The sequence below is a fragment of the Amycolatopsis eburnea genome (assembly GCF_003937945.1).
Lineage (GTDB): Bacteria > Actinomycetota > Actinomycetes > Mycobacteriales > Pseudonocardiaceae > Amycolatopsis > Amycolatopsis eburnea.
In genome coordinates, this window is the sequence record NZ_RSEC01000035.1 from 1 (window position 1) to 114,573 (window position 114,573).

Genomic DNA, 114,573 nt, shown 5'->3' on the forward strand with positions numbered 1-114,573 from the left:
GAGTTCCTGCACCACTACAACCATCACCGAGCCCACACCGCACTCGGCGGCCGCCCACCCATCACCCGAGTCAACAACCTCACAGGGCACAACAGCTAGTCCGAGGGGCCGCGCAGGGTCAGCACCACCCGCAGCACGTACTCCACCGCCGTCGGGAAGGCCGCGCCGCGCAGTTCGCCGCGGTCGGCCAGGTTGCGGGAGGCGAACTCCAGCTCGCGCTCCGGCCCGCCCCGGCGGACGACCAGCGCCGCGATCTCCTCGAGGTCGAGGTCCGGGTGGTCCAGCCGGGTCAGGGCGAACTCGATCATCAGCTCTTCGGCCGTCATCCCCGCTCCTCCCGACTCCTCCAGCGTAGCCACAACCGCCGGGGCGCGACCGGCATTCCGTGGCCGAGCTCACCAGCGCTACTGTACCGTCCAGACGGTATAGTAAAAGGCATGACCACGACCCGGGCACCGATCCAGCCGTCCCTCAGCCCCCGCCGCCGGTGGGCCGCGCTGGGCGTGCTCGTCGGCGCGGTGCTCCTGCTCGCGATCGACGGCACCGTGCTCTACCTCGCCGTGCCGTCGCTGACCCGCGAGCTCGCGCCGAGCGCCACCGAGATCCTTTGGATCGGCGACATCTACTCGCTGGCGCTGGCCGGCCTGCTCGTCACGGCGGGGAACCTCGCCGACCGCTTCGGCCGCAAGAAGGTGCTGCTCCTCGGCACGGCCGCGTTCGGCGCCGCCTCGGTCCTGGCCGCCTTCTCCCCCACCGCCGGCGTGCTCGTCGTCGCCCGGCTGCTGCTCGGCGTCGCGGGCGCGACGATCATGCCCTCGACGCTCTCCCTCATCCGCACCCTGTTCGCCGACCCGCGCGAGCGCACCCGCGCCATCGCGATCTGGTCGGCCGGGTCCGGCGGCGGCATCGCGCTCGGCCCGCTCGTCGGCGGCACCCTGCTGGAGCACTACTGGTGGGGCTCGGTGTTCCTGATCAACGTGCCGGTCGTCGTCGGCTTCCTGATCGCCGGCGCGGTCCTGCTCCCCGAGTCGCGCGACCCGGACCCGGGCCGGTTCGACCTGCTCTCGGCGGCGCTGTCGATGGTGGCGATCGTCCCGCTCGTCTACGCGGTCAAGCACGCCGTCAGCGAAGGCATCGACGCGCAGGTGGCGGTGGCCGCCGCGCTCGGCGTCGTCGCCGGGACGCTGTTCGTCCGCCGTCAGCGGCGGGCGGCCGATCCGCTGATCGACGTCGGCCTGTTCCGCAACGGCGCGTTCAGCGGCGCGGTGCTCGCGAACTTCGTCGCCGTCTTCGCGCTGATGGGACTGCTGTTCTTCTTTTCCCAGTACCTGCAGCTGGTCCGGGGCTTCTCGCCGCTGCGCGCCGGGCTCGCGGAGATGCCGGCGACGCTGGCCTCGATCGCCGTCGTGGCCGCGGTCGGCGTGGTCGTCGGACGGCTCGGGCAGGGCCGCGCCGTCGCCGCGGGCCTGGCCGTCGCCGCGCTCGGGCTCGCGCTGGTCGCGGTCGTCGAAGAGTCGCCGCGGTACTGGTGGCTGGGCCTGACGCTGGTGCCGGTCGGCCTCGGCGTCGGCCTGGCGTTGACGCTCACCGTCGACTCGGTGCTGTCCGCCGTCCCGAAGGACAAGGCGGGCTCGGCGTCGGCGATCTCCGAGACCGCCTACGAACTCGGTGCGGCGCTGGGCATCGCGCTCCTCGGCTCGCTGGTCACCGTGGTGTACCGCGCTTTCCTGCCCGCCGGCGCGCCCGGCGAGGTCCGCGAGTCCCTCGCTTCGGCCGCGGCGACGCTCGACCCGGCGTCGGGGCTCGCGCAGGCGGCGCGGGACGCCTTCACCGGCGCCATGCAGGTCACGTCGCTGGCGGCGGCCGCCGTCACCGCCGTCGCCGCGCTGATCGCCTGGCGTACCATTCCGTCCGGAAAGGACTGACGATGCCCCGGAAAGCCGGACGCGGCCCCGGAGAAACCCGCCGGGCACTGCTCGACGCGGCCGCGACCGCCCTCCGCACGCGCGGGATCTCGGCCTCGCTCGACGACATCGCGCGGGAAGCGGGCGTGTCGAAAGGCGGGCTGCTGTACCACTTCCCGGCCAAGGACGCGCTGGTGCGCACGCTCGCCCAGGACATCCTCGACACCTTCCGCGCCGAGGTCCACGCGGCGCTCGACCCGGCAGACACCGCGCCGGGCCGGCTCACCCGCGCCTACGTCCGCGCGTCGCTGGACACCTCCCAGGACGAGGTCGCCGTCCGGGAGAACATCGCGCTGATCGCCCAGCTGATCTCGATCCCGGAGATCGGCGCGATGGCGCGCGCGGACGCCGAACGCTGGGACCGCGAGCTCCACGACGACGGGCTGCCCGAGGACGTCGTCACCCTCGTGGTCGCCGCGGCCGACGGGGCGAGCACCGCGCCGCTGTGGGGCGTCGGCATCGACGTCGCGGCGGCGCGGAAGCTGGAGCGGCAGCTCCTGGAGCTGACCCGGGTGAGCTGACCGCGGCCCGTGTCAACCCGACGAAGGTGGTGGTAAATCACCACTTGCCGACCCCTACGTTAGTCGGCTCCGGCGAACGTGTCTTCCCGGTAAATTCTCGACAGCGCGCGCAAATCCGGCAAATCCCCGTCCCCACGAGGAGTTCTCCGATGTCGAGGAAGTTCGCCCTGGCCGGCGCAGCCGCGCTCGCCCTGACCATGACCCCGCTCGCCGCGGGGACCGCGTCGGCCGCCACCGAGCAGGAAGCCGCGGTCACGACGGTGTACTACAGCACCGCCAGCGCACCGACGTTCCGCTCGGTGATCAACGCCGGTGCCGCCAACTGGAACCGCAGCGTGACCAACGTCAGACTGGTCGAGCGCAACTCCGGCGCGAGCCTGCGCTACACCGAGGGCAACGACCCCCGCGGTTCGTACGCCTCGACCAACGGCCACGGCAGCGGCACCATCTTCATCGACTACACCCAGGCCCGCCAGTACAACCCGACCCGCATCGCGGCGCACGAGACCGGCCACGCCCTCGGGCTGCCGGACCACTACTCGGGCCCGTGCTCGGAGCTGATGTCGGGTGGTGGCCCCGGCCCGTCCTGCACCAACGCGGTGCCGAACGCCACCGAGCGCAGCCGCGTGAACCAGCTGTGGGCCAACGGCCTGGTCGCGACGAACGCGTCCGAGCGGGTCTACGAAACCGTTTACGGCTACTGATCCCCCTCGGCGTGGCCCGGGCTCACGAGCCCGGGCCACGCTCGTGCGCGGCGCCGAGGCCGACGGCGAACCCGGCCGGCGCCACCACGTCCTCCCGGGTGAGTTCGTGGACGCTCTTCTTGCCCAGCGCCAGCAGCGTCGAGTCGATCCCGTTGCGCAGCACGTCGAGGACGTTCTCCACGCCCGCCTGCCCGCCGGCGGCCAGGCCCCACAGGTACGCGCGGCCGATCAGGACCGCCTTCGCGCCCAGTGCCAGCGCCTTCACCACGTCGCTGCCGCGGCGGATGCCGCCGTCCAGCAGGACTTCCACCTGGTCGCCGACGGCGTCCGCGATCGACGGCAGCGCGCGGATCGTCGCCGGCGTGCCGTCGAGGTTGTTGCCGCCGTGGTTGGACACCGAGAGCGCGCTGACGCCGGCGTCGACCGCGCGGCGCGCCTCGTCGACCCGGATCACGCCCTTGAGCAGGAACGGCCCGTCCCACTGCGAGCGCAGCCAGGCCACGTCTTCCCACGACGGCGGCGGCGTCTGCATCCACTGGCCGTACGCGCCGAAGAACGTCGGCGCTTCTTCGCCCGGTGAAGCCATGTTCGGCACGCCCAGGTCGGGCAGCCGCCGCGTCTTGACGTAGTCCAGGAGCCAGCGCGGGCGGGTGATGCCCTCGGGGGCGAAGCGCAGCAGTTCGCGCGAGGTCAGCCGCTCGGGGATGTGCGGGCTGCCCCAGTCGCGGCTGTGCGAGAACGACCAGTCGAGGGTGAGGATGATGCCGACGGCCCCGGCGGCGCGGGCGCGGTCGAGGCGGCGGCGGATGTCGTCGCGCGTGCCGGTCCAGTAGACCTGGAAGTACGTGTTCGGGTTCGCCGCGACCACCTCCTCGATCGGCTTGCTGCCGAAGGAGGACAGCCCGATCGAAGTCCCGCGCGCGGCCGCCGCCCTGGCCACCGCGACCTCGCCGTCGGGGTGCACGGCCTGCACGCCGGTCGGGGAGATCAGCACGGGGAGGGCGACGTCGCGGCCGAGCACGTGCGTGCCCAGGTCGCGCTGCGCGTGGTGGCCCGCCGTGCGCGGCGCGAACCGCAGCTCGTCGAACGCGCCGAGGTTGTCGGCGAGGGTGAGGCCCTTCTCCGAACCGGCGATCAGGGCGGAGTAGACCGACGCGGGCAGCCGTTTCTTCGCGCGGCGCTGGGCCTCGGCGACGGATTCGAACCAGGTGCTCATCGGGTTCCCTTCGTGGTGAAGCGCAGGGGGCGGCGGACGAAGGCCGGGCGGACCGGCTCGAGGGTGCGGTGGGCCAGGCAGCCGGCCCAGACGCCGGCGCCGTACGCGACGTCGTCGGCGATCGCGGCCGCGGTGTAGCGGACGGGATCGAGTGCGGGTTTGTTCTTGGCCCACGCGGTCAGCGGCGGGCCGAGCAGCAGGGACGCGACGGCGGCACGGCGCTTCCACCCCCGCGGCACGAGCAGGGCGGCGAGCAGCGGCGCCGCGAACTGCGTGCCGTAGCGGCCGCAGCCGAGCCACGTCTGGTGCACGGCGGTGGCCATCGCCCGCACGACGCCGTCGGCCGGGACGTCGTGGGCGCGCACGGTGCGGACCATGCTGCCCACCGCGCCGGCGAACCCGCCCGCGGCGAGCAGCGGACGGCCGGCCAGCAGCGCGCCGACGGTGAGGGTGGGCCACGGGTGCAGCGCCAGCGGCGCGAGCGCACCCGGGTGCCGTTTCGCCAGCGGCGCGGCGGAGGTGCCGTAGCGGGCACGCCTGCCGAGCAGGGCGCGCCAGGTTTCCGGTTCGTGGTGGGCGACGGTGACGTCCGGGGCGTACCGGATCCGGTGCCCGGCCGCGTGCAGCCGCCAGACCAGGTCGACGTCCTCGCCGACGCGCAGCGCGGGATCGAAGGCACCGACGTCGCTGATCGCGCTCCGCCGGACGACGAGCGCGGCGGTCGGCACGTACGACGTCCGGCTGCCGGGCGCGACCCGTGCGGGCCGCTCCCCGAGATCGAGGCTGGAGGCGGCCCGGGTGTACCGGCCGGCGGCGGTGTCCGGAGCGAGCGCGCGGATCCGCGGCGCGACCGCGGCGACGAGCGGGTCGGCGAAGTGGGCGGCCAAGGGGTCCACCCAGCCTGGCGCGGGCACGCAGTCACTGTCCACAAAGGCCATCAGCTCGGTGGAAACGTGCGCCAGCGCTGTGTTTCGGGCCACGCCGGGGCCGCCGTTGACGTCCCGGCGCACGAGCTTCGCCCCGTGCGCGGCGGCCACCGCGGCGATGGCGGCGGGGTCCTCGGAGCCGTCGTCGACGACGAGGACGGGGTAGCGCTCACCGAGCCCGGCGAGGCAGCGGGCCAGCGGCGCCGGGCGGCCGAGCACCGGGACGACCACGGTGAGGTCGGCGGGGTGGTCGGGCTCGGGCGGGAGCGGGTGGGCGAGCCCGGCGTCGGTGAGGTGCCGGGCGAGGGTACCGGTGGCGGCGTCGGTGACCGGGCCGTCGGCGAGCTTCCGCAGCGCGGTCTGCCCGGCGGCGGACAGCCGGAGGACGCGGGCCGGGGAGCCGCCGAAGAGGAGGTCGGCGGTGAGTTGCCTGGTGTCGCGGTCGAGTTCGACGCGGAACCCGGGCGGTAGGGGGATCACAGGGCCAGCCCTCCGTCCACGGGCACGACAGCGCCAGTCATCGCCCCGCTCTCCGGCCCCGCCAGGAACGCCAGCACGGCAGCGACCTCGTCGGGGTCGAGCAACCGGTGGACCGGCTGCTGCGCGGCGAAGGCGGCCGCGTCGGGCAGTGCGTAGAGCCGGGCGCTTTCGGCGAGGATGGGGGTGTCGGTCGAGCCCGGGCTGACGGCGTTGGCGGTCACCCCGGTCTCCCCCAGCTCGGCCCCGAGCGCCCGGACGAGCCCCGTGACCCCGGCTTTCGCGGCGCAGTAGGCGGCGAGCATGGGCAACCCCCGCGTGGCGGCGGCCGAAGCGACGGCGAGGAACCGGCCCGACCGGGGCCGGGGCCGCCGCAGCAGCGCGGGCACGGCGGCGCGGGCGAGGTGGACGACGCCGTGGAGGTCGACCTCCAGCACCGCTCGCTCCTGCTCCTCCGGCACCTCCCACAGCGGCACTCCCCCGGCGACCACCCCGGCCGCGGCGACGGCGACGTCGAGGCCACCCCAGCGCCGTTCGGCTTCCGCGACGGCGGCTTCCATGGCCCTCGGATCCCGGACGTCGGCGACGAAGGCGGCGGTGGTCCCACCGGCCTTCTCGACGACGGCGGCGAGTTCGGCTTCGGTACCCATGGGGTAGGGCAGGGCGGGATCGTCGGCCGCCAAGTCGACGGCGAGGACGGCGTAACCCCGCTGCGCCAGGCGAAGGACGGTGGCGGCCCCGATCCCCCGCGCGGCGCCGGTGACGAGCGCTGTCCGTGTCATCCCCGCCCCCATCCGTCCACATGCGACACCAGCGCCGCCGTCAGCTCGCTCAGCAACTCCGTCCCCTCCACCGCGGTCGCCGGCCTCGGGTCGCCGAGGACCCCGGTCGCCGTCACCGCCCGCACCCCGCCCTCCCGCAACAGCGGCAGCAGCTCCCGGATCGGCCGCCGGTCCCCCGCCACCGCCCGGTCCATCCGGACACCGCCCGGCCGCAGCGCCAGCTGCAGCGCCGTCTCCGCCCGGCCCGCGTGCGGCTCCCCCGCCCAGTTCGGCGAGAACACCGAAACGTCCCGCGACTCCGCCCGCAGCCGGGCCGCCGCGCGGGTCACCGGGCCGGCGTTGCCGCCGTGGGCGGACACGAACAGCAGCCGCCCGAACGTCTCCGCCGCCGAGCGGCCCAGTTCCAGCAGCAGGAACTCGGTCGCCTCCTGGCCGATCGAGAGCGTCCCCGCGAAGCCCGCGTGCTCGCCGCTCGAGCCGTACGGGACCGCGGGAGCCACCACGACGTCCGGACGCGCCTCCGCCAGCCGATCGCACAGGGCGAGGGCGATGTCGGTGTCGGTCGTCAGCGGCAGGTGCGGGCCGTGCTGCTCGGTCGCGCCGACCGGGACCGCCAGGATCGCGCCGGACGCCGCGCGGGCGGCGACGTCCGGCGAGGTCAGGTCGGCGAGGCGGACCATCAGGCCAGCGGGTTCTCGTCGCAGGGCCGCCGCATCCCGATGGTCACCGGGACCGGGCGGCGCCGGTGGGAGTGGTCCAGCGACGGCTTCGGGACGCTCGTGACGCCCGCCAGCGCGAGTTCGCCGTGGCCGCGCACGCATTCCGGGTCCGGCCCGTCCAGCGGCAGCCCCGTGAAGAACTTGGCGGCCATGCAGCCGCCCCGGCAGGCGTCGAACGCCGAGCACGACGTGCACGCGCCGGCGCTCTGCGGGCTGCGCAACGAAGTGAACAGCTCGGATTCACGCCAGACCCGTGCGAAGCCGCCCTCGGACCGGGTGTTTCCGGCCAGGAAGGTGTCGTGGATGGCGAACGGGCACGCGTAGACGTCGCCGACCGGGTCGACCAGGCACACCACCCGCCCGGCGCCGCACAGGTTCAGGCCCGGCAGCCCGCCGCCGCCGTACCCGGCCAGGTGGAAGAACGAGTCGCCGGTGAGGACGTTCTCGCCCTTCGCGACCAGCCAGTCGTAGAGTTCCCGCTGCTGGGCGGCGGTCGGGTGCAGCTCGTCCCAGGTGTCGGCGCCGCGGCCGGACGGGCGCAGCCGCGTGATCCGCAGCTGGGCGCCGTAGCGGTCGGCGATCGCCTTGAACGCGTCGAGCTGGCTCACGTTGTGGCGCGTCATCACCACGGAGATCTTGAAGTTCTCGAAACCGGCGTCGGCCAGGTGCCGCATGGCGCGGATCGCCGTCGCGTACGAGCCGGGGCCGCGGACGTGGTCGTTGACCTCGGCGGTGGCGCCGTCCAGGGAGATCTGGACGTCGACGTAGTCGCTCGCGGCCAGCCGGCGCGCCACCTCCGGGGTGATCTTGACGCCGTTGGTGGAGAACTTGACGCCGACGTGGTGCTCGGTGGCGTAGTCGACGAGCTCCCAGAAGTCCGGGCGCACGGTCGGCTCGCCGCCGCCGATGTTGACGTAGAAGACCTGCATGCGCTCGAACTCGTCGATCAGCGCCTTGCACTCCGCTGTGGACAGTTCGCGCGGGTCCCGCCGTCCGGAGGAGGAAAGGCAGTGCACGCAGGACAAGTTGCAGGCGTAGGTCAGTTCCCAGGTGAGGCAGATGGGCGCGTCGAGCCCGTACTGGAATTCGTCCACAAGGGACATCAGAGACTCCTCGGCTGGATCATCCGCGACTCGGCCAGTGCGGCCAGCGCGGCGCGGTAGCGCGGCAGCTCGGGCGGGCCCACCCCGGCGCCGGCGCAGGCGGCGCGGGCGCTCGGCTGCGCGTCCAGTGACCGGACGACGGCCAGCAGGGCCGGGCTCTTCAGGAAGGACAGGCGACGCGTGCCGAAGTGGTACAGCAGCGCCCCGAACCGTTCCGGCCGGATCGCGACCCGGCTGTCGAGCCGCCAGGCCGCGTCCAGGTCGAACGGTTCAGTAGACACCGCACATCCCGTCGATCGAGACCTCCTCGACCAGCAGGTCTTCGGCGACCGGGGTCTCCTCGACGGGCTCTTCGGCGATCTTCTCGGTCATCGTGACTCCTTCGGCACGGGGACTTCTTTTCGGCACACAGTGACGAATATCGAGCAGAGTAATGTCACGCGGTGTCGGAAACAACCCCCGGAAAGGGAACGGCACCCGGATGACCCAACGCACCCCCGCGGCCCGCCGCGGCAGGCCACCCGGCACGAGCGCCCGCGAACTGGAGGTCATCGCGCTGCGGCTGTTCACCGAGCGCGGCTTCCACGAGACGACGGTCGACGAGATCGCCGCGGCCGCGGGCGTCAGCCGCCGCACGTTCTTCCGCTACTACGACGCCAAGTCCGACGTCCTCTGGAACGAGTTCGACGCGGAGGTCGGCACGATCACCGAGCACCTCGCCGCGGCCGACGCCGACCTGCCGATCCTGGACGCGGTCCGCGAGGCGGTCATCGCGGCCAACCACTACCGCGCCGAGGACGTCCCGGAGCTCCGGATGCGGATGCACCTGCTCAGCTCGGTCCCGGAACTGGCGGCCAGCGCGACCCGCCACTACGACGCGTGGGAGCGAGCGGTCAGCGCGTACGTCGGCGCCCGAACCGGCCAGCCCGCGGACGCGCTGTACCCGCTGGCGGTCGGCCGCGCGGTGCTGGCCACGTGCCGCGCGGCGTACGAGCGCTGGTCGGCGCGGGCGGACGCGGACCTCACGGTGTACCTGGACGCGGCACTGCGGGCGCTGGCGAGCGGGTTCGCCGACCCGGCGGTCAGCGAACCCGGGGACTGACGTCAGCCGCGGCAGCCGCGTCTTGAACGCCGGACGTCAGGTTCCCGGCAAAGTCGCGCCGGGTGGGCCTGCGGCGTCTTGAATGACTCATTCAGGACCTCCGAAGACCTGAATGAGTCATTCAGGACGCCGGAAATGCTGCCGCCGAGCAAGCCGCCGCACCCTCTGCCCTGGGTCCCGCTGTCAGAGGCCCGGCAAAGTCGCCCCGACGAGCGGGTGACCGGCGGCTGGTGTTGCGAGCCCGGCCGCACCGTTGCCGTGGGAGTCAGTCGCGGGCGAGCTGCTCCTCCTCCACCGGCGCGGCCAGTTCCCACCCACCGCGCCGCCGGAGTACCAGGGCGTAGTACCCCATCGCCAGTACCACGATCCCCGCCGTCACCAGCAGGCTCGGGCGGCCCACCGCCGGGTCCAGGACGTTCTGGTACACCACGAACACCAGCACCGCCAGGGCCAGCACCGGGGCCACCGGGAACCACGGCATGCGGTACCGCGCGTGGGCCGTCGAACCCGTGCGGCGGCCGATGATCGCGCCCAGGCAGAGGGCCGCGTAGACGGCCACGATCGACGTGCTCGTCACCACCAGCAGCAGCTGCGGGTCCACGAAACACAGTGCCGCCGCCACGATCCCGGTGCCAACGGTCGCCACCCACGGAGTGCCGAAGCGGGGGTGGACCGCCGACAGCGCGCGGTTGACCGTGCCCGGCCAGGCGCGGTCGCGGCCGCTGCTGAAGACCAGGCGGGAGCTGATCAGGACGATCGCGAGCACCGCGTTCACGATCGCCAGCGCGACCGCCAGGCTGAGCACCGTATCCAGCGTGCCGCCGCCGCGGGCGGTGATGAACGCCGACAGCATGTTCTCCGCGCCGAACAGCGCGGGCAGGTCCGGTGCGCCCAGCAGGACCGCCGTCACCGGGACCAGCTCGGCGACCACCGTGATCGCCAGCGCCAGGAGGATCGCGCGGGCGATGCCGCGGGGTGCGTCCTGGGTCTCCTCGCCGAAGTACACCGCCGAGCCGTAGCCGTTGTAGGCGAACATCGCCACCGACGTCGCGATCGCGATGGCGCCGATGGTCGCCGGGCCGCCGCCGGGCGCCACCGGGTGGGCGAGCAGGTCGGTGAACGGGCGGGCCGGGTGCAGCAGCCCGAGCGCGCCGACCACCACCAGCGCCAGGATCTCGATGGCCAGGAAGACGCCGGTCACCCACGCGTTCAGCTTGATGTCGAAGACCCCGACGACGGCCGCCAGCAGGCACGTCACCGCCGCGACCGCCGGCCCGGGCAGGCCCGGGAACAGCACGCCGAGGTAGGTCCCGACGCCGAGCGCGATCACCGCGACGATCAGCACCTGCGTGACGATCATCAGCCCCAGCACGGCGAACCCGGGCAGGCGGCCCAGCGTGCGGGCCACGATCGCGTACTCGCCGCCGGCCACCGGGAACGCCGACGCGAGTTCGGCGTAGACGAACGCCATGAACACGCCGACCACCGCCGCGGCCGCGAAGCTGAAGAACGCGCCGCTCCCGGCGCCGGCGAGCACGCCCGGCGCGATGATGAACACCGAGGACGCGGGGCTGATCGCCGAGAGCGTGATGAGCAGGGTGCCGAGGGTGCGCAGGCCGCGGCGCAGGGCGGGGGTGGTCACGAGCGGGCCTCCAGTTCTCTGAAGCTCCTTCGAAAAACCGGGTGAGCACGCATCAAAGGCGCTTGAAGCCAGCTAGTCAAGTACTTGCTTTTTTCGAAGATCATTCGAACAATGACCGCATGGCACGACCGAGCAGGGCCCCCGAGCGGCGGGCCGAGCTGATCGCGGTGGCGCGCCGCGCCGTCGTCGAGCGCGGGGTCCTCAACCTGCGGCTGCGGGACATCGCCGACGGCGCCGGCCTGTCCTCGGGCTCGGTGCTCTACTACTTCCCCACCCTGACCGACCTCCTGCGGGAGGTGCAGCAGGAAGCCGTCGAGCGGTTCTGCACCCAGCGGGAAGAGGCCGCCCGCGGCGGGACACCGCGGGAGCGGCTGCTCGCCACGATCCGCAGCGGCCTGCCCACCGGGCCGTCCGACGAACTGTGCGTGCTGCTCTACGAACTCGGCACGATCGCCCGCCGCGACCCCGCGTACGCCGCCCGGCACGTCGCGCTGTTCGAGCGGCAGGTGCGGATCTACGCCGGCATCCTCGAAGCCGGCGCGGCGACCGGCGACTTCACCCTGACCGCCGAGCCGGTCGCGATCGCGCGGAACCTCGTCGCGCTCGAGGACGGCTACGGCCTGCACCTCACCCAGGCCGTGCCCACTGTGGACCGGGACACCGCCGAAGCCATGCTGCTTTCCTTCGCCCGCACCGCCTGCAGCCTGGAGGACCTGTCATGACCCGTGCCCGCGACCTGGGCATCACGCTGCCCGGCCGGCCCGGCACGCACAACGCGCTCACCGACGTCCCCGGCGTCGAAGTCGGCTACACGACGCTCGTCGAGGGCGACTCGGTGCGCACCGGCGTCACCGCGATCCTTCCCCGCGGCCGCGCGGACTTCGCCGTGCCGTGCGCGGCCGGGACGTTTTCCTTGAACGGAAACGGGGAAATGACCGGCACGGCCTGGCTCGCCGAGACCGGCTCGCTGGCCCTGCCGGTGCTGATCACCAACACCCACGCCGTCGGGCCGTGCCACCGCGGCGTGATCGACTGGGTGGTGCGCGAGCGGCCCGACGTCGCGGCGGAGTGGCTGCTGCCGGTCGTCGCCGAGACCTGGGATGGCTACCTCAACGACATCAACGCCGCGACGATCCACAGTGGACACGCTGTTGCAGCACTCGACTCGGCGTGCGGCGGCGCCCTCGAGGAGGGCTCAGTCGGCGGCGGCACGGGAATGACGTGCTACGGCTTCAAAGGCGGCACCGGCACGGCGTCCCGGCTGGTGGCCTACGGCCCCGACGAGTACACCGTCGGCGTGCTGGTGCAGGCCAACTTCGGCAGCCGCCGCGAACTCACGGTCGCCGGGGAACCGGTGGGAACGCTGCTGGCGGCCGACGACCCGATGGCGGACTGGGCCCCGGCGCCACCCGGCGCGGGTTCGGTGATCGTCGTGATCGGCACCGACGCACCGCTGCTGCCCGGGCAGTGCACGGCGCTCGCCCGGCGCGTCCCGCTCGGCCTCGCCCGCACCGGCACGACCGGCTCGCACTTCTCGGGCGACCTGTTCCTCGCCTTCAGCACCGCGAACCCCGGCGCGCTGACGAGCGCTTTCCCGCGCACCACCGAAGCCGAGTACGAAAGCCTCCGGTTCGTGCCGTGGGGCCGGATCGACCCGTTCTTCGAAGCGGTCGTGCAGGCCGTCGAGGAAGCCGTGCTCAACGCGCTCGTCGCCGGCCGGGAGATGACCGGCCACCGCGGGCACCGCGCGCCCGCGCTGCCGATCGCGCACTGGACGGGTCCCTGACGGGGTCGTTCTCGGTGATCATCCCGATGTCCGGCGCCGAACCCGGCAATACGGTCGAAGGATGCGAAAAGCGCTAGCCGCCGGGCTCACCGGCTGCCCGCGCCCACCGGCCCGTACGCCGTCGGCAGCACCGAGCTGCACCTCGTCGACCACGCCCGGCCGGACCCGTGGGTCGCGGGCACGACCCGGGAGCTGATGATCACCGTGCGGTACCTGGCGCACCCGGGTGGCCCCAAGACGCCTTATCTGACCCCCGGTGCCGCCGGGCCGGTGGCCGAAGAAGACTCGCGCCAGCTGGGCATCCCGGCCGACCGGCTGGACTACACCTTCCCCACGCACGCCCGCACCGGCGCTCCCGCGACCGGCGGACCGCGGCCGGTCCTGCTCTATTCGCCCAGCGCGAAGTACCCGCGTTCGGTCGGGACGGCGCTGCTCGAACAGCTCACGAGCGAGGGCTACGTGACGGTGGCGATCGACCACACGCACGAGCCCGCGGCGGTGGAGTTCCCCGGCGGCCGCGTCGAACGGCGGGTGCTGCCGTCCGGCCCGGACGCGGGCAAGCAGCTCATCGCCACCCGGGTGGCCGACACCCGGTTCGTCCTCGACGCGCTGGAAACCCTGGCCCGGGGCGGGAATCCCGACGCCGAGCGGCGGGAACTGCCGCGGCTTTCCCTGGACCTTTCGCGGATCGGCATGTTCGGCCACTCCGGCGGCGGCTTCACCACCGGCGAGACCATGGTTTCCGACCGGCGCGTCGACGCGGGCGCCGACCTCGACGGCAGCATGGCGTACTCCCAGTCGAACCGCGACTACGGCCGGATCGCCACCGAAGGCCTCGACCGGCCGTTCCTCCTGCTGAGCGCGGGCGACCACAGCGCCGCGTCCGACGGTTCCTGGCAGGAGTTCCTGCGCCACCAGCGCGGGCCGGTCCGCGAGCACCACCTGCCCGACGGCGAGCACTTCAGCTACACCGACTACCAGGTTCTCCTCCCCCGGCTCGGGCTCGGCCCGGGGTCGATCGCGCCGTACGTCGGCACGATCGACCCCGGCCGCAGCCTGGCCACCCAGCGCGCGGTGCTGAGCGCCTTCTTCGCGCGCTACCCCCGCTGAGTCACCTTCGGGTCCACTGCTGGTTGGCCCCGCCGCCGCACGCCCAGAGGATGATCTTCGTGCCGTTCGCGGTGGCGGCGCCGCTCGCGTCCAGGCACAGCCCGGACAGCGCGTTGGTGACGGTCCCGTTCGCGTTCAGCGTCCATTGCTGGTTGCGCTGGCCGTTGCAGTCCCAAATGACGACGGCCGTCCCGTTGGCCGTGCCGTTGTTGTACGCGTCCAAGCACTTCGTGCCGTTCACGACGAGCTGGCCGCGCACCGGCGCCCACGTCTGGTTCGGCCCGGCGGCGCAGTCCCACAGCTGCGCCTGGACGCCGTTGGCGATGCTGTTGTCGTTCACGTCGAGGCAGCGGCCCGACTGCGTGCCGACGACCTGGACCCCGGCGGTCCCGGGCAGCGGCAGCACCGCGACGTCGGTGACCGGCGGTGGCGCCCCCGTGAGCTTCAGGGTGTTCGTGCCCTTGCCCAGGGAGACCACCGCCGAGACGCTCTTGGCCGCTCCCCCGGTCGCCGGGAAGGCGAGGGCGGTCGGCTGCTGGCCGTTGACCGCGAGGGTCGCGGCCTGCGCGGTGGTCGCGCTGTAGGTGAAGGTCGCGACGGCCAGCCCGGTCGCGGCCGCGGTGACCGTAGTGCCGTGCGCGGCCGCGGCGTCGGTGCCTTCGACGGTCAGCAGCACCGAGTCACCGGCCGGCACGCTGACGCGGTAACCGGTGCTGTAGCTGCCTTTGTCGGCGGCGGCCCACAGGTTCCGGACCCGCGCCGCGGCCGGCGTCAGGCCGAGATCGGCCCAGCGCGCGGTCATCGTCGCCGCCGACGATGTCCGGTTGAGCAGCAGCACCGCGCGTTTTCCGGTACCGCTCAGGACTTTCCCGTAGACCTGGAGCCCGGCGGCGTCCTCGGCGACCTTGACCCCTTGCAGGCCACGGGAATCCTGGTCGACGGCGATGACTTCCCGGTTCTTCAGGATGTTCGCCGTCTCCGCACTCATTGTCGCGAGGTTGTTGCCCGCCAGCAGCGGTGCCCCGGAGACCGCCCACATCCCGAACTCGGTCCGGCCCTGCGCGGCGGAGAGGCCGGGCATCCCGACGGTCAGCATGTCGGGGTCGTTGACGTACCCGGTGTGCTGCGAGACGGGGTGCTGCGCCTGGTCGAAGCTGGTGAGCGCCTGTGGCAGGGTCGCGGACTGGCCGTAGTAGATGATGTCCGTGCCGGTGCGCCACATCGGGGCCGTGCCGGGCCCCCAGTTCCACGGGTTCTTCTTGCCCCAGTCGCAGATCGACAGCGCGAGCGCCCGCCCGGTCTGCGCGGTCGCGGCCCGGTTGGCGTCGCTGATCGCCCGGTACGTGCTCGCCGGGTCGAGCCCTTCGGCGTCGCCGCCGCACCAGTCGACCTTGACGAAGTCGAAGCCCCAGCGCTGGAACTGCAGCATGTCCTGCAGGTAGTGGCCCTCGCTGCCGGACCCGGGCGCCGCCGGGCGGCCGGTCGGGTAGTAGTACCCGCACCCGTCGCGCCCGGCGTCGGTGTAGATCCCGGCTTTCAACCCCAGCTCGTGCAGGTAATCCGCGATCGCCGACATCCCGCCGGGCCACTCGGCGGGGTCGACGGTGATGTTGCCGGCGCTGTCGCGGGTGCCCTGCCACCAGCCTTCGTCGATGTTGACGTAGCTGTAGCCGGCGTCCTTGAGGCCCGCGGACACCAGCGCGTCGGCCTGCGCCTTGATGACGGAGTAGTCGATCTTCGCGGCGAAGGTGTTCCACGACGCCCAGCCCATGACGGGCGGCGGCACGGCCACCTCCGCCGCGACGGCGACCCCGGCCCCCGGCACGACTCCGGCGAACGCGAGGACCACGGACAGCAACCAGCGCAGCTTCACGGCATCGCTCCGACCTCGTCGTCAGAATGTTAACGCTAACAAGCGTTGTCCGGCTTGCATTCTGAACGGCGCGGCGATCAGCCGTCAAGCGGCGAACGGCGGAACTACCGCCGGACGGCACCCGCCTCCCCGTCGGCGATGACGAAGCTCGCCCGGGTGCTCACCGGCGCCCCCGGCCGCGAAACGTAGTCGACCACGCGGTAATCCGCCGTCCACTCCGTCCGCGTGACGACGTTGCGGACGTACCCCCGCTTCCGGTTGACGAACTTGAGATGCGGGTTTTCGCTCAGCTGCACCGCATCGCCGGCGTTCTGCTCGACACCGTCGCCACCCGAGGTGATCGACGTGCCCACCAGCTCGGTGCCCACCGTCGCCGACGCCGGGTTCGCGAAGTCGGCCTTGATGTCGGCGACGTAGCTCGCGTGGACGTCGCCGGTGATCACCACCGGGTTGCTCGCCTTCGCCAGGTGGTCGCGGACGAAGTCGCGCTCGACCGGGTAGCTGTCCCAGGCGTCGTCGCTGAAGCTCTGCTCCGGGCCCGCGGTGAAGTCGCGGGCGGAGAAGAACACCTGCTGCGCCAGGATGTTCCACCGCGCGGTCGGGCCGGCCAGGTTGCCCAGCAGCCACGCCTTCTGCGCGGCGCCGAGGATCGTGCGGTCCGGGTCGAGGCGCTGCTGCGGCGACACCTCCTGGTCGTCGCGGAACTGCCGGGTGTCGAGCAGGTGGACGTCGGCGAGGTCACCGAAGGTCAGCCTGCGGTGGATCCGGATGTCCGGGCCGGCCGGGCGCTGGGCCCGCCGCAGCGGCATGTGCTCGTAGTAGGCCTGGAACGCGGCCGCGCGGCGCTGCCGGAACACCGCCGGGTCCTGGTCGGGCTCGGTGTCGGGCTGGGAGATGTCGCCCGCCCAGTTGTTCTCCACCTCGTGGTCGTCGAACACGACCGCCCACGGGAACGCGGCGTGCGCGGCCTGCAGGTCGGGGTCGGTCTTGTACTGCGCGAGCCGGATGCGGTAGTCGGCCGGCGTCCAGATCTCGGCGGCGGGCGCGTGGCCCCGGCCGATCGTGCCCTGGGCGCCGCCTTCGTAGATGTAGTCGCCGAGGAACGCGACCAGGTCCAGGTCTTCCTCCGCCATATGCCGGTAGGCGGTGTAGAAGCCCTCCGGGTAGTTCTGGCAGCTGGCGAAGGCGAACGCGAACCGGTCGGTCCGCGCGCCCGGCCGCGGCGCGGTCTTCGTGCGGCCCACCGGGCTCAGCTCGCTGCCGGCGCGGAAGCGGTAGAAGTACTCCCTGCCCGGCCGCAGCCCGCCGACCTCGACGTGCACCGCGTGGGCCGCCTCGGGCCGGGCGAGTCCGGCGCCCGCCGCGACGACGCGGTGGAACCGCTCGTCCTCGGCGACCTGCCAGCTCACCGGCACCGGCCGCGCGGGCATGCCGCCGTCGGGCGCCAGGGGCTCGGGTGCGAGCCGCGTCCACAGCACCACGCCGCCGGGCAGCGGGTCGCCCGAGGCGACGCCCAGCGTGAACGGGGACCGGACCGGCGCGGACCCGGCGCCTTCCGCGGCCGCGGCGGGAACCCCGGACAGCGCGGCGGCGCCGAGCGCGGCCGTACCCGCGAGGAGGACCCGTCGTCGCGACGGTGTGCCTGCCATGTGTCACCTCTTCCGAAAAGACCGAATGCGGCCCTCAAGCTAAATTCGCCGAATGACCACGGTGCGACATCGTGGTGACCCGGTGGTGTACACCCGGATTGGTGATGGCGATCCCGCCAGATTCGGAGCGTGACGGCTAGCTTGCTAGCATGCTAGGGTCGGGTCCGTGGGCGATGAAGACGTCAAGCAGTTCAACGTGTACCTGCCGGTCGGCTTGATCCGGCAGGTCAAGCACCGAGCCGTCGAAACGGAGCAGTCGCTGTCGGCACTGGTCGCCGAAGCGCTGCGCGCCTACCTCCGGACCGAAGAGGAGCACTGACATGACGACCGAGGGCATCGACGCCGTGTACCTGGAGACGCACAACTGGGGCAAGGCGGCCAAGTTCTTCCAGGCACTGGGCTACGAAATCGACTTCGCGACCGACCACAACTCGGGGCTGCTCCGCAACGGCGACGGCCCGTACCTGTTCATCGCCGAGGTGCCCGAAAGCCGGGAACCGCGGCAGCAGGTCGTCTTCAAGGTGCCCGACGCGGACGCGTTCCGGGCCGACGACATCGTCGAGGTCGTTACCCCGTTCGAGGTCACCCACTACGGGACCCGCGAGATGACCGTCCGCGACCCCGACGGGCGGACGTGGACGCTGTCCGCGCCGGCGGCGGGCTGACGTGACCGCGCCGGACAGCACCGCGGTGCGGACCGCGTTGTGGCGGGCCCTGCACGTCGTGGCCGACCCGCCGCCGCACGTGTTCGCCGACGAACTCGGCCTGCGCCTGGCCGATCCGGGCGCGGGCTGGCGCGACCGCGACGACATGGACCCGGCCGGCGCCGGCCGCTACCGGGCCGGCATGGTCGCGCGGGCCCGGTTCGTCGAGGACCTGGTCGTCGAGCAGGCGGCCCGCGGTGTCGGGCAGTACGTCATCCTCGGCGCGGGCCTCGACACCTTTGCCTTGCGCCGCAAGGAAGTCGCGTCGCGCCTGCGTGTCTTCGAAGTCGACCAGCCCGGCCCACAGGCGTGGAAACGCTTGCGGCTGAACGAACTCGGCCTCGGCGTACCCGAGTGGCTGCGGCTGGTGCCGGTCGACTTCGAGGCGGCGTCGTGGTGGGACCGGCTGGCGGAGGCGGGCTTCGCGGCCGAGGAACCGGCGGTCGTCGCGTCCACCGGCGTCAGCATGTACCTGTCGAAGGCGGCGAACGCGGCCACGCTGCGCCGGATCGCCGGGTTCGCCCCGGGCTCCACGCTGGCGATGACGTTCATGCTGCCACCCGAACTCCTCGCCGACGACGAGCGCGCCCGGCACCGCGCCACGGCGAGCAAGGCGAAGGCCGCCGGCACCCCGTTCGTCAGCTCCTTCTCCCCCGAGGAAATGCTGGCGCTCGCCCGGGAAGCCGGGTTCGCTGAGGCAGTGCACGTTTCGGGTGCCGAGCTGGACGAGCGCTACTTCGCGGGCCGGTCGGACGGACTGCGGATCGCGCGCGGCGAGGAGTTCCTCGTCGCTACGGCCGGGGCAGCTGCCCGAGGTACGCCCGCAGCATCGTCTTGACCGGATCCAGAAGCTCAGGCGCGCCGTCACCGCGGAAGGCCTCCTGGAGCACGGCGTCCGCGGCGAGGAACGCCGTTCGGCAGGCGACCGCGGCCGCGTAGTCGTCGTGCAGGAGGTGCTGCGCGACCAGGATGCGGTGCACGCCGGTGGCCATCACGCGCTTGTGCGCGCGGTCGGCTTCCCGGGCGCCGTCGGTGAGGCCGCGTCCCAGCCACAGGGCGCGGAAGCCGGGTTCGGCGCGGTAGAGCCCGGCGAACGCGTCGACGAGCAGGCCGACCGGGTCGTCCCACGCCTCCTGCTCCGCCCGCTCGGCGAAGGAACGCATGAGGTCTTCGAGCCGGGCGAGGTATCGCACGGCCAGCGCCTCGGTGATCGCTTCGCGGTCGGGAAGGTACTGGTAGAGCGTCCCGACCGGGACCCCCGCCTCGGCGGCGACGCGGGTCGTCGTCAGCGCTTCGACGCCTTCGTCTGCGAGCAGGCGGTCGGCGGCCGCGAGCACCCTGGCCAGCTTCTCCCGCGAGCGCGCCTGGCGCGGCACCCGGCGCAGCCGGCCCTCGGTCATCCGCTCCCCAAACCTGAACGTGACTTTGTTTCGGATTTATCCTAGCCTCGGCGCATGGCAGTGGCGAGTTCGACGCTCGGCGAAGCGCGGCGGTCGGTGGCGAGGGCCTGTCACGGGCTCGCGGGCGAAGGCCTGCTCATCGGCAGCGCGGGCAACGTGAGCGTGCGGGTGGGCGAGCACGTGGCGGTGACCGCGACCGGCGTCGTGCTGGGCCGGGCCACGGCGGACGACGTCACCGTCGTCGACCTGGACGGCGCGGTGGTCGCCGGCGAGCGCGCCCCGACCTCGGAACTGGAGCTGCACCTGGGGATCTACCGGCGCTACGGCGCGGGCGCGGTGGTGCACACCCACTCCCCGCAGGCCACGGCGGTGTCGCTGGTGCTCGACGAACTGCCCTGCGTCCACTACCAGCAGCTGGCCCTCGGCGGCGCGATCCGGGTCGCGCCGTTCGCCGTCTTCGGGTCGGCGGAGCTGGCCGCGGAAACCCTCACCGCGCTCGAGGGCAAGTCCGCGGCGCTGCTGGCCAACCACGGCGCGGTCGCCCACGGCCCGACGCTGGAAGCCGCGGTCGACAACGCGCTGCTGCTCGAATGGGCGTGCGGGCTGTACGTGCGGGCCGCGACGCTCGGCGCACCCCGGGTCCTGGACTCCGCTCAGCAGGAAGCCGTCGTCGCCGCGGCCGTGCGCCGGGGGTACGGGCGGTGACGCAGACGGTCGTGACGCTCGGGGCGCACGTGTTCGACGTGCAGGTCCGCCCGGTCGAAGCCATCCCGGACGGCCAGGGCGCGACCCTGGTCGAGCAGATCCGGTTCGGCCCGGCCGGCACCGCCGCGGGCACGGCGGTCACGCTGGCGAAGCTGGGCGCGACGGTCCGCACGGCGGGCGCGATCGGCACCGACCCGGTCGGCGACCTGCTGCTGGCGATGCTCGCCCGCCACGGCGTCGACACGTCCCTGGTCGTGCGCCGCGACAGCGTGCAGACGTCGGCGTCGGTGCTGCCCATCCGCGCCGACGGCAGCCGGCCCGCGTTCCACGTCCCCGGCGCGAACCTGACCTACGAGCCGTCCGACGCCCCGGCGCCGGAGATCGCCCGCGCGACCCACCTGCACCTGGGCGGGCCGGAGCTGATGGGCGGCGAGAAGGCGGCGAAGATCCTCGCCCCGGCACGCGCGGCGGGCGTCGTGACGTCGGCGGACCTGCTCGCCCCCGGCGACCCCGGCGTCCTGGCCTGGCTCGCGCCCGCACTGTCCGCTTTGGACTACCTGCTGCCGAACGAGGAACAGCTGCTGGGCCTGACGAAGGCGGCCACCTCCGAAGCCGGCGCCCACGCGCTGCTCGATGCGGGAGTCGGCTGCGTAGCGGTCACACGCGGCGCGCGCGGAGCGGTGGTCGTGACGGCGGAGGAGACCATCGCGGTACCCGCGTTCGACGTACCGGTGGTGGACACGACCGGCTGCGGCGACGCCTTCTCGGCAGGGTTCCTGCGCGGCCTCGGCCTCGGCCGCTCGGTGCGCGACGCGGCGGTGCTCGGCAGCGCGGCGGCCGCACTGGTGGCACAGGGCCTCGGCAGCGACCACGGCGACTTCGACCTCGCGGCGGCGGACACGTTCGCCGAGGTCACCCCGACCCTCGCCTGACCCGCTCACCCCGAACACCCCAATGTGGCGTTGGGTGCGTCCAGCGCACCCAATGTGGCGTTCGGTGCGTCAGACGCAACCAACGCCACATTGGGGCGCTTTGGACCGACCGGCGCGCGTGCTGACGCATTCTTGCATTGGCAACCCTTGACTTGACGTTTTCCTGCATTCAGGATGCCTCCTGTGCAGATCGAAGGCAAGGCACCCGAACTGGACCGGCGCATCGTCGCCGCCCTGCAGCTCAACGGGCGGGCGTCGTGGGGCGCCATCGCGCGGCACGTCGGGGCGAGCGAGTCCACCGTCCTGCGACGCGCCGCGCAGCTCACCGACAGCGGGCGGCTCCGGGTGATCGGGGTCGTGGACGTGCTGCGGTGCGGGCTCGGCGTGCCGGTGCTCGCGCGGCTGCGGTGCCGGCCCGGGACGGCCGCCGGCGTGGCCGAAGCGCTCGCCGCGCGGCCCGAGGTGCGGTACGCGACCGTGCTCGCCGGCAGCGCCGACTGCTCCGCCGAGTTCGTCCTCCCCTCCTACCGCGACATCGCGCGGCTGCAGGAAAACGGCTTCCCCGGCGACGGCGACGTCCGCGGCGCCGAGACCTTCGCCGTGATGCGGACCTTCACCTCCAACCACGACTGGGACTCCGGCGAGCTGAGCCGCGAGGCCGTCGCCGAGCTGCGGGGCGGGGACGTGCGGCCGTTCGAGGAGCAGCACTGGGAGCGCCCGCCGGAGCAGCTCGACGAACTGGACCTCGCGATCTGCGCCGCGCTGGGCGAAGACGGCCGGATGGCCTTCAAGGAAGTGTCCAAACTGGTCGGCAGCAGCGAGTCCACTGTGGCCAGACGGGTCGATTCGCTGGTGCGGCGCGGGTGCCTGCGGTTCCGGACGCTCGCCGAGCCGTCGATGTTCGGCTACGCCCTCGAATTCATGCTCTGGCTCTCGGTGGTCCCCGGCGAGCTCGACCGCGCCGGGCAGCAGCTCGCCGCCCACCCCGGCACGAAGTACCTGAGCGCCACCACCGGCCGGTTCAACCTCGTCGGCCAGATCGTGCTGCGGCACTACGGCGAGCTGTACCGGCACACCACCGACGTCGTCGGCGCACTGCCCGGGCTCCGGGAGGCCGACGTGACCCTGCAGGTTTCGACGCTCAAGCGCGCGTGGGCCCCGACGCCCGCCGCCAAGCTGGAGGACGCATGACCGGACAACCGTGGCAGTGGGACGAAGCGACCTGGCGCGGGCACGTCGAACACGTCCGCGCCGGGCGCCCGCTGCGCCCGGCGGCGTGGCCCGGCGGCGCGAAGGTGGCCGTGGCGCTGTCCTTCGACTCCGACCACGAGACGCCCGCGCTGCGCGACGGCGAAGTGCTGCCCGGCAAGCTGGCGCAGGGCGAGTACGGCGCCCGCGTCGGCGTCCCGCGCATCCTGAAACTCCTGCAGCGGCACAACGCACCCGCGTCGTTCTTCGTACCCGCCGTGTCGGCGCTGCTGCACGACGGCGAAGTCAAGTCCTATGTGGACGCCGGGCACGAAGTGGCGCTGCACGGCTGGATCCACGAACGCAACACCGCGCTCACCGGGACCGAGGAGCGCGACCTCGCCTTCCGCGCCGCCGACGTGCTCGAACGCCTCGCGGGCACCCGCCCGGTGGGGATCCGGACGCCGTCGTGGGACTTCTCCGCGCACACCCTCGCCATCACCCGCGAGCTGGGCCTGACCTACGACTCGTCGCTGATGGCCGACGACGACTGCTACGAACTGCTCGAACACGGCGAGCCGACCGGGATCGTCGAGCTGCCGGTCGAGTGGATCCGCGACGACGCGCCGTACTTCATGATGGACCGGTTCGCGTCGCTGCGGCCCTACACCCCGCCGCGCGGCGTGCTCTCGATCTGGCGCGACGAATTCGACGCCGCGTACGCCGAGGGCGGGATCTTCCAGCTCACCCTGCACCCGCACATCATCGGGCACCGGTCCCGGCTCGCGATCCTGGCCGAGCTGCTCGGCCACATCGACGGCCACGACGGCGTCTGGTACGCCACGCACGCCCAGATCGCCGACCACGTCCGGCAGGAGCAGTCATGACCACTGTGGACACCGTCGTCAGCCACCGCCTGACCGCGCAGCAGCGCAAGGCGATCGTCGCCGGCGCCGTCGGCAACACCGTCGAATGGGTCGACTGGGCCGTCTACGCGACCTTCGCCCCCGTCTTCGCCGGCCAGTTCTTCGCCGGTGGCAACGAAACCACCGCCCTGCTGTCCACTTTGGCCGTGTTCGCCGTCGGATTCGTCATGCGCCCGATCGGCGGCGCGGTGCTCGGCGCGTACGCCGACCGGAAGGGCCGCAAGAAGGGCCTGACGCTCACCATCTCGCTGATGGCGGGGGCGTCGATCGTCATCGCGCTGTGCCCGACGTACGCGCAGATCGGCGTGCTGGCCCCGATCGTGCTGCTGCTCGCCCGGCTCGTGCAAGGTTTCTCGGCGGGTGGCGAGTTCGGTTCCTCGTCGGCGTTCCTCATCGAATCCGCCGCGCCGGGGCGCCGGGCGTTCGCCGGCTCGTGGCAGCAGGTCTCGGTCGGCCTCGGCTCGCTGATCGCCGCGCTGATGGGCACGATCCTCAACTCGACGCTGTCCGAAGGCGACCTGCACAGCTGGGGCTGGCGGCTCGCGTTCGGCATCGCCGGGCTGCTCGGCCTGGTCGGCCTGTGGCTGCGCGTGTCGGTGCACGAAACCGAGGCGTTCACGAAGATCTCCGCCAAGCCGCGCCGCAACCCGCTCGTCGCGATGCTGCGCGACCACCCGGGCGCGGCGCTGCGCGTGGCCGGGGTGACCATCGCCGGCACGCTGATCTACTACGTGTGGGTGTCCTACATGCCGGCCTACGCCCACCTGAGCACCGGCATCCCGCTCAAGACGGCGCTGCTGGCCAACACCCTGGCCATGGTCGTGTTCATCGCGCTGCTGCCGTTCGGCGGCCTGCTGTCCGACCGGCTCGGGCGCAAGGCGACGATGACCGCGTTCGCCGCCGGGTTCGTGGTGTTCGCCTGGCCCGCGTTCCACTTCCTGGGCAACAGCTTCTGGAGCGTCTTCGTCGTCGAGCTGATCGGGCTGGTGCTGATCGTCGGCTACTCGGCGAACTGCGCGGTGATCATGGCCGAGCAGTTCCCGGCCGAGGTCCGCACGACCGGCATCGGCCTGCCGTACGCGCTCGCCGTGGCGCTCTTCGGCGGCACCGCGCCGTACGTGACGACCTGGCTGAACGCCCACCACCTCGGTCACCTGGTGTGGGTCTACGTGGCGGCGGCCGCGCTCATCGGCGTCGCCGTCTACCTGACGATGCCCGAGACCAAGGGGAAGGAGCTGTAGTGCGGACCGTCCTCGTCACCGGCGCCGGCGGCGGGATCGGCGCGGCGATCGCCGCCCGGTTCGCCGCCGCGGGCGACCGCCTCGTCCTGGCCGACCTGCGCGCGGCGGAACTGTCCACAGTGGCCGGTAAGCTGGCCACCGACGTCGTCGAGCTGCCCGGCGACCTCGCGGACGCGGAATTCGCCGAGGCACTCGTCGAGCGGACCGGCCCCGTCGACGTCCTCGTCAACGCCGCCGGGATCTACCCCGCCACTCCCCTGCTCGAAATGACCGCGGCGGCGTGGGACCGCGTGCAGGACGTCAACGTCCGCGCCGCGCTGCTCACGACCGTCGCGTTCGGACGGTCGCACGTGGCCGCCGGGACCACCGGCGCGGTCGTCAACATCTCCTCCGGCGCGGCGACCCGGGCGCGTCCCGGCGCCGCGCACTACGCGACGTCGAAGGCCGCGCTGGAGATGGTCACCAAGGCGTGCGCGGTCGAGCTCGGGCCGCACGGCATCCGCGTCAACGCCGTCAGCCCCGGCTTCGTCACCGTGGACAGCGAAGCGAACCCGGTCACCGAAGCCTACGCGGCCGCGGTGTCGGTGAACCCGCTCGGCCGCCGCGGCGAACCGCGGGAGGTCGCCGACGCCGTCTTCTGGCTCGCCGGGCCGGAGGCGGCCTGGATCACCGGCGCGGTCCTGCGCGTGGACGGCGGGTCCACGGCGGGCGCAGCCGGCCTGCCGCTGCACTGGACCGGCGAAACCGCCGTGCAGCGAGGAAAGGAGGCGCATGTCTGACCGGCGCTCGTACACGGTGGTCGGCGGCGGCGCGATCGGCGGCACGCTCGCGTTCCACCTCGCGCGCGCGGGCCACCCGGTGTCCATCGTGGACGCCGACCCGGCGCACGTGGCCGCGATCGCCGCGCACGGCCTCACCCTGCGGCGCCCGGACGGCGACGCGACCGTCGAGCTGCCCGCGGTCACCCCGGAAGCCGCCCCGCCGGTGCTGGGCCGGGTCCTGCTCGCCGTCAAGGCCCAGGCCACCGGCACCGTCTTGGACTGGCTCGCGCCGCGCCTGGCGGACGACGGCTTCGTCGTGTCCCTGCAGAACGGGCTCAACGAGCGGCTGATCGCCTCGCGCGTCGGTCCGGATCGGACGGTCGGCGCGTTCGTGAACCTGTTCGCCGACGTGGTCGAACCCGGTGTCGTGCGGGACGGCGGCCTCGGCGCCCTGGTCGTCGGCGAGCCCGACGGCCGGATCACGCCGCGGGTCGAGGAGGTCGTCGCGGACCTGCAGGCGTGGGGTCCGGCGAAGGCGACCGCCAACGTCGAGGGCTACCTGTGGGCGAAGCTGGGGTTCGGCGCGATGCTCACCACGACCGCGCTCGCCGACGCGCCGATGGCCGACCTGATCGACCGGCACCGGCCGCTCATGCACGCACTGGTGGCGGAAGTGTTCGCCGCGGCGGGCGACCGCACGCTGGAGGCGTTCGACCAGTTCGACCCGGCGGCCTACCTGCCGGGCGCGGCGGGGCGCGAGGCGGCGACCGACCGGCTGGTCGCGTGGCTGCGGACCCAGCCGAAGGACCGCAGCGGCATCTGGCGCGACATCGCCGTGCGGCACCGGCCGGTCGAGGTCCACCACCACTACGCGCCGGTGCTCGCCGAAGCACCCGTGCCGTTGCTGCGCGCGGTGCTGGGCCGGCTGCGGGAAGTCGAGACCGGCGCCGTCGCGATGTCCGAAGACCACCTGACCGAACTGGAGCGAGCCCTGTGATCCGGGAACTGCACGAGTGGGTGCGCGCGCACCGCGACGACCTCCTCGCCGACCTCGCCGCCTACGTCGGCATCGAGACACCGAGCGACGACAAGTCCGCTTTGGACCGTGGACTGTCCTGGGTGGACGGCTGGCTGCGCGACCGGCTCGGCGCGCCCGAAAACGTCCAGGACGTCGACGGCGGGCCGTACGGCGACATCAAGGTCTACGACTTCGCCGGCATCGGCGAACCGGTGCTGCTGCTCTGCCACTACGACACGGTGTGGCCGCTGGGCACCCTGGCGGAGTGGCCGTTCACCGTGGACGGCGACCGCGCGACCGGGCCGGGGATCTTCGACATGAAGTCGGGCCTGGTGCACGCGGTGTGGGCGCTGCGCGCGCTCGACGCCGCCGGGCTGCCGCGCCCGGCCGTGCGGCTGGTCCTCAACGGCGACGAGGAGATCGGCAGCCCGGCGTCGCGGCCGGTGATCGAGGCGGCCGCCGCCGGCACCCGGGCCACGCTGGTGTTCGAGGCGAGCGCCGGCGGCGCGGTGAAGACCGCGCGCAAGGGCGTCGGCATCTTCCGGGTGCGCGCGACCGGCGTCGAAGCGCACGCGGGCCTGGACCCCGCGAAGGGCGCGAGCGCCATCGACGAGCTGGCGCGGGCGGTCCTGGCGCTGCACGGACTGTCCGATCCGGACGCCGGCACGACGGTCAACGTCGGCGTCATCGAAGGTGGCACGCGGTCGAACGTGATCGCGGGCGCGGCTTCGGGCGAAGTCGACGTCCGCGTCTCGACGGCAGCGGAGGCGGCCCGCGTCGACGCGGCCCTGGCGGCGCTCAAGGCCCACGACCCACGCGCCGCGCTCACCGTCGAAGGCGGCTGGAACCGGCCGGTGATGGAACGTTCGGCCGCCATCGCGAAGGTGTACGAGCTGGCCCGCGAGGAGGCGGCACAGCTGGGCGTGACGCTGCGGGAGTGCTCGGTGGGCGGCGCGAGCGACGGCAACTTCGTGGCCGCACTGGGCCACCCGGTCCTGGACGGCTTCGGCGCGGTCGGCGACGGCGCCCACGCGCGGCACGAGCACATCAGCGTCGAGGGAATGCTCGAACGCACGGCACTGGCCGCCGCCGTCCTGCACCGCCTGGCCGGGTAGCCGCGCGGGCCTGCGGTGTCTTGAATGAGTCATTCAGGACCGCCGACGACCTGAATGAGTCATTCAAGACGTCGGCGCGCGAGCGGGTCAGGCCCGGCCGAGCACCCTGGCCAGGCCGCGCCGGGGTGCGCGGGTCCGCAGGCGGCCGGCGACCGCGTCCTCCAGCAGGGCCCCGACCGTCTCGCGGGCGCACGCCTTGTTCGTCCCGATGCCGCCCGACGGCCCGCGCTTGATCCAGCCAGCCACGTACGTCCCGGGCGCGACCCGGCCCGATTCGTTCGGGACCGTCCCGGTTCCGGCGTCGAACGGCAGCCCGGGCACCGGCGCGCCGCGGAAGCCGGCGGCTCGCACCACCCGGCCCGCCGGGATCTCGACGCCGCCGGTCGTGAGCACGCTCCGGACCTCGGTGTCGCCGGTGAACTCGACCGGCGAGGAGTGGAACCGCAGCACCACCCGGCGGCCGTCCGGGGGCGGCGACGACCAGTCCACCGCCTCGCGCGGCACGTCCCGCAGCAGCGCCGCCTTGCCGGCGCCGCCGTCGATCGCCGCGGTGATCCGCGGGTCGTGGTCGTCCACGACCAGGTTGCCCCGCGCCGCCAGCGCCAGCAGTTCCGACCGCGTGTACGCGGCGTCCTCCGGCCCGCGCCGGGCCAGCACCACGACCTCGCGCACCTTGCTCGACCGCAGCCGGGCCAGCGCGGCGGGGGCGAGCGACGTGCCCGCCAGCGTCGCCGGGTCGGCGGTCAGGATCCGCGCGACGTCGAGGGCGACGTTGCCGGTGCCCACCACGACGACCCGCTCGGCCGAGAGGTCGACCGCGTCCGGCTCGAGGTCCGGGTGGCCGTTGTACCAGCCGACGACGGACGCCGCCGGGAGGCTGCCGGGCAGGTCCTCACCCGGGATCCCGAGGGGCCGAGCCTCCGTCGCGCCGACCGCCCAGATCACGGCGTCGTGCCGCGCGGCCAGCTCGGGGCCTGCCTCGACGCCGAGCCGCAGGCGCAGCCGCGGGTGGTCGTGGAAGCGCGCGAACGTCTCGCCGATCTTCTTCGTCGACGGGTGGTCGGGCGCGACGCCGTAGCGGACCAGGCCGCCCGGGTCCGCCAGCCGGTCGATGAGGGTGACCCGGGAATTGGTGTGCAGCAACAGGTCCTCGACCGCGTACATGCCGGCCGGCCCGGTGCCGACGACCGCGACGTCCAGCGGCGCGAAGTCGCTCGGGAGGATCCGGGCGAACGACGGCGGCGCCCAGCGGTGGAAGTTCGGGGCGACGGTGGCCTCGGTCAGGACGTCCCGCTCCGCGTAGTACTCCGCGTTGATCTCCGGGTAGACCGCGAGCGGCCCGGTGAGGGCCCCGGCCGGGAAGATCGCGTCGACCGGGCAGGCGTCGGCGCAGGCACCGCAGTCGATGCAGGTGTCCGGGTCGACGTAGAGCATGTCCGTCGTCCCGAAGTCCGGCTCGTCCGGCGTCGGGTGGATGCAGTTGACCGGGCAGACCGACACGCAGGACGCGTCGGCGCAGCAGGTCTGCGTGATCGCGAAGGCCATGTCAGATCAGGTTCGCGCGCTTGTAGAACCACAGCGACGGCTTGGTCAGCAGCCCGGCCGAGTGCAGGAACTCCATCAGCCCGGCGCAGCTCGAGCGCAGCATCGACTTGTGGTGCTCGTTCGCCTTCGCCTCGCGCCGCGCCCGCTTGCCGTCCAGGCCCGCGTTCTCGTACACCTTGGCGTTCACCATGCTCGTGACGATGAAGTACGACGCGACCGCGACGACGAAGCCGTTGATCTGGCGGCGCAGCCAGCCGGCGCCTGCCAGCCGTTCACGGGTCTCTTCGCGGGCGAACTTCATGTGCCGCGATTCCTCGACCACGTGGATGTTGTTGATGGTCCGCACGAACGGGACGACGCGCTCGTCGCGCATCCAGTCGCGCTGCATCACGTCGAGGACCTCTTCGGCGACGAGGATCGCCGCGTAGGCCGCTTCGCCGGTCGCGGTGGCCTTGAAGATCCGGCCCAGCTCGACGACGAACCGGCGCGGCCGGTACGCGGGCGCCCGCAGCTTCGCGGCGCCGCGGGCGAACATGATCGAGTGGCGGCACTCGTCGGCGATCTCGGTCAGCGCCCACTGGAACGCCGGGTCCGTCGGGTCCTTGGCGTAGAAGTCGCGCAGCACCATCTGCTGGAGGATCATCTCGAACCAGATCCCGGTGCTCGCCACCGACGCCGCCTCCTGGCGGGTCAGCTCGCGCTGCTGCCCGGGAGTCAGCTCGGCCCAGTAGGACGTCCCGTAGAGCGTGCTCCACTCCGGGCTGGCGCCGTGGTAGTCCGTGTCCAGCGGCGTCTCCCAGTCGACCTCCTTGACGGGGTCGTAGGAGAGCTGCTCGGACGAGTCGAGCAGGCGCCGCGCCACGGTCTCCCGGTCCGACACGCCCGCTTCGCCGATGCTCGTCATGGCCGACCTCCTCGTCAGGTGTTACCGAAGTTCACTGTTACCAACCGTAACACATACTTGCCCGCCCGCTAGCGGGCATCTGAGTGAACAGTTGTACACTCACCCGGTGAAACCGCTGCCGTACGGCTCGGGGCTGCTCGGCCCGCCGGACCAGAACCTCGTGGCGTTGCGACGGCGGGTCCAGCGCCTGCTCACCGCCGCCCTGATCGCCACCAACGTCATCGGCGCGCTGGTCGTGGTCGGGCTGGCCGCACTGCTCATGCCGGCGCCCGGGATGTCGGGCGACCTCGTGCGGGTGACGGCGATCGCGGTGCCCGTGTACGTCGTTTCGGCGGTCGTCGCCGGCACGCTGTGGGGCACCGGCGGCGCGCTGCGGACGCTGCGCTGGGCGGCCGAGGGCCGCCGGCCCACCGACGCCGAACGCACCGCGAGCCTGCGCGTCCCCTTGCGGCTGACGATGGTCCAGGCCGTGCTGTGGGGACTCGCGACCCTGGTCTTCGGGGGCCTCGCCGCGCTCGTGCAGCCGGCCGTCGTGCTGACCGAGCTGCTGGTCGTGGCGTTCGCTGCCGTCGTCGTCTGCGCGATCGCCTACCTGTTCGGCGAGTTCGCGCTGCGGCCGTACGCGGCGCTGGCGCTGGCGGGCACGACGCCGCCGCGCCCGGTCACCGGCGGCGTCAACCTGCGGATGCTGCTGTTCTGGTGCCTGGGCACCGGCGTGCCGGTGGCCGGGCTGGTGGTCACCGCGGTGCTGGCCTGGGTCCGCGGCGACGTCTCGACCACCAAGCTGGCGGTGTCGGTGATCGCCCTCGGCCTGGTCGTGCTGTGCTTCGGCCTGCTCGTCACGGTGTTCACCGCCCGCGCGGTGGTCAACCCGATCACGTCGGTCCAGAACGCGCTGGCCCGCGTCCGGGCGGGCGACTTCACCGTGGAGATCCCGGTCTACGACGGCACCGAGCTGGGCCTGCTGCAGGCGGGGTTCAACGGGATGGCGGCCGGGCTGGCCGAGCGCGAGCGGCTGCGCGACCTGTTCGGCAGGCACGTCGGGCACGAGGTGGCGGTCGAGGCCATGCGGACGGCCACCGAGCTGGGCGGCACGGTGCGGACGGTGTCGGTGCTGTTCGTCGACCTCGTCGGCTCGACGGCGCTGGCCGCGAGCCGCCCGCCGGAAGAGGTCGTCGACCTGCTCAACCGGTTCTTCACCGTGGTCGTCGACGAGGTCGGCCGGCACCACGGCCTGGTCAACAAGTTCGTCGGCGACGCCGCGCTGGCGGTCTTCGGGGCGCCGGCCCCGCTCGGCGACCACGCGACGTGCGCGCTGGCCGCCGGCCGCGCGATCGCCCGCCGCCTGGCCGCGGAGGTCTCGGACGGCCCGGCGGGCATCGGCGTGGCCACCGGCGACGCGGTCGCGGGCAATGTCGGCGACCCGCGCCGCTTCGAGTACACGGTGATCGGTGACCCGGTCAACGAAGCCGCGCGGCTGACGGAGCTGGCCAAGAACGCGCCCGCCCGCCTCCCGGCCTCCTGGACGGCGGTCGAGTCCGCGACCGAGACCGAGGCGGCGCAGTGGGTGGCGAACGACCAAGTCACGCTGCGCGGCCGCTCCCGGCCCACCACCCTCGCCTCACCGAAGTCCTAACGCCCCGGGTCGATGTGCACCTTCGGGCCCGCGCCCCCGATCCGCTCCCCCGCCAGCACCGCGCCCACCCCGTCGAGACCGACCGTCGCTCCCACCAGGGGCCGCGGGTCGACCGCTCCGCTCGCGTACGCCTCGATCGTCTCGGCCAGGCCCGGGGACGCCGACAGCACGCCGACCGCCGTGACGTCCTTGAAGACCAGCGCACGCGTGTCCACCCGGCTGGGGTCGCCCGACAGTCCTATGTAGACGATCCGGCCGGCGGGCTCCACGAGGTCCACGGCGAGCGCGGGCGCCCCGGCCGCGCCGGTGGCGTCGACGACCGCGTCGAAGGGCAGGTCCGGCAACGTCTCCCGGGTCCAGACGCCGTCGAAACCGAGGCTGCGCGGGAAGTCCAGGCCGGCCACGCCCATCAGGTGCACCTCGGCGCCGGCGGCCCGCAGGAACATCGCCGTCAGCAGCCCGATCGTCCCCGGCCCGAGCACGAGCGCCCGGTCCCCCGGTCCGGTCCCGGCCGCCCGCGCCGCGCGCAGGGCGTTGCCGCCCGGTTCGACCAGGGCGCCGAGGACGGCGTCGACCGCGTCCGGCAGCGCGTGCAGCGACCACGCCGGGACGGCGAGCTTCTCCGCCAGCGCCCCCGCCCGGCCCCCGCGGATACCGACCTCCTCGCGCTGCTCGCACGTGTGCTGGTGGCCCTTCCGGCAGCGGCGGCACGTCCGGTCGCCGAGCATCGTGTCGCCCATGACCCGGCGGCCGAGCCACGCGGGGTCGACGCCGTCGCCGACCGCCGAGACCGTGCCCGCCCATTCGTGCCCGAGCCGCATCGGGTAGGCGGCGTGGCCGTCGTGCAGGTACGGCATCTCGCCGGTGAAGAACTCGACGTCCGTGCCGCACACGCCGGCGCGTTCGACGTCCACGACGACCTCACCCGGCGCCGCCGCCGGTGCGGGCACCTCCCGCACGGCGAATTCCCGGGGCCCGGTCAGCACGAACGCCCGCATGATCGAAGACATGGGTGCATGCTCGCACGCTCGCCTCGCCGGCGGTTATTTTCCCCGATTCCCTTGTAACGGTCCCCGAAAGCATGCGACTAACGCGGTGATTTTCCGCTTCGTCCGGGGAGGCACCGTGGACGTCAAGACCGCACGACCGTCCGATCAGGAAGCGGCCGCCGCCGCGCGAGCGAACCGGCGCACCGTCGAACGCCGCGCCAAGATCGCGTTGCTGCACACGCCGGGCGGGATCGCCAAGGCCGACGACCCGCGCCGCGTGGCCACCCGGATCGACCGGCTCGCCCGCTACCACCCCGACGTCCGCCCGGTCAGGCCGGCGGCGATCGAAGCCGGGGACCCCGCGGCGATGGCGGCGGCGGGCGCGATCCTCGAACGGATCATCCTCACCGACGACCTGCTCGGCGTCGGCTACCTCGAAGGCGGCGTGCGGGCCGCGTCGGCCGTGGGCCGGGTGAACATCCGCGACGACCGCGGCCGGCTCACCGGCTACGGCACGGGTTCGCTGGTGTCGCCGGAACTGCTGCTCACCAACCACCACGTGCTCCCCGACGCGGCCACGGCCGGGTTCAGCGTGATCGAGTTCGACTACCAGGACGGCGTCGACGGCCTGCCCCGGCCGGTGCACGCGTTCCGGCTGGACCCGGACCGCTTCTTCGTCGCCGACGAGGACCTCGACTTCGCGCTGGTGGCCGTGCGAGCGGCGCCCGGCGAGCTGGACGCCTTCGGGTACAACCGGCTGATCGGCACCGAGGGCAAGGCGATCGTCGGCGACTTCGTCACCATCGTCCAGCACCCCAAGGGCGGCAAGAAGAAGGTCGCGCTGCGGGAAAACCGCGTCGTCGACGTGCTGGAGCAGTTCCTGCACTACGAAACCGACACCGAACCCGGGTCGTCGGGCTCGCCGGTGTTCAACGACCAGTGGGAGGTCGTGGCGCTGCACCACGCGAGCGTCCCCGCCGACGACCACGCCGAGCTCGGCCGCTTCATCAACGAAGGCATCCGGGTCAGCAAGCTGCTGGCCTTCCTGCGCGGCAAGCGGTTCACCGCCGCGGAGCAGGCCCTGGTCGACCGGCTGGCCACGCGCTCCGAACGCACGGCACCGGCACCGGCCGCGGGCGACGGCGAGCGGCCGGGGCTCACCGTGTCGATGCCGTTCGACATCCGGCTGCGCGCCGAACCGGCGCCGGCCGCCGCGCCGGAGACCGGCCGGATCGACCCGGACTACGCCAACCGCGAGGGCTACGACCCGGCCTTCCTCCCCGGGCACACCGTGCCGCTGCCGGTCCTGCCCGCCGCGCTCGTGCCGCTGGCCGCGCTCAACCGGCAGGCCACCGCCGAACCGCGGTACCTCCTGCCGTACCACCACTTCAGCGTCGTCATGCACAAGGAACGGCGGCTGGCGCTGTTCACCGCGGTCAACATCGACGGGCGCACCAGCCGGGCGCTGCACCGCGAGGCCGACCACTGGTCGCTGGACCCGCGGGTCGACGAGGCCGAGCAGGTCGGCGAGGAGATCTACCGCGCCAACCCGCTCGACCGCGGCCACCTGGTCCGCCGCCTCGACCCGGCGTGGGGCGCGACCGAGGCGATCGCCCAGCTCGGCAACGACGACACGTTCCACTTCACGAACTGTTCGCCGCAGCACAAGGACTTCAACCAGAACAAGACCACGTGGGCCGGGCTGGAGGACTACGTGCTGAACAACGCGGACAACCACGACCTCAAGGTCACCGTGCTGACCGGCCCGGTCCTCGCCGAGGACGACGACCGGTACCGCGGGGTGCAGCTGCCGCGCCAGTTCTGGAAAGTCGTCGCGATGGTGAAGACCGACGGCACCCTGTCGGCGACGGCGTACCTGCTGAGCCAGGAGGAACTGATCAAGGGACTGGAGGCGACGGGTGAGTTCAGCTACGGCGCCTACCGGACGTACCAGGTCCCGGTCCGCCGCATCGCCGACCTGACCGGGCTGTCGTTCGGCGAGCTGCCGGACGCGGACCCGTTGGAGCTGCTGGAATCCACCGGCGAGGTGCGGGAGATCGGCGGCCCGGGCGACCTAGTGCTCTGAGCCGCGCAGGATCTCGAACGCGTGGCGGCGATGCACGGCGAAGAGTTCGAGGGCCGCCTCCCGGTCGCCCGCCCGCAGCGCCTGCGCGAGTTCGCGGTGCTCGGCGGGGATGCCCGCGAGGTAACCCTCGGACTCGACGCCGATCCGCGTCAGCAGGAACAGGTGCACCTGCGAGCGGATCGCCTCCCACGCTTCGCGCAGGCGCCGGTGGCCGGCGGCGGCGTAGACCGCGTCGTGGAACGCCAGGTCGCAGCGGACCATCTCGTGCTCGTCGGCCGCTCGCTCCATCCGCGCCACGACGGCGTCGATCTCCGCCAGGTCAGGGCCTCGCTCGACGACCAGGGCGACGGCGAGCTGCTCGAGCGCCGCCCGCAGGCTGTCCAGCTCGGCGACGTCCTCGTCGGACAGCGCCGTGACCGTGGTGCCCCGGTGCCACTCGCCGCGGACGAGCCCTTCGCGCTCGAGCTTGAGCAGCGCCTCCCGCACCGGCCCGCGGCTCACGCCCAGCGCTTCGGCCAGCTCCACCTCGCGCAGCTGGCTGCCCGGCGCGTACCCGCCGTCGAAGATCGCGTCGCGGATGCGGTCGGCCACCTCGTCGGCCAGCCCGCGCCGGCGCGCGGGAGCCACTTGAGCACTCATGTCGTAATGTTAACATCAAGACATGACCCTTCCCCGCTTCCACCTCGCCATGCCCGTCGACGACCTCGCCGCCGCCCGCCGCTTCTACGGCGAAGTCCTCGGCCTCGAGCCGGGCCGCAGCGCCGAGACCTGGGTCGACTGGAACCTGCACGGCCACCAGTTCGTCACGCACCTGGCGCCGTCCCGGCCGGAGCGGGTGCACAACCCGGTCGACGGCCACGACGTGCCGGTGCCGCACTTCGGCCTGCTGCTGGCCGTCGAGGAGTTCCACGCCCTCGCCGAGCGGCTGCGCGCCGCCGGGACGGAGTTCGTGATCGAGCCCTACCTCCGGTTCGAAGGGCAGCCCGGCGAGCAGTGGACGATGTTCCTGCTCGACCCGGCCGGGAACGCCCTGGAGTTCAAGGCTTTCGCCGACGACTCACAGGTCTTCGCGGTCTGAGCCGGACCCGCGCAGCGAGCCCGGGTGCGCCTTCGCCCCGGGGTCGCGGCGGGTCTTGAGCAGGCTGGCGACGGTCACCACGGCGAGCACGCCGATGATCACCGCGAGGCTGACCGGCGTGGCGATCTCGGGCACGCGCGGGTCGACGTCGACGTGCGCCCAGTGCAGGATCAGCTTCACCCCGATGAACGCCAGGATCACCGCGAGCCCGGCCGAGAGGTAGACGAGCCGGTCGAGCAGCCCCTTCACGAGGAAGTACAGCGCGCGCAGGCCCAGCAGCGCGAAGGCGTTGGCGGCGAAGACGATGAAGGGCTCGTCGGTCACGCCGAACACCGCGGGGATCGAGTCCAGCGCGAACAGCAGGTCGACGCCGCCGATCGCGACCAGGACCACCACCAGCGGGGTGACGAGCCGCCGTCCCGCGACCTTGGTGGTCAGCCGGCCGCCATCGTAGGTCTCCGACACCGGCAGCACACGCCGCGCGGTGCGCACGACGACGTTGCCCTCGATGTCGGGGTCGGCGTCGCGGTGCCGGAACAGCTGGACGCCGGTGAAGATCAGCAGCAGGCCGAACAGCAGGAACATGAAGGAGAACAACGCGAGCAGGGCCGCGCCGAGCGCGATGAAGAGCCCGCGCATCACCAGCGCGAGCACGATCCCGAACGTGAGCACCTTGTGCTGGTGCTCCTCCAAGACAGCGAACGTCGTCATGATGATCACGAACACGAACAGGTTGTCGACCGACAGGCTCTTCTCGACGATGTAGCCGGCGAAGTACTCGGCGCCGGACTCACCGCCGTGGGCCAGCGCGAGCCAGACGCCGAACGCCACCGCGACCAGGATGTAGCCCACCGACCAGGCGACCGCCTCGCCGAACCCGACCCGGTGCGGCCGGACCGCGGCGAGCACGAGGTCGACGGCCAGCAAGGCCAGCACGACGCCGATGGTGACGAGCCACGTGCCGGCCCCGATGCCCATCCGCTCCCCCGCTCCCGCGTGCTTGCGGCGATCGTAAGGGCGGGCCCGCGTCCGCGCATCCGGACTCCACTGTGGACGGTCAGCGCGGCGCGAGGTCGGCCGCGGCGAGCGGCGCGTCCGGGTCGAGCGCGACGCCGCCGGCGCGCAGGGTGTCGTCGACGATGCCCCAGACCCAGCGCGCCAGCAGGGCGGTCAGCTCGGCGCGGCTGACCCCGCGGGGGTTCTCCAGCCAGCGCGAGGTGCTCGTTTCCACGAGGCCGACCAGTCCGAACGCGACGGCCTCGCAGACGCGGGTGTCCATGCCGAAGAGGCCGAGGTAGTGCTCGAAGACGACGGTGAGCTGGCGGGCGATGGCGGTCTTGCCGTCGGCGAAGACGTCGGGGGCGCCGTCCATGCCGTGCCTGGTGAGGTAGCGGTAGAGCGAGCCGTGCTCGGCCAGCCAGCGGGTGTGCGCGCCGATCGCCGTCCGGATGAGGTCCATCGGCGTGCCGCTGGGGGTCCACAGCGGCGCGAACTCGGCGGTGATCAGCTCCACCACCCGGCGCGCGATGGCGTGCTGCAGGTCGGCGGCGCCGTCGAAGTGCCGGTAGAGGCGCGTGCGGGCCACGCCGGCTTCGTCGGCGATCTGCTCGGTGGACACCTCGGGCCCGTACCGCGCGATGGCGCGCAGGCCCGCCTCGACGAACTCGCCGCGGCGGCGTTCCCGCTGCCCGGCCCACCGCGCGGCCCGGCCATCGGGCGGCCTCGGCCTGTCCGTCGATGTCATCGGCACGGAGTGTACCGGCGCGGCGCTATGGCGTACACTGCCGTACCTCTTACTTTGGGTGCAGTGCGGTCACGGAGAGTTCGGATGAGGACAGCAGACGAGGACCCGCCGGACGCGGAGCTGCTCGCCGCCCTCCGCGCCGGCGACCTCGCCGCGGGCGGCGCCCTGTTCCGCCGGCACGCGGGTCCGCTGCGCGGCATCGCGAGCGGCTGGGCCAACCAGCCCGCCGAGCGCGACGACCTGGTGGCCGAGGCGTTCACCCGCGTCCTGGCGGTGGTCCGCGCCGGCGGCGGCCCGGACGGCGACCTGCGGCCGTACCTCGTGGTGACCATGCGCAACCTGGTCTCCCGCTGGGGCAGGCAAGGCAGCCGCGTCGAACTGTGCGAGACGGTCCCCGAGTCGTGCGCCGCCGGCGGAGCCGACGAACTGGCGCTGCACCGGTCGAACGAAAAGCTGGTGTGGACGGCTTACTGCACGCTGCCGGGCCGGTGGCGGACAGTGCTCTGGCGGACCGAGGCGGAGGGTGACACCCCGACGGAGGTCGCACCCCTGCTCGGACTTTCACCCAATAGTGTGGCGGCGCTGGCGATGCGGGCGCGTGAAGGGTTGCGGCAGGCGTACCTGCAGGTCCAGGTACCGGACGCGGAGGAACCGATCTGCCGCGAGCCCCGCCGCCGGATGGGGGCGTGGGTCCGCGGCGGGCTGTCCCAGCGCCGGGCGTCGGCGATCGCGGAGCACATCGCGGGCTGCGGCTCGTGCCGCACGGTGGCGACGGGCCTGGACGAGGCGAACCGCGAACTCCCTTCCACCGCGGCCCGCCTCCCCGGCTGACCCGCCCGGCCCGGCCACAGGTCTTGAATGAGTCATTCAGGACCTGCGAAGACCTGAATGGGTCATTCAAGACCTTTGCAGGCCAGGGGCCCGGCAAAATCGCGCCGGCGGGCGGGTGACCGGCGGCAGGGGTCGCGTGGTCTGCCCGGCCTCGCGGGGATGTCATGAAAGGGTCGTTCATGTCGTCTGGCGAGATGAACGACCCTTTCATGACATCGCGGATCGCCGGATCTGCCGTGCTGCGCGACTTGCCGCGCCCATCACCCCGGGGTTGCGGGAAGGTTGCCTCGCCCCCCACCTGCGGGGTTACCGTGAAGGCCCGGCCCAGGAGGTGGCGGTGGACGAAGGCGTCTGCGCGGTCCGGCCCGGCACCGACGTGGCCGGGCACGCCCGGCTGCTCGCGGGCATCCACGACGCCGTCCTGGCCGGGAAGCCGCCCAAGACCGCGCCGCGGCTGCTCGTCGAACGCTCGTGGCGGCGGGTCGCCGCGCAAGGGGTGGATCCCGATCGGCCGCCCGCGCCCGATCCCGTCGGGATCGCCGAGGTCGAACGGCGGCGGAACGGCTGCCGGCTGAACGAAGTGCTGCCCGAGCTGCGGGGTGCGCTGACGTCGGTCGCCGAGGACGCGCGGCACCTCATGGTCGTCACCGACGCCGACGGGGTCGTCCTCTGGCGCGAAGGCTCGCGAGGGGTGCGCCACCGCGCCGACTCGCTCGGCTTCACCGAGGGGGCCACCTGGTCGGAGCCCGCCATCGGCAGCAACGCGATCGGGACCGCGCTGGCCGAGGCCGCGCCCGTGCAGATGTTCGCCGCCGAGCACTTCGTGCGGTCGCACCACACCTGGGCCTGCACCGCCTACCCCGTGCACGACCCGCGCAGCGGCGAGCTGCTCGGCATCGTCGACGTCAGCGGGCCCGCCGAGACCGTGCACCCGATGACCGTCGCGCTGGTCGGGACGTCCGTGCGGCTCGTCGAAGCCCTGCTGTGGCAGCGGCACGAGGCCCGGCTGCAAGGGCTCCGGCAGCTGTCCGGGCACGTGCTCCGCGGCGGGCCCGGGCTGGTCGTCGACGACCACGGCTGGGTCGCCGCGCAGAGCGGGGTCTCCGGGATCGACCGGGTCGCCGCGCCCAGTCCCGGCGTTCCGGTGGCCGTGCGCGGGATCGGCGCGTGCGAACCCGAGCCGGTGCCCGGCGGCTGGCTCCTGCGCCCGAGCCGGCGCGAACCGTTGCGGCTCACCCTCGAACTCGGGCCGCCGCGCGCGATCGTCGAAGGCTCGACGCGGTGGACGCACCCGCTCGGCCGCCGCCAGGCCGACCTGCTGCGGCTGATCGCGACCGCGGGGCCCGCCGGGGTGTCGGCCGCGCAGCTGTCGGAAACCGTCTACGGCGACCGCACGCACCTGGTGACCGTGCGCGCTGAGCTGTCCCGGCTGCGCAAGCTCGTCGGCGGCCTGCTGCTCGCCCGGCCGTACCGGATCGCGCCGGGCGTCGACGTGGTGTTGCAACCTTAGGGCAACCCTTACGCGGACCCGGGCCGCCGGGGTTGGCTGCCCTGAACGCGCCGCCGACGACGACGGTGCCCGAGACGGGGAGGTCCGCTCATGACCCAGACCCTCGAACCGGCCGCGGCCCTCGATGCCCGGCAGCGCGTCGACGGCTGGCTCGCCGACTTCGAGGCCGCGCTCGCGGCCCGGGACGCCGACCGCGCCGCCGCCCTCTTCGCCACGACGTCGTTCTGGCGCGACCTGGTCGCCTTCACCTGGAACCTGAAGACCGTCGAAAACCGCGACGGCGTCAAAGATCTCCTGCTCGCCACGATGGACAGCACCGACGCGAGCGGCTTCCACGCCACCGAGGAGCCGACCGAGACCGACGGCGTCGTCGAGGCGTGGATCGGCTTCGAAACCGCCGCCGGGCGCGGGCGCGGCCACTTGCGGCTCACCGACGAAGGCGCGTTCACGCTGCTCACCACGCTGCACGAGCTGAAGGGTCACGAGGAGCCGCTCGGCACCGCGCGGCCGAAGGGCGCCGAGCACGGCGTCAACCGCGAGCGCGTCACCTGGTCCGAAGCCCGGGAGGCCGAACGACAAGAGCTGGGCACCACGCGGCAGCCGTACGTCGTCGTCATCGGCGGCGGGCAGGGCGGGATCGCGCTGGGCGCGCGGCTGCGCCAGCTCGGCGTGCCGCACGTGGTCGTCGACCGGTACGCCCGGCCCGGCGACCAGTGGCGCGGCCGCTACAAGTCGCTCTGCCTGCACGACCCGGTCTGGTACGACCACCTGCCCTACCTCGACTTCCCGCGCAACTGGCCGGTCTTCGCGCCCAAGGACAAGATCGCCGACTGGCTCGAGATGTACACGAAGGTCATGGAGGTCAACTACTGGTCCTCGACGACCTGCAAGAGCGCCGCCTACGACGAAGAAGCCAAGGAGTGGACGGTCGTCCTCGACCGCGACGGCGAAGAAGTCGTCCTCAAGCCGAAGCAGCTCGTGCTCGCGACCGGCATGTCGGGCAAGCCGAACATCCCGGAGCTGCCCGGCCAGGACCGCTTCCGGGGCGAGCAGCACCACAGCTCGCAGCACCCCGGGCCGGACGCCTACCGCGGCAAGAAGGCCGTGATCATCGGGTCCAACAACTCGGCGTTCGACATCTGCGGCGCGCTGTGGGAAGCCGGCGCCGACGTCACCATGGTCCAGCGCAGCTCCACGCACATCGTGAAGTCGGACTCCCTGATGGACCTCGGGCTCGGCGACCTCTACTCCGAGCGCGCGCTGGCCGCCGGGATGACCACGCAGAAGGCGGACCTGACGTTCGCCTCGCTCCCCTACCGGATCATGCACACCTTCCAGCAGCCGGTGTACGCCGCGATCAAGGAACGCGACCAGGAGTTCTACGACCGCCTCGAAGCCGCGGGCTTCCGCCACGACTGGGGTGACGACGACTCCGGCCTGTTCATGAAGTACCTGCGCCGCGGCTCGGGCTACTACATCGACGTGGGCGCCGCCGACCTGGTGGCGAACGGCGACGTCAAGCTCGCGCACGGCCAGGTCACCGAGCTGACGGAGCACTCCGTGAAGCTCGACGACGGCACCGAGCTGGAGGCCGACCTCGTCGTCTACGCCACCGGGTACGGCTCGATGAACGGCTGGGCCGCGGACCTGATCAGCCAGGAGGTCGCGGACAAGGTCGGCAAGGTGTGGGGCCTGGGCTCGGACACCACGAAGGACCCGGGTCCGTGGGAGGGCGAGCAGCGGAACATGTGGAAGCCCACGCAGCAGGAGGGCCTGTGGTTCCACGGCGGGAACCTGCACCAGTCCCGCCACTACTCGCTGTACTTGGCCCTGCAGCTCAAGGCCCGCGCCGAAGGCCTGCCGACGCCGGTGTACGGGCTGCAGGAAGTGCACCACCTCGCCTAGGAACGGAGTGCGCGCGCGGGATCGCCGAACAGCAGGGCGGTCCCGTGCGCGCGCTTGAAGTACAGGTGGGCGTCGTGCTCCCAGGTGATCGCGATGCCGCCGTGCAGCTGGATCATCTCGGCGGCGGCATGCGAAAAGGCTTCGCTGCACACGAGTTTCGCGCCCGCGACCGCTTCCGCGTCACCGTCCACAATGGCCGCGTACAGCGCCGAGCGGGCCGCTTCGACGTGGACGTGGACGTCGGCCATCCGGTGCTTCAGCGCCTGGAACGACCCGATCGGCCGGCCGAACTGACGGCGTTGCTTCGTGTATTCCACCGTCAGTTCCAGCGCCCGGGCGGCCGCACCGACCTGTTCCGCGGCCACGCCGATCACCGCGGTGTCGAGCAGCCGCCGCAGCTGCCGCTCGAAGCCGCCGGTGTCGAGGCGCCGGGCGGGGGTCGCGGCGAAGTCGACGACGGCGAGCCGCCGGGTGGGGTCGAGGGTGGTGACGCGCTCGCGGTGGACGCCGTCGAGCGGCACTTCGAACAGCCCGGCGCCGTCCGCGGTGCGGGCCACCGCGAGGAGGACGTCCGCGAGTTCGCCGTCGAGGACGTAGTGGGCGCGGCCGTCGAGTCCGGCGTCCGACGCGGTGAGCGCGCACGCCCAATCTTCGCCGGCCCAGGCCAGCGCGGCGAGGGTGGTGCCCGCGGCGATGCCGGGCAGCAGCCGTTCGCAGGCTTCGTCGTTTTCGGCGCGGAGCAGGGCTTCGCCGCAGAGCAACGCCGAGCCCAGCAGCGGTGCGGGCGTCAGCGTCCGGCCGAGTTCCTGCAGGACCACGCACGTTTCGGCGAGTCCAGCGCCCGCGCCGCCGTAGTGCTCGGGGATCGCGAGGGCGGCGACGCCGATCTGCTCGCACAACGTCGACCACAGCTTGTCGTCGTACCCCAGCGGCGAGTCCATCGCGGCCCGCACCGCCTCGGGCCCCGAGCGCCGGGTCAACAGCGCCCGAACGGCGTCCCGCAGGGCGCGGGCCTCCTCGGTGTCCATCGGGTCGGTCATCGCAGCACCCGCGCGCGGTGGAACGACCCGGTCCCCCACGCCCCGGCCAGCGCGCGGACCTTCGTGATCCGCAGGCCGAGGTCGTGTTCGGCGGTGTAGCCGATGGCGCCGTGCACCTGGAGCGCGGTCCGGGCGGCGAGGGAGGCGGCGTCCCCGGCCATGACCTTGGCCGCGGAGACGTCCCGGGCGAACGTCTCCCCGGCGACGGCCGCGCCGTAGAGCAGCGGGCGGGCCAGTTCGAGCCGGGTGGCGACGTCGGCGAGCAGGTGCTTGATCGCCTGGTACTCGCCGATGGCCCGGCCGTACTGACGACGCTGCTGGGCGTACGCGACGGAGGTGTCGAGGAGCCATTGGCCGGCGCCGAGCAACTGGGCGGCCACGGCCAGGACGCCGAGGTCGGACAGGGGTGCCGCGGTCGCGCCGGGGACCCGGAACAGCCGCCGGACCGGGTCGATCGAGCGGACCGGTTCCGCCGCGGTCAGGTCGGCGCCGGTGAGGTCCAGGACCACGCCGGAGACGTCGGCGTCCAGCGCGAGGGGGACTTCCGGCGGGGCGACGACGGTGGCCAGGAGGTCGCCCTCGGCGAGCGCGGTGAGCTTCTCGCCGGTCAGCAAAGCCGGGGCGACCGCCGCCGACTCGACGAGCGGGCCCGGGACGGCGTGGTAGCCGAGCGCTTCGAAGGCGACGACCAGGTCGACCGGGCCGGCGCCGAGGCCGCCGTGCTCCTCGGGGACGAGCAGCGCGAAGACCCCGACGTCGGCGAGCGCACGCCAGAGTTTCAGGCCGCGGTCGGGCTCGCCCGCCGCCCAGGCCCGGGCGGCGGCCGCGGTGTCGGCGCCGCCGAGCAGGTCGTGCAGTGTCGTGGAGAACTGCTGTTGTTCCGGCGAGAGCAGGAATCTCATCGGCGGGCCTCCCTCGGGAGCTTCAGCAGCCGTTCGGCGATGGTGTTGCGCTGGATCTGGTCGGTGCCGCCGTAGATCGGCCCGGCGAGGGAGAACAGGTAGCCGTCCACCCAGTCCTGGTCCGTTTCCGCGGCCGGACCGAGCACGTCCAGGGCGGTCTCGTGCAGTTCGACGTCGAGGTGGGACCAGAAAAGCTTGTTCACGCTGGACTCCGGGCCCAGCTCGCCGCCTTCGGCCAGCCTGCTCACCGTCCCGAACGTGTAGAGCTGGTACGCCCGCGCGCCGATCCAGGCGTCGGCCACGCGGTCCTTTGTGGACTCACTGGCACCGTGGGACCGCCACAGTCCAACTAGGCGGTCGGCGGCGGAGAGGAACCGGCCCGGGCTCCGAAGCGACAGGCCGCGTTCGTTGTTGGCCGTTGTCATCGCGACCCGCCAGCCCTGCCCGACCTCCCCGATCACGTCGGCGTCGGGCACGAACACGTCGTCGAAGAAGATCTCCGCGAACCCCGGTTCCCCGTCCAGCTGCGGGATCGGCCGCACCGTCACGCCGTCGGCGCGCAGGTCGGCCATGAAGTACGTCAGGCCGTGGTGCCGCTGCGCTTCCGGGTCCGTGCGGAACAACCCGAACGCGCGGTCGGCGAACGACGCCCGCGAACTCCACGTCTTCTGCCCCGACAGCAACCACCCACCCTCGGTCCGCACCGCCGTGCTCCGCAACGCGGCGATGTCGCTGCCCGCCTCGGGTTCCGACCACGCCTGCGCCCACACTTCCTCACCGCGGGCCATCGGCGGCAGGATCCGGTCACGCTGCTCCTGGGTGCCGTGGGCGAACAACGTCGGGCCGAGCATGAAGATGCCGTTCTGGCTCACCCGCCCGGGCGCGCGGGCCGCGTAGTACTCCTCCTCGAACAGCAGCCACTGCAACATCGAGGCATCCCGGCCGTGGTACTCCGCCGGCCACGACACCACCGACCAGCGCGCCTCGGCGAGCCGCGCTTCCCATTCTCGGTGCGCCGCGAACCCTTCCGCGGTGTCCATCGAAGGCAGCGTGGGAACGTTCGCGGCGAGCCACTCGCGAGCCTCGTCGCGGAAGGCCGCCGACGCCTCGTCGATGTCGAGGTCCATCAGTCCCCCTTGTTCGCGTCGCGCATCGACCGCGCCGACTGACCGCCGAGGGAATCTTCCGACGTCTCCGCGTTGTGCGCGTGCGCGAAGTGGTGCAGCCCGAACACGGAGTCCATTCCGGACCGCAGGCCCATCAGGTCTTCGGCCTGGTTGACGGCCTTCTTCGCCAGCGCCAGCCCGAACGACGGCATCCCGGCGATCTTCTCCGCCAGTTCGACCGTCCGCTCCTCCAGCTCCGCCCGCGGCACGATCCGCGTGACCATGCCCCACTCCTTGGCCTGCTGGACAGTGAACCGCTCGCCGGTGAACAGCACCTCCTTCGCCGCGCGCGGACCCAGCACCCACGGATGCGCGAAGTACTCCACACCCGGAATCCCCATGCGCACCACGGGATCGGCGAAGAACGCGTCATCGGCGGCGACGATCAGGTCGCACACCCACGCCAGCATCAACCCACCCGCGATGCAGGCGCCCTGCACGCTCGCGATCATCGGCTTCGGGATTTCCCGCCAGCGGCGGCACATCCCGAGGTACACCTCGGACTCGCGGGCGAACCGCTGGTCGCCGCCCGCCTTGTCGGTGTGGTCCCACCACATAACCGCGCGCCGGTCGAACGACTGGTCCGCGTCCCGGCCCGGGCTGCCGATGTCGTGCCCGGCGGAGAAGTGCTTCCCCGCCCCCGCCAGCACGATCACCTTGACCTCGGGGTCGTTCACCGCGGCCGCGAAGGCGTCGTCCAGCGCGTAGGTCATCGCGGAGTTCTGGGCGTTGCGGTAGTCCGGCCGGTTCATCGTGACGACCGCGACCGGCCCGCGCCGCTCGGTGCGGACCACCGGTTCACTCATGCCTTCTCCTCGGTCAGCAGCCGCTTCAGCACCTTGCCGGAAGCGTTGCGGGGCAGTGCGTCCAGGAACTCGACGAACCGCGGGGTCTTGTAGTTGGCGAGCCGTTCGCGGCAGAACGCGACGACCGCCTCCTCGGTCAGCCCGGTGCCGACGACGAAGGCCTTGCCGACCTCGCCGAGCCGCTCGTCCGGGACGCCGACGACGGCGACGTCGCGGACGCCATCCAGTTCGGTGAGGGCGTGCTCGATCTCGGCCGGGTAGACGTTGAAGCCGCCGCAGATGTACATGTCCTTGAGCCGGCCGGTGATCGTCAGGTTGCCGTCCTCGTCCAGCTCGCCGACGTCGCCGGTGTGCAGCCAGCCCTGCTCGTCGATCGCTTTCGCCGTGGCGTCGGGGTCGTCGAGGTAGCCGAGCATCACGTTCGGCCCGCGGACCACGATCTCGCCCGGCGTGCCCCGGATCGCGACCTCGAACCCGGCGGTCGCGCGGCCGGAGGTCCGGGACACCAGCTCGGCGTCGTCGCCGGGGCGGCACATCGTCACCACGACGGCTTCGGTGAGGCCGTAGGCGGTGAGGACGATGTCGAACCCCAGCTCGGCCCGCATCCGCCGGACCAGCGACGCGGGGACCGTGGCCGCCCCGGTGACCGCGAGCCGCAGGGTCGGCAGGTCGCCGCGGCGTTCCTGCAGCAGGGACTGGAAGATCGTCGGCGCGCCCGGGAGCACGGAGATCCGTTCCCGCTCGATCAGCTCCAGGGCCGCGCGGACGTCGAACACGGCCTGCGGGACGAGCGTCGCGCCGGTCAGCAGGCCGACCAGGATCCCCGCTTTGTAGCCGAAGCTGTGGAAGAACGGGTTGATCACGAGGTACCGGTCGTCGGCGGTGACCCGGCCGCAGTCCGCCCACGCGGCCGCGACGCCGACCGCCTGGCGGTGGGCCGAGAGGACACCCTTCGAGCGGCCACTGGTACCCGAGGTGAAGAGGATGTCGCTGACGTCGTCGGGGCGCACGGCGTCGGCCCGCGCTTCGGCGTCGGCGAGCGGGACGCTTTCGGCGAGGCCCAGGAACTCGTCCCAGCCGAGCGTGCCTTCGACCGGCTGGTGCGGCCGCTCCAGGGGTACCCGGACGACGGTGCCGAGGCCGGGCAGCTCCGCACCGGTCGCGCGGATCGCGGCGTGGCGGTCGGTGCCGAGGAAGTCGGCGGCCACGACCAGCGCTTTCGCCCGGCCGCGGACCAGCAGGTCCACGGTCTCGGCGGCGGTGAACCGGGTGTTGACCGGGATCAGCGTCGCGCCCGCGTAGAGCGCGCCCAGTGCCGTCAGGACCCAGTGGTGGGTGTTGGGCAGGGTGATGGCGACGCGGTCGCCGGGCTCGACACCGCGGGCGAGGAAGGCCCTGGCGACCGTCTGAACACGTTCCAGAAGCTGGTCGTAGCCGAGCCGCAGCCCGCCGTCGACCAGTGCCTCCGCGGACCCGAACTTGGCGGCGGCGTCCCGGACGACGGCCGGGATCGTGGTTCTTCCCACCACACCCTCCTCTGGACCGGCAAACTAGAACGTGTTCTCATTACCCTAGGTGCCGGACCGGCCCGGCAGCAAGGAGGCGTGTGTGGAACCGACGGGATTCCGCCGTGAAGTCGCGAGCTGGCTGGCCGCCAACCTGACCGGCGAGTTCGCCCGGCTGCGCGGCCTGGGCGGCCCCGGACGCGAACACGAGGAGTTCGACCTGCGCCTGGCCTGGGAACGCCACCTCGCCGCCGCCGGCTGGACCGGACTCGGCTGGCCCACCGAACACGGCGGCCGCGGCCTCTCTCTCGACGACCAAGTCGCCTTCCACGAGGAATACGCCGCCTCCGGCGCACCCGCCCGCGTCAACCACATCGGCGAACAACTCCTCGGCCCCACCCTCATCGCCTTCGGCACCCCCGAACAGCAGGCCCGGTTCCTGCCGAAAATCCTCGCCGTCGACGAACTGTGGTGCCAGGGCTACTCCGAACCCGGCGCCGGCTCCGACCTCGCCGCCGTCTCCACCTCCGCCGTCCTGCGCGACGGCGAATGGATCATCAACGGCCAGAAGATCTGGACCTCACTGGCCCACGTGGCCGACTGGTGCTTCGTCCTCGCCCGCACCGAACCCGGCTCCCAGCGCCACCACGGCCTCTCCTACCTCCTGGTCCCGCTACGCCAGGACGGCGTCACCATCCGCCCCATCCAGCAGCTCACCGGCACCTCCGAATTCAACGAAGTCTTCTTCGACAACGCCCGCACCCCCGCCGGCCACGTCGTCGGCACACCCGGCGACGGCTGGAAAATCGCCATGGCCACCCTCGGCTTCGAACGCGGCGTCTCCACCCTCGCCCAGCAAATCGGCTTCCGCCGCGAACTCGACGACATCACCACCGAAGCCAAGCGGACCGGCACCTACGACGACCCCCTCCTGCGCGCCGACCTCACCCGCGCCCGCATCGGCCTGCGCGTCCTGCGCGCCCACGCCCTGCGCACCCTCGGCCGCCCCGCCGGACCCGAAGTCGCCGTCGGCAAACTCCTCTGGGCCCAATGGCACCGCGGCCTCGGCGAACTCGCCATGCGCGCCCGCGGCGCCCGCTCGCTCACCTCGTCCACCGGCGAACTCGACGACTGGCAGCGCCTCTACCTGTTCACCCGCGCCGACACCATCTACGGCGGCTCCGACGAAATCGAACGCAACATCATCGCCGAGCGCGTCCTCGGCCTGCCCCGGGAGGCCCGCCCGTGATCCCCCACTACCCACCCGGCCACAACCTCCTCACCGGCAAAGTCGTCGTCATCACCGCCGCCGCCGGCACCGGCATCGGCTCCGCCGTCGCGCGACGCTGCCTCGACGAAGGCGCGAACGTCGTCATCAGCGACTGGCACGAACGACGGCTCAAGGAAAAGGCCGCCGAGCTGGGCGAGGTGCACGCCATCCCCTGCGACGTCACGCAGGAAGACCAGGTCCAAGCCCTCATCGACGGCGCCGCCGCCCACTACGGGCGGGTCGACGTGATGATCAACAACGCCGGGCTCGGCGGTACCAAGTCCGTGCTGGACATGACCGACGACGAGTGGTCCCGCGTTCTCGACATCACCCTCACCGGCACTTTCCGGTGTACGCGCGCGGTGCTGAAGCAGTTCGTCACCCAAGGCGGAGGCGGCGCGATCGTCAACAACGCCTCGGTGATCGGCTGGCGCGCCCAAGCCGGCCAAGCCCACTACGCCGCCGCGAAAGCCGGAGTCATGGCCCTCACCCGCTGCTCCGCCCTCGACGCCGCCGAGCACGGCGTCCGGATCAACGCCGTCGCCCCCAGCCTCGCCATGCACCCGTTCCTCGCCAAGGTCACCAGCGACGAACTCCTCGAAGACCTCACCAAACGCGAAGCCTTCGGCCGCGCCGCCGAACCCTGGGAAGTCGCCAACGTCATGGTCTTCCTCGCCAGCGACTACGCGAGCTATATGACCGGCGAAGTCGTCTCCGTCAGCAGCCAGCACCCCTAGGAGCGCCCGTGTCCGAAGCCTTCCTCCTCGACGCCGTCCGCACCCCGGTCGGCCGCCGCGGCGGCGCCCTGTCCGGGTGGCACTCCGCCGACCTCGGCGCGCACGTCATCCAGGCGGTCGTCGCGCGGACGGGCGTCGACCCGGACCTCGTCGACGACGTCATCCTCGGCTGCACCGACACCCTCGGCCCGCAGTCGGGCAACATCGCGCGCACGGCGTGGCTGGCGGCCGGATTCGGCGACCACGTGCCCGGGGTGACCGTCGACCGGCAGTGCGGGTCGAGCCAGCAGGCCGTCCACTTCGCCGCGCAGGCCGTCATGTCGGGGACGCAGGACCTGGTGCTGGCCGGCGGGGTGCAGAACATGAGCCGCATTCCGATCAGCGCGGCGATGCTGGCCGGGCGCGAGTACGGCTTCGACGACCCGTTCTCGGGGTCGAAGGGCTGGCAGGAGCGCTACGGCAGCGTCGAGGTTTCGCAGTTCCGCAGCGCGGACATGATCGCTTCGCACTGGGATATCAGCCGGGAGGCCATGGAGGAGTACGCGCTGCGCAGCCACCAGCGGGCCCTGGCGGCGATCGACGCCGGGCGGTTCGACGCGGAAATCGCGCCCGTCGACGACTTCCGGCACGACGAGGGGCCGCGCCGGGACACGTCGCTGGAGCGGATGCGCGGCTTGAAGCCGCTGTCGCCGGAGTCCCGCCTGACGGCCGCGGTGGCCAGCCAGATCTCGGACGGCGCGAGCGCGGCCCTGCTGGCGTCCGGGGCGTTCGTCGAGGAGCACGGCCTGACGCCTCGAGCGCGCATCCACCACCTGTCGGTGCGCGCCGCTGACCCGGTGTGGATGCTGACCGGCCCGATCCCGGCCACCGCGCACGCACTGCGCCGGGCCGGCCTGGCGATCGGGGACATCGACCTGTTCGAGGTGAACGAGGCGTTCGCCAGCGTCGTCCTGGCGTGGCTGGACGAGACCGGCGCGGACCCCGACCGGGTCAACGTGAACGGGGGCGGCATCGCCCTCGGCCACCCGATCGGGGCCACCGGCACCAAGCTCCTGGCGACGCTCCTGCACGAACTGGAGCGCCGCGGCGGCCGCTACGGCCTGCAGACGATGTGCGAAGGCGGCGGCACCGCCAACGTCACCATCATCGAACGCCTGTCGTGAGTGTTTGGTCGGGTTAGAACCCGACCAAACACTCACGAGCACACGCCGATCAGCCCAGTTCGCGCAGCTTCGGCAGGACGTCTTCGGAGAACTGGCTCAGGAACCGCTCCTGGTCGTGGCCCGGGCCGTGCACGACCAGGTGGTTCAGGCCCGCGTCGACGTACGGCTTGACCAGCGCCACCGCCTCGTCCGGGTCGGACGCCACGATCCACCGCTTCGCGACCTGCTCGATCGGCAGCTCGTTGGCCAGCCGCTCCATCTCGTCGGCCGAGGAGATCGTGTGCTTCTGCTCCGCCGTCAGCGACAGCGGGGCCCAGAAGCGCGTGTTCTCCAGCGCCTTCTCCGGGTCGCGGTCGTAGGAGATCTTGACCTCGATCATCCGGTCGATGTCCTTGACCTCGCGCCCGGCCGCCGCCGCGCCCTCGGCCACCGCCGGCATCAGCTTCTCGGTGTAGAGGTCCATGCCCTTGCCCGAGGTGCAGATGAAGCCGTCACCCGCGCGGCCCGCGTACTTGGCCACCACCGGGCCGCCCGCGGCGATGTACACCGGCAGCGGCACCTCCGGGCGGTCGTAGATCCGCGCGTCGACCAGCTTGTAGTACTCGCCGTCGTGCGAGACGTTGTCCTCGGTCCACAGCCGCCGCATCAGCGTGATCGCCTCACGCAGCCGCGCGAACCGCTCCTTGAACTCCGGCCACTCCATCCCGGAGACGGCGATCTCGTTGAGCGCCTCACCGGTGCCGACGCCCAGGATCACCCGGCCCTCCGACAGCAGCGACATCGACGCGAACCCCTGCGCGATCACCGCCGGGTTGTACCGGAACGTCGGGGTCAGCACGCTCGTGCCGATCTGCACCCGGTTCGTCCGCTCCGCCACCGCCGGGATGAACGCCAGCGCCCACGGCGCGTGCCCGCCCTCGTGCCGCCACGGCAGGAAGTGGTCCGCGACCCAGACCGAGTCCAGGCCGACCTCCTCGGCGCGCACGGCGAACTCGACCAGGTCGCGCGCCCCGAACTGTTCCGGCGACGCCTTGTAACCGACCTTGAGCGCCACTGTCATCCTCCCGTTTCCGGGCCGAGGCGCCGCAGGATCTCACCCGCCTCGGCCACCGTGCCCTCGACGATCTCGCCCACCGTGGGCAGGTCGTGGATCATGCCCACCACCTGCCCCGACGCTAGCACCCCGGCGTCGGTCCGGCCCTCGACCAGCCCCGCACGCAGCAGCATGGGGGTGTTGGCCGCCATGACCAGCTGACTCCAGGTGAGATCGTTGCCGTGCTTCATCGCGAAGCCTTCTTTGACCATGGCAACCGGGGACAGTCCGGTGATATTCCGGAAGCGGAGCGCGTTCCGCGCGGCCTGCGCGAGCCCCTTCAGCCGGCCGGAGCGCTCGAGCCGGTCGACGAGGTCGGTGCGCAGCACCCGGTGCGGCAGGCCGTCGACGCGGCGCGTGACGACGGTCCCGGTGAGCCCCTGCGCCAGGTAGACGCGCTTGACCTCGTCGGGGACCGTGCTCTCCTTGCTGAGCAGGAACCGGGTGCCCATCGCGACGCCCGCGGCCCCGTACGCGAGCGCGGCGGCGAGCCCGCGGCCGTCGAAGAAGCCGCCGGCCGCGATCACCGGGATGTCGACGGTGTCGAGCACGGACGGCAGCAGCAGCGTGGTGGCGACCCCGCCGGTGTGCCCGCCGCCCTCGCCGCCCTGGACGATGACGGCGTCGGCGCCCCAGCCGGCGACCTTCTCGGCGTGCCGGGCGGCACCGACCGACGGCACCACGACGACGCCGTGGTCCCGCAGCTTCGCGATCATCTCCTTCCGCGGCGCCAGCGCGAACGACGCCACCTTCACGCCCTCGCGGATCAGCAGGTCCACCCGGTCACCCGCGTCGGCGGCGTCCGCCCGCAGGTTGACGCCGAACGGCTTCTCCGTGCGCTTCTTCACCTCGGCGATCGCGGCTTCGAGTTCGAGGTAGGTCATCGTGGCCGAGGCGAGGATGCCGAGCGCGCCCGCTTCGGCCGTCGCGGACACCAGCCGCGGCCCGGCGACCCACCCCATCCCGGTCTGCACGATCGGGTGCTCGACGCCCGCCAGCCGGGTCAGCGCGGTCTTCACGCCGGGACTTCCTTGTCGCGGAAGCTCTTCGGATCCAGCACCTCGCGGATCAGCCGCAGCTCGTCGGCCGTCGGCTCGCGACTGGTCCCGGCGTCGGCGAAGTCGATCTCGAACGTGGTCGCCGCCGCGACCTCCTCGCGGGTCACGCCGGGGTGCAGCGAAACGGCCCGCATCGAGTGGTCCGGCGTGGCGAAGTCGAACACGCCGAGGTTGGTGACCACACGGTGGACGTCGTGGTACTTCTCCGCCGACGGGCCCGCCTTGGCCGCGTTGTCGTAGCCGACCCCGGACACGACGTCCACGGTGTCGACGAAGACGCGGGCCGAGTGCTTCGGCACCCAGTAGCTGGTGCGGTGGTTGACCGTGTTGCCGGGCGCGCCCCGCACGCCGAGCAGCTGCTTCTTCGGGTGCGCGTGGTCACCGATGGCCGAGATGTTCTGGTTGCCGTAGCGGTCGATCTGGTTGGCGCCCATCACGACGTGCCGCCGCCCGTGCGGGACGATCGTGTCGAGCATCTTGCGGAACGGCTGCCAGCCTTCGACCTCGCCGTCCGGCGTGACCAGGTACGCCTCGCCGTCGGACATCAGCAAGTCCGGCTCGAACGTCAGCCGCGCGAGCTTGGCGCCCAGCTGCGGGATCAAGCCCATCGGGCTGGCGACGATCTCGCCGTCGCCGCGGAACAGCTCGGCCACCGCCACGACGGCGATCTCGGCCCGGGTCGCGTTCATGCCGCCTCCGCCTCGAACTTGTCCACTTCGGACAGATACGCGCGCTCGTCACCGGAGAGGAACCGGTCCACGAACCCGGGCCACGCGTCGAGGTCCTTGGCGCACGACGCGTAATGCCGCTGGAACCGTTCGTCCCGGCCGTAGTCCGGCACCGCCGTGGTGAAGTGCGCGCCGCGCGGCGCCTCGACGACGCCGTCCACGCTGCCGCGGTTGAGCAACAGCGACTGCACCGGCCCGCCCGCGATCAAGTCCGGTGTCTCGACGACTTTCTCGACCGACACGAAGCGTTTCGCCGCCGCGAGGCAGAACAGGTCGTCGAAGTACGGGTCCGGGCCGAGGTACTGGGCGTTGCCGCGAGCGTCGGCGCGATTCAGGTGCACCAGCGCGACGTCGAGGTGCTGCGCGGGGACGGCGACGAGCTCCTCGCCGTCGGCGTAGGGCGAGCGCACGGTCCGCAGGTCCGGGTTGGCGCGCATCACCTCCGAGCCGAGCCCGGCGCGCAGTGGGAGGAACGGAAGCCGTTGCGCGGCCGCGGAAAGCGCCGCGCCGAACATGCCTTCGTCGTATTCGGTGACGGTGATGGCGCCGGTTTCGCGGGCGCGGCCGAACCACGGGTCGAACGGGATCGAGTCGAGGGTGACGAATCCGAAGACCACGCGCTTGACCTTGCCCGCCGCGCACAGCAGGCCGACGTCGGGGCCGCCGTAGGAGACCACGGTCAGATCGCGGACCGGCGTGCGGAGGATCGCGCGGACCAGCGCCATCGGTTTGCGCCGGGAGCCCCAGCCGCCGATGCCGACCGTCATGCCGTCTTCCAGTTCCGCCGCGACCTCGTCGGCGGTCATGCGCTTATCGGCCATTCAAGAACTCCTCGCGGGCCTCGTCGGACGCGCCGAGCAGGTTCAGCTCGAAGGTGAACCCCTGCTCGAACCGGTAGCTGCGGTGCACCTGCTGGGTGTCGATCCCGTTCAGCGCCTCCTTGGCGGCCCGGATCACCCGCGGGTCCTTCTTCGCGATGTCCGCGGCGACGGCCATCGCCGCGTCGTCGAGCTGGGCGCGCGGGACGACCTGGTACACCGAACCGTGCGCGTGCAGCTCGGCCGCGGTGATCGTGCGGGCGGTGAAGTAGAGCGTGCGCATCAGGTGCTGCGGCACCAGCCGGGCCAGGTGCGTCGCCGCGCCGAGCGCGCCTCGCTCGACCTCCGGCACGCCGAAGGTCGCGTCGTCCGCCGCGACGATCACGTCCGCGTTGCCGACCAGCCCGATCCCGCCGCCGAGGCAGAAGCCGTGCACCGCCGCGACCACCGGCACCTCGCAGTCGTAGACGGCGCCGAAAGCGGCGTAGCAGCCCCGGTTCGCGCCGACCAGCGCGTCGTAACCCTCGCTGCGCTGGATCTCCTTGATGTCCACGCCCGCGTTGAAGCCCCGCCCTTCGGCGCGCAGCACCACGACGTGCACGTCCGGGTCCCGCCCGGCCCGCCTGATCGCGTCGGCGAGATCGAACCAGCCCTGCACCGGCAGCGCGTTGACCGGCGGGAAGTCGACGGTGACGACCTCGACGTGCCCGGCGCGTTTGGTGATGATGCCCATCAGCTCGCTCCGTAGACGGGTTCGGGCTCGGGCGCGCGCTCGAGCAGATCGGCGACCACCGGACCGAGTTCGGCCGGGTCCCAGCGAGCCTCCTTGTCCACCACCGGGCCGTGCCGCCAGCCCTGCGCGAGGGAAACCTTGCCGCCCTCGACCTCGAACATCCGGCCGGTGACGTGCGAGGATTCTTCGCTGCCCAGCCACACGACAAGAGGCGAGACGTTCTCCGGCGCCATCGCGTCGAAGCCGCTCTCGGGGCGGGCCATCGACGCGAACACCCCTTCGGTCATCTGCGTTCGGGCGGCGGGCGCGATCGCGTTCACCGTCACCCCGTACCGCGCCAGCTCGGCGGCCGCCACGACGGTCAGCCCGGCGATCCCCGCCTTCGCGGCCGAGTAGTTGCCCTGGCCGATGCTGCCCAGCAACCCGGCACCCGAACTGGTGTTGATCACCCGCGCTCGCGGCACCCGGCCGGCTTTGGCTTCGGCCCGCCAGTGCCCGGAGGCGTGCCGCAGCGGCGCGAAATGCCCCTTGAGGTGCACGCGGATCACCGCGTCCCACTCGTCTTCGCTCAGGTTGGCCAGCATCCGGTCCCGGACGAACCCCGCGTTGTTGACCAGCACGTCCAGCCGGCCGAAGTTCTCCAGCGCCGTACCGATCAGCTCGGCGGCCCCGGCCCAGTCGGCGACGTCGGAGGTGTTCACCACCGCCTTCCCGCCGAGCCCTTCGATCTCGGCGACGACCTCGGCGGCCGCGTCCCCGGCCACGTCGTTCACCACGACCAGCGCCCCCTCGGCGGCGAACGCGAGCGCGTGCGCGCGCCCGATCCCGCGTCCGGCCCCGGTCACCACGACCACCCGGTCCTGGCACAACCCGCTCACGAATCCTCCCGATGGTTGACGTCGGCCGCCGCCAAGAACGCCGGCACCTCTCCCCCGCCGTGCACCCGCAGGGTCGCGCCGGAGACGTAGGAAGCCAGCGGCGAAGCCAGGAACGCGGCACAGGCGCCGACCTCCTCGGGCTCGGCCAGCCGGCCCAGCGGCACGGTCTTCCCGACCGCCTCGACCGCGGCCTCGCTGCCGTAGTGCAGGTGCGACTGCTCGGTCCGCACCATCCCGACGTCGAGCGCGTTGACCCGCACCTTCGGCGCCCACTCGACAGCCAGGGACGCGGTCAGGTTGTCCAGCCCCGCCTTCGCCGCCCCGTACGCCGCTGTCCCCGGCGACGGCCGCGTCCCGCTCACGCTGGAGATCATCACGATCGCACCGCCGCCGTCCTGACGCTGCATCACGGCGTTCGCGTGCTGCGAGACCAGCAGCGGGGCCAGCAGGTTCAGCTGCACGACCTTCTCGTGCAGCCGCGGCGAGGCCTCCCCCGCCGGGACGTAAGGCGCCCCGCCGGCGTTGTTCACGACCACGTCCAGGCGCCCGTGCCGCCCCACGATCCCCTCGACGAGCGCGGCGACCTGCGTCTCGTCTCGGACGTCGCACTGGACGAACTCGGCGTCGGTGGGCGCTTCGCGGCGCGCGCAGGTGACCACGCGGGCGCCGTGGGCCAGGAACACGTTGCAGATGCCCCGGCCGACACCCCCGGACACCGCCGGTGACCAGCACCACGGAACCGGTCAGGCCCAGATCGGTCTTCACGCCACAAAACTAGAACACGTTCTCACTTTGGGCAAGGTGGCGGCCGGCACCGGCGTCGCGGCGGCCGCGCTCAAGCCTCGCGCGCGCGAAGCCCCGCCGCGCGCAGCGCCGCCTGCATCGCGAACCGCGCGTCCCCGTCCTCCAGCCGCTCCCCGAACGCCTGCTTCAGCTGCTTCACGCGGTACCGCACCGTCTGCGGGTGCACCGACAGCTCCACGGCGATCTTCTCCGAGTTGCCCCCGTGCACCAGCCACGACAGCAACGTCTCCCCCAGCCGCAGCCGCGTGCGGGCCGGGAACCGCGCCAGCGGGGCCAGCTCCCGGTTCGCCAGCTGGTCCGCCAACGGCGCGTCGGACAGCAGCCACAACGTCGTCAGGTGCTCCGCGCACCACGTCACCGGCACGTCCGGGAGCGCGCCGCCGGCCACCAGGCGCAGGGCGGTGCGGGCCCAGCGCAGGGAATCGGCCGCGCCCGCGAGGTCCGTCGGCGGGCCGACCGCCACGCGGGTGCCGAGGCGGGCCAGGGCGGCAGCGTCGACCGGGGCGGGCAGGAGCAGGTACGGCTGCGGTGGTTCGAGGTCGGTGAGCACGTCGGGACCCCAGGACGTGCTCACCGCCGTCTCCGCCGCGATCGCCGCCACCGAAGCGGGGACCGGCCAGCCGGCCGCGGCCGCGAGTTCGGCGAGGACCGGCTCCGGGAGAGCGCCCGGGCCGACGAGGAGCCGCAGCAGGCGGCGGCGCAGGCCCGCGCGCGTGCCCTCGATCTCCGCGCGCGCCTCGCGGTAACCCTGCGCCGACATCCGGGCCAGCTCGTCCGCGTAGCCGAACAACATCTCCGCCAGCCGCGCCATCGCCGTCGACGACAACCGGTGACGACGGCCGAGCCGCATGATCCAGCGCCAGCCGGCGCGGGTGCCGACGCGGTACGCCGCCTGGAGGTCGTCGAGCGTCCGGCCTTCACGCGCCTCGCCCGCGCCGAGGCGGTGGCAGGTGTCGTACAGCCGGTCGCGGGGCGCCTGCGGGTCTTCGACGAGGTCCACGAAGAGCGCGACCGCGCACTCGACGCCGTGCCGGGTGACGCGGCCGTAGGACCCGTCGCCCGGCCGGGCGTAGACCGGGACGACCCGCCACACCTCCTGGACGATCCAGTCCACCAGCGCGGGCAGCGCCGGGCGCATGAGCGCCGCGAGCTCGCTTCTCCCGAGCACTTCTCCGCCTTCGTCCCGCGGAGCCGGGACGCGCTGCCGAGCACTTTCGGGGGACACCAAGGTTCCTCCACCGGGGACGGGCGACGGAACGAGCTTTACCAGACGGTAAAGCAGCGGGACCGTACAGTACACCTCCATGAGCCGGCCGAGTTCCCCTGATCGATCCAGCACCCGCCGCAGCCCGGCCGCCCGGCCCACCGACGGCGAACTGCTCGACGCCGCCCGCGCCGTGTTCGCCGAACGCGGCTACGCCCAGGCCACCATGGGGCTGATCGCCGACCGCGCCGACTCCACCAAACCGACCCTCTACGCGCATTTCGGGGACAAAGCGGCCCTTTTCCGCGCCACCGTGACCCGCGAAGTCGCCGCGCTGCGGGAGTGGGTGCTCACCGCGTACGAAACCGCGAGCGCACGGCGGCTGGAAGACCGCGTGCGGATTTCGGTGATGGCGATGTTCAGCTACGCCGGCGCCCACCCGGACAGCTTCCGGCTGCTGTTCGACTCCGCCGTCGACGAGATGTCGAACGAGCGCCGCGCGCTGGCCGACACCGTCACCACGCACGTCCTCGCCCGGATCCACGAGACCCTGCTGGCCCACGGCCGGACGCCCGGCCCCGGCGCGGAACTGCTCGCCGCGATGATGGTCGGCCTCGTCGGCCGCGCCGCGATGCACGTCTCGCACTCCCCCGGCGTCGACCCGATCGCGGCGGGCGAACTGGCCACCGGGTTCGTCGTGGCCGCGCTGCGCGGCCTCGACCCGGCACTGCTCGACCACGTCGGCGACGCGCGCCCGTGCGCCACCTGAGCGTCCACAACGGACTGGTTGTCACCCGCGGAACAATTCCGGAATTCACCCTTGCCGCGGTCGGCGCGCACTGCGACGCTGCCGTTACCCGCAAGCGATGAACGCATTTCCGGCACATCCGGAAAGCGCTTGCCGATCCCGTTTCCGCGAAGAGGTGTTGATCCGTCATGAAAGCACGCCTGTTTTCCGCCGCCGCCGCGCTCGGCATCGCCGTCACCGGCCTCGGCGTCGCCGCCGCGCCCCAGGCCTCGGCCGCGCCGTGCACCGACATCGACGTCCCGGTCGCCCGCGGCACCGGCGAGCCCGGCACGCTGGGCTTCATCGTCGGCGACCCGGTCTACCAAGCCGTCCAGAACACGCTGCGGCCGCGCTCGCTCAGCGGCTACCGGGTCGACTACCCCGCCGACCTCGGCGAGCCCGCGTCGGTGCAGAAGGGCAACACGGACCTGGTCAACCACGTGAAAGCGCAGGCCGCGGCCTGCCCGCAGCAGCGGTTCGTGCTGGTCGGCTACTCCCAGGGCGCCAACGTCGTCGACAACTCGATCGGCATCAGCAGCGACGGGGCCGTCGTCGGCGGTCCGATCGTCGCGACCATCCCGGCCGACCTCGCGCCCCGGATCGCGGCGATCCTGCTGTTCGGCAACCCGATCCGCGCGCTCGGCCGCCAGGTCACGGGGACCTACCAGAGCCGCACCAAGGACTACTGCGCCGACGGCGACCCGATCTGCCAGGCGGGCGGCTTCAACTTCCTGGCCCACCTGAGCTACGGGAACAACGCCGCCGACGCAGCAGCCTTCGCCGCTACGAAGGTCTGACGCCTCAGCAGTTGGCGGGTGCCGGGGTTCCGGTGAAGCGGTTGACGATCCACTGGTGGGCGTCGGCGTTGCCGGCCAGGATCCCGGTGGCGTGGTCGGAAATGTAGGTCTTCCACTGCTCCCGGACCCCGGCCGCGCAGTACGTCCGGTGCAGCGTCTCCGCCTGCGGGGTGTTGACGATCTCGTCGGTGCTCGCGTGGTACTGGAACACCGGCACCCGCGGCGGGTTCGCGCCCAGCTTGTTCTGCGCCAGCCGGGCCTGCCACTGCGGGGTGTCCAACGGGTTCGACGTCGTGTAGTCACTGATCTTCTTGAACGAGTAGTTCAGCAGCAGTTCCGCGACGCACGCGTTCTTCTTGGCGTCGGCCAGCTGCTGACGGCCGGTGTCGTTGAGGAACGAATCCAGCTTCAGGTCCGGGTAGGCCGCGTCCAGCCCGACCGCGGCGAACGCGAGGAACCCGAACCCGATGTACCCGTCGAGCCCCTTGGCGACCTCGGTGAGGTCGGCCGGGATCCCGCCCGCGACGACGCCGACGAGGTTCAGCTCCGGCGCGTACGACGGCTGCTTCTCCCCCGCCCACATCGCTCCGCCGCCGCCCTGCGAGTAGCCCTGGAAGATCACCTTGGCGCCCTTGGCCAGCCGGGTGGACGGGAGGTTCTGCGCCGCCCGCACCGAATCGATCACCGCGGGCCCCATCGACTGCCCGGTGATGTACGTCGGCACGGTCGTCGGCGAATAGCCCTCGTAGTCGGTCACCGCGACCGCGTACCCGCTCGAGAGCGAGTCGTTGATGGCGGGCTGGTCGTACAGCGTGCCCCGCTCCATCGCCTTGGACGCCGTGCACTTGAACGCCGGTCCCTGCGTACCCACCGCGTAGCCGACGATCGGCGCGGTCGCCGGGTCCTTCCCCTTGGGCACCAGGATCGTCCCGGTCACCGCGTCCGGGCGGCCCTGGGCGTTGGTCGAGAGGTACATCACCTGCCAGGCGTCGGCGTTGGCCGCGTTGAGCAGCGGGACGGTCGGGCGCCAGCGGAGCACGTCCCCGGGTTTCCCGGCCGGCAGCGGGGACGGCGGGGTGTAGAACGAGTCGTCGAACGGCCCGGGCAGGATCGGCGCGGCGGCCGCGCCGGCGGGCGGGCTCGCGGCGACCACCCCCAGTGTCACCAGGCAGCAGCTCACCAGTGCCGACACCAGCTGTCGCACGTGGACGGACTTCACCACAACCTCCATCGGTCAGCGGACAAAATCAGGCGGGCAGGCCGAGCGCGCCGGCGAGGACCGGCCACGAGTTGTGCAGCGCCCGCTGCCAGTACGGCCAGCTGTGCGTGCCCGGTCCGTAGTAGTCGACGGTCGCGGGGATTCCCTTGGCCCGCAGCAGATCCGTGAAGCTCTGCGACGACAGCAGCGCCGACGGCTCCAGGACGTCGGACTGGCCGGGCGGGTCGAGCGGCCCGGTCTGGCCGTTGCCGCACGAGATGTAGAGCGCCGTGCCGCGCAGCTGGTCGACGTGGTCGTACGGGTTGGCGGCCGACCAGAGCGGCCGCATCCCGAAGGAGTCGCCCCACAGCTGCAGGTAGTTGTAGATGCCGGCGCGGGCGAGGATGCCGATGATCCAGACCGGGATGCCCGGGAAGAGCGTGTTGGGCACGCCGCTGTAGGACGCGGCCGCGCCGAACATCCCCGGGTGCTTGAACGCGTACGCGAGCGCGCCGTACCCGCCGATCGACAGCCCGGCGACCGCCCGCTGGGTGCCGCCGCGGTAGCCGCGTTCGACGATCTGGCGCACTTCGGCGGTGTGGAAGGTGTCCCAGTCGGGGGTGGCGCCCAGCCCGAAGTTCCACCACTTGGTGTACATCCCGGCCGGTCCGTCGGTCGGCATCACGACGAGGGCGTCCTTGTTCGCGGTGAACGCCTTGACGTCGGTGAACTGGTCCCACGACTTGTAGTCGACGGGTTCGCAGCAGCCGTGCAGCAGGAACAGCACCGGCCAGGTCCGGCTCGGCTGCGCGGCCCAGCCGGTCGGCACGATCAGCCGGACCATGCCGGTGGTGCCGAGCGCGGGCGAACTGACCTTCAGGTCGACGGTCCGGGCGTCCACCCAGGTTTCCGAGACGACCTTCGCGCCGTCGTCGGCCACGGCGGGGGCGGCCACGGCCGGGGTCACGCCGCCGGCGGCCACCAAGAGCACGGCGGACAACGCCAGCAAAGCCCATCGCTTCATCGCGACTCCTCGACTTCTCACAGGGGGATGTTGCCGTGCTTCTTCGCCGGCAGGGTCTGCCGTTTCGTCCGGAGGGTCCGCAGCGCCCGCGCCACGTGCAGGCGGGTCTGCGACGGGGTGACGACCTGGTCGACGTACCCGCGTTCGGCGGCCAGGTACGGGCCGCCGTGGCGTTCGCGGTACTCCTCGGTGAGCCGGCGGCGCGCGGCTTCCCGTTGCTGCGGTGGCAATGCCGCCAGCTCGCGGCGGTGCAGCACCTGCACCGCGCCTTCGGCGCCCATCACCGCGATTTCGGCGGTGGGCCAAGCGAGCACGGCATCGGCGCCGAGGTGCTTCGAGCCCATCACGGCGTACCCGCCGCCGTAAGCCTTGCGCACCACCACGGTCACCTTCGGCACCGTCGCCTCGGAGTAGGCGTAGATCAGCTTGGCGCCGCGGCGGATGATCCCGCCGCGTTCCTGGCCGGTGCCCGGCAGGTAGCCGGGGACGTCGGCGAGGGTGAGCAGCGGGATCCCGAAGGCGTCGCAGAAGCGCACGAACCGGGCGGCCTTTTCGGACGCGTCGATGTCGAGCACGCCGGCCTGGTGGCGCGGCTGGTTGGCGACGATGCCGACCGACCGGCCCTGGACCCGGCCGAACGCGCAGATCATGTTGGGCGCGAAGGCACTGTGCACCTCGGTGTACTCGCCGTCGTCGACCAGCGCGGCGATCAGCTCGGCCATGTCGTAGGTCCGGTGCGGCGAGTCGGGCACCAGCCGGTCGAGCGCGAGGTCGGCGGGGGTGACGACCGGGCTCGTGTCGTCGGCGTACTCCGGGGCGAGGTCGAGGTTGTTCGACGGCAGGTAGGCGAGCAGGGTCTGCACCCACTCGACGGCGTCCTCTTCGGACACCGCCCGGTGGTGGGCATTACCGGCCACTTCGGACTGGACGGCCGCGCCGCCCAGCTCCTGCGCGGTCACCCGCTCGCCGGTGACCGCGTGCACGACGTCCGGGCCGGTGACGAACATGTGCGAAGTCCCGTCGACCATCACGGTGAAGTCGGTGATCGCGGGCGCGTAGACGGCACCGCCCGCGCACGGGCCCATGATCATCGAAATCTGCGGGATGACGCCGGACGCGTGGGCGTTGCGGCGGCCGAGTTCGGCGTAATACGCCAGTGAGACAACGCCTTCCTGGATCCGGGCACCGCCGGAGTCGTTGATCCCGACGACCGGGCAGCCGAGTGACATCGCGAGGTCCATCACCTTGAGGACCTTCTCGCCCGAGACTTCGCCCATGCTGCCGCCGAAGACGCTGAAGTCCTGGGAGAACACGCAGATCTGCCGCCCGTCGACGGTGCCGTGCCCGGTCACCACGCCGTCGCCCCACGGCCGGTTCGCGTCCATCCCGAACTCGGCGCACCGGTGCCGCGCGAGCTGGTCGAGCTCCACAAAGGACCCGGGGTCCAGCAGCAGCTCGATCCGTTCCCGCGCGGTCAGCTTGCCCTTGGCGTGCTGCCGGTCCACGGCCCGCTTCTCGGCGATCCGCACGGCTTCGTCCTGCCGCGCGGCGAGATCCGCGATCCGGAACGCCGTACCCGGCGTGAGCTCGTCCATCAGCGCACCCCCGTCCCGAGCCGCGCGGCGAGCGCGGCCGCCAGCGCCGCCACGTGCGGCGGGTCGATCATCGACACGTGGTCCCCGGGCACCCGCACGACGTCGAGGGCGGGGCAGTGCGCGTCCCAGCCGAGGGTGTCGTCGGTGCGCAGGTACCGCGGGTCCAGCGCGGTGGTCAGCGGGTGCGGGTCCTGCGCCCGCAGCAGCAGCACGCGGCCGTCGTAGCGCGCCGGGGTGTACCGCTCGGCGACCCGCGCGTCCACATAGGACTCGTACTGGTGCCGCAGCACTCCGGCGCCCAGGTCCGGCACGTGCTCGGTCAGCTTCCCCAGCACCCACCGGATCTGGGCTTCCTCGTCGAGCCGCGTGAGTTCCTCGCGCGGCACCGAGAACGGCACGCCGTACGTGCGCGAAACGTGGTCGGCGAACCGGTCGAAGCGGTCCAGCAGCAGCTCCTCCACCGGCGTGCCGGGCGCGGGCAGCGGCAGGATGGTGTCGATCAGGAACACCAGCTCGGCGCCACCGAGCTGCCGCGCGGTCTCGTAGGCCAGGCAGCCGCCGAACGACCAGCCGCCGAGCCGGTACGGACCGTCCGGCTGGATCTCGCGAACCAGCTCGGCGTAGCAGGCGGCCTTGGCCTCCACGGTGTCCTCGTCGTCGATCCGCTCGAACCCGTACACCGGCTGCCCTTCCGGCAGCAGCCGCACGAGTTCCCGGTACACGCTGGCCCGGCCGCCCGCGGGGTGGAACAGGAACACCGGATCGGCGACGCCGTCCCGCAGCACCCGCACCGGCCCGCCCCCGTGCCCTTCCAGCTCCGGCCGCAGCAGATCGGCGATCGCGGCGACGGTCGGGGTGTCGAACAGCCCCGCGGGGACCACGTCGAGTTCGGCGGCGAACAGCGCCCGCAGCCGTTCCGGGTCGCCGCCGGCGGCGAAGAAGTCGTCGTGCACCCCGGGTTCGGCCCCGCCCACGACGGTCCGCCAGTGCCGCGCCACCCACCGTTCGGCGGGATCCCGCGGCCCGGCGACGACCCGTTCGCTCGGCGCGGCGGTCCCGAACCCGGCCTGCTCCGCGAGGTGCGCGGCCAGTTCACCGAGGCTCGCTCCGCGCAGGAGCAGCGGAACCGGCAGCGGCAGGCCGAAATCGCGTTCCACGGCACCGCGGGCGCGCATGGCCGAGAGCGAGTCCAGCCCGAGCCGGGTGAGCGGCACGTCCCGATCGACCTCGGTGAACCCCAGCAGGTCCGCGATGAGCCCGGCGAGGTGATCCGCGATCGCGGCCCTGGCCTGCTCGGGCGTCCCGGCCCGCAGGGTCTCCATCCCGTCCCAAGTGGACTGCTTCGGCGGGCTGAAGAGGCTGAAGAACGGGCGTTCGGCGAGCCGCGGGAACAGGTCCAGGACGGTCCCGGCGTCGATGCGCGCGACCCCGGTTTCCTGGCGGTCGCGCGCGAGGACGGCGTCGAGCGCGGCGAGGGCTTCTCCGGTCCCGAGCGGGGTCAGCACCGGGTTCTTCGACCCGGCCGCGGCGCCGGCCTCGCCCCAGGCGCCCCAGTTGACGGTCGCGGCGGGCAGCCCCTGGGCCCGTCGCCAGGCGACGAGGGCGTCGGCCCAGGCGTTGGCGGTGGCGTAGGCGGCCTGCCCGGGCGACCCGAACAGCGCGGCGGCGGAGGAGTAGACGAGCCACCAGTCCAGGTCGTGCCCGGCGGTCGCCTGGTGCAGCCGCCACGCACCGAGCGCCTTGGGCCGCCAGACGGCCCCGAGCGAGCCGGCGTCGAGGGTGATCGCGGCCCCGTCGGCGAGAACCCCGGCGGCGTGCAGCACCCCACGAAGCGGCACACCCCCTTCGACGGCGGCCGCGACCAGCTCCTCGGCGATCCCGGGTTCGGCGATGTCCCCGGCCACCACGCGGACGTCGGTACCCAGCTCTCCCGGATCGGCCGCGCGGCGGCTGCTGAGCACCACCCGCGTGGCCCCGCGCTCGGCCAGCCACTTCGCCGCGACCAGGCCGAGCCCGCCCAGCCCGCCGGTGATGATGTACGCGCCGTCCCGGACCGGCTCGCGGACCGCGTCGCCGAGGTCCGGGCGGGTCAGCCGCCGCGTGTACCGGACTCCCGCACGCCAAGCGATCTCGTCGTCCGGGGCATCCGCGCGGACCTCATCGGCCACCCGCGCGAAGTCGTCGACGTCCACCAGGGACGCCCGCAGTTCCGGGTGCTCGAACGCGAGCACCCGCACCAGCCCCCGCACCGCGGCCGGCCCCGGATCACCCGCCTCACCCGGCTGGACGGCCTGCGCCCCCGCCGTGACCAGCCACAACCGCGGCGGCGCCGGCAGCTCGGCCAGCTCGGCGACAACCCCGCTCAACGTCCCGACCAACCGCGCCCCGGACTCCGGATCCGGGTCGCCCGCCGGACCCAGCCGGGCGACGACCGCCGTCGTCTCCCCGTCTCGCACCAGCTTCGCGAGCATCGCCCGGTCGCCGAGGCGGGCCGCGTCCAGCTCGATCCAGTGGTGCTCGCGTTCGGGCGCCTCGGGCAGCTCCACCGGCTGCCAAGTCGCTTCGAGCAGCAGCCGATCGACCGCCGCATCGCGCAACGGGCGGCAGTAGACGTCCCGGAACTCCACCAGGACGACGTCCTCGGCGTCGACCAGCTGGACGCTCCCGAGCAGGCCGTCGCCGGACGGGGCGACCACCGCATCCACCCGCACGCCCCGGCGCGGCTCGCCCGCGACGACCACCTCGCCAATGGAAAGCGGCAGGTAGAGGACGTCCGCCGAGCCGACGGCCGCGGCCAGCGCGTGCAGGCAGACGTCGGCCAGCGCCGGGTGCAGGACGTACGCCGGGTGGTCGGCCTCCGGCAGCGCGATCGACGCCGACGCGCGGCCGTCCGCGGCCACGACCCCGCGCAGGCCGCGGAACGCCGTTCCGTACGACTGCCCCAGCTCCGCCAGCGCGCGGTAGACGTCGACGGGCTCGCCGTCCACCGGGCCGAACGGCGGTGACGGTGTCCCGCCGGTCCCGATCCGCGCCGTGGCGTGGCGGACCCACTCGCCCGTCGCGGCCTTGGCGTGCACGCTCAGCTCGCCGCCGGACAGGGTGGTCGTCACCTCGGTGTGCCCGGCCAGCGGGAGCACTTCCCGCAGTTCGAGGTCGTGCACGTGCCCGCCGGTGGCCAGGGCCAGCTCGAGGAACCCGGTCGCCGGGAACACCGGCTGGTCCCGCACGGTGTGGTCGGCCAGCCACGGCAGCACCGCGGTGCCGACGTCGGCGCGCCAGAGGTGGCCGCCGTCCGGGTGTTCGATGTGGACACCCAGCAGCGGGTGGCCCCCGCCGGCGCGGACTTGCCGCCGCGGCCAGAACCGCTCGTGCCGCCAGACCGGCCCGGGCAGCTCGACCGGCGCCGTGCGCGGCCGGGCGGCGAGCACGCCGGGCACGCCCAGCACGTGCAGCCGGGCGAGGCTGGTCAGGAACGCCGTCCGCTCGTCGACCCGGCGGCTGCCCGACGGCAGGCCGAGCACGCCCGCCTGCTCGATCGCGGCGAGCGCGACGGGGTGCGGCGCGATCTCGACGAAGGCCGTGTGCCCGTCCGCGGCCGCCGCGGCGAGGGCCTGGCTGAACCGCACCGGACGGCGCAGGTTCGCCGCCCAGTACTCGACGTCGAACGCGGGTGTCTCCTGTGGATCGTCGAGAACGCTGCTGTAGCAAGGAATCCCGGCCTCGCCCGGGGTCAGCCCGGCCAGGTCTTCGCGCAGCCGCCCGAGCACCGCGTCGACGGCGGCGGAGTGCCCGGCCCCGCCGACGGGCAGCCGCCGTGCCAGCCGCCCGAGGCGCTCGGCGTGCTCCACCAGCGCTTCGACCTGGTCGGCGGGCCCGCTGACGGTGCACTGGGTGGCCGACGCGTACACCGCGATGGCGACCTCCGGGAACTCCGCGAGTTCGGCGGGCGACAGCTCGACGACGGCCATCGCCCCCGCCCCCGACTCGTCGAGTTCGGTGAGCAGCCGCGCCCGCGTGGCCATCACCCGCAGGCCATCGGCCACGTCCAGCGCCCCGGCGACGACGGCCGCGGCGACCTCGCCCATCGAGTGCCCGAGCACGGCCGCGGGCGTGACGCCGTGCGCCCGCCACAGCGCGGCGAGGGCGAGCTGCACGCCGAACAACGTCAGCTGGGTCGCGGCGAGGTCCGGCAGGTCCCGGTCGAGCGCTTCGGACAGGGAAAACCCGGCCCCCTCGGCGAAAACCGGGTCCAGCGCTTCGATCTCGGCGCGGAAAGCGGGCTCGGAATCGCGCAGAAGACGTCCCATGCCCGCCCACTGCGACCCGTAGCCCGAGAAGACGAAGACCACGCTGGGCTCGGGTTCGGCTGGGCCCGCGACACCCCGCCCGGCCGCCAGCTCGCGCAGTCCCCCGACGATTTCCTCCCGGCTCTCGCCCACCGCAGCGCCCCGCGCCGGCAGGTGCTCCCGCCGGTGCGCCAGCGTCGCCGCGACCGCGCCGAGCGGTACGTCATCCCGGTCGAGCCAGTCCGCCAGCTCCCCGGCCCGCGCCCGCACCACCTCGGCCGACCGCCCCGAGAGCGCGAACACCTGCGGCCCCGATGATTCGGCCCGGACCGGGAACGCCGCGGCGGGCCACTCTTCGAGGACGACGTGGGCGTTGGTCCCCCCGAACCCGAACGCCGACACCCCCGCCCGCGCCGTCCCGGAGTACCGCGGCCACGGGGTCCCCTCCGCGACCACCCGCAACCCCGCGAAGTCGATGTACGGGTTCGGCGAACGGAAGTGCAGGCTCGCCGGCAGCCGCCGGTGCGTCATCGCCAGCACCACCTTGAGCAGCCCGGCGATCCCGGCCGCCCCTTCGAGGTGCCCGAGGTTGCTCTTGACCGAGCCGAGCAGCAACGGCCGGTCCGCGTCGCGCCCGAGCACCGCCGAAAGCGCCCCGGCCTCCAGCGGGTCACCCAGCGGCGTACCGGTTCCGTGCGCCTCGACGTAGTCCACAGTGGAGGGATCGATCCCGGCGTAGGCCTCCCGCAGCAACGCGGCCTGAGCCTCCGGGTTAGGCGCCGTCAGCCCGTTGGAGCGCCCGTCCGAATTCACCGCGCTGCCCCGGATCAGCGCCAGCACCCGGTCACCGTCCCGCCGCGCGGCGCGCAACGGCTTCAGCACGACCACCCCGCAGCCCTCGCCGCGCACGATGCCGTCCGCGGCGGCGTCGAACGGCTTGCAGCGGCCATCGGCGGCGAGCACCCCGGCCCGGTGGAACCCGGCCGTGATCCCCGGCGACAGCAGCACGTTCACTCCCGCGGCGAGCGCGAGGGCGCTCTCGCCGCGGCGCAGGCTCTGCACCGCCTGGTGCACCGCGACCAGCGACGACGAGCACGCGGTGTCCAGCGTGAGGCTCGGCCCGCGCAGGTCGAGCAGGTACGACAGCCGGTTCGCGGCGATGCTGGCCGCCGCCCCGGTCCCCGACCAGACGTCGACGCCCGCGACGTCGGTCATCGTCAGCGAGCCGTACTCGGTGGCCGACAGGCCGACGAACACGCCGGTCCGGCTGCCGCGCAGGCGGTGCGGCGGGATCCCGGCGTGCTCCAGCGCCGCCCACGCGACTTCGAGGAGGATCCGCTGCTGCGGGTCCATCGCCTCGGCCTCGCGCGGGGTGATGCCGAAGAACGCCGCGTCGAACCCGGCGACGTCGTCGAGGAAGCCAGCCCGCGCCGGCAATCCGGCGAGGGCTTCGGCGGGCGCGAACGTCTCCCAGCGGCCCGCCGGGACGTCGCCGATCGCGTCACCGCCGTCGTCGAGGAACCGCCAGAACGCCTCCGGCGACTCGATCCCGCCCGGCAGGCGGCAGCCGAGGCCGACGATCGCGATCGGTTCCCCGGCTTCCCCCACGGGCTCCGGGAGCCGCGCCGATTCCACTGTGGACAGGTGAGCGGCGAGCGCGGCGATCGTCGGGTACTGCCAGACGAGGGTCGGCGCCAGCGGGCGGCCGACGAACCGGCCCAGGTCGGCGGCGAGCGCCGTCGCGTCCCGTGAGGACAGTCCCAGCTCCTGGAGGGGACGGTCGGCGTCGACGTCGCCGAGCCGTTCCCGCAGCCAGGCGCGGATCCCGGCCGCGTTCACGCGAGCCGCCGCTCGGCCAGCGAACCGTCCGCGTAGGACGCCCGGCAGCGGGCCCGGCTGATCTTCCCGCTCGAGGTCCGCGGCACCTCGCCGGGCGCCAGGAAGACGACGTCGTGCAGGCGCAGGCCGTGCCCGGCCGACACCGCGGCCCGCAGGTCCGCGACCGCGTCGCCGACTTCGGCTTCGAAGTCCTTCGCGCGTTCCAGCACGACCACGGCCGCCTCCCCGTCGGGAACTTCGATCGCGAACGCCGCCGCCGAGTGGGGGCGCACGGCCGGGTGTTCCTCCACGGTCTGCTCGATGTCCTGCGGGTAGTGGTTGCGGCCGTCGACGACGACCAGATCCTTGAGCCGGCCGGTGACGAACAGCTCGCCGTCGAAGAGCACGCCGAGGTCGCCGGTCGCCAGCCAGCCTTCGCCGGTTTCCGGGTCGAGCGGCGGCAAGCCGAAGACCGCGGCCGACGCGTCGGGCCGTCCCCAATAGCCGCGGCCGACGTTCGGGCCGCTGACCCGGATCTCGCCCACCTCCCCCGGCTCGACGGCGTTCCCGGTCACCGGGTCGGCGATCCGCACCCGCTGGCCGGCCGGGCGGCCGCACGAAACGAGCGTGGTGCCGGTCGCGGCCGGCACTGCGAGCCCGGCGGCGAGGCGGTCCCGGTCGAACGTGACCTGCCGGGGTTCCTTCCCGCTGCCGGTCACGGAAACGAACACGGTGGCCTCCGCCAGGCCGTAGGACGACCGGTGCGCTTCCGGCCGCAGCCCGCATCCGCCGAAGGCGTCCTGGAACTTCGCGATCGTGGCGGGGAGCACCGGTTCGCTGCCGTTGATCAGCGACACGACCCGGCTCAGCTCCAGGAAGTCCTTTTCGGACTCGCTCACGCGGGAGGCGCTGTAGGCGTAGGCGAAGTTGGGCGCCGCGCTGATCGCGCCCGGGCTCGCCGAAAGCGCTTGCAGCCACCGCGCGGGCCGTTCGAGGAACGCCAGCGGGTCCAGCAGCACCGACGCCATCCCGCCGGCCATCGGCGCGCCGATGCCCAGGATCAGCCCCATGTCGTGGAACAGCGGCAGCCAGCTGACCGTCGACGTCGTCCGGCTCTCGGCCCCGTAGGCCGCGCACGCCTGCCGGGCGTTGGCGAGCACGTTGCGGTGGGTCAGCACGACGCCGGCGGGCGAGCGCGTCGAGCCCGACGTGTACTGCAGGTAGGCGACCGCGTCCGGATCGGGCCGCGGCCACTCGCGCGGCTCGGTCTCCGGCACCGCGTCCACGGCGACCACCTCGGGTCCGGCGGTGAACTCGCGGACCGCGTCGAAGTCCGCCGCGGTGGTCAGCACGACCCGCGGGGTGCAGTCGGCGAGCGCGCCGGCGAGCCGGCCTTCGTGGCCGGGCAGGCCGGGGGCGAACAGCGGCACGGCGACCAGCCCGGCCCGCAGCGCGCCGAGGAAAGCCACGACGTAGTCCGCCGACTGCCCGGCCAGGACCGCCGCCCGCTCCCCCGGCGCCGCGATCCCCGCGAGCCGCGCGGCGACCGCGTCGACCCGCTCGTCGAGGGCACGCCAGGTGAGCGTGACCGCGCGACCGTCCGCGGCGGCGCGGTGGTCCAGGTACGTGACGGCGGTTTCGTCGCCGAGCACCCGCGCCCACCGGGTCAGCAGGGTCGCGAACGATTCGCCGTCGCCGAGGTTTTCCGGCGCGGCGGGAATCGGCTGGGAAATGGTTTCCATGGTCCCTCGCAGAGAGCGTTTACCGGCGCAGTGAATAGCCGCGCCCGTGCGGTTGTCAATCGGCGGATCCCGGATGCTCACCGGGAAACGGGTTACGGGACCGCGCGTTTGTCACGCGGCGACGAGGTCTCGGTGGAACGGGGTTTCGCCACGCGCACGGCCAGCAGCGCGCCGCCGAACGTCAGCCCGGCCGCGGCGAGCAGTCCGGCGGTGTAGCCACCGGCCAGCGCCACCGGGGGTGCGGCGCCGGCTTCGAGCCGCACCGCGCGCACCGCCGTCAGCACCGCGCCGATCAGCGCGACGCCGAGCGCGCTCGACAGCTCCCGGGCGGCGGTGAGCAATCCCGACGCGGTGCCGGAATACCGCTCCGCCACAACGTCCAGCGCGTGCGACGTCATCGGGACGGTGAAGGCCGAGCCGGCGCCGATCAGGACCAGGCCGGGCACGCGCGGCCAGACGTCCGGGATCCGGTTCACCGCGGCGAGGGCCAGCAGCCCGGCCCCGACGACGGCGAGCCCGCCCGCCACCGTCCGAAGTGGACCATGCCGGGCCACCGCGCGCGGCACCAGCGGCGTCGCGGCGATGACCGCCACCGCGACCAGGACCAGCGGCAGCCCGGCGCCGACCGGCCCGAGCCCGAGGAACTCCTGGTGCAGCAACGGCGTGAAGAAGAAGACCCCGGAAATCCCCAGTCCCCACAACAGCTGCAGGCCGAGCGAACCGGTGAACACGCGGTTCCCGGTCAGCGCCGCCGGGATCAGCCGGTCGGACGCCCGCCGCTCCCGGACCACGAACACCACGCCGGGCACCGCACCCGCGGCGAGCAGCGGGAGCGTGAACCGGGGTTCGGCGAGCGCGGCGGTGAGCAGCACCAGGCTCGTCGTCCCCAGGACCATCGCGGCGAGCGGGGGCGCGCGCGTCGCGGCGGCGGCCCGGCCGGGTGCCGTGGTCACCGGCAGCAGCACGAGCATCGCCGCCACGAACGGGAGGTTGACGAAGAAGATCCAGGCCCACCCCAGCGCGGCGCACAGGATCCCGCCGAGCGCGGGACCGAGCGCCAGCGCCGCCGCGAGGCACGCGGTCCAGACCGCCGCGCCGAGCGTCCGGCCCCGCGCGTCGAGGTTCGTGCGCAACAGGCTCAGCAGGCCCGGCACCAGGAACGCGGCCGCCACGCCCTGCACCACGCGCGCGGTGACCAGCAGCCACAGCGACCAGGCCAGCCCACCGGCGGCCGCGCCCAGACCGAACGCGAGCAGCGCGGCTGCCAGCGTCCGGCGTGGTCCCCAGCGGTCCACCAGCGCGCCCCCGGCCGGCAGCAACCCGGCGAACGGGAGCATGTAACCGAGCGCGATCCACTGCAGCGCCCCGAGGTCGAGCCCGAGGTCGCGGCCGATCGACGGCGCCCCGACGGCGACGATGGTGTTGTCGAGCGTGGTGACGAACGCGCCGAGCGCGAGCAGCACGAGTGTCTTCATCGCACACTCCCCGCCAGTTCACGGGTGGCCACGCACCGCCGTCGCGGGAACCACCAGTTCGCGGCACCGAAACCAGCCATCACCGCGGGCACGAGCACGCACCGGACGACGATCGCGTCCAGCAGCACGGCGACGGTCAGCCCGACGCCGGCCTCCCGCACGACACGGGCGTCGACGAACGCGAACGACACGAACACCAGCGCCATGATCAGGGCGGCCGCGGTGATGGTCCGGCCGGTCGCCGCGACGCCGTCGACGACCGCGGCGCGGGTGTCGCCGTGGCGGCGCCAGGCTTCCTGGATGCGGGCGATGAGGAAGACCTCGTAGTCCATCGACAGCCCGAACAGCCCGGCGAACAGGAACACCGGCAGGTACGGCTCGATCGGGGCGCCGAAGGTGCAGACCACCGCCCCCGTCGTCGCGGCCGCGGTCAGCAGGTTCATCACCGCGGCCGTCAGCGGGATGAGCACGCTGCGGAACACCCAGGCGAGCAGCAGCACCGAGATCCCGACGACACTGGCCAGGAACACGGGCAGCCGCGCGGTGATCGCCGCCGAGAAGTCGGCTTGGGTCGCGACGAGCCCGCCGACGTGCGCGTCCGGGCCGCCGATGGTCGTCGCCATGGTCCGCGTCCAGGTCAGCAGCTCGGTCGTGGCCGGGTCGCCGGGCGCCGTCCGCGGGACCACGGTGAGCAGCCAGCCGCCGCCGGGCAGCGCGACCGGCGGGCCGGCGTCGGCGCGGGCGAGCACCGCCTCCCGCAGCGTGCCCAGCGAGGCGTCGCCGGTGCCCACCACCACCAGCAGCGGCGCGCCGGCGCCCGGCCCGAACGCGTCGGTCAGCAGCTCGGCCCCGGTCCGGGTGATGCTGCCCGGCGGGTCCTGCGCGGCGTCCGGCATCCCCAGCCGCAGCCCGGTCATCGGCAGCGCGAGCACGGCGACGACCAGCAGCGCGGCCAGTGTGTACGGCCCGGGCCGCGCGGTCACCGAGCGCGCGAGCCGGGCCCAGCGGCCGCCACTCCCCGCGGGCTTGACGCGCATCCGGGCGGCGGGCCGCAGCAGCGCGGGCAGCAGGGTCAGCGCGGCGAGCGCGGTCAGCAGCACCGAAACCGCGGCGGCCACGGCGATCCCGTCGAGGAACGGCATGCCGACGGTCAGCAGCCCGGCCAGCGAAACGCACACGGTGACTCCGGCGAAAACCACGCTGCGGCCGGACGTCGCCGCGGCGGCGGCCAGGGCGTCCGCCGGCGGTGCGCCGTCCCCGCGACCCTGCCGGTAGCGGGTCAGGACGAACAGCGCGTAGTCCACGCCGACGCCGAGCCCCAGCAGCGCGGCGATCTCGGTGCTGATCTTCGGGACGGTCATGACGTGCGAGAGCAGCGTGACGACGGCCAGCGCGCAGCCCACCGAGACCGCCGCGGTGAGCACCGGGAGCAGCACGCAGGTCAGCGAGCCGAAGGTCACCAGCAGCACCAGCGCCGCGGCGAGCAGGCCGATCCCGGCGTTGCCCAGGTCGGGCGCGGCCGCCGTCATCGCGGCGAGCTCGCCGGCCGCCCCGGCGCTCAGCCCGCGGGCGTCGCGGACGACGGCGGCCAGCGCGTCGGCCGTCCCCTGCCCGAGGTCAGCGGCCGGCGCGTCGAACCGCACGGTGAGCACGGCGGTCCGCCGGTCGGCGGACACCGCGCCGGGGGTGACCGCGACGACGTGCGGGAGCGCGGCCAGCCGGGCGGCGAAGTCGTCGAGCCGGGCCCGGCCGGTGCCGGTGTCGATCGGGCTGTCCGGCGTGCGGGCGACGACGCGCTCTTCGGCCCCACCGGCACCGGCGCCGCGCAGCAGGTTCGCCGCCGCGGTGCTGTCCGCGGCGGGCAGGTCGATCGTGTCGCGGAAGGCCGCGCCGGTGTGCAGCGCGGCGTACCCGAGGCCGCCCAGCGCCACCAGCCACAGCACGACGACCACGCCGGCGCGGCGCGAGCACCACGATACGAGCGTCGTCATCCGGCCTCCTCGGTTGATCACGCTAACAACGAGGAAGGGCGCGAAGATACCGTCCGGGAACACAAATCGCGCACCGGAAACCCTTGTGCGCGTGAGTGTTCCGCCGTTTGTCGGACAGGTGACAATACTGTCCGCCGCCATTGGTCCCCGCGTGACAGAACCCGGTCCCGCGGCAGGATCTGCGGTTGCCAACTCCGATCCCGTGTGAGTACATGACCTCCGCGCACCGGTGCCGGAAAGGGGTTGTGGCATGACGACGACCACTCAGGTGATCCCGTTCCCCCGGGGCACCGGCCGCGCCCGCCAGCTGTGGTGCTCGCTGCCGACGGAGGTCGCACGCCGGTTCCGGCCGCACGCCGACCCGCTCGCCCGGCGGATCCTCGAAGAGGTCCAGCGGGCCGTGCCGGAGTACGCCAAGCCCCTGGAGGGCGAGTTCGGCAAGGTGATCGTGCTCGCGATCGAGCAGGCGGTGCTCAGCTGCATCGACAGCATCGAAGACCTGCCGTCCACATCGGACGATTGGGCGAGCTTGTTCGTGGAGGTCGGCAAACGCGTCCACCACGACGGCGGCAGCGTCAATTCCCTGCAGGCCGCCTACCGCGCGGGCGGGCGCGCGGCGTGGCGGTACATCGCGGAACTCGGGCAGGCGCACCGCTTTCCGGCCGCGGTGCTCTGCATCGGAGCAGAGGCGATTTTCGCTTACGTGGACGAGATTTCGGCGTACTCGGTCGAGGGGTACACGCTGGCGCAGGCGATGGCGGCGGGCACGCTCGAACGGCGCCGCCGCCGGCTGCTCGAACTGCTGCTCGCCACCCCGCCGTCGTCGCCCTCGACGCTGGCCACGATGGCCGAGGCCGCGCGGTGGCCGATGCCGGAGCAGGTCGCCGTCATCGCGCTGGAGCCGTGGACCGGACCACACCCGCCTTCGCTGCACTTCGCCGACGACGTGCTGGTGGACCTCGACAGCGCCGAGCCCTGTCTGCTGACCCCGCACCCGGACCGCGACCTGCTCGGCCTCGAAGGGCGCCTGTCCGGCCGGCGCGCGGCGGTCGGTCCCCGGGTCCGCCCGGCCGACGCGGCGACGTCGTCGCGGTGGGCCCGCCGCACGCTCGACCTGGCCCGCCGCGGCCTGGCCGGCGACCACCCCGTGACGCACACGACCGACCACCTCGCGACGCACTGGCTGCTGCTCGACCGGTTCCTGCTCGACGAGCTGTCGGCCAAGGTCCTCGCGCCCTTCGCGGACCTGACGGCGAAACAGCAGACCCGGCTGGCCGAGACGCTGCTGTGCTGGCTTGAGCACAACGGGAGCACGCCGGAGATCGCGCAGGCGCTGGGGATCCACCCCCAGACGGTCCGCTACCGGGTGGGCCAGCTGACGGAGCTGTTCGGCGACCGCTTGGCGGATCCTGCGCGGCGCCTGGAGATCCAGATGGCGTTGCGCGCCCACCAGCTGCTGGGCACGCGCGCCTCGGGCTCTTGACCGCGCGCCGCGCGCGCTCCTAGAGTTCTCCGACGGTGTTAGCGTTAACAGCGTGCTGGAGGGCGTCCCGATGACCGCACCCGTTCCCGAGTTCTTCGGCCGCGCCGGCGACACGGACGTCCACCGCTACACACTGACCGGCCCCGGCGGCCTCACCGTCCGGATCCTCGACTACGGCGCGGTGATCCAGTCGATCGAGGCCCCGGACCGCGACGGCGAGCTCGCGAACGTCGTCCTCGGCTTTCCGGACCTGGACGGCTACGTCGCGAACAACCGCCCGGACGCGGCCCGGGTCTTCCTGGGCGCGGCGATCGGCCGCTTCGCCAACCGCATCGCCGGCGGCACGTTCACCCTCGACGGCGTCCGCCACCGCGTCCCGCTGAACGACGGCAAGAACAGCCTCCACGGCGGCCCGGAGGGTTTCGACACGCGCGTGTGGTCGGCGGTGCCGGTTCCGGACGGCGTCCAGCTGAGCCTGACCAGCCCGGACGGCGACCAGGGCTACCCCGGGCGGCTGGCGGCCGAGGTGACCTACCGCCTGGAGGGGTCCGCCTTGCACCTTTCCTATCGCGCGACGACCGACGCGCCGACAGTCGTCAACCTGACCAACCACACGTACTGGAACCTGGCGGCCGCGGGCGAGGTGTTCGACCACCGGCTGGAGATCGCCGCGGACCGGTACTGCCCCACCGACGCCGCCCTGATCCCACTCGGCGCCCCGGTGCCCGTGGCGGGCACGCCGTTCGACTTCCGCCGCCCGTCCCGGATCGGCGCCCGCATCGCGTCGGCCGACCCCCAGCTGGCCCTCGCCGACGGCTACGACCACAACTGGGTACTCGACGCCGGCGCGCCCTTCGCGGCCCGCGCCTGGGACCCGGCGTCCGGACGGCTGCTCACGGTGCGGACGACGGAGCCGGGCCTGCAGTTCTATTCGGGCAACCACCTCCCGTCGCGCGGGGCGGGGTTCGCGCTGGAGGCCCAGCACTTCCCGGACTCGCCGAACCGCCCGGACTTCCCGAGCACGGTACTGCGCCCCGGCGAGGTGTACCACCAGGAGACGACGTACGAGCTGACCACGTCGTCCGAGCCGCCGGTGGGGTGAGCGGTGGCGTAGCCGACAGTTCGCCCATGTGCGCCCGGAGCCGGGGTTACCCTCGCCGGTCATGGGAGATCTTTCCGCCGACCTCGCGCCCACCGGTGTGCTGCGTGCCGCCATCAACCTCGGCAACCCGGTGCTCGCGCACGGGACCGCGGCCGACCCCGGCGGGGTCACGGTCGATCTCGCGCGTGAGGTGGGCGCGCGGCTGGGCGTCGAGGTGGAGCTCTCGTGCTTCGACGCCGCCCGGAAGTCGTTCGAAGCGCTGACCTCGGGGGCGGCCGACCTCTGCTTCCTGGCGATCGAACCGGCGCGGGCGGCCGAGGTGGCCTTCACCGCGCCCTACGTCGTCATCGAAGGCGTGTACGTCGTCCCGGACGGCTCGCCGGTCCGCTCCCCCGCCGACGTGGACCGGGCGGGCGTCCGGGTCGGCGTCAAGCAGGGATCGGCGTACGACCTGTACCTCACCCGGACCCTCTCGCACGCGACGATCGTCCGCGGCGAGGACGGCATCGCCGTGTTCGAGGAGCAGGGCCTGGAGGTGGCCGCCGGGATCCGGCAGCCGATGACCGCCTACGTGGCCGCGCACCCCGGGACGCGGGTCGTCGAGGAGCGGTTCATGCAGATCCAGCAGGCCGTGGCGACGCGCCGGACCGCCGCCCGGAGACGATCGGGTTCCTGCGCGACCTGGTCGAGGAGCTGAAGGCGAACGGCTTCGTCGCCGAGTCCCTGCGCCGCGCGAACCAGCCGGACGCGACCGTCGCCGGCTGAGCGAGCCCCGACATCGACCCTCCGTAGCCACCGTCATCGATGCGCTATTGCGTCTTCTCGACGGTCGCAACGAGTGCTACGTTCCTCGTGGTGCAGGTCGAGACAGAGGGGCTGCGATGAGGCTTACTCCCAGCGCTCACACCGACTCGTTCTGCCGCGACCGGCTGCCGCCCGGCGAGCAGTGGCCGCGGCTGGTGTTCGACCTGCCGGAGCTGCACTACCCGGACCGCCTCAACGCCGCGACCGCGCTGCTCGACGACACCGCCGCCCGCCTCGGCGCGGACCGGCCCTGCCTGCGCTCGCCGGACGAGACGTGGTCCTACGGCGAGGTGGTGGCGCGCGCCAACCGGATCGCGCACGTGCTCACCGCCGACCTCGGCGTCGTGCCCGGGAACCGGGTGCTGCTGCGCGGGACCAACACGCCGTGGCTCGCCGCGTGCTGGCTCGGCGTCCTCAAGGCCGGGGCGGTCGCCGTCACGACCATGCCGATGCTGCGCCGCCACGAGCTCGACAAGATCGCCGCCCGCGCTCGCCCGAGCGTCGCCCTTTGCGACGAGCGCCTGCTCGACGAACTGCCGCCCGGCCTGCCCGCGGTCGCCTACGGCACCGAGACGGCCGACCTGGCCGACCGCTGCGCCCGCCACCCGGCGACCTTCGCCGACGTGCCGACCGCCGCCGACGACGTCGCCCTGCTCGCCTTCACCTCCGGCACCACGGGGACACCGAAGGCGACCATGCACTTCCACCGCGACCTGCTCGCCATCGCCGACACGTTCTCCCGGCACGTCGTGCGCCCCACCGCGGACGACGTCTTCTGCGGGACGCCGCCGCTGGCGTTCACCTTCGGCCTGGGCGGCCTGCTGGTGTTCCCGCTGCGCGCCGGCGCGTCCGTGCTCCTGCTGGAGCGCGCGACCCCCCAGGAGCTCGCCGCGACCGTCGCCGAGCACGCCGTCACCGTGCTGTTCACCGCGCCGACCGCCTACCGCGCGATCCTCGGCGCCGGCGACGGCCCGCTCCTGGCCGGCGTCCGCCGCGCCGTCTCCGCCGGGGAAGCGCTGCCCGCCGCCGTCGCCGAGCGGTACCGCGAGGTCACCGGCCGGCCGCTGATCGACGGCATCGGCAGCACGGAGCTGCTGCACGTGTTCATCTCCGCGGCCGGCGGCGACGCCCGCCCCGGCCGGACCGGCAAGGTCGTGCCCGGGTTCCGCGCCGCCGTCCTCGACCTCGACGGCGCGCCCGTGCCCGACGGGACCCCCGGCCGGCTCGCGGTCCAAGGGCCGACCGGATGCCGCTACCTCGAAGACCCGCGGCAGGCCGACTACGTCCGCGACGGCTGGAACATCACGGGTGACACCTACGTCCGCGAGCCCGACGGCTACTTCCGGTTCGTGGCGCGCAGCGACGACATGATCGTCTCTTCCGGTTACAACATCGCGGCTCCCGAGGTCGAAGAAGTGCTGCTGACGCACCCCGACGTCGAGGAGTGCGCCGTCGTCGGCACGCCCGACCCGGACCGGGGCTCGGTCGTGACGGCGTTCGTCGTGCTGCGGCCCGGCACCGCGCCCGGCCCGGACGTCGTGCACGCCCTGCAGGAGCACGCCAAAGCCGTTGCGGCGCCGTACAAGTACCCGCGCCGGGTGCGGTTCGTCGACGCGCTGCCGCGCAACGCCAGCGGGAAGCTCCAGCGGTACCTGCTGCGCGAACGCTGACGGGGGTGACGGGCCCGCTGCCGAGGTGGGGTGGCGGTGGGCCCGTCACGTCTGTGGGGTGTCGAGGACATGCCCCCAGCGTAGCCGAACATTCGAACACGTGTTCGCGTCTGTTCGGGTGGAGTTCGACCACGAAACGTCACCGGAATCCGCGTTTCCGGCCCGGCGTAACACTTCCGGGCGACAACGAGTCCTGAATGGACAGTGCCTCGCCCACCGCCCTGACCTGGCCCGCGGGACATCACCCCGGCGCGCCGCGGAGGCGGTGGCGGGCGCGGGGACCCGACCCCATAAAGTCTTCGCGCAGCCATCCGGAGGTGAACGCGAGCGTGCCCGAGGTCGACTACTACGAGGTGCTCGGCGTCCGCCGGGACGCGACGGCGTCCGACGTCAAAACGGCCTACCGCAGGCTGGCCAAGACCATGCACCCGGACGGCGGCGGCACGGTCGGCACGTTCCGGCTGCTGCGCGAGGCCTACGACGTCCTGAGCGACCCGATCAGCCGCGCCCGCTACGACTCCGGCGGCGCCGCGGTGGTGCCCGTCCCGGTCCGGCCACGGCCCCGGCGCCGCTTCGGCGACGAGCCCGGGTTCGTCCCCGATCTGCCCGACCTCGACGCCGAAGACCTGAGCTGGTGGCACTTCGCCGGCGAGGACACCCGCATGCGGCACGGCCGCCGCCGCGGGCCGGGGCACACGCCGGTCGTCGCCGCGGTGGCCGGGATGGTGCTCGTGCTGCTGCCGCTGGTCACCGGCGTCGGCTTCTCGCCGCCGGTGCTCGTCGTGTGGCTGCTGCTGACCGCGGGCACGGCCCTGCTCGTCCAGCGGCTGGCGCGCGGCTACCTGCGGGCCGCACGGGCCCGCGAGGCCTACGCCGAGGAGTTCGGCGGCCGCACCGTCTTCGGCGCGCCCGGCACCGAGCGCGACGAGCTGGCCGAGCGCCTCACGGCCGAGCTGCTCGAGGCCTACCTGACCCGCCTCCCTGGCGCCCGCATCTTCCACGGCCTCGCCTGGCCGGGCTCGGTCTTCGCGGACGTCGACCACGCGGTGCTGTGCGGCAAGCGCCTGGTGCTCATCGAGTCCAAGCTCTGGCTGCCGGGCCACTACGAGACCGCCGAAGACGGGCGCCTGCTGCGCAACGGGCGGCCGTTCCGCGGCGGCGGGAGCCGGCTCGCCGAGAGCCTCGCGGCCTACCGCGACCTGCTGCCGGGCGTCGCGCTGCGCGGCGCGATGATCGTGTACCCGAGCCGCAGCGGCGACCTGACCACGGCCGACCCTGGCGACTGGGCGGCGGCGCCGATGACCCCGGAGGAGTTCCTCCACGAGATCGGCGAGTGGCTGGCCGCCGATCCGTCCACTGTGGACCACGAGGCACTGCGGACGGTCCGCGACCAGGTCGTCGGCGGAGGCGGCCGCGCGGCGTGAGCCGGCCCGCCTCGGGAGCGGCGCGCCGCCGCGGCCGGGTCGGGAGCGACGCCGCGGCAATGTCATGAAAGGGTCGTTCATGTCGTCTGGCGAGGTGAACGACCCTTTCATGACATCGCGGATCCCCGGATCGGCCGGGCCGGGAGCGCCGACGTCGTGAGCCCCGCCGCCACCCTCGGCACCGTCCTGCTCGCCTACCTCCCCGCCGCGATCTCCCCCGGCCCCAACTTCATCCTCATCGCCCACACCGCGGCCGCCGGCACGCGCAGAGCCGCGCTCGCCGTCGCGCTCGGGGTCGTCGCCGCGGGTGGGCTCCTGGCCGTCGTCGCCGTCTTCGGGCTGGGTACCGTGCTGGCCCACCACCCCTGGCTGGCCACCGCGCTCCGCGTCGTCTGCGGCGCCTACCTGGCCTGGCTCGGCCTGCGCCTCTGGCTCACCGCCAGGACACCGGAATCCGCCCCGCCCGAAGCCCGCGGCAACGCGTTCCGCCGCGGCGTCGTCAGCAACCTCACCAACCCGAAGGCCGCGGCGTTCTTCGGCAGCGTCCTCACCGCGACGCTGCCGCCCACCGAGCCCACCGCCGTCAAGGCCGCTGCCGTCGCGCTGATCGTCGCCGCCTCGGCGGCCTGGCACCTCGGCGTGGCGCTGCTGTTCTCCTCCCCCGCCACCCAGCGCTGGTACGCCCGCGCGAAACCGGCCCTCAACCGCGTCGTGGGCACGATCCTCGCCGTCCTCGGGGTCACCCTCGCCCTGACGCCGTGAAGGCCTCCTCGCGGCGAGCGAGGAGGCCTTCACGAACCTTCAGCGAACTACCGGACGCCACCCGAAGCGCGCTGCTTCTGCGCGTGCGCGGAGCGGGTGCAGACCTCGCCGACGTCGACCGTCTGGCCGCGGTCGACGAAGACGTCCGCCACGCCGACGAGCTTGCCGCTCGGCGACGAGCACGTCAGCTGGTAGGCCTCCTTCGTCCCGTACGTCGGCGGGATCGGCGACGCGAACGACACGTCCCCGGTCCAGTCGTCGACGGCGTTCGGGTCGGCCTGGTCGTAGTTGACCACCACGGCCTTGTAGTCGCCGGCCGGCGGGTCGAACAGCACGGCGTGCTCGGACGTCGTGCCGCCGTTGGCCGACGAGCTGACCAGGTTGCCCGCCGCGTCGTAGATGAACAGGTCCCAGTCCGTCGCGGTGCTCGCCCAGTTGATGTTGACGCTGAACTTCCCGTTGTCGACCTTCGGCAGGCCGTCGACGTGGAAGGTGAACGAGTCACCCGCCGGGTCGGCCGGGTAGTTCTGGTTGATCGGCGGCACCCCGGCGGGGTTGGTGACCGCGAAGCCCTGCTGCGCCGGGCCCTGCGGGTCGCGCCCGTACCGGCCGGCCACGTACGGCCGCGTCGACGGGTTGACCGACCACGCGAAGCGCCCGCCGGAAGCGGTGAACTTCGAGTTCAGGTCGTCGGTGTAGTAGATCGGCGGCTTGGTGGTGCCGTCGGGCTGGAGCACCGGCGACGTCGGCGTCTGGAACGTCTTGTGCAGCTTGAGCTGGTAGCCCTTCGGCGCCGAACCGATCAGCGTCGAGTGCTGCTGCGGGTCGGCCGCGTTGCCCAGCATGTCCAGGAACGCCTGCCGGTTGCCGCCCTTGCCCGCCCCGGCCGCGGGGGCCAGGCCTTCGTACTCCGCGACGACGCTGTCGGCGTAGGGGCCGTGGAAGCCGTTGCCGCCCACCTCGATGGTGAAGCCCCAGCCGCCGGTGGCCCAGTACGACCAGTCCTCGGTGGTGCCGGTGGTGTCGTAGAGCGCCCAGCTCGGCTCGCTGGTGTAGCCGTTGCGCGAGGCCAGCTTGTCGCCGAGCGCCTTGTACTGCGGCTCCTCCAGCGGCGGGCGGACGTCGGCCACGCCCGGCGGGCGCAGCACCAGCGCCGCGACGGTGTGCATCGTGATCAGGTTCGTCACCTGACGGTTCGCCACGATCGAGCGGACGTTGCGCACCTCGGGCTCGCTGAACGGCGCGGACCCGCGGAAGGTGTCGCCGCTCCAGGACAGCTCGGCGCCGGCCCCGCCCCAGAAGCCCGCGTAGTTGCGGTTCGGGTCGGTGCCGCGGACGCGGCCACCCGGGTTGGCCTTGCAGACGCCGGTCGCGAACTGCGGCGGCGAGTCGTTGACGTTGCAGTTCTTGCGCTTCATCTCGTAGTCGAACCGGGTGAAGTCACCCTTCGGCTCGGCCTCGCGGGAGATCTCGAAGCCGTCCGGGTTGACGATCGGCACGATGATGTTGCGCGTCCTGCTCACCAGCCCGCGGATGGCGGCGTCGTGCGAGTAGCCGTTGATCAGCTCGTACGCCCACTCGATGACGTGCTCGGCGGCCGGCCACTCCCGGGCGTGGTGCACGCCCATGGTGAAGTTGACCGGCTTCCCGTCGGTGATGTTCTTGACGTCGGTGGCGATTTCGATGCCGACGACGTCGCGGCCCTCCCACGTCGATTCCGGCATGGTGAACGCCGAGACGAGGCTGGGGTTCTTGCGGGCGAGCTCCTTGAGCTCGTAGTTGTACTCGTAGAGGTGCCGGTAGCTGGTCCGCCCGGACGGCAGCGCCGAAGCGGCGGTCTTCGCGGCGTACTCGCGGTCGGTCTTCGCGTCCTGGACCGACTTGGCCGACAGGTCCGCCTCGAGCACCTTGGACTTGAAGCCGCTGGCGGCGAGCGTCTTGCGGTCGGCGTCGTTCGCCAGTACGACCTCGACGCCGGTCGCGTCGCCCTTCTCGGTGACGTCGAGGCCGAGGCCGGTGAGCTTGTTCTTGTCGGCGCGCGTCGGCGTCTCGACGCGGACGAGCTCCGCGCGCTGCGGCGCCGCGGCGGTCCCGGTCGGCGTGCCCTGCGGGGTCAGCGCGAGGAAGTCGACGCCGAGCTGGGCCTGCCCGGCCGAGCCGCCGTAGCGGCAGCCCTGGACGATGAGCTCCTGGCCCTTCTTCACGAAGCTTTCGGCGAGTTCGTGGGTGCGCAACGCCGTCGAAGCGGCGACGACGGCACCGGTCGCCTTGTCGAAAACGGCGACGTCCCAGTCGCCTTCGGTGCCCGGGGTCGCCTTGAGCCGGGCCTGGACGAGACCGTCCACGGTGGACGTCAGCTCGCGGCGATCGGTGCCCGCGGTGCCCTTGGGCTGCACCTTCGCGAAGCACGAGCGGGGTACGGACTTGTCGGCGCGCAGGATGTTCTGCGCCGCGCCGGCGGTACCGGTGGGTAGCGCGACGAACGTTCCGGCCAGTGCCACGGCCGAAGCCAGCAGCACCAGCCGTCTTGGTGAATTCCCCACAGGAAAAGCCTCCTTGACCGAGGGCCCGGCACGGCGGACGTACCGGTAGCGGGTGACCATAATGGAGGAAATCCGGCTGCGGTAACCGCCGTAAGTCGTACAGCCTTCAGCCCGGACGGCTGCCCGTTAGGACCTTTCACCGGGAGTTCAACCGGCGGTCGGCTACTGTCGGTCCATGGTCACGGTCCCTGCGCGACGGGTGTCGGTCGCGGTCTCGCTCAGCGGCCTGGCCGCCTTGGCGCTCGGCGCCGGCTTGGTGCTGCTGCTGCAGGTCATCCCGCCGACCGACGCGATCAGCCCGACCCGCCGCACGATCAGCGAGTACGGCCTGTCGGACCACAAGTGGGTGTTCGACCTCGCGGTGGTCCTGGTGGCACTGGGCTCGGCCGCGGGCCTGGCGGTGCTGGGCGGGCAACGCCGGCTGCCCGTGCCGGCGGCGATCTTGGGTACATTGTGGACGGTCGGGCTGCTGGTCATCGTGGCGTTCCCCAAGCCGGACTGGGCCACGGTCTCCCGTGCCGACTTCGGCGGGACGCTGCACCGGATCGCGAGCGTGGTCGCGTTCGTGGCCTTGCCGCTCGCGGTGCTGGTGGCGGCGCGGACGGCGTTCCCGGCGTCACCCGGACGACGCTGGCTGGCCCGGGTGCTGGCGATCCTCTCGCTGGGCTGGTTCGCGGTGATCCTGGGCGCGGTGGTGGTGGCCGCGGCCACGGACGGGCGCTGGTGGACGTTGATCCCGCTGGGACTGGTGGAACGCGGGATGGCGCTGACGGAGCTGATCGCGCTGGGCGTGCTGCTGGCGCCGGTCAGGTCCGGACAACCAGGCTAGAGCTGCGGCTCAACGGTGTTGACCAGCCGCGGGTCGGGCTCCCCGCCCGACATCTTCAGGAACCCCCGCGCCACCCGCGCCAGCAGCAGCCAGTTCTTCGGCTTCTTCTTGTCCACCCCGCCGACCAGCTGCTTGAGCATCGACAGCGTGTCGAAGTAGATCCGCTCGCAGACGAGGTTTTCCTCCGCGTCGAACACGAAATAGGCCGTCATCCGCACCCGGAAGCGCGAGCCCGTCGCCGGGACCGGGCCGAGCGGGCCCAGGTGCGTGCCCAGCAGCCAGAACTCGACGATGACCGCGTCGGCGCTGTGGCGCAGCGCGATCAGCTCGTGGCGCTGGTCGGGGAACGCCGTGCGCGTGTCGTGGTAGTAGCCGCGGACGGCGTCGCCGCCGTCGTGGACCGTCATCGTCGCGATGACCTCGTAGTGCGGGTGCGGGAACGTAGAGAGCGTCGCGTCCCAGTCCTGGGCGACCTCGTCGCGGAAGTGGTCGAGCACCAGCTTCTGCCGGGCCTCCAGGACCTCTTGGGCGGGGATCTGCCGCATCGATCGCTCCTTTATCTACGGCGTAGGTATCCGCCGATAACCTACACTGTAGGCAACGCCGAAAGAAGGGGGAAGCCGTGCTCGAAGGAGCCCTCGCCGTCGCGAAACCCGTCGTCCGGTGGAGTCTCGGGCACGCGCTGCCGCGGACCGTGCTGCGCCGCGAGGCCAAGCGCGGTGACCTGCAGGGGCGGATGGTCGTCGCCGCCGCCGAAGGGCGGGACCTGACCGGGCTGTTCGAGGAGATCCGCGCCGCCGGGCCGCTGGCGCGCACCCGGTTCGGCTGGATGACCACCACGCACGCCGCGGTCCGGGAAGTGCTCTCCAGCGAGGACTTCCGCGTCGGCGTCATCGGCGCCGACGGCTCGCCGCTCGGCCGGCTGGTCGAGTGGTCGGCGGGCGAGCACCTGCACCCCGTGCGCCCGCCGTCGCTGCTGGCCGTCAACCCGCCCGAGCACACCCGCTACCGCAAGCTCGTCACCGGCGTGTTCACCGCGCGGGCCGTCGAGCAGCTGCGCGGGCGCGTGCAGGAGATCGCCGACGGCCTGCTCGACGGGCTCGACCCGCACCACCCGCTCGACCTCGTCGAGTCCTACTGCGGGCTGCTGCCGGTGACGGTCATCAGCGAGATCCTCGGCGTGCCGCCGTCCGACCTCGGCAAGGTGCTGGCACTGGGCTCGGCGGCCGCGCCCAGCCTCGACCTCGGCCTCGGCTGGCGGACGTTCCGCCACGTCGAGACCGCGCTGGGCGAGTTCGACGCCTGGCTCGGCGAGCACCTGGAGCACCTGCGCCGGCACCCCGGCAAGGACCTGTTCAGCAAGCTCGTCGCGGCCCGCGACGACGGCGTCGGCCTGACCGAGACGGAGCTGAAGTCGACCGCGGGCCTGGTGCTGGCGGCCGGGTTCGAGACGACGGTCAACCTGCTCGGCAGCGGGATCGCGCTGCTCGCCGGCGATCCCGGGCAGCTCGCCGTGCTGCGCGAACGTCCCGAGCTGTGGGGCAACGCCGTCGAGGAGGTGCTCCGGTACGACCCGCCGGTGCTGCTGACCGGACGCCTCGCGACGCGCGCGACCGAGATCGCCGGCGTGCCGCTGCCGCGCGGCGCGCTGGTGACCACCGTGCTGGCCGGCGCGAACCGCGACCCCGGGGTGTTCGCCGACCCGGCGGCCTTCGACGTCACCCGGGAACGCGCGCGCGACCACGTGGCGTTCGGCGCCGGGCGCCACCACTGCCTGGGCGCGTCGCTGGCGCGCATGGAGGGTGAGATCGGGTTGCGCACGATCTTCGAGCGCTTCCCGGGGCTGCGGGTGCTGCCCGGCGGCCGCCGCCGCTCGACGCGCATCCTGCGTGGCTACGAGAACCTGCCCGCGGTGCTCACGCCGTGACGACCCGGCGCGGGCGTCCGCCCAAGGACCTCGGCGGCCTGTCCCGGGACCGCATCCTGCGGGAGGCGCTCGCCCTGGTCGACGAGGAGGGCCTGGACGCCGTCAGCATGCGCAAGCTCGCGCGGCGGCTCGGCGTCGACCCGATGAGCCTCTACAACCACGTCGACGGCAAGGACGCGCTGCTCGACGGCGTCGCCGAGGTGCTGCTCGCCGCGATCCCGGCGCCCCCGCCGGGCGGCCTCCGGGAGACGATGTCCGCGCTGGCGCACGGTTTCCGCGACGCGATGCTCGGGCACCCGCGCGCGGCGCCGCTCGTGCTCACCCGCCAGCTGGCGTCGATGACGGCGCTGGCACCGGTCGAGGCCGTGCTCGGGCCGCTGCTCGCGGCCGGGTTCCCGCCGGAGCGCGCGGTGCACGGGCTGCGTGCGGTACTGGCGTTCCTCATCGGCACGCTGATGCGGGAGGTCGAGGCCGCGCCGACGTTCAGCAGCACCGGCGACCCGGGGCGGCTCGCGGACCTCTCGGCGTCCGGCCTGCCCGCCGTCACCGCGGCGGCGCCGTACCTCGCGGTGTGCGACCACGAAGCGGAGTTCGAATTCGGGCTGCGGATCCTGCTCGACGCCCTCAGCGAGCTTTAGCGGATCCGCTCGTGCAGCGCGGCCATCCGCGCGTCGAGGTCGGCCGCCGTCCGGGCCGCCGCGGACAGCTCGCCCGCGAAGTCCGGCGGGACGCTGTCGCGGTACTTGTACGACAGCTTGTGCTCGACGGCGGCCCAGAAGTCCATCGCGATGGTGCGCAGCTGGACCTCGACCTTGACCTTTTCGACGCGGTCGGAGAGGAAGACGGGGATGCGGACGATGAGGTGCAGGCTGCGGTAGCCGTTCGCCTTCGGCCGCGAGATGTAGTCCTTGGTGCGCAGCAGCTCGACGTCGTCCTGCGCGGTGAGCATCCGGGCGACCTCGTAGACGTCGGACACGAACGGGCACACGACGCGGATCCCGGCGATGTCGTCGAGCGCGCCGGCGGCGGACACCCAGTCGCTGCCGAGGCCGCGGCGGTGCACCTTTTCCTTGATCGCTTCGGGCCGCTTGACCCGGCTGGTGATGTGCTCGATCGGGTCGTGCTGGTGGACGAAGTCGAACTCCTCGCTGAGGATCCGCAGCTTCGTCATCAGCTCCTCGATGGCGAACTTGTACATCAGGAGGAACCGCGGGAGCTGCCCGGCGACGGCGAGCTCATCGGCCGCCTCACGCAGGGAAGCGTCCTCGGCCGCCGGGTCGGTGGTCACTGAAGCCTCGTGCTGTCGTCGGTCGCTTGCGAGCGCCAGGGTACTGCGCTCTGTTTGGTGAACGATCGGCGACGGGCCGGAGTTCCCGCGGGTCACCGGTTCGGGTGTTCTCGGTCTGCGGTTGGCGGAGGGTGAGCACCGGCCCGCCACCGGTGCTCACCCTCCGGGTCTTCCGCTCGGCCGCTACTTGCCGGCGGTGGCTGTGTTCGTGGCGGTGGCCTTGGCTGCTTGGGCCGCGACGCACTTCTCGGCAGCCGCGGCGGCCTGCTCGGCGGCCTGGGCCTTGCCCTTCTTGCCCTTCTGCTCGGCGGCCATGCCCTGCTGCTCGGCCGCACCCTTCTGCTCGGCGGCCATGCCCTGCTGCTCGGCCGCCGCGCCCTGGTCGGCGGTGGCCTGGGTGACGCAGTCGAGGATCGCCGCGCAGTCCTGCGCGGAGACCTCGTTCTGGGCGGCCGCGTCCTGCCGGGCGGCCTTGCCGTTCTGGTCGGCCGCGCCTTGCTCGTTGGCCATGCCGTTCTGGTTCGCCATGCCCTGCTCGGCTGCCTTGCCGTTCTGGTCGGCCGCGCCCTGCTGGTTCGCCATGCCTCGCTCGGCGGCCATGCCGTTCTGGCCCGCCATGCCCTGCTCGGCTGCCTTGCCGTTCTCGTCGGCCGCGCCCTGCTGGTTCGCCATACCCTGTTGGTCGGCCATGCCGTTCTGCTTCGCCGCACCGTTTTGGTCGGCCATGCCGTTCTGCTCGGCCGCGCCGTTCTGGCCCGCCATGCCTTGCTGGTCGGCCATGCCGTCGGCACCGGCGGCCTGCGCTACGCACTTCTCGACCACTGCGCAAGCCTGTGCGGCCGCAGCGTTCTGGTCGGCGGCGTTCTGCTTCTCGGCTGCCTTGGCCCCGGCCTTGCCTTTCTGCTTGGCCTTGCCCTGCTGATCAGCCATGCCGTTCTGCTCGGCCGCCATACCGTTCTGGTCGGCCATGCCGTTCTGCTCGGCCGCCATGCCCTGCTCGGCCGCCATGCCCTGCTGATCGGCCACACCGTCCTGCTCGGCCGCCATACCGTTCTGCTCGGCCGCCATACCATTCTGATCGGCCATGCCCTGCTGCCCGGCCGCCATACCGTTCTCGGCGGCCTCGCCCTTCTTCTCGGCCTTGCCGTTCCCGGCCTTGCCGCCGTTCTCCTCCGCCACAGCCTGGTCCGCCGCTCCGGCCACCGCCGCGCAGTCGGCCGCGGCCGCGTTCGCCGTTACCTTTCCAGCACACCCCGCGGCCTCACGCCGCTGTTCGATCTGCTGGACCACCGCCTGGCGGTTGGCTATCCTCGCCGCCGATTGGGCGTCCGGGGCGGACTGCTGGCCCGCGATGAACGTCAGGTTGTTCCGGAGCGCCGTGTCCAAGCCGGCACAGCTCTCGGTCGCCGCGTTGCTCGCCGGGCTGCTCAGGGCGATCGCCGTCGCGGTCGCCCCCGCGACACCCAGTAGCGCTACCAGCCCGATCGTCGCCGGTTTGCGGTGTCGTCCGGTCGTGCGCGTGTGGGGCATCAGCCCCTCCTCTCGGGTCGCCACCTCACCCAGTCACACGGGGGAGCCACCTGGGCGGTTCAACGCGACCCGAGAGTCCTTTGTGGACTAGCCGAGCGAAGCCAGCTGCGGGACCGTCGGGGCCATGCCCTCGATCCAGGTCGACGGCGAGCCCGTCGTCGGCGTGACGATCGCCGTCTGGATGCCCAGTTTCGCGTAGTCCGCCATCGAGCGGACGAAGTCGTCGCGGGTTTCCGGGGTCGGGCGGGGGTTGTTGGCCAGGACCGTCTTGCGGATCGTCGCGTAGTCGCGGCCGACGTCGTCGCAGTGGCGGCGCAGCACGTCCAGCTTGTGCGCCACGTCCTCCGGCGACGTCCCGAACAGGTTGCACGCGTCGCCGTACTGGGCGACCAGGCGCAGCGTCTTGCGCTCCCCCGAGCCGCCGATCATCACGTTCGGGCGGTGCAGCGGCTGCGGCGAACACAGCGTCTCCGCCAGCTGGTAGTGCTTGCCCTCGAAGGCGCCGTTGGCCGCCGGGTCCCACATCTGGGCGCAGATGCGCAGCGTCTCCTCCAGCCGCTCGAAGCGCTCGGCGATCGGCGGGAACGGCACGCCCATCCCCCGGTGCTCGCGCTCGAACCAGGCGGCGCCGACGCCGAGGGCCGCGCGGCCGCCGGAGAGGACGTCGAGGGTCGTGACGATCTTCGCGAGCAGGCCCGGGTGGCGGTAGGTCACGCCCGTGACGAGCAGGCCGAGCTCCACGCGGGACGTGTGCGCGGCGAGGTAGCCGAGCGTCGTGTAGCCCTCCAGCATGTGCGCTTCGGCGGGGAGGCCGGTCGGTTCGATCTGGAAGTAGTGATCCATGAAGGACAACCAGGTCGCACCGGCTTCCTCCGCCGCGGCGCCCACCCGGGCGAGCTCGCCGGCGATGGCGGCGGGGCCGCCGTCGATGTCGAAGATGGGCAGGTGGAAACCGAGTTCCATGGGGTGTTCTCCTGACGTGCGGTCGCAGTGACCCCACGCTAGGTCCTGGAGCGCGCTCCAGGTCAAGGCGTGCGCGACAGCAGCGCCGTCGTGAAAAACGCGGCCACGTCCGGCGATGTCGTCACCGGCACACCCGCCTGCCGGAGGTGCTCGGCGAACTCCGCCGACTTCCGGCCGCCCGCCACGAGGAACGGGGGCGCGCCCGCCGCCGGGTACGTCAGCGGGCTCGCCGAGCGGAGGGTCGCCGGGGCGCGGCCGAGGGCGAGCAGCACCGACGCCCGCGTCAGGGTGTCCACGCCGCGCAGGTCCGTGAAGTCGGCCGGGGCCGCGAGCGCCGCCGCCGCACGGATGTGCGTGCCCGGGGTCAGGGCGACGAGCGAGGCCAGCGTGCCGCCGGCACCGGTGCCCCAGACCCCGATCCGCGCCGGGTCGATCGCCAGCGCGGCCGCGTTCGCCTCGAGGAACCGGACCGCGCAGCGGGCGTCGTCGAGCGGGGCGGGCCAGCGGGCGGCGGGCGCCAGGCGGTAGTCGATCGACGCCACCGCGAATCCACGGGCGGCCAGCTCGTCCGGCCGCGTCCCGGCGAGCAGCGCGCCCGGCCCGGACGGCTTGCGGTTGCCGAAGAGGAGGCCGCCGCCGTGCAGGAACAGCACCACCGGCGCCGGGCCGGAGCCGGCCGGACGGCGCAGGTCCATCGCGAGCGGCACGCCGGCGGGACGGCAGTACTCGACCGTGCCGCCGTCGAGCAGGGCCGAGGCACCGGTGCCGCGGATGCCGTCGCCGGCCGCCACCGTGCCCGCCGCGCCGGTCGCGATGACCAGCAGCAGCACCGGGAACAGCACGATCCACGCCGACACGCGCCGCACCGCGGACGGCCACGGGCGCGCCCCGCGGCGGCGCGCGAAAAGGAAGCCGAACAGCGCGATGACCTGCAGGACGGCGGCGACGTAGTCGGTGAACCCCACCACCGTGTCCGCCGGCTGCCAGGGATCGAGCCGGACCAGCAGCCCCAGCGGGCGGCTGAGCACCCACAGGACGAGCGCCGCGAACGCCGTGAGCGCGCCGAAGCGGGCCGTCGTGCGCGTCGGCCACCCGAGCACCGCGACGACGGCGACCACCTCGACCAGGGCGACCGCGCCGAACAACATCGCGTACAGCTGCCAGATCCGCCAGAGCGCGGGCACCGCGGCGGCCGGGATCAGCGCGCCGCCGAGCCCCGCGAAAGCCGCCGTGACCAGCACCGGCCCCCGCCGCAAGGACATCGGGGACGGCGCCGGCGGGCGGTACGCGCTCCGCTGCCCGTCGACGACCTTCATGCCGCCAGTGTCACCCCGGACACCCGCCGCCCGCCACGGCTACACCGCCTTCAGCACGCTCGCCAGGACGATCATCGCGCCGACGATGCCGTTGAGGACCTTGTGGTCCACGATGATCGCGGCGAATTCGCGCAGCGTGGCGCTCGGCCAGAAGTACCACGCCGTCGGCGCGCCGATGACCTGGCCGTTCAGCTTGGTCTTGCGGGCCAGCAACGCCGCGCGCAGCACGTGGAAGTTGTTGGTGACGACGACGCACCGGTAGTCCGCCCGCCGTTCGCGCATGAGGCAGGCGCTGAACGTCAGGTTCTCCCGCGTGGTGCGCGACCGGTCTTCGAGCAGGATCCGCTCGCGGGGCAGCCCGCGGCCGGCGAGGTAGTCCGCCATCGCGTGCGACTCCGGCACGTCTTCGCCGGGTCCCTGCCCGCCGGAGGTGACCAGCAGCGGCTCCCGGCCCTTGCGGCACTCGGCGTCCAGCACCCGGCGCCCGCGGTCCAGCCGGGCGGCCAGCAATGGCGGCACGGTCCGGCCGCCGAGCAGGCCCGACCCGAGCACCACCACGAAGTCCAGCGGCCTGCGGGTGCGGATCCGCCCGTAGACCAGCGCGTACAGCAGGAAGCAGACGAAGAGGAACGCCAGGTAGGCGACGATGCCGTTGACGCTGTCGCGGACCGCTTCCAGCGGCGCCCAGCCCAGCTGCCCGACCACGAAGTCGAAGACGATGAGCGCCACGATGCCGACGCCGGCGGCCAGGGACAGCAGGTTGGCCGGGCGGCGGCCTTCGCGGCGCAGCATCGTGACGCCGTTGCCGATCAGGAACACCGCGAGCACGACGATGGTCAGCGGGAACAGCGCGAACAGCCCGAGCGCGACGAACGCCGCGGCCTCCGGGGAGATCGACGCCAGCAGCGCGAGCAGCGTGAGGCCCGAGAACGCGAGCGCGAAGAACAGGTAGAAGCCGTTGCGCAGCTTGCGGCGGTCGAGCAGGAAGCTGACCAGGAAGACGGCGAAGCAGAAGACCGCCGCGGCGAGCGGGAGCAGGGCCGGGTTCACGCGACCTCCAGGCGTCGCCAGGTCGCCAGGAACACCAGTGCCGCGGCGACGGATCCGAAGGAGGCGAACGAATTCGCGGCGAGGTAGACGACCCAGGCGTTGTCCCGCACCGTCTCCGCGTACCCGCCGCCGGCGAGCGACGCTCCGATGAGGACGGTGCCGAGCCCGAAGAACACCACGGCCCCGAGGACGGCGACGGTCACGACGAGCACCCGCGGGATGCGGCGCGGCCCGTCGTGGCGGCGCACCGCCCCGCGTCGCGCGAGCCACCACGACGCCAGGCAGGCGAGCCCGAGCGCGATCGCGTCCGCGGCGAGCGTGTCGGAAAGCCGGTGCCACTTCGCCGTCACCGTGTACGCGCCGATCCCGACCGCCCAGGAGAGCAGGAAGAACAGGGTGACGCCGCGCCAGCGGTAGGGCACCACGAGCAGGGCGGCGAACAGCACGGTCATCGCGATCGTCGTGTGCCCGCTCGGGAGGCTGTTCCCGGCGTAGTGGCCGGTGACCTGGACGAGCCCCGGCCGCGGCAGCACGAACCGCTTGAGCACCTGCGTCACCAGCTGTCCGGCGACGATCACGCCCACGGCCGCGAAGGCGAGGTCCCAGCGGCGGCGCAGCAGGCCGGCCAGTGCCACCACGACGATCGCGGCGGCCAGCGAGACCACGGTGATCCGGCTGAGGCTCGCGTCCGCGACGGCCTGGTCGTGCGCGGCGGCTTCGTCGGCTCCGCGCAGCGCGGCGTTCTCCAGCTCCTGACCGGGCACCGTCCAGACGGCGAAGAAGTAGACCGCGGCCAGGACGACGGCGCACACGGCCGCGACGACCAGCCAGCGACGGGCGGGAACCAACCCGGACCTCCTCCGGAGCGCGATTGCTCCGGACAGCGTAGTTGCCTGCTGCGATCGGACGCATACCGAGGGTGAGACGCAACCTCGGCGGCCTCTCGCGCGTGGACCGGTCGTCCGAGTGGTCTGCTGTTGATTGTCTGGTGTTTTCTGTTTGCCCGTGTTCCGTGTTACGTTCGGTTCGACGAGCCCGCGGTAGTGCTCCGGGCTCGGCGTGCCCGCCCCCGCCCGGAGTGCTCCGCCGTCCCCGCCAGGCCGGTGCGCGGTTCCGTGCGCGTCCCCGGAGGAGTTCGATGCGCCGCTTCGTCGCCCTGGTCCTCGCGCTGCTGTCCCCGCTCGTCGTGGTGGCACCCGCCGCGAACGCCGCCGTCACCCCGAAACCCCCGCCGCTGTCCACGCCGTGGACGGCCCAGGTCAGCACCACCAACCCGCTGCCCGAATACCCGCGGCCGCAGCTGCAGCGGCCCGAATGGCAGTCCCTCAACGGCGAGTGGGAGTTCCTCAACCCCGCCACCGGCGCGGGCGGCAGCGTCGACCGCTACGCCGCGCCCCCGCTCGGGCAGACGCTGCCCGAGCGCATCCTGGTGCCCTACCCGGTCGAGTCGGCGCTGTCGGGCATCATGCGCAACGACAACCGCGACCTGATGTTCTACCGCCGCACCTTCACGGTCCCGGCGGCGTGGGCGGGCCGGAACGTGCAGCTGCACTTCGGCGCCGTCGACTACGAGGCGACCGTGTGGGTCAACGGCGTCCAGGTCGCTTCGCACAAGGGCGGCTACGACCGGTTCGAAGCCGACATCACGGCGCGGCTCAACGGCGGCGCCAACGAAATCGTCGTGCGCGTGTACGACCCGACCGACGGCCGCGGCGAGAAGCAGCCGGTCGGCAAGCAGGCCAACGCGCAGTCGAGCATCTTCTACACGCCGACTTCGGGGATCTGGCAGACCGTCTGGCTGGAGCCGACGGCGCCGTCGTCGATCTTCTCGGTCGACATCTACCCGAACCTGGCGAGCAACACCGCCCGCGTGCGGGTGTTCGGGCGCGGCGACGTCAGCGGGTACTCCGTGCTCGCCGAGTCGATGACCGGCGGCACCGTCGTCGGCAGCGCGACCGGCGGCTTCACGGAGTTCTCGGTGCCGGTGCCGAACGCGCGGCGGTGGTCGCCCGACGACCCGTTCCTCTACGACCTGCGCGTCTCGCTGCGCAACGCCTCGGGCGCGACGGTCGACCAGGTCGTCAGCTACTTCGGCATGCGCGAGGTCGGCACGAAGAACGTGAACGGCGTGCTGCGCCCGACGCTGAACGGCGAGTTCGTGTTCCAGGCCGGAACGCTGGACCAGGGTTTCTGGCCGGACGGCCTGTACACCGCGCCGACCGACGCGGCGCTGGCTTCGGACCTGCAGAAGCACAAGGATCTCGGCTTCAACATGGTGCGCAAGCACATCAAGGTCGAACCGGCGCGCTGGTACTACTGGGCCGACCGGCTGGGATTGCTGGTGTGGCAGGACATCCCGTCGACGCCGACCGGGGACAGCACCCGGACGGCGGCGCAGATCGCCGAGTTCGAAACCGAAGCGCGCGAGATCGTCGACGAGCACCGCTTCTCCCCCGCCGTCATCACGTACGTGCCGTTCAACGAGGGCTGGGGCGAGTGGAACCTCGACGAGACCAGGCGCGTCACGACCAGCATCAAGAACTACGACCCGACCCGGCTGGTGAACGCGCACAGCGGGTTCAACTGCTGCGCGTCGAAGGGTGACCCGGGCACCGGCGACATCATCGACTGGCACGTGTACACCGGCCCGGACGGGCCGCGGCCGTCGAGCACCCGCGTCTCGGTGCTCGGCGAGTTCGGCGGCCTCGGCCTGCGCAACCCCGGTCACGAGTACAGCCCCACCGGCGGGTTCTTCGCCTACGAGCAGATGGCGAGCGCGGCGCAGCTGAACGACCGCTTCACCGGGATGATCCGGGACACGAAGCAGCTGATGCTCACGAAGGGCTTGTCGGCGTCGGTCTACACCGAGATCACCGACGTCGAAGGCGAGTACAACGGGCTGCTCACGTACGACCGGCGGGTGCAGAAGGTCGACGCCGCCCTCGTCCGCGCGGCGCACGCCGACCTGATCAACGCGTCCAAGAACCTGAACGCGGCGGTGCCGCTGACGCTCGGGCACCTGCGCTCGTTCCGGGTGACCACGCCCGGGTACACCGACCGGTACCTGCGGCACGCGGATTCGTTCGCCCGCACGGACGTCCTGACCACGGGCAGCGCCGACGGGCCCCGCCAGGACGCGGCGTTCCGCACGGTCGCCGGGCTGGCGAACCCGCGCTGCTTCTCGTTCGAGTCGGTGAACTTCCCCGGGAAGTTCCTGCGCCACGCCGACAACCGGGTCCGCATCGACAGCGACACGGGCGGCTCGTTCGCCGCGGACGCGACGTGGTGCGCCCGGCCGGGTCTGGCCGCCGGCGGGACGTCGTTCGAGTCGGCCAACTTCCCGGGCCGGTTCCTGCGGCACTACAACGAAACCGTGTACCTGGCCCTCAGCGGCGGCCCGAACCCGTGGGACACCGCGACGAGCTTCGCGGCGGACGCGACGTGGGACGTCTCGGCCCCGGCGCTGTGGCGCAGCTCAGTCCCGCTGACGGTGAACGCACGGCAGTCGCTGCGGGTGACGACGTGGGGCTACACCGACCGCTACCTGCGCCATTCCGGCGGCCTCGCCTACACGGAGGTGGTGAACAGCGGCAGCAGCACGCTGTTGAAGCAGGACGCGACGTACACGGTGCGGCGCGGGCTGGGCGAGTCGTCGTGCTACTCGTTCGAATCGGTCAACTACCCGGGCCAGTACCTCCGCCACCAGGACGGCCGCGTCCGCAACTCCCCGGACGACGGTTCGGCACTGATGCGCGCCGACGCGACGTTCTGCACCCGCCCGGGCGTGGGCGGCACCGGCGTGACATTCGAGTCCCTGAACATCCCGGGCGCGTACCTGCGCCACTTCGACTCGGCGGTGTACATCGCGTCGGGCGCCGGGACGGGTTCGGACCGCCCGCAGACGGTGACGGCGGACAGCAGCTGGACCGTTTCGGCGCCCTGGGCTCCGTGAGCGGGGGTGGTCCGGTGTGGACTGTCCACACCGGACCCCCCGGTCGTCAGTGCCCGGCTTCCCGCACGGCGAGCCGGGCGACGCCGTCCGTGAGCCCGGCGACGACGAGGTGCGCACCCGGCCCGCGTACGGTCGCCGACTTGCCGTCCGGGGCCACGTCGAAGACCCAGCCGTGGGCGGACTGCCGGTAGTCCGGGTGCCGCTTGCGCAGTGCCTCGACCGTCGCCTCCCCCAGCCGCTTCACCGGATCACGGTGGTGGTTCGCCCAGATCGACGGGCTGGGCCTGCCGATCACCCACTCCCACTCGGGCTCCGGCCCCAGGTCGAACACGACCCGGCCGTCGGCCGCCGCGTCGCGGTGGTACCCACGGACCCGGAAGACCCCGACGACGACGTTGTCGACGACGGCCAAGACGGTGTCCGCGTACCGCGCCAGCTCGGCGTCGGTGATCTTCCACCACTTCTCGGTGGCCGCGCGGATCTCGGTGGGAGTGCCGGTGGAGCGGATGTCGAGGGCCAGCATCGGTGTCCTTCCACGGTCCGGTTCACAGGATGCCTTCGCGACCTTACGGGCAATTCGCCGTCAGCCGGCGTAGCACTCCGCCAGTGCCCTGAACGCCGCCTTCGGTTCCCAAGGCACGTCCGGGTACGTCTCGCCGTTCCCCTCCTCCAGCACCTTCACCACGCCCCAGCTCGCCATGTCCAGGTCCGCCGCCGGGTCGGCGCGGTGCACGAGCCCATAGCACACGAACGTGCAGGCGAACGCCGCGTCGACGCCTTCCGTCGTGAACACCTCCAGCAGCTCGCGGAGGTACCTCGCCTGCTCCTCCTCGTCGCGCACGTACTCGCCCTTCAACCGGACCGGCTCGGTCCCCTCGTACTCGACGATCTCGCCGCACCGGGCACCCAGATCAGCCGCCCCGCGGTACGGGGTCACGCCGAACTCCGTGATCGCCACCGGCTTGCCCGGGGCCACCAGGGTGCGGATGCCGTCGCGGTAGACGCCGGCCACCTCCTTCGACCGGTGGGCGTCCACGGACACGATGTCGAACGGCGTCCAGTCCACGCCCTCCAACGGCACCGCCGCGTAGGTGATCCGGCCGCCGAAGCGGGCGCGGACCGTCTTCACCGCGCGGGCGAGGAACTCGTTGACCCTGGCCGGGAGGCCGGCCACCAGGTCACGGGCGGCGAGCAGGTTCGCCACGCGGGCCTCGACGCCGTCGCCGGGGAGGAAGCCGTGGTTGAACAGGCTCAGCTCGGCGCCGGTCACGAACACGACCTCGGCGCCCCCGGCACGCAGGCGTTCGGCCCGCGAAGCGCCGTCCGCCAGCTGCTCGAGGATCTCCTCCGGCCGGCGGTCCCAGGGGAACGGGGAGAACCACACCTCCAGGCCCAGCGCGGCCGCCTCCCGGGCGGCGAAGCCGATCCGGTCGAGGTCGGTGCCGATCAGCCGGACGGCCGTGCAGTGCAGGTCGTCGTGGATGATCGCCAGCTCGCGGCGGACCAGGTCCGGGTCGAAGGGGCGGTTGAACCGGCCGCCGCGCTCGAAGCCGGTGTCGTAGCCGATGCCCTTGGCTCGCATGTCCATCCTCCAGTTTGGGTACGGTACGTACCGTACCCTAAAACTACGGTACGGTCGGTACCCATGGCCGACGTGAAGACCCGGCGCCGGGGGACGGAGCTCGAGGACGCGATCCTGCGCGCCGCGGCGGACGAGCTCGCCGAGGCGGGCTACGCCGGGCTGACCATGGAACGCGTGGCGCAGCGGGCGGGCACCAACAAGAACGCGCTCTACCGCCGCTGGCCGAACCGCGCCGCGCTCGGCGTCGCCGCCTACCGGCACCTGGCCGGCGACCGGCTGACCCCGCCCGACACCGGCGACCTGCGCGAAGACGCCCTGACCCTGCTGCGCGCGATCAACTGCGGCCAGTCCTCCCCCGCCGCCCGGATCCTGCGCGGCCTCCTGGCCGGGGTCGGCGACGAGCCGGAACTCCTGAAGCAGCTCAACGAACAGGCCACCGAAGGCGCCACGAGCACCTGGCTGACGGTTCTCGACCAGGCCGTGGCCCGCGGCGACGCGCCACCCGGAGCGCGGCACCCGCGCGTCGCCACCGTCGCGCTCGTCCTGCTGCGCAACGAATACCTCACCCGCGGACTGACCACAGTGGACGACGCCGTGCTCGCCGAGATCGTCGACGAGGTCTTCCTCCCCCTGGTCCGGAACCGATGACGCGGCTCGCCCGCCACGAGAAGCTCGCCGCCGCCCTCGCGGACGCCCCCGACGACGTCCTCGCCGCGGCGCGCCCGCTGGGCACCGGGATCGGCGGGTCGACCTGGCTCCTGCGGGTCGACGGGGAACCCGTCTTCGTGAAGCGGGTCGCGCTCACCGACGTGGAACGGCGGCACGAAGGCTCGACCGCCGACCTCTACGGCCTGCCGCCCTGGGCGCACTACGGCGTCGGGTCCGCGGGCGGCGGGGCGTGGCGGGAGCTGGCCGCGCACCGGGCGGCGAGCGGCTGGGTCCGCACCGGTGAGTGCGAGAACTTCCCGCTGCTGCACCACTGGCGAGTCGTGCCCGGCCTGCCGCGCCCCCGCACCGACCTGGCGCGCGATGTCGCGTTCTGGCACGACGACCCGGGCGTGCGGCGACGGCTCGAAGCCCTCGACAGCGCCACCGCGGATCTCGTGCTGTTCCTCGAACACGTCCCGGAAAACCTGACGCGGTGGCTCGAAACCCAGCCCGGCGGGACCGGCCTCGCCCACCGGGACCTGCGCGCCGTCACCGAATTCCTGGCCGCGCAGGGCGTCCAGCACTTCGACGCACACTTCGCGAACATCCTCACCGACGGCGAACGGCTCTACCTGACCGACTTCGGCCTCGCCGCGCTGCCGGACTTCACGCTTTCCGGCGCCGAGGCGGAGTTCCTCGCCGAGCACGCCGACCACGACCGTGCCTACGTGCTGACCCACCTGGTCAACTCGATCGTCCGGCGGCTCGTCGACGCGCCGGACTACCGCGCGCGCCACGCGTTCGTGCGCGAGTGCGCCGCGGGGCGCGCGCTGCCGGAGCTGCCCTCGGCAGACCTCCTGCGGCGCTACGCCCCGCTCGCCGTCGTCGTCAACGAGTTCTACGTCGCCCTGCACGGGGAAAGCCGGAAAACCCCGTACCCCGCCGAAGAAATCGCTCAGCAGTTGGACCGCGCCGGCTTGCCCGCGAACCGGTCGGCCAGGTAGCCCACGACGTCGCCGGCCGAGAACGCCAGCGTCGTCACGTGCTCGCCGAGGTAGGTGCCCCACGTGACCGGGACGCCCGCCGCGCAGTACTGGCTGCGCAGAGTTTGCGCCTGGGACAAGGGGATGATCTCGTCGCCGCTGCCGTGGAACAGGAAGACCGGGGCCTTCGGCGGCCGGGCGCCGAGCTTGTTCTCGGCCAGCCGGGCCTGCCACTTCGCCGTGGCGAGCGGGTTCGCCGTCGTGTAGTCGGCGATGTGCCCGAAGGCGTAGCCGAACACCGCGTCGACGCAGGCATCCTGCTGTGTCGTATACAGCGTGCGGCCGCGGTCGTTGAGGTAGGCGGGCAGGTCCAGCTCGGGGTACGCCGCGTCCAGGCCGAGCGCCGAGAGCAGCAGGAAGCCGAACCCGATGCCGCCGTCGAGGCTCTTCGCCACCACGTCGAGGTCCGCGGGCGTGCCGCCGGCGGTGATGCCCGCGACGGTCAGCTCGGGGGCGTACGACGGCGCCAGCTCGCCCGCCCAGGCCGCGCCCCCGCCGCCTTGGGAGTACCCGGAGAACGCGATCGGCCCGCCCGCCGCGAGGCCCGCGGCCGGCAGCCGGGTGGCGGCGCGGGCCGCGTCGATCACCGTGTGGCCCTCCGAGCGGCCGACGACGTAGGTGTGCAGGCCGGGCGTGCCGAGGCCTTCGTAGTCGGTGATCGCCACGGCCCAGCCGCGGCTCAGCATCGCGTCGACGAACAGCGGCTTCTCGTAGTCCGGCTGGAACTTCGACGGCGCGCAGCGGTCGCCGATCCCCCGGGTGCCGCTGGCCACCGAGACGATCGGCCGCGGCCCGGCGCCGGCCCACGGCGCGGTCGGCACGAGCACCCGGCCGGACACCGCGATCGGCGCGTCCGTCGCGGACCTCGACCGGTACAGCACCAGGTAGCCGCGAGCCCCGGACTGGTCCGGCAGCGGCCGCCACCACACGACGTCGCCGTCGGCACCGGCAGGCAGCGGGCTCGGCGGGGTGTAGAAGGCGTCTCCGGCAGGGCCTTGCGGTGGCTCGGCGGCGGTGGCCGGACCGGCCACGGTGGACACCAGGACAACGGCCAGCAGGACCGTCCACAAGCGACGCATGAGAACTCCTCGTCGAGTTCGGCAGGGACTAGAAGACGCGGTCGACGTCTTCGGCGATCAGGTGGTCCAGCGCGCGCTCGGCGACGGCGGCGATGGTCATCGAGGGGTTGCAGGCGGCGGTCGTCCCCGGCATCAGCGCGCCGTCGAGGACGTACAGGCCGCGGTGGCCGAGCACGCGGCCTTCGAGGTCGCAGACCGCGCCCATCGCGGCGCCGCCGAGCGGGTGCCAGGTGCTGGGGACGACGGCGGTCGTGTCGAGCAGCACGCCGAGCGGCCCGGCGATGCGGGAGATCCGGTCGTGGATGCGCGCACTCAGCTTCGCGTCGGCGTTCGACGGCCAGTGCAGGACGGCGTCGTCCTTGGCGGCGTCGTAGACGAACCGTCCGCGCCCGGCGCTGATGCCGTAGCCGACGAGCATCGTGGTGCGCAGGTCCGGCAGCGGCGGCAGGGACGCCTGGATGACGGTGTTCGCCGTCGCGGGATCGTCCCACTCCTTGCTGCCGTAGACGACCGGGCCGCCCTGCGGCGCGCCGAAGTCGTCGGCGAGGTCGGTCCAGGTGTAGATGCGGTCGCCGTTGCTGCCCCAGCCCGCCCCCAGCGCGTCGGGCAGGTCGGGGATGTCGCCCTTCGCGCCCGCGCGCATCAGCAGCCGCGTCGTGTTCGCCGTGCCGGCCGCCATGACGAGCGCTTTCGCGGTCAGGATCTTCTTCTCGAGCACGTTCCCGGCGGTGTCGATGCGGTCGACGCGGACCTCCCAGCGGCCGTCCGGGGCGAGCGCGACGTCGGTGACGTTGTGCAGGGGCGCCACGGTGCAGCGGCCGGTGGCTTCGGCGGCCGCGAGGTAGGTGACGTCGACCGAGTGCTTGCCGCCGTTGTTCACCCCGAGCGCGCAGTCCCCGTTGGTGTAGGACGGTTTCACCTCGCCGTCGAGCTCGCGCAGCGCGAAGTCCCAGTCGATCGGCATGGGGATCTTTTCGACGGCGTACCCGGCGTCGCGCGCGTTGCGGGCGAAGACCCTCGCGGCCTTGTAGGTCTTGCTCTCGACGAGGGCGTCCGGCGCGGTCGCGATGCCCAGCATCGCGGCGACGCGGGGGTAGTGCTCGGCGGCCAGCCGGGCGTAGTCGAGCCGCTCGGGGAAGCAGGCGTGGAACAGCTCGGCCGTCGGCTGCAGCGTCATGCCCTGGTAGACCAACGAGCCGCCGCCGACGCCCGCGGCGCACATCATGCTCATGCCCTCGCCGCTGACTTGCTCCAGCAACCCGGTGTAGCGCTCGAACGGCGGCAGCGAGGGCAGTCCCGGCAGCGACGGCGCCGAGCCGAGCCAGAAGATCCGCTTGTCCGGCGCCGTCGGGTGCGGGAACGTCTCGGCGTCCGGCCCGGTCGGCCACCGCCGTCCGCGTTCGAGCACCAGCACCGGCACGCCGGCCCGGGCCAGCCGCAGCGCCGTCACCCCGCCGCCGAACCCGGACCCGATGACGACGACCCGGTGCTCCTCGCGGGTGACCCGGGCGGCGCCGAGCGCGGCGGCCCCGGCGACGGCGGCCGCGCCCTTCAGGACGCTACGGCGGTTCAGGACGGGCATGGGGCTCCTCCGGCGGTGATCGTGACCTGGGGTGACGGTAGGAACCCGAACCGAGAGATGGAACGGATTGCCGGTCTCACTACTCGCGAGTAACGTGGTGGCCCATGCGCGCAGGGCGACCGTCTTCGGCCGTACCCCGGCGCGTCGACGCCCGCCGCAACCGCGAAGCGATCCTGCGCGCCGCCGACGAGGTGTTCAGCGAGCAGGCCGACGTCGCACTGGACGAAGTGGCCCGCCGCGCCGGCCTCGGGCGCGCGACGGTCTACCGGCACTTCCCCGACCGCACGGCACTGGCGTTCGCGGTCGCGGCCCACCACCTCACCGCGCTCAAGAGCCTGGTGCGCGATGAGCCGTTCCGCGAGCTGCTGCGGCGCGTCCTGGCGATGCAGGCTCGGCGGCGGCCTCTGGTCCGGATCTTCCGGGAGCTGCCGGAACGCAGTCAGCGCCAGTACACCCACGCGCTGATCGCGTTGCTGCGCCCGGCGTTCGAACGGGCCCAGCGCGAAGGCGGCGTCCGCGCCGACCTGCAACCGGCGGACCTGGCCCTGCTGTTCGAAATGCACGAGGCGGCACTGGCCGCCGGGCCGGCGCCGCGCGACCGGGAACCGGCGGAGCGCCTGGTCCGCGTGTTCCTGGACGGGTTGGCGGGCGCCGGAAACTGACCCCGGCCGGGATCGCGGCTTCGCCCGGACGTCATGAAAGGGTCGTTCATCTCGCCAGACGACATGAACGACCCTTTCATGACATCCCCGCGCCCCGAGCCGACCGCGGGGCACTTCCCCACCCGCCCGGCCGGCTCTTGACCGCCGCGCACCACCGCCTTAAAGTCAGCGTGCCCCATCCGATGTTAACGTTAACATGCCCTCGACGCGCCCCCAAGGACACAACGATGAGGTTGTTCTCCCCGCGCCGTTTCGGCGTCGTGCTGGCCGTCGTGGCCGCACTCGTCCCCGTCCCCAGCGCGAACGCCGCGCCCTCGCCCGCACTGAAAGCCGCCGCCGGAAGCCTTGCCGTGCCCGGCATCGACGACGTGCGCGGCAACCTCACCCTGCCGGTCACCGGGCCGGGCGGGACGAGCGTCAGCTGGACGTCCGACGCTCCCGCCGTCATTACCCCGACCGGCGAAGTGACCCGGCCGCCCGCCGGGAGCCGGCCGCGCACCGTCGTCCTGACCGCGAAAGTCACCGCGGGCCGGGAAAGCGCTGTCCGCAGGTTCACCGCCACCGTCGTCCCCAAGCCGGTGCAGGAACCCCTGGCCGGGTACAGCTTCTTCTACTTCACCGGCGAAGGCACCTCCAACGGCGAACAGATCTACTCGGCGCTGAGCAAGGGCAACGACCCGCTGAACTGGACCGAACTCAACAACGGCCAGCCGATCCTCAAGTCGAGCCTCGGCGAGCTGGGCGTGCGCGACCCGTTCATCCTGCGCTCCCCCGACGGCGACAAGTTCTACCTCCTCGCCACCGACCTGCGGATCTACGCCGGCCGCGGCTGGGACGCCGCGCAGCGGACCGGGAGCCGGTCGATCATGGTGTGGGAATCGACCGACCTCGCGCACTGGTCGCGCCAGCGCAGCGTGCAGGTCTCCCCGCCGACGGCCGGGAACACCTGGGCGCCGGAAGCCTTCTGGGACGCCAAGCGCGGCACCTACGTCGTCTACTGGGCCTCCAAGCTCTACGCCGAGAACGACCCGAACCACACCGGCGACAGCTACAACCGCATGATGTACGCGACCACCCGCGACTTCGTCAGCTTCAGCGCGCCGCAGGTGTGGATCGACCCGGGCTACTCGGTGATCGACTCGACGGTCATCAAGGACCAGGACACCTACTACCGCTTCACGAAGGACGAGCGCAACAACACGTCCTCGACGCCGTGCAGCAAGTTCATCACCGAAGAGAAGTCCACCGACCTGCTCGACCCGCACTACGGCTTCGTCGCCGACTGCATCGGCAAGGCGACCGCCACCAGCCCCGGGCTCTCCGCGGGCGAAGGGCCCACCGGCTTCAAGTCCAACACCGAGAACAAGTGGTACCTGTTCATCGACGAGTTCGGCGGCCGCGGCTACGTCCCGTTCGAGACCACCGACCTCGCCTCCGGCCAGTGGACGATGTCGGCGGGCGCGCACCTGCCGTCGTCCCCGCGGCACGGCACCGTCCTGCCGGTGACGCAGGCGGAGATGAACCGGCTGAGCGCTCCCCCGGCGCCGGTTCAGGCGCAAGCGAACGGGCTCGTCGCGCACTGGCCGCTCGACGCGAAGTCGGGCACGGTCGCGGCCGACACCACCGGGCACGGCTACGACGGCGCCCTCGCCGGCGACGTCGGCTGGAGCGACGGCGCGCTCGCGTTCGGCGGCAAGAACGGGCACGTCCAGCTGCCGAACAACCTGCTGACCGGCGTCACCGCGGCCACCGTCTCGGCCGACGTCCTGGTCGATCCGGCCCAGCAGACGCCGTACTTCCTGTGGGGACTGGGCAACACAGCCAGGGACGGGACCGGCAACGGCTACCTGTTCACCACCGGCGGCACCGCGAGCGGCGGGCTGCGCGGCGCCATCGCCACCGGGAACTGGACCACCGAGCAAGCGGTGGCGGGCGGCGGGCTGCCGCGCGGGATCTGGAAGAACGTGACGCTGACCGTCGGCGACGGCGTCGAGGTGCTCTACCTCGACGGCGTCGAAGTCGCCCGCAACACCGGCGCCACCATCAAGCCGTCGGACCTCGGCGGCGGCGTCACGGCGGCGAACTACCTCGGCCGGTCGGTGTACGCGAGCGACAAGACCCTGACCGGCAAGATGAAGGACGTGCGGCTGTACAACCGGGCCTTGTCCGGCCTGGAGGTTTCCGCGCTCCCCTCGAACAGCACGGCCATCCGGTCGGTCACGCTCGCCTCGCTCAAGACCCCGGCCGTCATCGACTCCGGCGCCGGGACGGTCGTGCTGCCCGTCAAGCCGGGTACCGACCTGCGGAAGCTGGCGCCGGAGTTCGGCCTCGCGCCGGGCGCGACCATCAAGCCGGGCAACGGGAAGACTGTGAACCTCAGCACGCCCCAGCGGTTCACGGTCACCGGCGCGGGCGGCGACCGTCGCGTGTGGACGGTCGAGGCGCACGAGGTGCACAGCCCGGTGCTGCCGGGCTTCACCGCCGACCCGAACATCGTCGCGTTCGGCGACACGTACTACCTCTACCCCACCACGGACGGCTTCGACGGCTGGAGCGGGACGAAGTTCTCGGCGTGGTCGTCGAAGGACCTGGTGCACTGGACCGACGACGGCGTCATCCTCGACCTCGGGCCGGACGTGAGCTGGGCGGACAAGAACGCCTGGGCGCCGACGATCGCCGAGCGCCACGGCAAGTACTACTTCTACTTCTGCGCCGAGGCCAAGATCGGCGTGGCGGTGAGCGACTCGCCGACCGGCCCGTTCGTCGACTCCGGCAAGCCGCTGATCGCCGCCAACCCCGACGGCGGCCAGGCGATCGACCCGGCGGTCTTCGTCGACCACACCGGGCAGCCGTACCTCTACTGGGGCAACGGCAACGCCTACGTCGTCCCCCTGAACGACGACATGGTGTCCTACGACCCGGCGAAGATCACCCGCCTGACCGGGCTCGACGGCTTCCGCGAAGGCCTCTTCATGGCCGAGAGGCAGGGCACGTACTACCTGAGCTGGTCGATCGACGACACGCGCAGCGAGGACTACCGCGTCGGCTACGCGACGGCGCCGAGCCCCGCCGGGCCGTTCACCAACCGCGGCCTGCTCCTGAGCAAGGACGCCCACCTGGGTGTCCTCGGCACCGGCCACAGCTCGATGCTGCGCGTCCCGGGCACCGACGACTGGTACCTCGCCTACCACCGCTTCGGCATCCCGGGCGGCGACGGCACCCACCGCGAGACGACGATCGACAAGCTCACCTTCCGCCGCGACGGCACGCTCGAGCCGGTGAAGCCGACGCTGGAAAGCGTGCGGCCGCAGCGGATCCCGTGGCACCGCGGAACGGTCCGGGCCGGCTGAGACAGACGTCACCCGGACAGGTGGATGGACGGCACCTGACGGCGCGTTTAGCCCGTGTGAGGCGGGGTAAACATCCGCCGTTCAGGTTGCCTCCGACCAGGAGCCGTTTGATGACCAGCGTCCTGACCGACGGACTCGAAAACTCCCGTCAGGTCCCCCGGCCGCGCCCCCGTCCGGTCACGTCCGACACGCTCTCCGAGCTGGCCCGCCTCGCCGCGCTCGCCGAACTCGCCCGGCGTTCCTCGCCGTCCCTGATGCACCACGCGATCCTCGCCGGCACCTCGCCCGCCACGGTCGCGGCGGCCGCGAAGGTCGACGTCGCCGAAGCGCACATCCGCTGGCACGAATGGGCCGACACCGCGGTCGGCCGGGACGAGTACGTCCGCGTGCACACCGCGTTCGCCGAAGCGGTCATCGCCCGCCACCCCGCCGTGGAGGACGAACTGCGCCCGTGAGCTTCACCCCGCCGGCACGGGCCAGCGGCGCCACACCGCGACGTGCAGGATCACCGCGAGGCTGAGCGCGTTCAACGTCGTGTGCGTGACCCAGCCGCCGACGAGGTCGGCCGGCACCGCGGCCCACCGCGCGATCCGCGGCAACGTCCACGACAACGCCTTGGCCAGCAACGCCACCAGCACCAGGACGAGGGTGCGACCCGGCAGCGGGGCGAGCCGGATGCCGGGCCACGCTTCGAAGAGCATCGCCACCACGAGCACGGACGCGATCACCGCGCCGGCGACCGGCGGCGGCACCCACGCCCAGGTGACCCAGGTGGCGGCGACGACCACGGCGTGCGCCGTCGCCAGCCGGGCCGCCCGCCGCCGGATCCGCGCGAACGGCCAGCCGCGCAGCGCCACGTAGAAGACCATCTGCCACGCGCCGAGCACCGCGAACCAGGCACCGTAGTCCTCGCCCCGCACCAGTCCCGTCCGGACCAGCCCCAGGTAGAGCGCCAGTCCGGCGACCCAGCACGACGCCAGCGCCGCCACGCCGGGCCACCGCCGGCCCCGGCCCCGCAGCGGCCGCCCTTCGCCGACCAGCGTCAGCTGCAGGACCAGCGTGAAGATGCCCGCCGCCAGCGGCACGGCCGCGGACCCGGTCACCGCGCGGGCGAGCAGCGCCAGGCCCACCCCTCCGGCCACTACGAGCGCGGTGTCGGACACGCCCGGCCAGCCGCCGCGTAGCAGGCTGCCCGGCCAGTCCTCCCACCAGAACGCGATCACCGCGACGATCGGCAGCGCGAACGTCACGACCGGCCCGAGCAGCTCCAGGGTCCGCACCGGGCCGCCCGCGCCCACCGCGAGCAGCGCCGCCACGGGCAGCACGAACACCAGGCCGAGCAATCCGCGCCGGGGTTGCGCGCGACGCGCTTCGGCGAGCGCGGCCGGGCTCAGCGCGTCCGGCTCGCTGACCGCCGGGCGATCCAGCAGCCGGTCAGAGGACATCTTCGAGGCGGATCGGCAGCCGGTGGTGCCGCCGTCCGGTGGCGTGGTGGACGGCGTTCGCCACGGCGGCCGCCACCCCGACCATCGAGACCTCGCCGAGCCCCTTCACCCCGACCGGGTTGAACCGGAAGTCGGGCCGGTCCACGAAGTCGACGTCGATGCGGTGGACATCGGCGTTGACCATCACGGGGTACTCCTCGAGCGTCGCGTTGAGGAAGCCGCCGCGCTCCGGGTCGGGCAGGCTTTCCTCGCGCAGTGCCCCGCCGATGCCCCAGATCACGCCGCCGCGCACCTGGCTCGCCGCGGTCACCGGGCTGGCGACCCGGCCGCAGTCGACGACGCTGACCACGCGCGGCACGCGGATCCGGCACGTCGTCGGCTCGACGCGGACCTCGACGAAGTGGGCGACCCAGCTGAACGTGCTGAACTCCGGGTAGACCGGGCCGGCGATGGCCAGGTGCCCGGCCTTCGACTGGTCGACGACCTCGGGACCCTGCCCGGCACCGACCGTGGCCACTTCGACCTCGACCGGGTGCCCGGCGCGTCCGACGGCGGCGGCGACGTCCACGGCCCCGGTGTCGGCCGCGTTCAGGTGCTTGCGCAGTTCCCGCAGCCCGGCGTGCACGGCGGGCAGCGCGGTCGCCGTGCCCCAGGACCCCGCGGTGAGGTGCTGCGGCGCGACGCGGGTGTCGCCGACCCGGACTTCGACGTCCCGCACGGCGATGCCGAGGTCGTTCGCGACGAGCAGCGCGATCGCCGACCGGATGCCCTGGCCCATTTCGTGGCCGTCGACGGCGGCCGTCACCCGGCCGTCGGCGTGCGCGGTCAGGTGCGCGACGGCGGGTGCGGCGTGGCCAGGATAGGTGCCCACCGCGACACCCCAGCCGAGCAGCGAACCGTCGGCCGTGCGCATCGAGCCGGGTTCGGGGTCGCGGCCGGCCCACCCGAACCGCTCGGCACCACGGCGGAGGCATTCGGCGAGGAACCGGGTGGAGAACGGCCGTCCGCTGACCGGGTCGGTCATCGTGTCGTTGGCCAGGCGCAGCGCGACCGGGTCCTGGCCGGTGGCGCAGGCGAGTTCGTCGACCGCCGACTCGAACGCGAACATCGCCGAGCTTTCGAACGGTGCCCGCATGTAGCCGGGGGTCTGCACGTCGGTCCGCACGAGCCGGTGCCGGCCGCGGAACGCCTCGAAGCCGTACAGTCGCGAGGAGACCTCGGTGTGCATCGCCGGGAACAGGTCGTGGCGGGACGTCTGCTGGTCGACCTCGTGCACGGCGGCGAGGATCTTGCCGGACGCGTCGGCGCCGAGGCGTACGCGGTGGCGGGTGGCCGGGCGGAAGCTGCCGTTGTGGAAGGTCTGGGCGCGCGTCAGCACGAGCTTGACCGGACGGCCGAGGCGGCGGCTCACCAGCGCGAGCGGCGCGAGGTGCGGCTGGAGCGAGTTCTTCTGCCCGAACCCGCCGCCGACGTACGGCGAACGCACCTCGATCCGCGCCGCGTCGAGGCCGAGCTGCTGGGCGAGCCCGTGCCGGACCGCGGCCGCGTTCTGCGTGCCTTCGTGCACGACGAGCGTGCCGTCGCGCCATTCGACGACGGCGCCGTTGAGCTCCATCGGCACGGCGTGCTGCGCCGCGTGCTCGTAGGTGCGCTCGATCCGCACCGGGCTGGCGTCGACCACCGCGTCGGCGTCGCCGACCTTGATGTCGGCCAGGAACGGCAGCGGGATCGCCTCTTCCTGCACCAGGGTGGTCGCGCCCGCGGCGTCGAGGTGCGCGGCAACCGGCTCGGGCTCGTACTCGGCGGTGACGAGGTCGGCGGCTTCGGTGGCGGCGACCGGGGTTTCGGCCACGACCAGGGCGATCGGCTGGCCGCGGTAGGCGATCCGGTCGTCCAGCAGCGGCTGCAGGCTCTGGAAGGCGAACCCGCCGCCCATGATGAACCCGGGGCCGCGCAGCTCTTCGGCGTCGAACCGGGTGACGACGAGGAGCACGCCGGGCACGGCTTCGGCGGCCCGGGTGTCCACATCGGACACCCGGCCGTGGCCGATCCGGGCGGTGGCCAGGGCGGCGTGGACGACCCCGTCCGGGACGCGGTCGGTGCCGTAGGCGGCTTGGCCGGTGACTTTTTCGTGGGCGTCGACGCGCCGGGTGTCGGTCATCGGGTCGCTCGCTCCCCGGCCATCAGCACGGCGTCGGCGACCGTGCGGATGCCCAACTCGATCCGGAATCCGTTGTGGGTGCCGGGACGGGCGCCGGCGAAGGCGATCTCGCCGGCGCGCCGGGCGTGCTCGGCGGTCAGGGGCAGGCCGCGCAGGGTGCGTTCGGCTTCGGCGGCCCGCCACGGCCGGGTGGCGACGCCGCCCAGGGCGATCCGGCAGTCGCCGACGACGCCGTCCGCCACGGTCAGCGCGACCGCGGCCGAGGCGAGCGCGAACGCGTAGGATTCGCGGTCGCGGATCTTCAGGTAGACCGACCCGCGACCGGCGGGCGTCACCGGAACGCGGATGCGCAGGATCAGCTCGCGGGGGTCGAGGACGTGCTCGCGAGCCGGGTCGTCGCCCGGCTCGACGTGCAGCTCCGCCAGCGGGACCGTGCGCTCGCCGCGCGGGCCGGCGACGTCGACGACCGCGTCGAAGGCGAGCAGCGCGATCGCCCAGTCGCCGGGGTAGGTCGCGATGCAGGCGTCACTGGTGCCGAGCAGCGCGTGCGTGCGGTCGTGCCCTTCGCGCGCGGCGCAGCCACTGCCGGGCACGCGCTTGTTGCAGGGGAACTCGGACCCGCCGCGGAAGTAGCCGCACCGCGTGCGCTGCAACAGGTTCCCGCCGACGGTGGCCATGTTCCGCAGCTGCTGGGAAGCGGCGCGCCACAACGATTCCGACAGCGCCGGGTACCCGTCGCGCACGGCGGGGTGGTCGGCGACGTCGGCCATCCGCGCGCCGGCGCCGAAGACGAGTTCGCCGGCGCGGGCTTCGATGGTGGTCAGCTCGGGCAGGCGGTGCACGTCGACGACGGCGGGCGGCGTCTCGACGCCGAGCTTCATCAGGTCGTAGAGCGTGGTGCCGCCGGCCAGGATCCGGGTTCCCGGCACGGCGTCGCGCAGCGCCTCGAGGGCGGAGCCGACGCTGTCCGGCGCGACGTAGGCGAAGGGTCGCATCAGCCCTCCCCGGCGGTTTGCCGCACGGCGGCGACGATCCCGGCGTAGGCGCCGCACCGGCACAGGTTCCCGCTCAGGTACTCCCGCGCCTGCTCGTCGTCGGCGGCGTGCCCCTCGGCGATGCAGGCCAGCCCGGACATGATCTGCCCGGGCGTGCAGTAGCCGCACTGGAGCGCGTCGTGGTCGACGAAGGCCTGCTGCAAGGGGTGCAGCCCGCCGTCCGGCCCGGCGACTCCCTCGATGGTGGTCACCGCCCGCCCGCCGGCCTGCACGGCGGGCGTCAGGCAGGAGACGACGCGCCGCCCGTCGAGGTGGACCGTGCAGGCGCCGCAGTGGCCCTGGTCGCAGCCCTTCTTGGTACCGGTCAGCCCGAGGCGCTCCCGCAGCACGTCGAGCAGCGACTCCCGCGGGTCGAGCCGCAGCCGCACGGCCTCGCCGTTGACGGTCGCTTCGATTTCTGGAGTGGACACCCGGCGACGCTAGCTCCGCGGCCCGTGGCGCCGCCTTCCGGTGATTGCTGCCGGGGCCGCCGTTTATTGCGCTAACCCCGCACGGCGGTCCGGTACGCCGACGGCGGCTGCCCGATCTGCGCCCGGAACGCCGAAGCGAACCGCGACGGCGTCGCGAACCCGCACGCCTCGGCGATCTCCGTCACCGACAGGTCCCCGCGTTCGAGGTGCCGGCACGCCTTCTCCACCCGGACCCGGGTCAGGTAGCGGTAGGGCGTCTGCCCGGTCGCCGTCTTGAAGACGCGCAGGAAGTGGAACGGGCTCAGGTCGGCCGCCGCCGCCATGTCGGCCAGGGTGAGCGGGCGGTGGTGGTTGTCGCGGATGAACTGGACGGCGCGGCGGGTGCGCAGTTCGTCGCGGCCGGGGACGCGGGGCGGGGGTGCCGCCGCGTGCCGGGTCAGGAGATGGACCGCCAGGAACGACGCCGCCGATTCCGCGTACAGCTCGTCGGCGCCGGCGAGCGCCGCCGAGCCCAGCGCGCCGGCGACCGAGGCCAGCACCGGGTCTTCGACGGCGAGGGCGTCCGGGCGGCCGAGGCGGCCGGCGTCGCGGCCCCACAGCTCCAGCGCCGTCCGGTCGACCAGCGCGGCCGGCAGGTGGACGTGCGTGGTCAGGGTGCGCCCGGCGCCACGCCAGCGGAGGCGGACCGGGTGGCCGGGCGCGGTCAGGCCGACCGAGCCGGGGCCGTAGTCCGCCCGGCGCCACCGCGCGCCGTGCCGCGACTCGATGGTCGTGGTGCCCGCGCCGACCACCACGATCGTCTGCTCGTCGGCGGGCGGCAGGTCGAGCTCGGCTTCAGGGGCGTTGTCGAGCAGTCGCACGAGCACCGCGGACCAGCCGTTGTCCCGGCGGCTGCAGAGCCGGACCCGCGCCGCGCTTCCGGGATCGAACGTCACGCCCCGACCCTAGATCCGGGGTTCGAATTTGAACAGCGGGTACCGTTGTCCGCATGGGTGGTCCGCTGAACACGCAGGAGAAGCGCGCCTGGAACGCGTTCCGCAGCACCTTCACCCTGCTCCACCAGCGGATGGACCAGCAGCTCAAGCGCGACGCCGGCCTGTCCCACCTCCAGTACGAGATCCTCGCCCGGCTCGGCGCGGCCCCGGACCGCGAGCTGCGGATGGCCGAGCTGGCGTGCGCGGTGTCGAATTCCAAGAGCGGGCTGACCTACCAGATCGGCCAGCTGGAGCAGGCCGGCCTCGTCCGGCGGCGGGCGTGCGAGAGCGACGTCCGCGCCGTCTACGCCGTGCTGACCGACGAGGGCGCGGAGCTGCTGGCGCGGGCCACGCCCGGGCACGTCGCCCTCGTGCGCGAGCTGCTGCTCGACGTCCTCACGCCGGACCAGCTGAGCGCGCTGGCCGACGGCCTCGGCGAGGCGAACCGCCGCATGCTGGCAGCCGGGGACTGCACCGGGCGTTAGGCCGCGCGAACGGCTCCCCGGGACCCGGCCGACGGCGAGGCCGCGTACCGCCGGTGGCGCACCAGGTTCGACCTGGTCGTGGACGCGCTGGACTACGGCTTCCGCGAACAGCGCGATTCCTCCGCCGGTGACTTGAGCGGGCACCTTCGCCGGCGAGGCGATCCGCACGCCGAAGCTGCTCGGGATCCTCCGCGAGCACGCCGTCGTCTCGGTGCTGTGGCCGGGCGCCGGCCGCCTGACCGGCGCCGACGCGGTTCACGCAACCATTCCGGGCGCTCGCCCGTGTATCAGGGGTGTGAGGACTTCTTCGCAACGACGGCGGCTGTTCCGGCCGCGGGCGACGGCCGTCGCGGTGCTGGCCGGCGCCGGGCTCGCGTTCGCGCACACCACCGCGGGGCCGCCGGTCACGGGCCCCGTCCTGGCGGCCGCGGCCGGCGGGCACGGCCTGCCCGACCCGGTGGCCACCACGACCCGGCCCGCCCCGAACCCGATCCTGCCCTTCAACGCGAAACTGACCTCGGCCGACATCCCCGTCCCGGGCGGCGGCGTGCGCGACGGCGCCTGCAGCGGGTCGCTGGTCGCGCCGCAGTGGGTGATCACCGCCGGGCACTGCTTCCACGACCTCGCCGACGCCCGGGTCGGCGGCCCGCCGCGGTACACGATGACGGTGACCGTCGGCCGCCTGAAGGACACCGACCCCGGCGGGCACACGGCGAAGGTCGTCGACGTCGAGCAGTCCCCGGTGAACGACCTGGCGCTGGCGAAGCTCGACCTCGCGATCAACGACATCGCGCCGGTCGAGCTGAACCGGCAGCGGCCCGTGGTGGGCGAGCAGCTGCAGTTCGCCGGCTGGGGCTCGCACTCGGCGACCGTGCTCGGCCCCTCCGACCACCTCAAACGCGGGGCCTTCACGGTTTCGGGCATCGGCCAGTCGACGCTGGAAGCCGTGCCGGCCGGCACGCGAACCGTGGAAAACGGCCCGTGCCCGGAGGATTCGGGCGGCCCGTTCTTCGTCTCCCCGGACGACCGCACGGCGACGCTGGT

At 72.9% G+C, this 114,573-nt stretch carries 100 protein-coding genes and 1 pseudogene (1 of these 101 only partly in view); 46 read left to right on the top strand and 55 right to left on the bottom strand.

Annotation, left to right across the window (positions count from 1 at the left end; all coding sequences use genetic code 11):
* Positions 1-95: 95 nt before the first annotated feature.
* Complete coding sequence (locus tag EIY87_RS11640) at positions 96-326, bottom strand: hypothetical protein (protein ID WP_125307721.1); 231 nt, start codon at positions 324-326, stop codon at positions 96-98.
* A 111-nt stretch (positions 327-437) separates the two neighbouring features.
* Here EIY87_RS11640 and EIY87_RS11645 point away from each other — a divergent pair, with 111 nt between their 5' ends.
* From EIY87_RS11645 to EIY87_RS11655, 3 genes are all read left to right on the top strand, one after another.
* A complete protein-coding gene (locus EIY87_RS11645) occupies positions 438-1,925 on the top strand; it encodes an MFS transporter (protein WP_125307722.1) in 1,488 nt (495 codons plus the stop codon).
* Between the two features lie 2 nt (positions 1,926-1,927).
* Positions 1,928-2,485 (top strand): TetR family transcriptional regulator, encoded by a 558-nt coding sequence (locus EIY87_RS11650; RefSeq protein WP_125307723.1) that lies wholly within the window; start codon positions 1,928-1,930, stop codon positions 2,483-2,485.
* Between the two features lie 149 nt (positions 2,486-2,634).
* Positions 2,635-3,189: a snapalysin family zinc-dependent metalloprotease gene (locus EIY87_RS11655; RefSeq protein ID WP_125307724.1), complete on the top strand. Its 555-nt coding sequence runs from the start codon at positions 2,635-2,637 to the stop codon at positions 3,187-3,189.
* A 22-nt stretch (positions 3,190-3,211) separates the two neighbouring features.
* On the opposite strand, the gene mftD is transcribed toward EIY87_RS11655, so the two are convergent.
* From mftD to mftA, 7 genes are read right to left on the bottom strand one after another with little or no spacing between them, the layout of a single operon-like run.
* Entirely contained in the window at positions 3,212-4,405 is a 1,194-nt protein-coding gene (gene mftD / locus EIY87_RS11660; protein ID WP_125307725.1) for a pre-mycofactocin synthase MftD, read from the bottom strand.
* Positions 4,402-5,811, bottom strand: a complete 1,410-nt coding sequence (mftF, locus tag EIY87_RS48325) for a mycofactocin biosynthesis glycosyltransferase MftF (RefSeq protein ID WP_225439826.1) — start codon at positions 5,809-5,811, stop codon at positions 4,402-4,404. Before mftF ends, mftD begins: the two co-directional genes overlap by 4 nt.
* Positions 5,808-6,590 (bottom strand): mycofactocin-coupled SDR family oxidoreductase, encoded by a 783-nt coding sequence (locus EIY87_RS48330; RefSeq protein WP_225439827.1) that lies wholly within the window; start codon positions 6,588-6,590, stop codon positions 5,808-5,810. The genes mftF and EIY87_RS48330 overlap by 4 nt, the downstream gene beginning before the upstream one ends.
* Positions 6,587-7,270: a mycofactocin biosynthesis peptidyl-dipeptidase MftE gene (mftE, locus tag EIY87_RS11670; protein WP_125307727.1), complete on the bottom strand. Its 684-nt coding sequence runs from the start codon at positions 7,268-7,270 to the stop codon at positions 6,587-6,589. Before mftE ends, EIY87_RS48330 begins: the two co-directional genes overlap by 4 nt.
* Positions 7,270-8,412, bottom strand: a complete 1,143-nt coding sequence (gene mftC, locus EIY87_RS11675; protein ID WP_125307728.1) for a mycofactocin radical SAM maturase — start codon at positions 8,410-8,412, stop codon at positions 7,270-7,272. The genes mftE and mftC overlap by 1 nt, the downstream gene beginning before the upstream one ends.
* Positions 8,412-8,693 (bottom strand): mycofactocin biosynthesis chaperone MftB, encoded by a 282-nt coding sequence (gene mftB, locus EIY87_RS11680; protein ID WP_125307729.1) that lies wholly within the window; start codon positions 8,691-8,693, stop codon positions 8,412-8,414. The genes mftC and mftB overlap by 1 nt, the downstream gene beginning before the upstream one ends.
* Positions 8,683-8,784, bottom strand: a complete 102-nt coding sequence (mftA, locus tag EIY87_RS11685; RefSeq protein ID WP_125307730.1) for a mycofactocin precursor MftA — start codon at positions 8,782-8,784, stop codon at positions 8,683-8,685. Before mftA ends, mftB begins: the two co-directional genes overlap by 11 nt.
* 109 nt (positions 8,785-8,893) lie before the next feature.
* Between mftA and mftR the strand changes: the two genes are divergently transcribed.
* Positions 8,894-9,514: a mycofactocin system transcriptional regulator gene (gene mftR / locus EIY87_RS11690; RefSeq protein WP_125307731.1), complete on the top strand. Its 621-nt coding sequence runs from the start codon at positions 8,894-8,896 to the stop codon at positions 9,512-9,514.
* 265 nt (positions 9,515-9,779) lie between these two features.
* Here the strand turns inward: mftR and EIY87_RS11695 are convergent, their stop codons facing one another.
* A complete protein-coding gene (locus EIY87_RS11695) occupies positions 9,780-11,156 on the bottom strand; it encodes an APC family permease (protein WP_125307732.1) in 1,377 nt (458 codons plus the stop codon).
* A gap of 119 nt (positions 11,157-11,275) precedes the next feature.
* Between EIY87_RS11695 and EIY87_RS11700 the strand changes: the two genes are divergently transcribed.
* From EIY87_RS11700 to EIY87_RS11710, 3 genes are all read left to right on the top strand, one after another.
* Complete coding sequence (locus EIY87_RS11700; RefSeq protein WP_125307733.1) at positions 11,276-11,878, top strand: TetR/AcrR family transcriptional regulator; 603 nt, start codon at positions 11,276-11,278, stop codon at positions 11,876-11,878.
* Positions 11,875-12,942, top strand: a complete 1,068-nt coding sequence (locus EIY87_RS11705; protein ID WP_125307734.1) for a DmpA family aminopeptidase — start codon at positions 11,875-11,877, stop codon at positions 12,940-12,942. Before EIY87_RS11700 ends, EIY87_RS11705 begins: the two co-directional genes overlap by 4 nt.
* Positions 12,943-13,137: 195 nt before the next feature.
* The gene (locus tag EIY87_RS11710) at positions 13,138-14,052 is read left to right on the top strand and encodes an alpha/beta hydrolase family protein (protein ID WP_225439828.1); all 915 of its coding nucleotides are present in this window, start codon (positions 13,138-13,140) and stop codon (positions 14,050-14,052) included.
* Position 14,053: 1 nt separating this feature from the next.
* Here EIY87_RS11710 and EIY87_RS11715 read toward each other — a convergent pair whose 3' ends face one another.
* Together EIY87_RS11715 and EIY87_RS11720 are read right to left on the bottom strand one after the other, a co-directional pair.
* A complete protein-coding gene (locus EIY87_RS11715; RefSeq protein WP_125307736.1) occupies positions 14,054-15,925 on the bottom strand; it encodes a glycoside hydrolase family 27 protein in 1,872 nt (623 codons plus the stop codon).
* A 104-nt stretch (positions 15,926-16,029) separates the two neighbouring features.
* Positions 16,030-17,574 (bottom strand): alkaline phosphatase D family protein, encoded by a 1,545-nt coding sequence (locus EIY87_RS11720; RefSeq protein WP_125307737.1) that lies wholly within the window; start codon positions 17,572-17,574, stop codon positions 16,030-16,032.
* 166 nt (positions 17,575-17,740) lie between these two features.
* On the opposite strand from EIY87_RS11720, the gene EIY87_RS11725 reads away from it, so the two are divergent.
* Genes EIY87_RS11725 through EIY87_RS11735 form a run of 3 tightly spaced genes read left to right on the top strand, consistent with a single transcriptional unit; the run spans position 17,741 to position 19,116 of the window.
* The gene (locus tag EIY87_RS11725) at positions 17,741-17,893 is read left to right on the top strand and encodes a ribbon-helix-helix protein, CopG family (protein ID WP_086863900.1); all 153 of its coding nucleotides are present in this window, start codon (positions 17,741-17,743) and stop codon (positions 17,891-17,893) included.
* A gap of 1 nt (position 17,894) precedes the next feature.
* Positions 17,895-18,239, top strand: a complete 345-nt coding sequence (locus EIY87_RS11730; protein ID WP_125307738.1) for a VOC family protein — start codon at positions 17,895-17,897, stop codon at positions 18,237-18,239.
* Position 18,240: 1 nt separating this feature from the next.
* On the top strand, positions 18,241-19,116 hold the full coding sequence (locus tag EIY87_RS11735) for a class I SAM-dependent methyltransferase (RefSeq protein ID WP_125307739.1): 876 nt from the start codon (positions 18,241-18,243) through the stop codon (positions 19,114-19,116).
* Here the strand turns inward: EIY87_RS11735 and EIY87_RS11740 are convergent.
* Complete coding sequence (locus EIY87_RS11740; RefSeq protein ID WP_125307740.1) at positions 19,070-19,678, bottom strand: TetR/AcrR family transcriptional regulator; 609 nt, start codon at positions 19,676-19,678, stop codon at positions 19,070-19,072. The genes EIY87_RS11735 and EIY87_RS11740 overlap by 47 nt on opposite strands.
* 54 nt (positions 19,679-19,732) lie before the next feature.
* Between EIY87_RS11740 and EIY87_RS11745 the strand changes: the two genes are divergently transcribed.
* From EIY87_RS11745 to EIY87_RS48035, 8 genes are all read left to right on the top strand, one after another.
* A complete protein-coding gene (locus EIY87_RS11745) occupies positions 19,733-20,383 on the top strand; it encodes a class II aldolase/adducin family protein (RefSeq protein WP_125307741.1) in 651 nt (216 codons plus the stop codon).
* Positions 20,380-21,315, top strand: a complete 936-nt coding sequence (locus EIY87_RS11750; protein WP_125307742.1) for a carbohydrate kinase family protein — start codon at positions 20,380-20,382, stop codon at positions 21,313-21,315. The genes EIY87_RS11745 and EIY87_RS11750 overlap by 4 nt, the downstream gene beginning before the upstream one ends.
* Before the next feature lie 183 nt (positions 21,316-21,498).
* The gene (locus tag EIY87_RS11755; protein ID WP_125307743.1) at positions 21,499-22,506 is read left to right on the top strand and encodes an Lrp/AsnC family transcriptional regulator; all 1,008 of its coding nucleotides are present in this window, start codon (positions 21,499-21,501) and stop codon (positions 22,504-22,506) included.
* Positions 22,503-23,390, top strand: coding sequence for a polysaccharide deacetylase family protein (locus tag EIY87_RS11760; RefSeq protein ID WP_125307744.1), 888 nt, complete (start codon positions 22,503-22,505; stop codon positions 23,388-23,390). Before EIY87_RS11755 ends, EIY87_RS11760 begins: the two co-directional genes overlap by 4 nt.
* Positions 23,387-24,670, top strand: a complete 1,284-nt coding sequence (locus EIY87_RS11765; RefSeq protein ID WP_125307745.1) for an MFS transporter — start codon at positions 23,387-23,389, stop codon at positions 24,668-24,670. The genes EIY87_RS11760 and EIY87_RS11765 overlap by 4 nt, the downstream gene beginning before the upstream one ends.
* Positions 24,670-25,449 carry an SDR family NAD(P)-dependent oxidoreductase gene (locus tag EIY87_RS11770; protein ID WP_125307746.1) on the top strand — a complete coding sequence of 260 codons (780 nt, stop codon included), beginning with the start codon at positions 24,670-24,672 and terminating at the stop codon, positions 25,447-25,449. Before EIY87_RS11765 ends, EIY87_RS11770 begins: the two co-directional genes overlap by 1 nt.
* On the top strand, positions 25,442-26,428 hold the full coding sequence (locus EIY87_RS48030) for a ketopantoate reductase family protein (RefSeq protein ID WP_191984058.1): 987 nt from the start codon (positions 25,442-25,444) through the stop codon (positions 26,426-26,428). The genes EIY87_RS11770 and EIY87_RS48030 overlap by 8 nt, the downstream gene beginning before the upstream one ends.
* The gene (locus EIY87_RS48035; RefSeq protein WP_191984059.1) at positions 26,425-27,564 is read left to right on the top strand and encodes a M20 family metallopeptidase; all 1,140 of its coding nucleotides are present in this window, start codon (positions 26,425-26,427) and stop codon (positions 27,562-27,564) included. The genes EIY87_RS48030 and EIY87_RS48035 overlap by 4 nt, the downstream gene beginning before the upstream one ends.
* Before the next feature lie 87 nt (positions 27,565-27,651).
* Here EIY87_RS48035 and EIY87_RS11780 read toward each other — a convergent pair whose 3' ends face one another.
* Together EIY87_RS11780 and EIY87_RS11785 are read right to left on the bottom strand one after the other, a co-directional pair.
* Positions 27,652-29,109, bottom strand: coding sequence for an FAD-dependent oxidoreductase (locus EIY87_RS11780; protein ID WP_125307747.1), 1,458 nt, complete (start codon positions 29,107-29,109; stop codon positions 27,652-27,654).
* A 1-nt stretch (position 29,110) separates the two neighbouring features.
* Positions 29,111-30,013, bottom strand: coding sequence for an AurF N-oxygenase family protein (locus EIY87_RS11785; protein ID WP_125307748.1), 903 nt, complete (start codon positions 30,011-30,013; stop codon positions 29,111-29,113).
* A 106-nt stretch (positions 30,014-30,119) separates the two neighbouring features.
* Between EIY87_RS11785 and EIY87_RS11790 the strand changes: the two genes are divergently transcribed.
* Positions 30,120-31,649 carry an adenylate/guanylate cyclase domain-containing protein gene (locus EIY87_RS11790; RefSeq protein WP_225439830.1) on the top strand — a complete coding sequence of 510 codons (1,530 nt, stop codon included), beginning with the start codon at positions 30,120-30,122 and terminating at the stop codon, positions 31,647-31,649.
* On the opposite strand, the gene EIY87_RS11795 is transcribed toward EIY87_RS11790, so the two are convergent.
* The gene (locus EIY87_RS11795; RefSeq protein WP_125307750.1) at positions 31,646-32,659 is read right to left on the bottom strand and encodes a zinc-dependent alcohol dehydrogenase; all 1,014 of its coding nucleotides are present in this window, start codon (positions 32,657-32,659) and stop codon (positions 31,646-31,648) included. The two genes, EIY87_RS11790 and EIY87_RS11795, sit on opposite strands and share 4 nt — an antisense overlap.
* 115 nt (positions 32,660-32,774) lie before the next feature.
* Between EIY87_RS11795 and EIY87_RS11800 the strand changes: the two genes are divergently transcribed.
* Positions 32,775-34,724, top strand: coding sequence for a DNA/RNA non-specific endonuclease (locus tag EIY87_RS11800; protein WP_125307751.1), 1,950 nt, complete (start codon positions 32,775-32,777; stop codon positions 34,722-34,724).
* Here the strand turns inward: EIY87_RS11800 and EIY87_RS11805 are convergent.
* Positions 34,713-35,363 carry a GntR family transcriptional regulator gene (locus EIY87_RS11805; RefSeq protein WP_125307752.1) on the bottom strand — a complete coding sequence of 217 codons (651 nt, stop codon included), beginning with the start codon at positions 35,361-35,363 and terminating at the stop codon, positions 34,713-34,715. The genes EIY87_RS11800 and EIY87_RS11805 overlap by 12 nt on opposite strands.
* A 22-nt stretch (positions 35,364-35,385) precedes the next feature.
* Between EIY87_RS11805 and EIY87_RS11810 the strand changes: the two genes are divergently transcribed.
* On the top strand, positions 35,386-35,802 hold the full coding sequence (locus tag EIY87_RS11810; protein WP_125307753.1) for a VOC family protein: 417 nt from the start codon (positions 35,386-35,388) through the stop codon (positions 35,800-35,802).
* On the opposite strand, the gene EIY87_RS11815 is transcribed toward EIY87_RS11810, so the two are convergent.
* Entirely contained in the window at positions 35,782-36,780 is a 999-nt protein-coding gene (locus EIY87_RS11815; RefSeq protein WP_125307754.1) for a TerC/Alx family metal homeostasis membrane protein, read from the bottom strand. The genes EIY87_RS11810 and EIY87_RS11815 overlap by 21 nt on opposite strands.
* Before the next feature lie 79 nt (positions 36,781-36,859).
* Complete coding sequence (locus EIY87_RS11820; protein WP_125307755.1) at positions 36,860-37,546, bottom strand: TetR/AcrR family transcriptional regulator; 687 nt, start codon at positions 37,544-37,546, stop codon at positions 36,860-36,862.
* A gap of 84 nt (positions 37,547-37,630) precedes the next feature.
* On the opposite strand from EIY87_RS11820, the gene EIY87_RS11825 reads away from it, so the two are divergent.
* The 3 genes from EIY87_RS11825 to EIY87_RS11835 all read left to right on the top strand — a co-directional run bounded on the left by EIY87_RS11825 (position 37,631) and on the right by EIY87_RS11835 (position 41,792).
* Positions 37,631-38,377: a sigma-70 family RNA polymerase sigma factor gene (locus EIY87_RS11825; protein ID WP_125307756.1), complete on the top strand. Its 747-nt coding sequence runs from the start codon at positions 37,631-37,633 to the stop codon at positions 38,375-38,377.
* A gap of 337 nt (positions 38,378-38,714) precedes the next feature.
* Positions 38,715-39,887 (top strand): GAF domain-containing protein, encoded by a 1,173-nt coding sequence (locus tag EIY87_RS11830; protein WP_225439831.1) that lies wholly within the window; start codon positions 38,715-38,717, stop codon positions 39,885-39,887.
* 90 nt (positions 39,888-39,977) lie between these two features.
* On the top strand, positions 39,978-41,792 hold the full coding sequence (locus EIY87_RS11835; protein ID WP_125307758.1) for a flavin-containing monooxygenase: 1,815 nt from the start codon (positions 39,978-39,980) through the stop codon (positions 41,790-41,792).
* Here the strand turns inward: EIY87_RS11835 and EIY87_RS11840 are convergent.
* The 5 genes from EIY87_RS11840 to EIY87_RS11860 are packed head-to-tail and all read right to left on the bottom strand — an operon-like array spanning position 41,789 to position 47,232.
* The gene (locus EIY87_RS11840; protein WP_191984060.1) at positions 41,789-42,832 is read right to left on the bottom strand and encodes an acyl-CoA dehydrogenase family protein; all 1,044 of its coding nucleotides are present in this window, start codon (positions 42,830-42,832) and stop codon (positions 41,789-41,791) included. The two genes, EIY87_RS11835 and EIY87_RS11840, sit on opposite strands and share 4 nt — an antisense overlap.
* Positions 42,829-43,734, bottom strand: coding sequence for an acyl-CoA dehydrogenase family protein (locus tag EIY87_RS11845; protein WP_125307759.1), 906 nt, complete (start codon positions 43,732-43,734; stop codon positions 42,829-42,831). The genes EIY87_RS11840 and EIY87_RS11845 overlap by 4 nt, the downstream gene beginning before the upstream one ends.
* Positions 43,731-44,861: an acyl-CoA dehydrogenase family protein gene (locus tag EIY87_RS11850; protein ID WP_125307760.1), complete on the bottom strand. Its 1,131-nt coding sequence runs from the start codon at positions 44,859-44,861 to the stop codon at positions 43,731-43,733. Before EIY87_RS11850 ends, EIY87_RS11845 begins: the two co-directional genes overlap by 4 nt.
* Positions 44,861-45,706, bottom strand: a complete 846-nt coding sequence (locus tag EIY87_RS11855; RefSeq protein WP_125307761.1) for an enoyl-CoA hydratase — start codon at positions 45,704-45,706, stop codon at positions 44,861-44,863. Before EIY87_RS11855 ends, EIY87_RS11850 begins: the two co-directional genes overlap by 1 nt.
* On the bottom strand, positions 45,703-47,232 hold the full coding sequence (locus tag EIY87_RS11860) for a FadD3 family acyl-CoA ligase (RefSeq protein WP_125307762.1): 1,530 nt from the start codon (positions 47,230-47,232) through the stop codon (positions 45,703-45,705). The genes EIY87_RS11855 and EIY87_RS11860 overlap by 4 nt, the downstream gene beginning before the upstream one ends.
* 82 nt (positions 47,233-47,314) lie before the next feature.
* Between EIY87_RS11860 and EIY87_RS11865 the strand changes: the two genes are divergently transcribed.
* Genes EIY87_RS11865 through EIY87_RS11875 form a run of 3 tightly spaced genes read left to right on the top strand, consistent with a single transcriptional unit; the run spans position 47,315 to position 50,381 of the window.
* Positions 47,315-48,460 (top strand): acyl-CoA dehydrogenase family protein, encoded by a 1,146-nt coding sequence (locus tag EIY87_RS11865; RefSeq protein WP_125307763.1) that lies wholly within the window; start codon positions 47,315-47,317, stop codon positions 48,458-48,460.
* Entirely contained in the window at positions 48,457-49,218 is a 762-nt protein-coding gene (locus tag EIY87_RS11870; RefSeq protein WP_125307764.1) for an SDR family oxidoreductase, read from the top strand. Before EIY87_RS11865 ends, EIY87_RS11870 begins: the two co-directional genes overlap by 4 nt.
* An 8-nt stretch (positions 49,219-49,226) precedes the next feature.
* Positions 49,227-50,381, top strand: coding sequence for an acetyl-CoA C-acetyltransferase (locus EIY87_RS11875; RefSeq protein WP_125307765.1), 1,155 nt, complete (start codon positions 49,227-49,229; stop codon positions 50,379-50,381).
* A gap of 49 nt (positions 50,382-50,430) precedes the next feature.
* On the opposite strand, the gene fgd is transcribed toward EIY87_RS11875, so the two are convergent.
* From fgd to EIY87_RS11915, 8 genes and pseudogenes are all read right to left on the bottom strand, one after another.
* On the bottom strand, positions 50,431-51,435 hold the full coding sequence (fgd, locus tag EIY87_RS11880) for a glucose-6-phosphate dehydrogenase (coenzyme-F420) (RefSeq protein ID WP_191984061.1): 1,005 nt from the start codon (positions 51,433-51,435) through the stop codon (positions 50,431-50,433).
* A 2-nt stretch (positions 51,436-51,437) separates the two neighbouring features.
* The gene (locus EIY87_RS11885) at positions 51,438-52,493 is read right to left on the bottom strand and encodes an NAD(P)H-dependent flavin oxidoreductase (RefSeq protein WP_125307767.1); all 1,056 of its coding nucleotides are present in this window, start codon (positions 52,491-52,493) and stop codon (positions 51,438-51,440) included.
* Positions 52,490-53,221, bottom strand: a complete 732-nt coding sequence (locus tag EIY87_RS11890; RefSeq protein ID WP_125307768.1) for a CoA-transferase subunit beta — start codon at positions 53,219-53,221, stop codon at positions 52,490-52,492. The genes EIY87_RS11885 and EIY87_RS11890 overlap by 4 nt, the downstream gene beginning before the upstream one ends.
* On the bottom strand, positions 53,218-54,081 hold the full coding sequence (locus tag EIY87_RS11895; protein WP_125307769.1) for a CoA transferase subunit A: 864 nt from the start codon (positions 54,079-54,081) through the stop codon (positions 53,218-53,220). Before EIY87_RS11895 ends, EIY87_RS11890 begins: the two co-directional genes overlap by 4 nt.
* A complete protein-coding gene (locus EIY87_RS11900) occupies positions 54,071-54,811 on the bottom strand; it encodes an enoyl-CoA hydratase family protein (RefSeq protein WP_125307770.1) in 741 nt (246 codons plus the stop codon). Before EIY87_RS11900 ends, EIY87_RS11895 begins: the two co-directional genes overlap by 11 nt.
* Positions 54,811-55,689, bottom strand: coding sequence for an SDR family oxidoreductase (locus EIY87_RS11905; RefSeq protein WP_125307771.1), 879 nt, complete (start codon positions 55,687-55,689; stop codon positions 54,811-54,813). Before EIY87_RS11905 ends, EIY87_RS11900 begins: the two co-directional genes overlap by 1 nt.
* Positions 55,686-56,454: pseudogene (locus EIY87_RS11910) on the bottom strand (SDR family oxidoreductase). Before EIY87_RS11910 ends, EIY87_RS11905 begins: the two are co-directional and overlap by 4 nt.
* 70 nt (positions 56,455-56,524) lie before the next feature.
* Positions 56,525-57,661, bottom strand: a complete 1,137-nt coding sequence (locus EIY87_RS11915; protein WP_225439832.1) for a PucR family transcriptional regulator — start codon at positions 57,659-57,661, stop codon at positions 56,525-56,527.
* Positions 57,662-57,797: 136 nt separating this feature from the next.
* Between EIY87_RS11915 and EIY87_RS11920 the strand changes: the two genes are divergently transcribed.
* On the top strand, positions 57,798-58,466 hold the full coding sequence (locus tag EIY87_RS11920; RefSeq protein ID WP_125307772.1) for a TetR/AcrR family transcriptional regulator: 669 nt from the start codon (positions 57,798-57,800) through the stop codon (positions 58,464-58,466).
* 167 nt (positions 58,467-58,633) lie between these two features.
* Positions 58,634-59,281: a cutinase family protein gene (locus EIY87_RS11925; RefSeq protein WP_125307773.1), complete on the top strand. Its 648-nt coding sequence runs from the start codon at positions 58,634-58,636 to the stop codon at positions 59,279-59,281.
* Positions 59,282-59,285: 4 nt separating this feature from the next.
* On the opposite strand, the gene EIY87_RS11930 is transcribed toward EIY87_RS11925, so the two are convergent.
* The 7 genes from EIY87_RS11930 to EIY87_RS11960 form a co-directional block, all read right to left on the bottom strand.
* Complete coding sequence (locus EIY87_RS11930; RefSeq protein WP_158641301.1) at positions 59,286-60,476, bottom strand: lipase family protein; 1,191 nt, start codon at positions 60,474-60,476, stop codon at positions 59,286-59,288.
* 52 nt (positions 60,477-60,528) lie between these two features.
* Positions 60,529-61,503 (bottom strand): alpha/beta hydrolase, encoded by a 975-nt coding sequence (locus EIY87_RS11935; protein ID WP_125307774.1) that lies wholly within the window; start codon positions 61,501-61,503, stop codon positions 60,529-60,531.
* 17 nt (positions 61,504-61,520) lie between these two features.
* Positions 61,521-63,098: an acyl-CoA carboxylase subunit beta gene (locus tag EIY87_RS11940; RefSeq protein WP_125307775.1), complete on the bottom strand. Its 1,578-nt coding sequence runs from the start codon at positions 63,096-63,098 to the stop codon at positions 61,521-61,523.
* Complete coding sequence (locus EIY87_RS11945) at positions 63,098-69,223, bottom strand: type I polyketide synthase (protein WP_125307776.1); 6,126 nt, start codon at positions 69,221-69,223, stop codon at positions 63,098-63,100. The genes EIY87_RS11940 and EIY87_RS11945 overlap by 1 nt, the downstream gene beginning before the upstream one ends.
* Complete coding sequence (locus tag EIY87_RS11950; RefSeq protein WP_125307777.1) at positions 69,220-70,944, bottom strand: fatty acyl-AMP ligase; 1,725 nt, start codon at positions 70,942-70,944, stop codon at positions 69,220-69,222. The genes EIY87_RS11945 and EIY87_RS11950 overlap by 4 nt, the downstream gene beginning before the upstream one ends.
* A 92-nt stretch (positions 70,945-71,036) precedes the next feature.
* A complete protein-coding gene (locus EIY87_RS11955; RefSeq protein WP_125307778.1) occupies positions 71,037-72,419 on the bottom strand; it encodes an MFS transporter in 1,383 nt (460 codons plus the stop codon).
* Positions 72,416-74,410, bottom strand: coding sequence for an MMPL family transporter (locus EIY87_RS11960; RefSeq protein ID WP_125307779.1), 1,995 nt, complete (start codon positions 74,408-74,410; stop codon positions 72,416-72,418). The genes EIY87_RS11955 and EIY87_RS11960 overlap by 4 nt, the downstream gene beginning before the upstream one ends.
* A gap of 250 nt (positions 74,411-74,660) precedes the next feature.
* Here EIY87_RS11960 and EIY87_RS11965 point away from each other — a divergent pair, with 250 nt between their 5' ends.
* From EIY87_RS11965 to EIY87_RS11990, 6 genes are all read left to right on the top strand, one after another.
* Positions 74,661-75,893, top strand: a complete 1,233-nt coding sequence (locus EIY87_RS11965; protein WP_125307780.1) for a helix-turn-helix domain-containing protein — start codon at positions 74,661-74,663, stop codon at positions 75,891-75,893.
* Between the two features lie 52 nt (positions 75,894-75,945).
* Positions 75,946-76,995 carry an aldose epimerase family protein gene (locus EIY87_RS11970; protein WP_225439834.1) on the top strand — a complete coding sequence of 350 codons (1,050 nt, stop codon included), beginning with the start codon at positions 75,946-75,948 and terminating at the stop codon, positions 76,993-76,995.
* 61 nt (positions 76,996-77,056) lie between these two features.
* Positions 77,057-77,692: a transporter substrate-binding domain-containing protein gene (locus tag EIY87_RS11975; RefSeq protein WP_225439835.1), complete on the top strand. Its 636-nt coding sequence runs from the start codon at positions 77,057-77,059 to the stop codon at positions 77,690-77,692.
* 184 nt (positions 77,693-77,876) lie between these two features.
* Positions 77,877-79,469: an AMP-binding protein gene (locus tag EIY87_RS11980; RefSeq protein WP_125307781.1), complete on the top strand. Its 1,593-nt coding sequence runs from the start codon at positions 77,877-77,879 to the stop codon at positions 79,467-79,469.
* Positions 79,470-79,798: 329 nt separating this feature from the next.
* Entirely contained in the window at positions 79,799-80,893 is a 1,095-nt protein-coding gene (locus EIY87_RS11985; RefSeq protein WP_125307782.1) for a J domain-containing protein, read from the top strand.
* A gap of 156 nt (positions 80,894-81,049) precedes the next feature.
* Positions 81,050-81,655, top strand: coding sequence for a LysE family translocator (locus EIY87_RS11990; RefSeq protein WP_125307783.1), 606 nt, complete (start codon positions 81,050-81,052; stop codon positions 81,653-81,655).
* 47 nt (positions 81,656-81,702) lie between these two features.
* Here EIY87_RS11990 and EIY87_RS11995 read toward each other — a convergent pair whose 3' ends face one another.
* Positions 81,703-84,174 carry a M14 family zinc carboxypeptidase gene (locus tag EIY87_RS11995; protein WP_125307865.1) on the bottom strand — a complete coding sequence of 824 codons (2,472 nt, stop codon included), beginning with the start codon at positions 84,172-84,174 and terminating at the stop codon, positions 81,703-81,705.
* A 199-nt stretch (positions 84,175-84,373) separates the two neighbouring features.
* Here EIY87_RS11995 and EIY87_RS12000 point away from each other — a divergent pair, with 199 nt between their 5' ends.
* Complete coding sequence (locus EIY87_RS12000; RefSeq protein ID WP_191984063.1) at positions 84,374-85,027, top strand: DUF998 domain-containing protein; 654 nt, start codon at positions 84,374-84,376, stop codon at positions 85,025-85,027.
* On the opposite strand, the gene EIY87_RS12005 is transcribed toward EIY87_RS12000, so the two are convergent.
* A complete protein-coding gene (locus EIY87_RS12005) occupies positions 85,024-85,572 on the bottom strand; it encodes an ester cyclase (RefSeq protein ID WP_125307784.1) in 549 nt (182 codons plus the stop codon). The two genes, EIY87_RS12000 and EIY87_RS12005, sit on opposite strands and share 4 nt — an antisense overlap.
* A 77-nt stretch (positions 85,573-85,649) precedes the next feature.
* Between EIY87_RS12005 and EIY87_RS12010 the strand changes: the two genes are divergently transcribed.
* The gene (locus tag EIY87_RS12010) at positions 85,650-86,954 is read left to right on the top strand and encodes a cytochrome P450 (RefSeq protein ID WP_125307785.1); all 1,305 of its coding nucleotides are present in this window, start codon (positions 85,650-85,652) and stop codon (positions 86,952-86,954) included.
* A complete protein-coding gene (locus EIY87_RS12015; protein WP_225439836.1) occupies positions 86,951-87,592 on the top strand; it encodes a TetR/AcrR family transcriptional regulator C-terminal domain-containing protein in 642 nt (213 codons plus the stop codon). Before EIY87_RS12010 ends, EIY87_RS12015 begins: the two co-directional genes overlap by 4 nt.
* On the opposite strand, the gene EIY87_RS12020 is transcribed toward EIY87_RS12015, so the two are convergent.
* From EIY87_RS12020 to EIY87_RS12045, 6 genes are all read right to left on the bottom strand, one after another.
* Positions 87,589-88,242 carry a GTP pyrophosphokinase gene (locus EIY87_RS12020; protein WP_125307786.1) on the bottom strand — a complete coding sequence of 218 codons (654 nt, stop codon included), beginning with the start codon at positions 88,240-88,242 and terminating at the stop codon, positions 87,589-87,591. The genes EIY87_RS12015 and EIY87_RS12020 overlap by 4 nt on opposite strands.
* A 183-nt stretch (positions 88,243-88,425) precedes the next feature.
* Positions 88,426-89,772, bottom strand: a complete 1,347-nt coding sequence (locus tag EIY87_RS12025) for a collagen-like domain-containing protein (protein WP_125307787.1) — start codon at positions 89,770-89,772, stop codon at positions 88,426-88,428.
* A gap of 87 nt (positions 89,773-89,859) precedes the next feature.
* Entirely contained in the window at positions 89,860-90,735 is an 876-nt protein-coding gene (locus tag EIY87_RS12030) for an LLM class F420-dependent oxidoreductase (RefSeq protein WP_125307788.1), read from the bottom strand.
* 62 nt (positions 90,736-90,797) lie between these two features.
* Positions 90,798-92,051 (bottom strand): alpha/beta hydrolase, encoded by a 1,254-nt coding sequence (locus tag EIY87_RS12035; RefSeq protein WP_125307789.1) that lies wholly within the window; start codon positions 92,049-92,051, stop codon positions 90,798-90,800.
* A gap of 39 nt (positions 92,052-92,090) precedes the next feature.
* Positions 92,091-93,101, bottom strand: coding sequence for a YdcF family protein (locus EIY87_RS12040; RefSeq protein WP_125307790.1), 1,011 nt, complete (start codon positions 93,099-93,101; stop codon positions 92,091-92,093).
* Positions 93,098-93,949: a phosphatase PAP2 family protein gene (locus EIY87_RS12045; protein WP_125307791.1), complete on the bottom strand. Its 852-nt coding sequence runs from the start codon at positions 93,947-93,949 to the stop codon at positions 93,098-93,100. The genes EIY87_RS12040 and EIY87_RS12045 overlap by 4 nt, the downstream gene beginning before the upstream one ends.
* A 290-nt stretch (positions 93,950-94,239) precedes the next feature.
* Here EIY87_RS12045 and EIY87_RS12050 point away from each other — a divergent pair, with 290 nt between their 5' ends.
* Positions 94,240-97,053: an AbfB domain-containing protein gene (locus EIY87_RS12050; protein ID WP_125307792.1), complete on the top strand. Its 2,814-nt coding sequence runs from the start codon at positions 94,240-94,242 to the stop codon at positions 97,051-97,053.
* 46 nt (positions 97,054-97,099) lie between these two features.
* Here the strand turns inward: EIY87_RS12050 and EIY87_RS12055 are convergent, their stop codons facing one another.
* Together EIY87_RS12055 and EIY87_RS12060 are read right to left on the bottom strand one after the other, a co-directional pair.
* Positions 97,100-97,576 carry a hypothetical protein gene (locus EIY87_RS12055; protein WP_125307793.1) on the bottom strand — a complete coding sequence of 159 codons (477 nt, stop codon included), beginning with the start codon at positions 97,574-97,576 and terminating at the stop codon, positions 97,100-97,102.
* Positions 97,577-97,636: 60 nt separating this feature from the next.
* A complete protein-coding gene (locus tag EIY87_RS12060) occupies positions 97,637-98,635 on the bottom strand; it encodes a hypothetical protein (protein ID WP_125307794.1) in 999 nt (332 codons plus the stop codon).
* Between the two features lie 63 nt (positions 98,636-98,698).
* Between EIY87_RS12060 and EIY87_RS12065 the strand changes: the two genes are divergently transcribed.
* Both EIY87_RS12065 and EIY87_RS12070 read left to right on the top strand, forming a co-directional pair.
* On the top strand, positions 98,699-99,283 hold the full coding sequence (locus EIY87_RS12065) for a TetR/AcrR family transcriptional regulator (RefSeq protein ID WP_125307795.1): 585 nt from the start codon (positions 98,699-98,701) through the stop codon (positions 99,281-99,283).
* Positions 99,280-100,287: a protein kinase family protein gene (locus EIY87_RS12070; RefSeq protein ID WP_125307796.1), complete on the top strand. Its 1,008-nt coding sequence runs from the start codon at positions 99,280-99,282 to the stop codon at positions 100,285-100,287. Before EIY87_RS12065 ends, EIY87_RS12070 begins: the two co-directional genes overlap by 4 nt.
* Here the strand turns inward: EIY87_RS12070 and EIY87_RS12075 are convergent.
* Entirely contained in the window at positions 100,239-101,405 is a 1,167-nt protein-coding gene (locus EIY87_RS12075; RefSeq protein WP_125307797.1) for a lipase family protein, read from the bottom strand. The two genes, EIY87_RS12070 and EIY87_RS12075, sit on opposite strands and share 49 nt — an antisense overlap.
* 28 nt (positions 101,406-101,433) lie before the next feature.
* Entirely contained in the window at positions 101,434-102,987 is a 1,554-nt protein-coding gene (locus EIY87_RS12080; protein WP_125307798.1) for a GMC oxidoreductase, read from the bottom strand.
* 104 nt (positions 102,988-103,091) lie between these two features.
* On the opposite strand from EIY87_RS12080, the gene EIY87_RS12085 reads away from it, so the two are divergent.
* The 3 genes from EIY87_RS12085 to EIY87_RS12095 all read left to right on the top strand — a co-directional run bounded on the left by EIY87_RS12085 (position 103,092) and on the right by EIY87_RS12095 (position 107,454).
* The gene (locus EIY87_RS12085) at positions 103,092-103,649 is read left to right on the top strand and encodes a TetR/AcrR family transcriptional regulator (protein ID WP_125307799.1); all 558 of its coding nucleotides are present in this window, start codon (positions 103,092-103,094) and stop codon (positions 103,647-103,649) included.
* A gap of 227 nt (positions 103,650-103,876) precedes the next feature.
* Positions 103,877-106,999, top strand: coding sequence for a family 43 glycosylhydrolase (locus EIY87_RS12090; protein ID WP_125307800.1), 3,123 nt, complete (start codon positions 103,877-103,879; stop codon positions 106,997-106,999).
* A 110-nt stretch (positions 107,000-107,109) separates the two neighbouring features.
* Complete coding sequence (locus EIY87_RS12095; RefSeq protein WP_125307801.1) at positions 107,110-107,454, top strand: hypothetical protein; 345 nt, start codon at positions 107,110-107,112, stop codon at positions 107,452-107,454.
* 3 nt (positions 107,455-107,457) lie between these two features.
* On the opposite strand, the gene EIY87_RS12100 is transcribed toward EIY87_RS12095, so the two are convergent.
* The 5 genes from EIY87_RS12100 to EIY87_RS12120 form a co-directional block, all read right to left on the bottom strand.
* Positions 107,458-108,444: a hypothetical protein gene (locus EIY87_RS12100; protein ID WP_125307802.1), complete on the bottom strand. Its 987-nt coding sequence runs from the start codon at positions 108,442-108,444 to the stop codon at positions 107,458-107,460.
* Positions 108,434-110,605, bottom strand: a complete 2,172-nt coding sequence (locus tag EIY87_RS12105; RefSeq protein WP_125307803.1) for a xanthine dehydrogenase family protein molybdopterin-binding subunit — start codon at positions 110,603-110,605, stop codon at positions 108,434-108,436. The genes EIY87_RS12100 and EIY87_RS12105 overlap by 11 nt, the downstream gene beginning before the upstream one ends.
* On the bottom strand, positions 110,602-111,600 hold the full coding sequence (locus EIY87_RS12110; protein ID WP_125307804.1) for an FAD binding domain-containing protein: 999 nt from the start codon (positions 111,598-111,600) through the stop codon (positions 110,602-110,604). The genes EIY87_RS12105 and EIY87_RS12110 overlap by 4 nt, the downstream gene beginning before the upstream one ends.
* Positions 111,600-112,070 carry a (2Fe-2S)-binding protein gene (locus EIY87_RS12115; RefSeq protein ID WP_225439837.1) on the bottom strand — a complete coding sequence of 157 codons (471 nt, stop codon included), beginning with the start codon at positions 112,068-112,070 and terminating at the stop codon, positions 111,600-111,602. The genes EIY87_RS12110 and EIY87_RS12115 overlap by 1 nt, the downstream gene beginning before the upstream one ends.
* A gap of 71 nt (positions 112,071-112,141) precedes the next feature.
* Positions 112,142-113,005 carry a helix-turn-helix domain-containing protein gene (locus EIY87_RS12120; RefSeq protein WP_125307805.1) on the bottom strand — a complete coding sequence of 288 codons (864 nt, stop codon included), beginning with the start codon at positions 113,003-113,005 and terminating at the stop codon, positions 112,142-112,144.
* Between the two features lie 53 nt (positions 113,006-113,058).
* Between EIY87_RS12120 and EIY87_RS12125 the strand changes: the two genes are divergently transcribed.
* The gene (locus EIY87_RS12125; RefSeq protein WP_125307806.1) at positions 113,059-113,529 is read left to right on the top strand and encodes a MarR family winged helix-turn-helix transcriptional regulator; all 471 of its coding nucleotides are present in this window, start codon (positions 113,059-113,061) and stop codon (positions 113,527-113,529) included.
* 295 nt (positions 113,530-113,824) lie between these two features.
* On the top strand, positions 113,825-114,573 hold the 5' portion of the coding sequence (locus EIY87_RS12135; RefSeq protein WP_225439838.1) for a S1 family peptidase. The gene runs 100 nt beyond the window's last position; 749 of the gene's 849 nt are visible here — the first part of the coding sequence; it begins with the start codon at positions 113,825-113,827; its stop codon lies off the right edge, out of view.

Bases quoted from the DNA above. Each gene is read 5' to 3' on its own strand.
- EIY87_RS11640 (WP_125307721.1), bottom strand. From the start codon at position 326: ATGACGGCCGAAGAGCTGATGATCGAGTTCGCCCTGACCCGGCTGGAC.
- EIY87_RS11645 (WP_125307722.1), top strand. From the start codon at position 438: ATGACCACGACCCGGGCACCGATCCAGCCGTCCCTCAGCCCCCGCCGC.
- EIY87_RS11650 (WP_125307723.1), top strand. From the start codon at position 1,928: ATGCCCCGGAAAGCCGGACGCGGCCCCGGAGAAACCCGCCGGGCACTG.
- EIY87_RS11655 (WP_125307724.1), top strand. From the start codon at position 2,635: ATGTCGAGGAAGTTCGCCCTGGCCGGCGCAGCCGCGCTCGCCCTGACC.
- mftD (WP_125307725.1), bottom strand. From the start codon at position 4,405: ATGAGCACCTGGTTCGAATCCGTCGCCGAGGCCCAGCGCCGCGCGAAG.
- EIY87_RS48330 (WP_225439827.1), bottom strand. From the start codon at position 6,590: ATGACACGGACAGCGCTCGTCACCGGCGCCGCGCGGGGGATCGGGGCC.
- mftE (WP_125307727.1), bottom strand. From the start codon at position 7,270: ATGGTCCGCCTCGCCGACCTGACCTCGCCGGACGTCGCCGCCCGCGCG.
- mftC (WP_125307728.1), bottom strand. From the start codon at position 8,412: ATGTCCCTTGTGGACGAATTCCAGTACGGGCTCGACGCGCCCATCTGC.
- mftA (WP_125307730.1), bottom strand. From the start codon at position 8,784: ATGACCGAGAAGATCGCCGAAGAGCCCGTCGAGGAGACCCCGGTCGCC.
- mftR (WP_125307731.1), top strand. From the start codon at position 8,894: ATGACCCAACGCACCCCCGCGGCCCGCCGCGGCAGGCCACCCGGCACG.
- EIY87_RS11700 (WP_125307733.1), top strand. From the start codon at position 11,276: ATGGCACGACCGAGCAGGGCCCCCGAGCGGCGGGCCGAGCTGATCGCG.
- EIY87_RS11705 (WP_125307734.1), top strand. From the start codon at position 11,875: ATGACCCGTGCCCGCGACCTGGGCATCACGCTGCCCGGCCGGCCCGGC.
- EIY87_RS11710 (WP_225439828.1), top strand. From the start codon at position 13,138: ATGATCACCGTGCGGTACCTGGCGCACCCGGGTGGCCCCAAGACGCCT.
- EIY87_RS11720 (WP_125307737.1), bottom strand. From the start codon at position 17,574: ATGGCAGGCACACCGTCGCGACGACGGGTCCTCCTCGCGGGTACGGCC.
- EIY87_RS11730 (WP_125307738.1), top strand. From the start codon at position 17,895: ATGACGACCGAGGGCATCGACGCCGTGTACCTGGAGACGCACAACTGG.
- EIY87_RS11740 (WP_125307740.1), bottom strand. From the start codon at position 19,678: ATGACCGAGGGCCGGCTGCGCCGGGTGCCGCGCCAGGCGCGCTCGCGG.
- EIY87_RS11745 (WP_125307741.1), top strand. From the start codon at position 19,733: ATGGCAGTGGCGAGTTCGACGCTCGGCGAAGCGCGGCGGTCGGTGGCG.
- EIY87_RS11760 (WP_125307744.1), top strand. From the start codon at position 22,503: ATGACCGGACAACCGTGGCAGTGGGACGAAGCGACCTGGCGCGGGCAC.
- EIY87_RS11765 (WP_125307745.1), top strand. From the start codon at position 23,387: ATGACCACTGTGGACACCGTCGTCAGCCACCGCCTGACCGCGCAGCAG.
- EIY87_RS48030 (WP_191984058.1), top strand. From the start codon at position 25,442: ATGTCTGACCGGCGCTCGTACACGGTGGTCGGCGGCGGCGCGATCGGC.
- EIY87_RS11780 (WP_125307747.1), bottom strand. From the start codon at position 29,109: ATGGCCTTCGCGATCACGCAGACCTGCTGCGCCGACGCGTCCTGCGTG.
- EIY87_RS11785 (WP_125307748.1), bottom strand. From the start codon at position 30,013: ATGACGAGCATCGGCGAAGCGGGCGTGTCGGACCGGGAGACCGTGGCG.
- EIY87_RS11795 (WP_125307750.1), bottom strand. From the start codon at position 32,659: ATGTCTTCGATCATGCGGGCGTTCGTGCTGACCGGGCCCCGGGAATTC.
- EIY87_RS11805 (WP_125307752.1), bottom strand. From the start codon at position 35,363: ATGAGTGCTCAAGTGGCTCCCGCGCGCCGGCGCGGGCTGGCCGACGAG.
- EIY87_RS11810 (WP_125307753.1), top strand. From the start codon at position 35,386: ATGACCCTTCCCCGCTTCCACCTCGCCATGCCCGTCGACGACCTCGCC.
- EIY87_RS11815 (WP_125307754.1), bottom strand. From the start codon at position 36,780: ATGGGCATCGGGGCCGGCACGTGGCTCGTCACCATCGGCGTCGTGCTG.
- EIY87_RS11820 (WP_125307755.1), bottom strand. From the start codon at position 37,546: ATGACATCGACGGACAGGCCGAGGCCGCCCGATGGCCGGGCCGCGCGG.
- EIY87_RS11825 (WP_125307756.1), top strand. From the start codon at position 37,631: ATGAGGACAGCAGACGAGGACCCGCCGGACGCGGAGCTGCTCGCCGCC.
- EIY87_RS11835 (WP_125307758.1), top strand. From the start codon at position 39,978: ATGACCCAGACCCTCGAACCGGCCGCGGCCCTCGATGCCCGGCAGCGC.
- EIY87_RS11840 (WP_191984060.1), bottom strand. From the start codon at position 42,832: ATGACCGACCCGATGGACACCGAGGAGGCCCGCGCCCTGCGGGACGCC.
- EIY87_RS11845 (WP_125307759.1), bottom strand. From the start codon at position 43,734: ATGAGATTCCTGCTCTCGCCGGAACAACAGCAGTTCTCCACGACACTG.
- EIY87_RS11850 (WP_125307760.1), bottom strand. From the start codon at position 44,861: ATGGACCTCGACATCGACGAGGCGTCGGCGGCCTTCCGCGACGAGGCT.
- EIY87_RS11855 (WP_125307761.1), bottom strand. From the start codon at position 45,706: ATGAGTGAACCGGTGGTCCGCACCGAGCGGCGCGGGCCGGTCGCGGTC.
- EIY87_RS11890 (WP_125307768.1), bottom strand. From the start codon at position 53,221: ATGAACGCGACCCGGGCCGAGATCGCCGTCGTGGCGGTGGCCGAGCTG.
- EIY87_RS11895 (WP_125307769.1), bottom strand. From the start codon at position 54,081: ATGGCCGATAAGCGCATGACCGCCGACGAGGTCGCGGCGGAACTGGAA.
- EIY87_RS11900 (WP_125307770.1), bottom strand. From the start codon at position 54,811: ATGGGCATCATCACCAAACGCGCCGGGCACGTCGAGGTCGTCACCGTC.
- EIY87_RS11920 (WP_125307772.1), top strand. From the start codon at position 57,798: ATGAGCCGGCCGAGTTCCCCTGATCGATCCAGCACCCGCCGCAGCCCG.
- EIY87_RS11925 (WP_125307773.1), top strand. From the start codon at position 58,634: ATGAAAGCACGCCTGTTTTCCGCCGCCGCCGCGCTCGGCATCGCCGTC.
- EIY87_RS11935 (WP_125307774.1), bottom strand. From the start codon at position 61,503: ATGAAGCGATGGGCTTTGCTGGCGTTGTCCGCCGTGCTCTTGGTGGCC.
- EIY87_RS11940 (WP_125307775.1), bottom strand. From the start codon at position 63,098: ATGGACGAGCTCACGCCGGGTACGGCGTTCCGGATCGCGGATCTCGCC.
- EIY87_RS11950 (WP_125307777.1), bottom strand. From the start codon at position 70,944: ATGGAAACCATTTCCCAGCCGATTCCCGCCGCGCCGGAAAACCTCGGC.
- EIY87_RS11955 (WP_125307778.1), bottom strand. From the start codon at position 72,419: ATGAAGACACTCGTGCTGCTCGCGCTCGGCGCGTTCGTCACCACGCTC.
- EIY87_RS11960 (WP_125307779.1), bottom strand. From the start codon at position 74,410: ATGACGACGCTCGTATCGTGGTGCTCGCGCCGCGCCGGCGTGGTCGTC.
- EIY87_RS11965 (WP_125307780.1), top strand. From the start codon at position 74,661: ATGACGACGACCACTCAGGTGATCCCGTTCCCCCGGGGCACCGGCCGC.
- EIY87_RS11975 (WP_225439835.1), top strand. From the start codon at position 77,057: ATGGGAGATCTTTCCGCCGACCTCGCGCCCACCGGTGTGCTGCGTGCC.
- EIY87_RS11980 (WP_125307781.1), top strand. From the start codon at position 77,877: ATGAGGCTTACTCCCAGCGCTCACACCGACTCGTTCTGCCGCGACCGG.
- EIY87_RS12000 (WP_191984063.1), top strand. From the start codon at position 84,374: ATGGTCACGGTCCCTGCGCGACGGGTGTCGGTCGCGGTCTCGCTCAGC.
- EIY87_RS12005 (WP_125307784.1), bottom strand. From the start codon at position 85,572: ATGCGGCAGATCCCCGCCCAAGAGGTCCTGGAGGCCCGGCAGAAGCTG.
- EIY87_RS12025 (WP_125307787.1), bottom strand. From the start codon at position 89,772: ATGCCCCACACGCGCACGACCGGACGACACCGCAAACCGGCGACGATC.
- EIY87_RS12030 (WP_125307788.1), bottom strand. From the start codon at position 90,735: ATGGAACTCGGTTTCCACCTGCCCATCTTCGACATCGACGGCGGCCCC.
- EIY87_RS12035 (WP_125307789.1), bottom strand. From the start codon at position 92,051: ATGAAGGTCGTCGACGGGCAGCGGAGCGCGTACCGCCCGCCGGCGCCG.
- EIY87_RS12050 (WP_125307792.1), top strand. From the start codon at position 94,240: ATGCGCCGCTTCGTCGCCCTGGTCCTCGCGCTGCTGTCCCCGCTCGTC.
- EIY87_RS12055 (WP_125307793.1), bottom strand. From the start codon at position 97,576: ATGCTGGCCCTCGACATCCGCTCCACCGGCACTCCCACCGAGATCCGC.
- EIY87_RS12060 (WP_125307794.1), bottom strand. From the start codon at position 98,635: ATGCGAGCCAAGGGCATCGGCTACGACACCGGCTTCGAGCGCGGCGGC.
- EIY87_RS12065 (WP_125307795.1), top strand. From the start codon at position 98,699: ATGGCCGACGTGAAGACCCGGCGCCGGGGGACGGAGCTCGAGGACGCG.
- EIY87_RS12070 (WP_125307796.1), top strand. From the start codon at position 99,280: ATGACGCGGCTCGCCCGCCACGAGAAGCTCGCCGCCGCCCTCGCGGAC.
- EIY87_RS12075 (WP_125307797.1), bottom strand. From the start codon at position 101,405: ATGCGTCGCTTGTGGACGGTCCTGCTGGCCGTTGTCCTGGTGTCCACC.
- EIY87_RS12080 (WP_125307798.1), bottom strand. From the start codon at position 102,987: ATGCCCGTCCTGAACCGCCGTAGCGTCCTGAAGGGCGCGGCCGCCGTC.
- EIY87_RS12085 (WP_125307799.1), top strand. From the start codon at position 103,092: ATGCGCGCAGGGCGACCGTCTTCGGCCGTACCCCGGCGCGTCGACGCC.
- EIY87_RS12090 (WP_125307800.1), top strand. From the start codon at position 103,877: ATGAGGTTGTTCTCCCCGCGCCGTTTCGGCGTCGTGCTGGCCGTCGTG.
- EIY87_RS12095 (WP_125307801.1), top strand. From the start codon at position 107,110: ATGACCAGCGTCCTGACCGACGGACTCGAAAACTCCCGTCAGGTCCCC.
- EIY87_RS12100 (WP_125307802.1), bottom strand. From the start codon at position 108,444: ATGTCCTCTGACCGGCTGCTGGATCGCCCGGCGGTCAGCGAGCCGGAC.
- EIY87_RS12105 (WP_125307803.1), bottom strand. From the start codon at position 110,605: ATGACCGACACCCGGCGCGTCGACGCCCACGAAAAAGTCACCGGCCAA.
- EIY87_RS12110 (WP_125307804.1), bottom strand. From the start codon at position 111,600: ATGCGACCCTTCGCCTACGTCGCGCCGGACAGCGTCGGCTCCGCCCTC.
- EIY87_RS12125 (WP_125307806.1), top strand. From the start codon at position 113,059: ATGGGTGGTCCGCTGAACACGCAGGAGAAGCGCGCCTGGAACGCGTTC.